Annotated in this window: 78 protein-coding genes, 1 tRNA gene and 1 other RNA gene (1 of these 80 only partly in view); 33 read left to right on the top strand and 47 right to left on the bottom strand. The window is 45.9% G+C overall.

The features are described 5' to 3' along the window. Window positions 1-377 precede the first annotated feature (377 nt). Window positions 378-1,652, bottom strand: coding sequence for an alpha/beta hydrolase (locus QUA50_RS02285; RefSeq protein WP_333260642.1), 1,275 nt, complete (start codon window positions 1,650-1,652; stop codon window positions 378-380). 419 nt (window positions 1,653-2,071) lie between these two features. Here QUA50_RS02285 and QUA50_RS02280 point away from each other — a divergent pair, with 419 nt between their 5' ends. After that, window positions 2,072-3,850 (top strand): SWIM zinc finger family protein, encoded by a 1,779-nt coding sequence (locus QUA50_RS02280; RefSeq protein ID WP_333260645.1) that lies wholly within the window; start codon window positions 2,072-2,074, stop codon window positions 3,848-3,850. A gap of 57 nt (window positions 3,851-3,907) precedes the next feature. Here QUA50_RS02280 and QUA50_RS02275 read toward each other — a convergent pair whose 3' ends face one another. Next, window positions 3,908-4,519, bottom strand: coding sequence for a 2OG-Fe(II) oxygenase (locus QUA50_RS02275; RefSeq protein WP_333260646.1), 612 nt, complete (start codon window positions 4,517-4,519; stop codon window positions 3,908-3,910). A gap of 622 nt (window positions 4,520-5,141) precedes the next feature. Here QUA50_RS02275 and QUA50_RS02270 point away from each other — a divergent pair. Together QUA50_RS02270 and QUA50_RS02265 are read left to right on the top strand one after the other, a co-directional pair. Continuing rightward, window positions 5,142-5,501, top strand: a complete 360-nt coding sequence (locus QUA50_RS02270) for a group 1 truncated hemoglobin (protein WP_333260649.1) — start codon at window positions 5,142-5,144, stop codon at window positions 5,499-5,501. Between the two features lie 695 nt (window positions 5,502-6,196). Further along, window positions 6,197-8,578 carry a glycoside hydrolase family 31 protein gene (locus tag QUA50_RS02265; RefSeq protein WP_333260652.1) on the top strand — a complete coding sequence of 794 codons (2,382 nt, stop codon included), beginning with the start codon at window positions 6,197-6,199 and terminating at the stop codon, window positions 8,576-8,578. Between the two features lie 76 nt (window positions 8,579-8,654). Here QUA50_RS02265 and QUA50_RS02260 read toward each other — a convergent pair whose 3' ends face one another. Continuing rightward, on the bottom strand, window positions 8,655-8,837 hold the full coding sequence (locus QUA50_RS02260; RefSeq protein ID WP_333298449.1) for a hypothetical protein: 183 nt from the start codon (window positions 8,835-8,837) through the stop codon (window positions 8,655-8,657). 189 nt (window positions 8,838-9,026) lie between these two features. Here QUA50_RS02260 and QUA50_RS02255 point away from each other — a divergent pair, with 189 nt between their 5' ends. The 4 genes from QUA50_RS02255 (at window position 9,027) to QUA50_RS02240 (ending at window position 13,826) form a co-directional block, all read left to right on the top strand. Beyond that, window positions 9,027-10,175, top strand: a complete 1,149-nt coding sequence (locus QUA50_RS02255; protein ID WP_333260655.1) for an AAA family ATPase — start codon at window positions 9,027-9,029, stop codon at window positions 10,173-10,175. Then, window positions 10,172-10,783 (top strand): hypothetical protein, encoded by a 612-nt coding sequence (locus QUA50_RS02250; protein ID WP_333260658.1) that lies wholly within the window; start codon window positions 10,172-10,174, stop codon window positions 10,781-10,783. Before QUA50_RS02255 ends, QUA50_RS02250 begins: the two co-directional genes overlap by 4 nt. A 106-nt stretch (window positions 10,784-10,889) precedes the next feature. Next, window positions 10,890-12,755 (top strand): ABC transporter ATP-binding protein, encoded by a 1,866-nt coding sequence (locus QUA50_RS02245; protein ID WP_333260661.1) that lies wholly within the window; start codon window positions 10,890-10,892, stop codon window positions 12,753-12,755. A 474-nt stretch (window positions 12,756-13,229) separates the two neighbouring features. Continuing rightward, window positions 13,230-13,826, top strand: a complete 597-nt coding sequence (locus QUA50_RS02240) for a Uma2 family endonuclease (RefSeq protein WP_333260664.1) — start codon at window positions 13,230-13,232, stop codon at window positions 13,824-13,826. Window positions 13,827-14,122: 296 nt separating this feature from the next. Here the strand turns inward: QUA50_RS02240 and QUA50_RS02235 are convergent, their stop codons facing one another. Continuing rightward, window positions 14,123-14,545 carry a hypothetical protein gene (locus QUA50_RS02235; protein WP_333260667.1) on the bottom strand — a complete coding sequence of 141 codons (423 nt, stop codon included), beginning with the start codon at window positions 14,543-14,545 and terminating at the stop codon, window positions 14,123-14,125. 293 nt (window positions 14,546-14,838) lie between these two features. Here QUA50_RS02235 and gnd point away from each other — a divergent pair, with 293 nt between their 5' ends. Continuing rightward, entirely contained in the window at window positions 14,839-16,293 is a 1,455-nt protein-coding gene (gene gnd / locus QUA50_RS02230) for a decarboxylating NADP(+)-dependent phosphogluconate dehydrogenase (RefSeq protein ID WP_333201429.1), read from the top strand. Window positions 16,294-16,327: 34 nt separating this feature from the next. On the opposite strand, the gene QUA50_RS02225 is transcribed toward gnd, so the two are convergent. Continuing rightward, window positions 16,328-16,582: a hypothetical protein gene (locus QUA50_RS02225; RefSeq protein WP_333260669.1), complete on the bottom strand. Its 255-nt coding sequence runs from the start codon at window positions 16,580-16,582 to the stop codon at window positions 16,328-16,330. Between the two features lie 409 nt (window positions 16,583-16,991). On the opposite strand from QUA50_RS02225, the gene QUA50_RS02220 reads away from it, so the two are divergent. Then, window positions 16,992-17,483 carry a restriction endonuclease gene (locus QUA50_RS02220; RefSeq protein WP_333260672.1) on the top strand — a complete coding sequence of 164 codons (492 nt, stop codon included), beginning with the start codon at window positions 16,992-16,994 and terminating at the stop codon, window positions 17,481-17,483. A gap of 118 nt (window positions 17,484-17,601) precedes the next feature. Continuing rightward, window positions 17,602-18,015, top strand: coding sequence for an alternative ribosome rescue aminoacyl-tRNA hydrolase ArfB (gene arfB, locus QUA50_RS02215; RefSeq protein ID WP_333260673.1), 414 nt, complete (start codon window positions 17,602-17,604; stop codon window positions 18,013-18,015). A gap of 186 nt (window positions 18,016-18,201) precedes the next feature. Here arfB and QUA50_RS02210 read toward each other — a convergent pair whose 3' ends face one another. From QUA50_RS02210 to QUA50_RS02200, 3 genes are all read right to left on the bottom strand, one after another. Then, on the bottom strand, window positions 18,202-18,471 hold the full coding sequence (locus tag QUA50_RS02210; protein ID WP_333260677.1) for a helix-turn-helix transcriptional regulator: 270 nt from the start codon (window positions 18,469-18,471) through the stop codon (window positions 18,202-18,204). Window positions 18,472-18,776: 305 nt separating this feature from the next. Next, on the bottom strand, window positions 18,777-19,058 hold the full coding sequence (locus QUA50_RS02205) for a helix-turn-helix transcriptional regulator (RefSeq protein ID WP_333260680.1): 282 nt from the start codon (window positions 19,056-19,058) through the stop codon (window positions 18,777-18,779). A gap of 308 nt (window positions 19,059-19,366) precedes the next feature. Continuing rightward, window positions 19,367-19,639, bottom strand: coding sequence for a helix-turn-helix transcriptional regulator (locus tag QUA50_RS02200; protein WP_333260682.1), 273 nt, complete (start codon window positions 19,637-19,639; stop codon window positions 19,367-19,369). A 356-nt stretch (window positions 19,640-19,995) separates the two neighbouring features. Here QUA50_RS02200 and QUA50_RS02195 point away from each other — a divergent pair, with 356 nt between their 5' ends. Both QUA50_RS02195 and QUA50_RS02190 read left to right on the top strand, forming a co-directional pair. Further along, a complete protein-coding gene (locus QUA50_RS02195) occupies window positions 19,996-20,994 on the top strand; it encodes a hypothetical protein (protein WP_333260685.1) in 999 nt (332 codons plus the stop codon). A gap of 7 nt (window positions 20,995-21,001) precedes the next feature. Then, the gene (locus QUA50_RS02190) at window positions 21,002-21,163 is read left to right on the top strand and encodes a hypothetical protein (RefSeq protein ID WP_333260687.1); all 162 of its coding nucleotides are present in this window, start codon (window positions 21,002-21,004) and stop codon (window positions 21,161-21,163) included. Between the two features lie 4 nt (window positions 21,164-21,167). Here the strand turns inward: QUA50_RS02190 and QUA50_RS02185 are convergent, their stop codons facing one another. The 8 genes from QUA50_RS02185 to QUA50_RS02150 form a co-directional block, all read right to left on the bottom strand. Beyond that, the gene (locus tag QUA50_RS02185) at window positions 21,168-21,335 is read right to left on the bottom strand and encodes a hypothetical protein (protein WP_333260690.1); all 168 of its coding nucleotides are present in this window, start codon (window positions 21,333-21,335) and stop codon (window positions 21,168-21,170) included. 147 nt (window positions 21,336-21,482) lie between these two features. Continuing rightward, window positions 21,483-21,556 (bottom strand) — tRNA-Val (locus QUA50_RS02180). A gap of 176 nt (window positions 21,557-21,732) precedes the next feature. Further along, window positions 21,733-23,763, bottom strand: coding sequence for a serine/threonine-protein kinase (locus QUA50_RS02175; RefSeq protein ID WP_333260693.1), 2,031 nt, complete (start codon window positions 23,761-23,763; stop codon window positions 21,733-21,735). Window positions 23,764-23,869: 106 nt separating this feature from the next. Then, on the bottom strand, window positions 23,870-24,316 hold the full coding sequence (locus tag QUA50_RS02170; protein ID WP_333260696.1) for an SRPBCC family protein: 447 nt from the start codon (window positions 24,314-24,316) through the stop codon (window positions 23,870-23,872). 222 nt (window positions 24,317-24,538) lie between these two features. Beyond that, window positions 24,539-25,975, bottom strand: coding sequence for a 9,9'-di-cis-zeta-carotene desaturase (zds, locus tag QUA50_RS02165; protein WP_333260699.1), 1,437 nt, complete (start codon window positions 25,973-25,975; stop codon window positions 24,539-24,541). A gap of 62 nt (window positions 25,976-26,037) precedes the next feature. After that, complete coding sequence (locus QUA50_RS02160; protein ID WP_333260702.1) at window positions 26,038-26,409, bottom strand: type II toxin-antitoxin system PemK/MazF family toxin; 372 nt, start codon at window positions 26,407-26,409, stop codon at window positions 26,038-26,040. Beyond that, window positions 26,399-26,653, bottom strand: coding sequence for a hypothetical protein (locus QUA50_RS02155; protein ID WP_333260705.1), 255 nt, complete (start codon window positions 26,651-26,653; stop codon window positions 26,399-26,401). Before QUA50_RS02155 ends, QUA50_RS02160 begins: the two co-directional genes overlap by 11 nt. 174 nt (window positions 26,654-26,827) lie before the next feature. Then, window positions 26,828-28,465 (bottom strand): DUF6930 domain-containing protein, encoded by a 1,638-nt coding sequence (locus QUA50_RS02150; RefSeq protein WP_333260708.1) that lies wholly within the window; start codon window positions 28,463-28,465, stop codon window positions 26,828-26,830. A gap of 245 nt (window positions 28,466-28,710) precedes the next feature. Between QUA50_RS02150 and QUA50_RS02145 the strand changes: the two genes are divergently transcribed. The 3 genes from QUA50_RS02145 (at window position 28,711) to QUA50_RS02135 (ending at window position 30,046) form a co-directional block, all read left to right on the top strand. Beyond that, window positions 28,711-29,064: an iron-sulfur cluster assembly accessory protein gene (locus tag QUA50_RS02145; protein WP_333260710.1), complete on the top strand. Its 354-nt coding sequence runs from the start codon at window positions 28,711-28,713 to the stop codon at window positions 29,062-29,064. Window positions 29,065-29,234: 170 nt separating this feature from the next. Continuing rightward, the gene (locus QUA50_RS02140) at window positions 29,235-29,651 is read left to right on the top strand and encodes a tetratricopeptide repeat protein (RefSeq protein WP_333260713.1); all 417 of its coding nucleotides are present in this window, start codon (window positions 29,235-29,237) and stop codon (window positions 29,649-29,651) included. A 197-nt stretch (window positions 29,652-29,848) separates the two neighbouring features. Next, window positions 29,849-30,046: a hypothetical protein gene (locus tag QUA50_RS02135; RefSeq protein ID WP_006632682.1), complete on the top strand. Its 198-nt coding sequence runs from the start codon at window positions 29,849-29,851 to the stop codon at window positions 30,044-30,046. 522 nt (window positions 30,047-30,568) lie between these two features. Here QUA50_RS02135 and QUA50_RS02130 read toward each other — a convergent pair. Then, on the bottom strand, window positions 30,569-32,203 hold the full coding sequence (locus QUA50_RS02130; protein WP_333260716.1) for a DUF3352 domain-containing protein: 1,635 nt from the start codon (window positions 32,201-32,203) through the stop codon (window positions 30,569-30,571). 148 nt (window positions 32,204-32,351) lie between these two features. Between QUA50_RS02130 and thyD the strand changes: the two genes are divergently transcribed. Both thyD and QUA50_RS02120 read left to right on the top strand, forming a co-directional pair. Further along, the gene (gene thyD / locus QUA50_RS02125) at window positions 32,352-33,278 is read left to right on the top strand and encodes a thylakoid membrane protein ThyD (RefSeq protein WP_333260718.1); all 927 of its coding nucleotides are present in this window, start codon (window positions 32,352-32,354) and stop codon (window positions 33,276-33,278) included. 781 nt (window positions 33,279-34,059) lie between these two features. Next, window positions 34,060-34,842: a hypothetical protein gene (locus QUA50_RS02120; protein ID WP_333298453.1), complete on the top strand. Its 783-nt coding sequence runs from the start codon at window positions 34,060-34,062 to the stop codon at window positions 34,840-34,842. A gap of 538 nt (window positions 34,843-35,380) precedes the next feature. On the opposite strand, the gene QUA50_RS02115 is transcribed toward QUA50_RS02120, so the two are convergent. Then, complete coding sequence (locus QUA50_RS02115) at window positions 35,381-36,325, bottom strand: glutathione S-transferase C-terminal domain-containing protein (protein ID WP_333260892.1); 945 nt, start codon at window positions 36,323-36,325, stop codon at window positions 35,381-35,383. A 256-nt stretch (window positions 36,326-36,581) separates the two neighbouring features. Beyond that, on the bottom strand, window positions 36,582-37,484 hold the full coding sequence (locus tag QUA50_RS02110) for a hypothetical protein (RefSeq protein WP_333260724.1): 903 nt from the start codon (window positions 37,482-37,484) through the stop codon (window positions 36,582-36,584). Window positions 37,485-37,630: 146 nt separating this feature from the next. Between QUA50_RS02110 and QUA50_RS02105 the strand changes: the two genes are divergently transcribed. The 4 genes from QUA50_RS02105 (at window position 37,631) to QUA50_RS02090 (ending at window position 39,811) form a co-directional block, all read left to right on the top strand. After that, window positions 37,631-37,921 (top strand): hypothetical protein, encoded by a 291-nt coding sequence (locus tag QUA50_RS02105; RefSeq protein WP_333260727.1) that lies wholly within the window; start codon window positions 37,631-37,633, stop codon window positions 37,919-37,921. 42 nt (window positions 37,922-37,963) lie between these two features. Further along, on the top strand, window positions 37,964-38,188 hold the full coding sequence (locus tag QUA50_RS02100) for an addiction module protein (protein ID WP_106148069.1): 225 nt from the start codon (window positions 37,964-37,966) through the stop codon (window positions 38,186-38,188). Window positions 38,189-38,244: 56 nt separating this feature from the next. Continuing rightward, entirely contained in the window at window positions 38,245-39,180 is a 936-nt protein-coding gene (locus QUA50_RS02095; RefSeq protein WP_333260729.1) for a class I SAM-dependent methyltransferase, read from the top strand. 307 nt (window positions 39,181-39,487) lie between these two features. Beyond that, window positions 39,488-39,811, top strand: coding sequence for a hypothetical protein (locus QUA50_RS02090; RefSeq protein WP_333260732.1), 324 nt, complete (start codon window positions 39,488-39,490; stop codon window positions 39,809-39,811). Between the two features lie 37 nt (window positions 39,812-39,848). On the opposite strand, the gene QUA50_RS02085 is transcribed toward QUA50_RS02090, so the two are convergent. After that, entirely contained in the window at window positions 39,849-41,201 is a 1,353-nt protein-coding gene (locus tag QUA50_RS02085) for a cytochrome P450 (protein ID WP_333260735.1), read from the bottom strand. Window positions 41,202-41,221: 20 nt separating this feature from the next. Here QUA50_RS02085 and QUA50_RS02080 point away from each other — a divergent pair, with 20 nt between their 5' ends. Further along, window positions 41,222-41,356 (top strand): hypothetical protein, encoded by a 135-nt coding sequence (locus QUA50_RS02080; RefSeq protein ID WP_333298455.1) that lies wholly within the window; start codon window positions 41,222-41,224, stop codon window positions 41,354-41,356. Here the strand turns inward: QUA50_RS02080 and QUA50_RS02075 are convergent. The 7 genes from QUA50_RS02075 to QUA50_RS02045 form a co-directional block, all read right to left on the bottom strand. After that, on the bottom strand, window positions 41,325-42,194 hold the full coding sequence (locus QUA50_RS02075; RefSeq protein WP_333260737.1) for a bifunctional helix-turn-helix domain-containing protein/methylated-DNA--[protein]-cysteine S-methyltransferase: 870 nt from the start codon (window positions 42,192-42,194) through the stop codon (window positions 41,325-41,327). The genes QUA50_RS02080 and QUA50_RS02075 overlap by 32 nt on opposite strands. A gap of 525 nt (window positions 42,195-42,719) precedes the next feature. Then, window positions 42,720-43,226 carry a MogA/MoaB family molybdenum cofactor biosynthesis protein gene (locus tag QUA50_RS02070; protein WP_333201484.1) on the bottom strand — a complete coding sequence of 169 codons (507 nt, stop codon included), beginning with the start codon at window positions 43,224-43,226 and terminating at the stop codon, window positions 42,720-42,722. 179 nt (window positions 43,227-43,405) lie between these two features. After that, window positions 43,406-43,741: a photosystem II reaction center protein Psb28 gene (gene psb28 / locus QUA50_RS02065; protein WP_333260740.1), complete on the bottom strand. Its 336-nt coding sequence runs from the start codon at window positions 43,739-43,741 to the stop codon at window positions 43,406-43,408. A 345-nt stretch (window positions 43,742-44,086) separates the two neighbouring features. Beyond that, window positions 44,087-45,550 carry a DUF1565 domain-containing protein gene (locus QUA50_RS02060; protein ID WP_333260743.1) on the bottom strand — a complete coding sequence of 488 codons (1,464 nt, stop codon included), beginning with the start codon at window positions 45,548-45,550 and terminating at the stop codon, window positions 44,087-44,089. A gap of 294 nt (window positions 45,551-45,844) precedes the next feature. Further along, window positions 45,845-47,605: a hypothetical protein gene (locus QUA50_RS02055; RefSeq protein WP_333260746.1), complete on the bottom strand. Its 1,761-nt coding sequence runs from the start codon at window positions 47,603-47,605 to the stop codon at window positions 45,845-45,847. A 323-nt stretch (window positions 47,606-47,928) separates the two neighbouring features. Continuing rightward, complete coding sequence (locus tag QUA50_RS02050) at window positions 47,929-48,909, bottom strand: SMP-30/gluconolactonase/LRE family protein (protein ID WP_333260748.1); 981 nt, start codon at window positions 48,907-48,909, stop codon at window positions 47,929-47,931. A 264-nt stretch (window positions 48,910-49,173) separates the two neighbouring features. Next, the gene (locus QUA50_RS02045) at window positions 49,174-50,898 is read right to left on the bottom strand and encodes a zinc metalloprotease HtpX (RefSeq protein ID WP_333260751.1); all 1,725 of its coding nucleotides are present in this window, start codon (window positions 50,896-50,898) and stop codon (window positions 49,174-49,176) included. A gap of 226 nt (window positions 50,899-51,124) precedes the next feature. Here QUA50_RS02045 and QUA50_RS02040 point away from each other — a divergent pair, with 226 nt between their 5' ends. The 3 genes from QUA50_RS02040 to folB all read left to right on the top strand — a co-directional run bounded on the left by QUA50_RS02040 (window position 51,125) and on the right by folB (window position 54,684). Further along, complete coding sequence (locus QUA50_RS02040; RefSeq protein ID WP_333260754.1) at window positions 51,125-52,408, top strand: glutamate-5-semialdehyde dehydrogenase; 1,284 nt, start codon at window positions 51,125-51,127, stop codon at window positions 52,406-52,408. A gap of 397 nt (window positions 52,409-52,805) precedes the next feature. After that, window positions 52,806-54,173 (top strand): serine/threonine-protein kinase, encoded by a 1,368-nt coding sequence (locus QUA50_RS02035; protein ID WP_333260756.1) that lies wholly within the window; start codon window positions 52,806-52,808, stop codon window positions 54,171-54,173. 154 nt (window positions 54,174-54,327) lie between these two features. Next, complete coding sequence (gene folB / locus QUA50_RS02030; RefSeq protein WP_333057046.1) at window positions 54,328-54,684, top strand: dihydroneopterin aldolase; 357 nt, start codon at window positions 54,328-54,330, stop codon at window positions 54,682-54,684. Between the two features lie 98 nt (window positions 54,685-54,782). On the opposite strand, the gene nuoK is transcribed toward folB, so the two are convergent. The 8 genes from nuoK to QUA50_RS01990 form a co-directional block, all read right to left on the bottom strand. Then, on the bottom strand, window positions 54,783-55,088 hold the full coding sequence (nuoK, locus tag QUA50_RS02025) for an NADH-quinone oxidoreductase subunit NuoK (protein WP_333107704.1): 306 nt from the start codon (window positions 55,086-55,088) through the stop codon (window positions 54,783-54,785). Window positions 55,089-55,167: 79 nt separating this feature from the next. After that, complete coding sequence (locus QUA50_RS02020; RefSeq protein WP_333260759.1) at window positions 55,168-55,791, bottom strand: NADH-quinone oxidoreductase subunit J; 624 nt, start codon at window positions 55,789-55,791, stop codon at window positions 55,168-55,170. Between the two features lie 116 nt (window positions 55,792-55,907). After that, window positions 55,908-56,483, bottom strand: coding sequence for an NAD(P)H-quinone oxidoreductase subunit I (gene ndhI, locus QUA50_RS02015; protein WP_333042046.1), 576 nt, complete (start codon window positions 56,481-56,483; stop codon window positions 55,908-55,910). 110 nt (window positions 56,484-56,593) lie between these two features. Continuing rightward, complete coding sequence (gene nuoH / locus QUA50_RS02010; protein WP_333260762.1) at window positions 56,594-57,712, bottom strand: NADH-quinone oxidoreductase subunit NuoH; 1,119 nt, start codon at window positions 57,710-57,712, stop codon at window positions 56,594-56,596. Window positions 57,713-58,342: 630 nt separating this feature from the next. Continuing rightward, window positions 58,343-58,733: a transfer-messenger RNA gene (ssrA, locus tag QUA50_RS02005) on the bottom strand. A gap of 233 nt (window positions 58,734-58,966) precedes the next feature. Beyond that, a complete protein-coding gene (locus QUA50_RS02000) occupies window positions 58,967-60,730 on the bottom strand; it encodes a serine/threonine-protein kinase (RefSeq protein WP_333260765.1) in 1,764 nt (587 codons plus the stop codon). A 61-nt stretch (window positions 60,731-60,791) separates the two neighbouring features. Beyond that, window positions 60,792-61,028, bottom strand: a complete 237-nt coding sequence (locus QUA50_RS01995; protein ID WP_333260768.1) for a type II toxin-antitoxin system Phd/YefM family antitoxin — start codon at window positions 61,026-61,028, stop codon at window positions 60,792-60,794. A 228-nt stretch (window positions 61,029-61,256) separates the two neighbouring features. Then, window positions 61,257-62,561: a glycosyltransferase gene (locus QUA50_RS01990; RefSeq protein WP_333260771.1), complete on the bottom strand. Its 1,305-nt coding sequence runs from the start codon at window positions 62,559-62,561 to the stop codon at window positions 61,257-61,259. 130 nt (window positions 62,562-62,691) lie between these two features. Between QUA50_RS01990 and QUA50_RS01985 the strand changes: the two genes are divergently transcribed. Then, on the top strand, window positions 62,692-63,342 hold the full coding sequence (locus tag QUA50_RS01985) for a TetR/AcrR family transcriptional regulator (RefSeq protein ID WP_333260774.1): 651 nt from the start codon (window positions 62,692-62,694) through the stop codon (window positions 63,340-63,342). Between the two features lie 42 nt (window positions 63,343-63,384). Here QUA50_RS01985 and QUA50_RS01980 read toward each other — a convergent pair whose 3' ends face one another. From QUA50_RS01980 to QUA50_RS01960, 5 genes are all read right to left on the bottom strand, one after another. Beyond that, window positions 63,385-63,615 (bottom strand): hypothetical protein, encoded by a 231-nt coding sequence (locus QUA50_RS01980; protein ID WP_333260777.1) that lies wholly within the window; start codon window positions 63,613-63,615, stop codon window positions 63,385-63,387. A 97-nt stretch (window positions 63,616-63,712) separates the two neighbouring features. After that, complete coding sequence (locus tag QUA50_RS01975; protein ID WP_333401519.1) at window positions 63,713-64,120, bottom strand: hypothetical protein; 408 nt, start codon at window positions 64,118-64,120, stop codon at window positions 63,713-63,715. A 316-nt stretch (window positions 64,121-64,436) separates the two neighbouring features. Beyond that, entirely contained in the window at window positions 64,437-64,820 is a 384-nt protein-coding gene (locus QUA50_RS01970) for a GNAT family N-acetyltransferase (RefSeq protein WP_333260782.1), read from the bottom strand. 43 nt (window positions 64,821-64,863) lie between these two features. Beyond that, complete coding sequence (locus tag QUA50_RS01965; protein WP_445243141.1) at window positions 64,864-66,864, bottom strand: ArnT family glycosyltransferase; 2,001 nt, start codon at window positions 66,862-66,864, stop codon at window positions 64,864-64,866. Window positions 66,865-67,316: 452 nt separating this feature from the next. Beyond that, window positions 67,317-67,895: a hypothetical protein gene (locus tag QUA50_RS01960; protein ID WP_333260784.1), complete on the bottom strand. Its 579-nt coding sequence runs from the start codon at window positions 67,893-67,895 to the stop codon at window positions 67,317-67,319. A gap of 364 nt (window positions 67,896-68,259) precedes the next feature. Here QUA50_RS01960 and QUA50_RS01955 point away from each other — a divergent pair, with 364 nt between their 5' ends. Continuing rightward, a complete protein-coding gene (locus tag QUA50_RS01955) occupies window positions 68,260-68,592 on the top strand; it encodes a DUF565 domain-containing protein (protein ID WP_333260787.1) in 333 nt (110 codons plus the stop codon). 76 nt (window positions 68,593-68,668) lie between these two features. After that, entirely contained in the window at window positions 68,669-69,814 is a 1,146-nt protein-coding gene (locus QUA50_RS01950; RefSeq protein ID WP_333260789.1) for a glycerate kinase, read from the top strand. A gap of 241 nt (window positions 69,815-70,055) precedes the next feature. Here QUA50_RS01950 and QUA50_RS01945 read toward each other — a convergent pair whose 3' ends face one another. After that, the gene (locus tag QUA50_RS01945) at window positions 70,056-70,421 is read right to left on the bottom strand and encodes a hypothetical protein (protein ID WP_333260792.1); all 366 of its coding nucleotides are present in this window, start codon (window positions 70,419-70,421) and stop codon (window positions 70,056-70,058) included. A 327-nt stretch (window positions 70,422-70,748) separates the two neighbouring features. Here QUA50_RS01945 and QUA50_RS01940 point away from each other — a divergent pair, with 327 nt between their 5' ends. Beyond that, entirely contained in the window at window positions 70,749-71,276 is a 528-nt protein-coding gene (locus QUA50_RS01940; RefSeq protein ID WP_333260794.1) for an orange carotenoid protein N-terminal domain-containing protein, read from the top strand. A 509-nt stretch (window positions 71,277-71,785) separates the two neighbouring features. Here QUA50_RS01940 and QUA50_RS01935 read toward each other — a convergent pair. Continuing rightward, window positions 71,786-73,654 (bottom strand): ATP-binding protein, encoded by a 1,869-nt coding sequence (locus tag QUA50_RS01935; RefSeq protein ID WP_333260796.1) that lies wholly within the window; start codon window positions 73,652-73,654, stop codon window positions 71,786-71,788. Between the two features lie 397 nt (window positions 73,655-74,051). Between QUA50_RS01935 and QUA50_RS01930 the strand changes: the two genes are divergently transcribed. Then, window positions 74,052-74,771: a response regulator transcription factor gene (locus QUA50_RS01930; RefSeq protein WP_333259428.1), complete on the top strand. Its 720-nt coding sequence runs from the start codon at window positions 74,052-74,054 to the stop codon at window positions 74,769-74,771. A gap of 473 nt (window positions 74,772-75,244) precedes the next feature. Continuing rightward, a complete protein-coding gene (locus QUA50_RS01925) occupies window positions 75,245-76,897 on the top strand; it encodes an alpha-amylase family glycosyl hydrolase (protein ID WP_333260799.1) in 1,653 nt (550 codons plus the stop codon). Between the two features lie 97 nt (window positions 76,898-76,994). Here the strand turns inward: QUA50_RS01925 and QUA50_RS01920 are convergent, their stop codons facing one another. Both QUA50_RS01920 and QUA50_RS01915 read right to left on the bottom strand, forming a co-directional pair. After that, complete coding sequence (locus QUA50_RS01920; protein ID WP_445243140.1) at window positions 76,995-79,628, bottom strand: EAL domain-containing protein; 2,634 nt, start codon at window positions 79,626-79,628, stop codon at window positions 76,995-76,997. A gap of 406 nt (window positions 79,629-80,034) precedes the next feature. Next, window positions 80,035-80,838 carry a DUF2267 domain-containing protein gene (locus tag QUA50_RS01915; protein ID WP_333260804.1) on the bottom strand — a complete coding sequence of 268 codons (804 nt, stop codon included), beginning with the start codon at window positions 80,836-80,838 and terminating at the stop codon, window positions 80,035-80,037. A 498-nt stretch (window positions 80,839-81,336) separates the two neighbouring features. Here QUA50_RS01915 and QUA50_RS01910 point away from each other — a divergent pair, with 498 nt between their 5' ends. Further along, complete coding sequence (locus QUA50_RS01910) at window positions 81,337-81,837, top strand: response regulator (RefSeq protein ID WP_333260807.1); 501 nt, start codon at window positions 81,337-81,339, stop codon at window positions 81,835-81,837. Here QUA50_RS01910 and QUA50_RS01905 read toward each other — a convergent pair. The 3 genes from QUA50_RS01905 to QUA50_RS01895 form a co-directional block, all read right to left on the bottom strand. Continuing rightward, window positions 81,806-82,222, bottom strand: coding sequence for a DUF2294 domain-containing protein (locus QUA50_RS01905; RefSeq protein ID WP_333260809.1), 417 nt, complete (start codon window positions 82,220-82,222; stop codon window positions 81,806-81,808). The genes QUA50_RS01910 and QUA50_RS01905 overlap by 32 nt on opposite strands. Window positions 82,223-82,458: 236 nt before the next feature. Further along, a complete protein-coding gene (locus QUA50_RS01900) occupies window positions 82,459-82,836 on the bottom strand; it encodes a BON domain-containing protein (RefSeq protein ID WP_333057018.1) in 378 nt (125 codons plus the stop codon). Between the two features lie 276 nt (window positions 82,837-83,112). After that, the gene (locus tag QUA50_RS01895; RefSeq protein WP_333298459.1) at window positions 83,113-83,445 is read right to left on the bottom strand and encodes a hypothetical protein; all 333 of its coding nucleotides are present in this window, start codon (window positions 83,443-83,445) and stop codon (window positions 83,113-83,115) included. 1,468 nt (window positions 83,446-84,913) lie between these two features. Between QUA50_RS01895 and QUA50_RS01890 the strand changes: the two genes are divergently transcribed. Next, window positions 84,914-85,125: the 5' portion of a hypothetical protein gene (locus QUA50_RS01890; RefSeq protein WP_333260900.1), read on the top strand. The gene runs 37 nt beyond the window's last position; only the first 212 of its 249 coding nucleotides appear in the window; the start codon lies at window positions 84,914-84,916; its stop codon lies beyond the right edge, outside the window.

The following is an 85,125-nucleotide window of genomic DNA, read 5'->3' as shown; positions in this document are numbered from 1 at the left end:
TGGGATTTTAGATTTTAAATAGGGGCATGGGGCATATCGATTTTAGATTTTAGATTTGGGATTTTAGATTTTAAATAGGGGCATGGGGCATATCGATTTTAGATTTTAGATTTGGGATTTTAGATTTTAAATAAGAGCATGGGGCATATCGATTTTAGATTTTAGATTTGGGATTTTAGATTTTAAATAAGAGCATGGGGCATGGGGCATGGGGCATACCTCACCACGCTTGAGAACCGCTATATAATAAATAAAGTCTGGCAACTATTCTAAAATTTGGTGCGACAATTTACTGTAGAAATCTTTACGAAATTTGGGAAATTATTAAACTGTTATAGCCGCAGTTTATTGAGCATAAATGAGTAAATTTTAAACTTTTATTTAACTGGTTGGTAATCAGAAGACTTCAGAGCATGAGCCAAAAAGCGTTCTGTGTAGTACAAAGCTAATTGATTGCTCGGCCCGTTAAAAACTGCATCAAAAGCGTGTTCAGCCCAAGGAATTTCGAGCAAAATAGCACGCGCGGCGAAGCTATCCCGTAGGGAATCGCCCGTTGCTCGCAATCGTTGGTAGAGCGATCGACCAAACTTGGGCTGAACGATATGGTCGCGGCCTGCATAAACCAGTAGAGAAGGGGGAAGATTGGGTTTAATATAATTGATGGGAGAAGCCCGACGGTAAAGCTCGTTGAGTTCGTCTGGCGTTCCTCCCAGAAAGGCGCGCAAGACGGCTCGAACATTTATGGCATCAGGAAAAGGTGGGTCATTGTATCCCCGGATCAGGTCATTTGGCCCGTAATAGTTCACTACTGCTCGAACTGGAAGCACACTAGAATCATAAGCAGTTAGCATTGCTAAATGGGCACCTGCAGACCTTCCCATCAAAGCAATTCGATCGAGATCGATGGACCAATCAGCAGCATGAGTTTTGATATAGGAAAGAGCGGCTTGTACGTCCTCAAGCTGAGCAGGAAATCGATACTTGGGAGCGTGGCGGTAATCAATTGCAACTACACAATAGCCTTGGGCGGCCATGTAGCGGCTGAATTCCTCATTGGAATCGGGATTGCCTCTTTGCCAAGCTCCCCCGTAGAGTGTGATAATCGCCGGATATTTGCCAATTTGCATCGGCCGGTAAAGGTTTAATTGGAGTGAAACTCCGTCAGGGTTGGCAAATACAATAGCCCGATCGATCCTAACGTCTCTAATCGGAATTCCTCGGAACGCATCTGCGAGGATAAACGGTTGAGGGCGTAGCTGGGCGCGATAAGTTTCAGGAATGGCTGCTAAATAGTTTTCCCCTAAAACTGTTTGCATTTGGGTAGCTATGGCTCCATTGGCTGCTGGGAACTGAATCAGGGGAAGCAGGCTCAGAATTAGGGCGAACAGGTTACAAATTGACAAAATAATGTAAACTTTGCCTTGATGCCGTCTCAGCAGGTTCAGCAGAAGGGCGATCGTATTTATACCGACCAACCAAGGGCTGATTTCTGGTGCTCCCACCGCCAAAGGGTACAGGAACATCGCGGGTGCTGGTATGACGATCCAGAGACTGAGAAATAGCGCGATCGTACTCACGAACCAAGGGATAAATTGCGAGACTAAGAATGCTGCTAATAAGGGTAACTTTTTGCGGTTTTTCTTGCGGATCATCGGATTTTCGCAGCCTAATTTTTAATCAGTTTAAATTAATCTGGCGGTTTTTATTGGTAAGGCGATCGCCTCTGGCATTTTACCAAACCAGCAGCTTCATTGACTCCGACATCCTGCGTCGATCGAAAATGCTTTGCATCCTTATATTTTCATCTTTGGGGTTGTTCGCTGTTTGTGGCAATTTTAAGCTGAGGTTGTCCCGCTCAACTAGCTGTATGGGCTGTTACTCATCAAAAGTTTGGCTGTTATTCCGATTTTGGTAGTTAGGCATAACTTAGGCACGGGTGTCGAAAAACCGGGTTTTTTACAGATCATTAAAATTTAGGGAAAGCTCAAATCGTGACGCCATTAAATTGTAGAGCAAGTGTATTTCTCAGGTAAAATCGAGTCTAATCCTTTAATTGCTGAGGCATAGTCTTATGGTTATTCCCAAACTCAGTGAAACAGCGATCGAGCTTCACACCTCTGCCCAATCCCTCAAGCGGGGTGAAGCTTACTATTTAGCGGGCAATGTTACTAGGGCAGTCCGGCGTGGCAATATGGTGCAAGCAGTAGTGGAGGGTTCCGAAATAGAACCCTACCGTGTTACCGTGCCCTTTGATGAAGCTGGATTAGCCTCTACATTATTCTGCACTTGTCCTTACGATAACGGTGGCTGGTGTAAACACATTGTGGCGACGTTGTTATTGTGTCTGCGGCAACCAGAAATAATTGAGCAGGGCCAGACATTGGAACAATTGCTCGATCGCCTCAACGATGTACAAACCCAGCAATTAATACAGCATTTAGTAAAAAAAGAACCATCACTCATTGATGCGATCGAACGATACATTAACTTAAGTGCTATTCCTGCACCTTCAAACCAACCTACCAAAGCACCCCGCCACACCTCGATCGATCCTGCTCCCTTTCGGCACCAAGTACGACGAATTTTGCGAGAGGCTGTGAGGTATTTGGAGGATGGATGGGAGGAAGACCCGATTACAGAAGAACTTTTAGATGTAATTCAGCGAGCCCGGGAATTCAGCGCCGAGGGGGATGGCAACAACGCCTTAGTAATTTTAGAAGCCATCACCACAGCCTGCGTTGAAGATTGGAATGATGTAGCAGAATATGGCGCTGAAAATTATGAGATAGCTAACGCTTTGAATGAAGCTTGGACAGAAGCTATTTTGATGGCTCAACTAACTGCTGAAGAAGAGATCGATCTCCAGGTGATGTTAGAAGCTTGGCAAGATGAATGGGATTGTGATTTCAGCATGAGTTTGGAAGCTTTACGCCAAGGTTGGGATGACCCCCTACTCCAAGAGGTACTTGAAGGAAACATTACTGGGCAAGGAGTTTGGGCTGGTGACGCACCAAAATGTGCTCGCGACTTAACATTGATTCGCTTGCAAATCCTCGATCGCCAGGAACGCGATCGAGAATACTTATACTTAGCGCAAGCAGAAGGTTGTACTCAACAATACTTGACGATGTTAACTCGTTTGGGGAGAGTAGAAGAAGCAGTGGAAGCTGCGGCTACCCAGATGCAATCAGCGGAAGAGGCTTTGGCTCTCGTTCAAACTTTAAAGCAACATGGAGCCTTAGAACAAGCTCTGAAAATTTGTCAAGCTGGGTTAAATTTGTCAGGTCATTGCCATTACCAACTGGCAATATCGATGAGTGAGTTGGCTGTTGAGTTGGGCGAAGACGAAGTTGCGTTAAATGCTAGAATCCAGATATTTAAAATCAAACCGTCTTTTAGCGATTATAGTTTAGTAAAAAAGTTAGCAAGAGATAGTTGGTCAACTTTGAAAGCAGATTTGTTAGCAACTCTGAAAAGTTATGAAAGTTGGAATTTTACTGACGCTAAGGTTGATATTTTTCTGGATGAGGGAATGATTGAAGATGCGATCGCCCTTGTTGATGGCTTGGGTTATTACCACTCAGCACTAATTCACCGAGTAATGGGGGCTGCTATCAGCCACAGCCCCGATTGGGTAATCGCCAATGCTTGTGGGCGTGCTGCATCGATTATGGATCAAGGGAAATCAAGCGAGTACAATCTTGCGATTAAGTGGTTGGAAAAAGCCCGCGCTGCCTATTTACACACTGGGCAAAATCTTCAGTGGTCTGATTATCGTTCTCAACTGATGCAAGTACACAGTCGGAAGCGGAAGTTGATGGAAATGCTCAAAAGTCCCGATTTAGATTGAGCCTTAAGTTTACCATAAGCCCAAGTGAAAGCGACCCAACCCCGGATCGAATAAACCTTACTTAATTTTTGCTTTCACGGCCCTAGATTCCACTGTGAATCCTGGAATATCTTGCATTTCTGTTTCGCTCAAACTGTACTGTTCGCAAACCAAACTCAAACGAGTTCCGGTACTTTTAACGGCGTTGACAGAGTGAGTCAAATCTCCTTGAAAATAGATCAGCGAGTTGGCTTGCGGCTTAATCTGCCCGACTTGCTGTTTGTTGCGCCGCAGTATCAACTCTCCCCCTTGCAAGTTCGGCGGTACTTGCACGTACAAAACGCTGACGGCTGCGGGAGGTTCAACTGTTTTGCAGTACGATCGCAAAGATCGATCGATATGCGGATCGACGCGGGAACCTTCACCCAGCAACAAAGGGTTGAGGTAAAAAGCATTGCATTCAGGCTGTAATGCTTGGTCTAGATAGGGTTTGAACAAAGGGAACCGCCGTTCTACTTCGGCGATTTCCGAACGTTGAAACACTACGGAAAACCCTTTTGTGCCAATGAAATCGCGGTTGAGGTTGTTGATAGCTAGATAAGGGGAGGCTAGAATTGCTCCTCGCAAGTCGTTGAGGTAGTCGATCGAGAAAGCGTTAGGATGTTGGCTGTAGTATTTCAAGGCACTCAAAAATCGTCAAATTTTAAGGAAACAGCAGATAGGAATGCAGCAATCGCTCAGACTTGGGATTGCTTCGTTCCGCGCAATGACATAATAATGTTTATTTGTGTCTGCGTACTTAAGTTAAAGGTTTTTCTTAACTGCGGGCGATCGCCCGGAAGTGTTGCAACCGACTAGCAACTGCCAAATATTACTATACACGCGATCGTTGTGGTGATTCGATTGTATTTGCAATTCGATTATACATGATGATGCCGCTGGGCAGCCGATCGCCCATTTATTTTAACTTGTCCAATTGCAGGGGCGATCGCATCCTGCCACTGTTTCCTCACCGATTTCTTGAGTTTGCTAGCTTTCAAACCAACGGGTGCTGGCGCTGTCCAAGAAACATCTTGCTAAAACCAGCAATCCGTGCATTCGGTCAAAATGCTGGAATGGCGATCGACAATATCTAACTGGCGAGAAAACGTTAATAAAGTTTACAAATAGAGGGTGGTCTAAAAAATACCAGCAGTCGCAACACTTACTAAGTAATTATTTTCAGATGAAATTAATATTTCACTGGGTGAAAAAAGCAAAAGTGCCAGCTATAATTAAAGAGTAAGTGAAAAAAATAACTCGCTGAAACAATATGGCAACAACATTGTACGAAAAAATGGGTGGAGAGCCAGCCATTAAAGAGATGGTGGATGATTTTTACCGCGATGTTTTGGCTGACGAGATAGTGAGCCACTTCTTCGATCGTACAGATATGGAAAAGCAGCGCCGCCATCAAACTGCTTTTATCTCTTATGCCCTCGGCGGCCCCAAGCAATACTCAGGCCGTTCAATGGAAAAAGCACACGCAGGTTTGAATTTACAGCCTGAACACTTTGATGCAATTGTGAAGCATTTGACCGATGCAATAGTTGCCCACGGCGCATCCCAAGAGGATCTCGATGAAGCGCTAGGTAATATCGCGACTTTGAAAGAGGCTGTTTTGTACAAGTAAGATCGAGTGAATGCAACTCGGTTTTTGCAGCCACTAAAATAGTTTTAAAAGTGGATGTTTCGTAATTGTGAAGCGAAAGCTCCACTTCGTTTTTTTCAGGATATCATGAACCGGAAAGACGCAAAGGAAGAGAAGAGAAGAGTGCACAATTGAGGCGAAGATGGCTAGAGTTATTTAACTGATATCCCGTAGGAGTTATGGGAAGCAATGGCGCGATATATAGCAATCTTTGCATTATTTGTGAATTTCTTACTTTCTCCCCACGGGTTCGGGGAGGGTTGGCGTGGGGTACAAAATTTACGACTTCTGCAAGGATTGCTCTAGTAGCGGATTTAAGTTATTTCTGATATCTCGCACCGTTATTAAGAACAGGCAAGATGCCTGTTACACAATAAAATTTAGTCTTTGTGGAACAGGCAAGATGCCTGTTCCTAAAGCCTGATTTAAAATGAAAAATGGTGCAAAGCGTCTGTTATTTGGCACTTAATTTATCGATACCTGTTTCATTTTTTAGAGTAGCTTATTCGGCTAGTCACGGTATTGCTGAAGTAGATTTCACCGCATTTTAAAATTCACTTGAAGAAAGGCTGAGAAGTTATATTCATCCTTTAGCTAGATGACGGCAGTTAACTGCGGATTGCACGATCGGTTTACCAATTGCCAATTACCAATTACCAATTACCAAATCGTCGTATATGCCGCAATACTTCGGAAAACTGCAAAAAACGGAACAGCCTTGGTCAACAATCGGTTCGGTAGAATCCATAAATAAAACCGATTCCCTACGGGATAGCTGCGCTTCACGCACCCTTCACTTTAATTGCGGCGAAACTTCCCTAAACCTCAGCATCCTCGCACCGAATTTAATCCGAGTGCGAATGTCCCCGACAGGTGAATTCAAAAGCCGATCGCACTCAATAACAGTCCCTGACGAAGAGTGGGAAATTACACCATTTGAAGTGCGAGAAACAGAAGAAAAAATAGAAATTGAAACAGCACAAATAACGATTTCAGTCAAGCGCGATCGCACTTCCATCGAATGCTTTGACAAATCGGGAAAACCCTTTGCTAGCGACTGCGATCCCAGTATGGGATGGCGCACAGGTGCAACCGCAGGCTGGAAACGCATAGAACCAGACGAACATTTCTACGGTTTCGGACAACGCACCGGCTTTCTCGACAAACTCTCCGAAGTCAAGACAAACTGGACAATAGACGCGCTTGACTACAATTCCCTCAGCGATGAAATGTACCAGGCTATCCCATTTTACATCGCCCTGAATCCCGATCGCGCTTACGGCATTTTCTTCAACACGACATTTTGGAGTCAATTCGACATCGGCGCCGAACAACCGGGGGTTTTGCGGATGGAAACCAGAGGCCCGGAACTCGACTACTACATCATTTACGGCCCAGAACCCGCCCAAATTCTCGCCACCTACACGCAGTTAACCGGCCGGATGCCGCTTCCGCCAAAATGGGCGCTGGGATACCACCAATGCCGCTGGAGCTACGACTCCGAGGACGTTGTGCGGGAGTTGGCAAAGGAATTTCGCGATCGGGCGATTCCCTGCGATGTCATCCACCTCGACATCGACTATATGAACGGCTACCGCATTTTTACCTGGAGCCCGAAGCGTTTCCCCGATCCGGCGAAACTGATCGCAGACTTGAAAGCAGTCGGTTTTAAGGTTGTGACGATTGTCGATCCCGGTGTCAAGTACGAACCGGAAGGAGATTATGAAGTATTTGATGAGGGTGTGGAAAACGACTATTTCGTCCGTACCGCAGAGGGAAGGCTATTCCACGGTTACGTTTGGCCCGAAAAAGCGGTGTTTCCCGACTTCCTGCGGCCAGAGGTGCGCGAGTGGTGGGGCGAATTGCACAAAAACCTTACAGATATGGGCGTTGCGGGGATTTGGAACGACATGAACGAACCTTCGATCGCAGAACGGCCTTTTGGCGACGGCCACGAACACATCTGGTTTCCGATGGATGCACCGCAAGGCCCGGAATCCGAAGGCGCCACCCACGCGGAAACGCACAATTTGTACGGTTTAATGATGGCGAAAGCTTGTGCGGAAGGGTTGCAAAAAGTGCGATCCTCTTCGAGGGCTTCGCTAACGCGCGATCGATCTTTTGTGCTGACGCGATCGGGTTTTGCGGGCATTCAGCGTTACTCCTCGGTATGGATGGGCGACAATCAATCGCAGTGGGAATACTTAGAAATGTCGCTACCGATGCTTTGCAATATGGGGCTTTCCGGCGTGGCCTTTGTCGGTTGCGACATCGGCGGTTTTGCGGAGAATGCAACGGCTGAACTGTTCGCGCGGTGGATGCAGGTGGGGATGCTGTATCCCTTGATGCGCGGTCATTCGGCGATTAGTACGGCGCAGCACGAACCGTGGGTTTTTGGATCTCGCACTGAGAAGATTTGCCGCGAGTACATGAATTTGCGCTATCAGTTGTTGCCTTACATTTACACGTTGTTTTGGGAAGCAGCGACGGCGGGAACGCCGATTTTGCGACCGCTACTGTATCACTTTCCGCGCGATCGCACAACTTACCACCTTTACGATCAAGTATTGCTCGGCCCGTCGCTGATGGCTGCACCCGTTTACCGCCCCGGAGTCGAACACCGCGCCGTGTATTTGCCGGAGGGGACTTGGTTTGATTGGTGGACGGGCGAATGCTATCACGGCCCGACGCACATTTTAGCCCATGCACCTTTGGAGACAATGCCGCTTTACGTGCGGGGCGGCGGCATAATTGCGATCGCACCTGTGAGGCAGTTTGTCAGCGAAGAACCGCTTGAGTCATTGAAAATGCGAATTTGGCCCGGAAGCGGTGAATGGACGCTTTATGAGGACGACGGACACAGTTTTGAACACGAAAAAGGTGTCTGGGCAACGACCAATTACAAGGTGTATTTGGAAGGGGAAAAAATCATCGTTGAAATTGCCGCGCGCGAGGGCCAATTTTTGATATCAGAACGCGAAGTTATTGTGGAAGTTGTTGGCGTTGGCGAACAGCAATTTACAGATGATGGTACGGTGCGGCGTTTGACATTTGGATAGTTTGATATTTCTGAGATGTTGCGCCCTTTTTAATAAGGTTTTTCTGGGCGGGCATCCTGCCCACCCCACAAGAAATTCATTCTTTGTGGAACAGGCATCTTGCCTGTTCTAACAGCAATTTACAGATGATGGTACGGTGCGGCGTTTGACATTTGGATAGTTTTGGCATAAAGCGGTTTATGTTATGGTGGGATTCATTCAGGGCGATCGCTCGATCTGGTAGAGTTTGAGATGGAAAGGGCGATCGTCTGCGATTCATGTGTAGCTAGATAAAATTCATTTCTAGGGTAGCAAAGATGTTAACAGGTTAGAGAAATTCCCCAAAAATATCCAAAAAATTCGGCAAAGGGGTTGGATAAATTGTAAAGTAAAGGTTTTGAGGATAGTGTTTCCCCTGAAGACCGAAATAATTTTAAAGTATTACAAGAACAATGGAAATTTTATCAATATGATTATCTCCCATATAGCTCTGAAAAATTGGCGCAATTTTCAGTCAGTGAATGTTGATTTGCGCGATCGCGTTTTTGTGGTAGGCCCTAATGCTTGTGGTAAGTCAAACTTTCTCGATTCATTGCGCTTTTTGCGGGATCTGGCTAAAGCAGGAGGCGGATTGCAGAAAGCCGTGAGCGATCGAGGTGGCGTATCAAAAATTCGCAGTCTTTATGCGCGCCGTTATTCAGATGTAGAAATAGAAATTCACCTTTCCGAATCTAATGCCCAACAGCCATTATGGAGGTATGGGCTGGGAATTAAACATAGAAAAGGCGGCAAAAATGAGCCGATTGTTGCCTACGAACGAGTTTGGAAAGGCGAGGAGCAAATTGTCAATCGCCCTACTCAAGAAGATGACAAAGATGAGCTACGTCTCACCCAGACTTATTTAGAGCAAATTAATGCCAATGCAGAATTCAGAGAAATTTCTAAATTTTTAGAAGCGATTTTATATTTACATTTAATTCCTCAGTTAGTTCGCCATCCCGAAGCTTTTGCTGCCCCTGGACTTTCCGAAGATCCTTTTGGGAGAACTTTTTTAGAGCGAGTTGCTAAAACTACAGAAAAAACCAGAAAATCGCGATTAAAAAAAATTGAAGATGCTTTAAAGCTGGCTGTCCCACAATTGAAAAACCTCACAGATACCAAAGATGTCATGGGAGTTCCGCATTTGGAAGCTGTTTACGAACATTGGCGGCCCGGAGCAGGAAAACAACGGGAAGACCAATTTTCTGACGGAACGTTACGGTTAATTGGTTTACTCTGGTCACTCTTAGAATCCGATTCATTATTGTTACTAGAAGAACCAGAACTTTCCTTAAATTCGGCTATTGTTAGCAATCTACCCTCTCTGATTTATCGCCTTCAGCGCCCGAGAAAGCGACAGGTTATTCTCAGTACCCATAGTGCTGATTTGCTCTCAGACAAAGGCATTGGCGGCGAAGAGGTGCTGCTAATGACACCGACTCCTGAAGGAACTCAGGTAAAACTTGCTTCAAGTAATGAACAAATCAAAATGCTATTAGAAGGAGGTTTAAGCATAGCTGATGCTGCACTTCCTCTCACAGCGCCACCCGCGATTGAAAAACTGAGTTTATTCAAATGACGGATATTCCCATCAATTTAGTGTTTGAGGATGCACTGAGTGAAGCAGTTCTTAAACAAATGCTCAAACAGTCTCAACGTCCCTTTTCAGTGGGACAGTGCTTGAATCAGAGAGGATATGGCAAAATTAAAAAGATTATTTCTGGATTAAATTACGCGGCAAAGGGAATGCCATACTTAGTATTAACTGATTTGGATAATGCAGAATGCCCGTTAGTAATTATTTCGGAGTGGTTAACTCAACCAAAACATCCTAATCTGCTGTTTCGGATTGCTGTTAAAGAAGTGGAAGCGTGGTTACTTGCACATCGAGCGGGCTTTGCCCAATTTCTGGGTATTTCAGTAGACTTGATTCCTGGCGACGCGGATCGAATTCCTGACCCCAAGCAGCTTTTAATCAATTTGGCTAAAAAGTCAAAGAAGCGAAATCTGCGGGATGCGATCGTCCCCGATCCTAATAGTACGGCAAAAATTGGTAAAGACTACAATGGTCAACTGATCCAGTTTGTCAATCAAAGTTGGCAGGTTGCGTCAGCACAGACTAATTCCCCCAGTTTGGAACGAGCTATGAATGCACTCATAAATTTTCAACCAACCTGGGAAAATTGAGGAGAAAGACCAATACTGCGCCCTGTCTATGCTTGGCAAACAGTTAATAAATACTGTTATAATAAACCGTCCGGGGATGACTAGACCCGACACATACCCACAAATAATGCAACCCATCCAACTTACAACCTTCCAAGCTTTGTGGCGCAGCCTGGGCCTGATAATCAAAGCCGCACCAATAGAACTCCGCAATTTAATAATACTCAACATCATCAGCGGTGCTGCCCCATCGGCCGTGCTTTTTTTAGATAAATTAATCATCGATGAAGTATCTCGGTTGCTGTCGCAAACCCAAACAGCACAGCCCTTTGCTTTGATGCTTTCCCGGCCAATATTGCTGTGGAGTATTGCCGGAGTCTTAAGTCTTAGGTTAGTCGGCGATGCCCTAGACACAATGAGCTCTTTTGCAGCGACATCTTTGCGCGATCGCGTTCAAGGCTTTGTCGAAGGAAAAGTCCTGGAAAAAGTCGCTAATTTCGACGATATTGCCCTGTTTGAAAACCCGGAACTATTAAATATAGTAGAACTCGCAAAAACCGGAGTATTCAAAATACAGCAACTAGCATTTACCATCAGCATGACCATCACGGGAATTTTTATATTTATTCCATCGATAGGCCTTGCTGCAGCGATAGCTTGGTGGGTGCCAGTGGTGATGTTGATTTCATCCTGTCCCTCAATTTACATCCAAAGAAAATATAGCAAAATCATCTGGAGAGTTCAAAGAAAGCAAGCTAAAATCAGCCGCGAGATGAACTTATCCGCTAGAGTCTTGACGGGCGAAGAATATGCTAAAGAATTGCGTTTGTTTGGCTTGCAGGAACTTTGGCTCAAACGCTGGCAGGATCAGTTTTTGCAATTTTTTAGCGAGATGCAGCAAATCCGAAAAAAAGGAGCAATTGTTTTACTTTTGTGGTCAGTGTTTAGTAGAATCGGAGTAGCTTTGCCATTTGTTTATGTGGTAATGGGAGCTTTGGGTGGTCGCTATACTTTGGGAGATTTGGCGCTGTATTCTGGTTTGATTGTTCAGGTGGAGCAAAGTTTGCAATTATTGATTGGCAATTATGCTAATTTGTACGATATTTCCCTCGGCGTTAGTCCGATTTTTCAACTGTTAGAACTCAAACCAGAATTGCAGTCTCCGCTTGTGGATGTAGCATCTCGCCTCCCTAGTTTACCAGAAGACGGGCTAGATTCCCGCCCCACAAAAGATAAAATTGGCATCGAGATTAAGCATCTATCTTTCTGCTATCCCGGTAGCAATAAAAGCACGGTTGAAGATATCAATTTAACGATTAATCCGGGGGAAATGCTAGTGCTTGTTGGTGAAAATGGCGCGGGTAAAACAACCCTTGGCAAACTCCTCGGCCGCCTGTACGACCCGACAAGTGGTACGATCGACTGGAACGGCAAAGATTTGCGATCGTACTCTCTAGCATACGTGCGATCGCGCATCGCCGTCGTCATGCAAGATTACGCCCGTTTCCCCTCCACAGTCCGCGAAAACGTCGGTTTCGGCGACTTGCTTTCCCTGTCAGATGACACCGCAATTAACGAAGCTATTTCCGAAGCAGGAATTAGCGCAAAAGTCAATAGTCTTGCCGCAGGTTTAGAGACTCCCTTGGGGAAACAATTAGAAGACGGCATAGACTTATCGGGGGGACAGTGGCAAAGAATTGCGATCGCCCGCGCCTTAATGCGGCTTTCTACCGCCGAAGTCCTAATTTTTGACGAACCAACCGCCGCCCTAGACCCCAAGACAGAACACGAAATTTACAGCATCTTCCGCCAAATAGCCGCCGGGAAAACAACAATAGTCATCAGTCACAGATTAGGATTAGCAAAAATTGCCGATCGTATCGCCGTCATGGAAAACGGTAAAATAGCAGAAATAGGAACTCACGACGAATTGATAGCATCAAACGGAATTTACTGCTCAATGTTCACCCGTCAAGCTAGCAGCTATATTTAGAGTTAAACAAACAGTCCGCCAGGGGTTTTAACCCCTGTCTCATAGCAAAAGTCGGTTGAAACCGACTGAGGAGATATTGCAATGCTTGTTCAAAAATGTGTCTTTCAGTCCTCTTTGAGAGGACTTTTGCTATGAGACGGGGGTTTTCAACCCCCGGCGGACTTGTGGGTTAGCGTGGGGAATTTGGCGCGGGTGATTGCGATCAATTATCGCGGATTTGCGATCTAATTGCTCTCGTTAGGTGGCGAGAAACCGAGTTTTTGCGACAATTTTCAGTTGAGTACGAGAAATATCGGAAGAAACCCGGTTCCTGGGATTAGCTGCGTGGCGAGAAACCGGGTTTCTGCGAAAATTTTTAGCCTCGCACGAAAAATATCGGAAGAAACCCGGTTTCTGAGCGTGCGACCTTTTTGAGAAAATTGTCCGAAAGTGCGAGCTATAATAAAACCAACCTAGTTGGCGATAATATCAACGATGGAAACTATAACTCTCAACCTACCTGCCGCCGTCGCTTTAACCGACGAACAATTTTATCAATTGTCCATCGCTAATGAAGAGTGGCGATTAGAACAAACCCCCGAAGGAGAACTAATTATTATGCCTCCAACAGGCGGCGAAAGCGGCATCAGAAATTCGGATTTGACTACAGACCTAAATTTGTGGAATCGTCAGACTCGATTGGGAAAAGTCTTTGACTCTTCCACTGTCTTTCAATTACCCAACGGTGCGAAGCGTTCCCCTGATGCTGCTTGGGTACTCCTAGAACGTTGGGAAGCATTATCCGCAGAAGATAAGCGCAAATTTCCTCCCCTGTGCCCGGACTTTATAATTGAATTGCGATCGCAAAGTGATTCCCTAGAAACCTTGCGGGCTAAAATGCGGTATTATCGAACAAACGGCTGTCGCTTAGGTTGGCTAATTGACCCCCAAACGCCTTTAGTAGAAATCTATCGGTTGTCTGAAGATGTAGCAGAAGTGATTAATTTCTCTTTTGACCAACCGCCTACACTTTCGGGTGAAGATGTACTTCCCGGATTTCTTCTAGATATTACACCTATTCTCAATCCTTGAATCTCGATCCATTTTCTTTAGTTGGCTGGCGAGAAACCGGGTTTCTGCGACAATTTTTGGTTGAGTACGAGAGATATAGGAAGAAACCCGGTTTTTGGGATTAACTGCGTGGCGAGAAACCGGGTTTCTGCGACAATTTTTGGTTGAGTACGAGAGATGTAGGAAGAAACCCGGTTTTTGGGATTAACTGCGTGGCGAGAAACCGGGTTTCTGCGACAATTTTTGGTTGAGTACGAGAGATGTAGGAAGAAACCCGGTTTCTGAGATTCTTGTGCCTCCAAAAAGTCGATCGCAAATTATCTCCCCGTCAACGTATCCGCATAAGGATCGGGCAAAGCTTGCTGCACTTCCAAAAGCGGCAAAGGATCTCCAGTCAACGGTTGACTAATCAAATTTTTTTTTAGCCCATCCCCCCGGCGATCGCGCTCTTGCAAATGCGATAATTCCTCTTGATAAACAGCAACAATCCGCGCCAAACTCGCCGCCAAATCATCCCAATTCTCATCTCCTCCCAACTTCTCAGAAATTCCCTCAAATAACTCTCCCGCTTGCCTTTTTTGAACATAAGCTTTCAACAGCTTTCCCGACTTTTGCAAAACGGCCTGATAAATATCCCCATCAGACCACCACAGCCCCTGTTGACTCAGCAGCCAAGTCAAAATATACTCGCGAGCGTGTTGCTCCTTCACCCAGGCCGCGAGATACTGCAAATCTTCCATAGTTACAACAGTCTCCTCAATTTTCCTCAAAATGTCCGCTTGTTTGTATCTACCGTTACCGCGATCGACATAATACCTGCCTTATCATCACCTGTCCGCGTCATTAATATCCCTTAAATCTTAAAAAAACCCTACTGATTTACCAAACAGCAATTCTGAGAATATAAAAATAAACCTAAACCTCCTAGGTCTATTGTCCAATACTTTTAGTCCACCGGAAAGCGGTACACCCCGCCTCGCTTTCCTCTCTCGCAAACCTATCATCAAGCGGGAACAACCAGCGGGTTATGAGCATGACAAAGCAAAATTTTGGTTTAATCGGTCTAGCAGTGATGGGCGAAAACCTAGCGCTCAACGTCGAAAGCAGAGGCTTCTCCGTGGCTGTATACAACCGCACAGCAGCCAAAACCGACGACTTCATGGCCCAACGCGCCCCCGGCAAGAACATTGTAGCCGCCAAGACTCTGACAGAATTCGTCGATGTCCTAGAAACCCCGCGCAGAATCTTAGTCATGGTGCAAGCTGGGAAACCCGTAGATGCGGTCATCGACCAGCTCAAACCCATGCTGTCACCGGGCGACATGATTATTGACGGCGGCAACTCGCTATACGACGACACCGAACGTCGCACCAAAGATTTAGAATCGATGGGACTGGGATTTGTTGGCATGGGCATCAGCGGCGGCGAAGAAGGCGCGCTGAATGGTGCTAGCTTGATGCCCGGTGGCACCCGCACTGCTTACGGCCTACTAGAGCCAATTCTCACCAAAATTGCGGCTCAAGTAGATGACGGCCCCTGCGTCACATTCATCGGCCCTGGTGGCGCCGGCCACTACGTGAAGATGGTTCACAACGGCATTGAGTACGGTGATATGCAGCTCATTGCTGAAGCCTACGATTTGCTCAAAAACGTTGGTGGATTGAACGGCCAGCAGTTGCAGGAAGTTTTTGCCGAATGGAATACCACAGACGAACTCAACTCGTTTTTGATTGAAATTACGGCTAACATTTTCAAGTACATTGACCCGGAAACTAAGCAACCCTTAGTTGAGGTAATTATGGACGCTGCCGGTCAAAAAGGCACCGGCCGCTGGACTGTAATGAGTGCTTTGGAATTGGGCGTGAGCATTCCCACAATTATCGCTGCTGTGAATGCGAGAATCATGTCTTCTTACAAAGACGAGCGCATCAAAGCTTCCCAAGAACTAACCGGGCCTAGCGGCAAGTACGAAGGCGATACTAAAGAGTTTGTGAACAAAGTCCGCGATGCGCTTTACTGCTCGAAGATTTGCTCCTACGCCCAAGGCATGGCACTTTTGAGCGCGGCGTCGAAGTCGTACAATTACGACTTGAGTTTGAGCGAAATTTCCCGAATTTGGAAGGGTGGTTGTATTATTCGGGCTGGATTTTTGGACAAGATTAAAACAGCTTTCAAGGACGATCCCACGTTGCCGAATTTGCTGTTAGCGCCGGAGTTCAAACAGAGCATTCTCGATCGCCAATCGGCTTGGCGAGACGTGTTAGCTACTGCTTGCCAACTGGGGATTGCAGTGCCAGCCTTTAGCGCCTCGCTGGACTATTTCGACAGCTACCGGCGCGAAAGATTGCCGCAAAACCTCACGCAAGCTCAGCGTGATTATTTCGGGGCTCACACCTACGAACGCACCGACAAACCGCGCGGCGAATTCTTCCACTCAGAGTGGACGCAGACTGCTAAAGAGTCGCTGCAAACTGGTACTACGGACTAATTAATTTTTGTAGGGTGCGTTTCGGCGCACCTTACTAATTATTCTGGGGTTGCAAATTGTTTTGACGTTTGTTTTGGAGATAGGTTTTAATATATTCGTCGTTAAAGAGCGATCGGGCGATCGTGAGTGCTTCTTGTCTTTCTGCGTCTGTCATGTAATCATCGCCTTTTAAACCTGATGGCGGGTGTCGAGGATCGCCGCCTGCATCGATAAATCGCTGACGTGCGATCGCCATTAATTCTCCCAATCTGCGGTCTTGTTCTCTTCTAATATCATGGGGTTTCGTCATAGTCTTCCAGCTCGTCTATACGAATAATCTCGCCACTTTGTAGTATAGCAGCCCTTGGTAAAACTCGACTAGGGGTTTCGATGTACCAAAAGCCCTTTTCTTCATCATATATTCTCCAGATGAGCAAGTCCAGAGTTTCCAGGGCATTGATAATTAAGTATTGGACTCCTGATGATGGTATAGGTCGATCGAGTGTAGTTGAGCCTGTTGGCTATTGTATCACCCATTGCTGACAAGATTTTCAGCGCTCGTTGATTGTATCCCTCCACCTATTATCAATTCTCCTAAATTCAGAGTTGGCCTAGATAATCCGTAATTAATATCACACTGTGCTTGTGATATGGGTAGATAACTATACTGAGCAAATCTGGTACAATAATAAACAGTCCTTTAAAATAAATGTAGTTTTATGTGGCCTTTTATAGTAGGAGCCGCTGCCGTTGTCGGTGCTGCGAAATTGGTATTTGATACGTTGAAAGAAGAAGAGGAAAGAAAACGTTTAGAAGAAGAGGAAAACAAACGTTTATTAGACAGTGGTATTCTGGAAGTGGATGAAATGACGGGAAAAGAGTTTGAAAGATTTCTAGATATCCATTTTAGAAAATTTGGTTATAGTGTTAGTTTAACTCAAGATACTCAAGATTATGGGGCGGATTTAATTTTATACACGGATGACTCAAAAACCGTGGTTCAAGCAAAAAGAAGCAAAAATCCAGTTGGGATTAAAGCAGTTCAAGAAGTAGCAGGAGCCGTCAGACATTACAACGGAAATAAAGGCATAGTAATCACCAACAACAGATTTACAGAAAACGCTTACAACCTTGCTGAATCTAACGAAGTAGAGTTATGGGATAGAAAAATACTCATTGAATTCATCCTGAGAGCTAAGAATTGTAAATAACTTATATACTAAAATAAGTGCATCCTTCGGATCTTGAAATCGCTGCATAGACTCAAACTTTCGTCCGCCTCCGCAGACAAGCGAGATCGACCTGTATCATTAATCTCACTGTTGAATCATGCTACAAATTTCTAACACTGTGTTCATAGACGATCGCGAAATCGAGATTAGTGCGATTCGCTCTCAAGGCGCGGGGGGACAAAATGTAAATAAGGTGGCGAGTGCGATTCACTTGCGCTTTGATATCCCAGCTTCCTCATTGCCCGATCGCTACAAGCAGCGTTTGTTGCAAATCAACGACCAGCGCATCACCTCCGAAGGTGTGATTGTCATCAAAGCCCAGGAACACCGCAGCCAGGAACAAAACCGGGAAGAGGCTTTGAGACGGCTGCAAGAACTGATTAAAAGTGCGATCGTCATACCGAAAAGGCGCAAACCCACCAAAGCAACTCGTAGTTCTCAGCGCCAGCGTCTCGACAGCAAAACCAAGCGAGGGCAGATTAAAGCTCTGAGAGGGAAAATTACGGATTGAGGGATGATATTATGTCCGGTCGATTCCCTCCGCTTCGCTTCGCCCGAAATCAGGTAGGGGCGGGTAAACCTGCCAATATCTGCCAACAATCTCCAATCTCAAAAACCCGCCCTGCTGCCGGGATATTATGGTCAATCGATCGGACATGATATGAAAGGTCGATCGGGCTTTTTGACTTTTTATTTGTCAGTCGGGATTTGGTGGGCCTAAGTCATTCGGTAAATCGTTAAGCGTTTTTCCCAAAGCTTTGCAAAGGGCTTTCATTTGAGCAATGGTCAGTTCCGGTTCGTCTAGTCCTCGTTCCCATTTGCTAATGGCTTGCTGAGTTAGGGTTTTTGTGCGAGTTTTGTCGGGAATTTGTTTTGCTAAGGCGGATTGCGATAAACCAACAGCCTCCCGCAAGATTTGCAGTGCTGGTATATCTTTGGACTGTTGAGTTTGTTTCTTTCGGGGCATATCATAGCAAATTCACAACCAAAGTTGTTGACAAACCGGTTAAATACAACTAAGGTTGTTTAATAGAGACAACACAAAGGCGACTGCTTTAGCCGGACGGTGGAAACGCTTTGGTTTAGCAAGCTGCCCTATTTGTAGTTTCTACCATTATGCCTGCATAGCCTTAGTATTTTCCGGGCTTGGGTGCATGACTTAAGCCCTTTTTTCTCAATACCGAAAAGGTGGTGCCATTTAAAAGGTCGATCGACCTCACAGCCAAACTCAAAATTGTATCAAATGTCAACACCATGATTTAGCTGTGCTTGTTAGTTGTCCTTCGGTGAAGGCTCACGACTTGGTAAGTCATCGGGAATTTTGGTTACGTCTAATCCTAAAAGCTCAAACATAGTTTTTAGAGAAACCTGGTACAGGTTAGCCATAGCAAGTATGTTTTCAGCGTTAGGTAGAGCCTTGCCTAATTCCCAGTCAGCTTGTCTTCGCTCGGAAATTCCGATTTTTTCTTTGACTTGAGGGCGTGTTAGTCCAGCTTGTTCTCTGAGTAGTCTCAATGGAGACTTCTCCTTTTCTTGTAAATCTTCTTCTATCATAGGACGAAATATTCATGATGTAAACATCTTGACAAAAACTTGAATAAGACGTAAACTTCATGTTGGTAGGCAAAACAAAGGCCGCTCAACGAGCCTCCAAGGTCAAAATGCAGGTTTGAAGAACCGCCTTATTTGTTGTGTCTATCAATTATGCCTGCATACCCAAGCGTATTTTCGGGGCAAGGGCGCATACCTCAAGCCCCTTTTTTCTCAACGCCGAGGAGGTGATGCCATTTAAAAGGTCGATCGACCTCACAGCCTGACTCAAAATTGTATCAAATATCAAGACCATGATTTAGCTCTGTTTGTTAGCTGCCCTTCGGGGGTACGTAATCATCAACAAGCCCTGAAACATCTAGCCCGATCGAGTGACAGAACTGTTTCAAGCTAATATTTAGTGCTGTACAGATGGCTATTGCAGTATCAACTCTGGGTTTTTGTTTTCTTTTTTCTATTGAATACAAAGTATCTTCAGAGACTTTCCCCGTCAGTTGCTGGCTAAGCTCTCGGCGACTAAAGCCCCTGTATTCTCTAATTTCTGCAAGGCTCATTTCGTATAAATCCCGTACTTCTTGATTCATGGTGCAGAATATTTCGTAGTTTACCCTTGACAAAAGCCGTAAGTCTGACTAAACTACGAATAAGGACATAGCAAAGCGGTTGGGCGAGCCTCGTTTCGTCAAAATGCAGGTTTGAAGAACCGCCTTACTTGTAGTATCTATCAATTGTGCTTGCATACCCAAGCCTATTTTCGGGGTTTGAGTGCATACCTTAAGCCCCTTTCCTTGAACTCCAAGGAGGTGATGCGATGTAAAAGGTCGATCGACCTCACAAGAGTGCCCAACTCAAAATTGTATCAAAGATACAGACCAAAACTTCAACTTTGCGATCGCACAACTTCCGTGCTATCGTGCCCTTTCTCGAACCATTCCAGATCATGTCCACATCAATTGACAACTTCTACCTAGGCGATGTCGCCTCCAACTTTCACTTTGCAGGCCCGCTGCTAGACTTTGAAGAAGAAATCCAGAATCAATCTCCCTTTCACGATTTAGACTACCTGACAGGCGAAATTAAAAGGGGATTCCTAGACTACGTGCGGCAAGGAATCATGCTGGACGCCATCCGAAAGCTGCGATTGTACAAACACAAGTTCAAAACTTTTAAAATTTACTGCGAACAAGCATTAGGCAGGCAGTATTTTTACTGCACGCAAATTATCAAAGCTGCGAGTATTTGCCTGCGCTTAATTAAAGCAGGATTTGAGATTTTGCCTAGCTGCGTTGCTCAAGTTGTTCCTTTGTTCAAACACGCAATTACCGACCAATACGGCGACTGTCGTTTACAGGAAAAGTGGCAAGAAGTTGTCGATGTCATACCAAAAGAAAGGATTACCGCAGTAACTATTGCCGAAACCGTTGACAACAATCCCAACCTCCGGCTCAAGCAAATTCGGATTAAAACCGACACCTACGCCCTTTTAACGAAAAAAGCAGCCGCAGCCGGACTGTCAATTTCGGAATTTTTGGCCAGGTTGGTTGACGAATACAATCCCAGAAATTTAGAGCAGCCAGCGGAACATACTCCCGAACAAGAGGAGATTTTAGACCAATTAGACGCGGAGTTTAAGAAGCCGGCCACGGAACAGACTGCAACTTCTGCCCCAGGAAAAGTTAAGTCTAAAGGTTTTGGAGTGAAAGTTGAGCCTAAAGGTGGTAAAAGGGAAGTGAAGGCGAAAACTTCGGAAGGGAAAGTTAAGCCAAAAACTTCGGAACGTGAAGTTAAGTTCAAAAATCGGCAAAGTGAAATCACAGCCGAGAAACAGTCGAATTCATTTAATGAGAAAAATCATGAAGTCATCTGCCCAAAATCCAATCATGCGTCAACTGAAATTAATGGAGGCTCAACTGAACGAAATTCAGTGCCACCTTATTAAAGCCAGTGTGTTGAATTGGTGGCAAATAGTTTTGCCTGACGGTCAGAAAATTGCGATCGAGCACGCGGGCGGCGGACACTGGGTTTTTCGGGCTAACGGGCTTGAGAAATCTCATCCAGAAGTGCGGCTAGCGGTGTTAAGGGCGATCGCCGAAGGTTGTCGCCGATAAGTTATCAGGGGGTTTTTCCCTTTGGCGTCTCAAGTAGTCCTGCGGGTGAGGACACGGCTGTGATGCCGTGTCCCGGAAGGGGCTGGTGGGCGGACACTACTACCACGTCTTCTGAAATAGTCAAACCAAAAGCTTTATGCACTTGTTCTAAAGTAAAATCACTGTAAGCCATTTGATTTTTTCCCTTATTTTAGAGAATGGCTGACCTTGACTGATTTTGTCACCGTTCGTGTAGAACTGAGCCAAAGATCAGCGGAAAACAGAACTCTTAGTGAGCTCGAAAACCTAAAACCTTTGATTTATAAATGATGGAAATTCATGGACACAACTGGACTCGAACCAGTGACCCCTACGATGTCAACGTAGTGCTCTAACCAACTGAGCTATGCGTCCTCACGAATTTCTAATGTAGCAGAACATTCTATCGAATGTCAAGCATAAATATTCCAGGACTTATCGACTCCGAGTAAAGAAACCGGGTTTTTCACCGGGTAAAGGGCTAGAAGCAAGTATTTTCGTCAAAAAACCCGGTTTCTGCGTCCGTGTCAAGCGTAAATATTCGATCGCCCTTAATGCCCAATTCCCCGCCAAATCTTCACAGTGCGATCGCCCGCACCGCTAGCCAAACTCCCCCCATCACCACTAAACGCCACCGACAAAACCTCCCCCCCGTGGCCCGCCAGAATTTCCAGCAAACCTCCCGTACCCGCATCCCACAAATAAATCGTGCCATCCCGACTCCCCGTCGCCAAAACCCGACCATCGGGACTCAACGCCAGACACAAAACATCCCCTGAATTGTCCCTCATACTCCGCAACAGCGTCCCTCGCCCCTGTGCATCCACCCGCCACAGCTTCGCCGTACCGTCCCGACTGCCACTAGCCAAAATCAATCCTTCTCCTACTCCCCCCCTTACCAAGGGGGGGCTGGGGGGGGTCTGACCGGCCAGGGAGTTGGGGGAACTCGCAGCAAAAACGATCGCCCGCACCCAATCCCCGTGCTCGGCCAGAGTACAAATCGATCGACCCTTTTGCCAATCCCACAACTGCACAGTCTTGTCCCGACTCCCACTAGCCAAAAACTCCCCGCCAGGGCTAAAAGCCACCGCCTCCACCCCGCCAGCGTGACCAGTCAAAGCCGACATCCGCCTTCCCTTATTCAAATTCCACAACTGCACAGTTTTGTCCCGACTGCCGCTAGCCAAAACCTGACCATCCCGACTAAACGCCACAGCAGAAACCCTGTCAGAATGACCGGCCAAAGCGTACCACCACTTACCCTTATTCAAATCCCAAATATGAATCATTTTGTCCCGGCCGCCACTAGCCAAAGTCGCGCCATCAGGACTAAACGCCACACAAGTCACCCAGTCAGAATGACCCGTAAGAGTGTACCACCGCCTACCAGTCTCCAACTTCCACATCTCAATCGTCTTGTCCTCACTGCCGCTAGCTAAAATCGCGCCATCAGGACTGAAAGCTACCGACGTAACAGCATTAGAATGCCCTACCAGAGTATGAACGCACCTCCAAGTAGGCGCGCGTGCCGGTACAACCCGCTGCATCGGCGGCACAGGTAAAATTGTGCCTGCAACCGTTGGCGGCACGGCATTCTGCACCGCAGCCGTCCTCTGCGGCACGGAAATTTTAGGCGCTGGTAGGGGCGGTGCCCCCGTGCCCGCCCCCGCCGACTGTTGCGGCTGCAAATCTTTCAATACCTCAGCTACAGATTTGTAGCGCCGACTGAGACTCGGTTCGATCATTTTGTCGAGGATGCGACTTAATTTCGGATCGATTGGAACTTTCAAAAAGTCTCGCCAAACCCAAGCATCTTGATTGATATCGAACAAATCAAAAGGAGATATTTGAGTCAGCAAATAAATGCAAGTTACTCCCAAACTGTACAAATCGCTGGCATAAACCGCTTGACCTCTAATTTGTTCCGGCGCGACGAATTCGGGAGAACCGATGACTGTACCGGTTTCTCTAAAACCCTCCACAACTTTTGCAGCGCCAAAATCAACTAAAACTAATTCCCCGGTTAATGTGGGGTAAGTATAAATGATGGGAGTTTGAGAAAGGCGGCGGCGGATAATATTGGGAGGTTTAATATCTCGGTGAATTACACTGCGATCGTGCACGAACTGCAATACTGGCAATAAATCCTTCAGCAGACTGAGAATCTGACTTTCGCCCAAAGGCCCAGTCCGCGCCAACTCTTCCTGTAAATTTTGACCTTCTATAAATTCCTGTACCAAATACTGATAGCGTTCCTGCTGAAAGTGCGCCAGCAGTTCGGGAATTTGCGGGTGTTTCCCCAATTCGTCCAGCCGCACCGCTTCTCGGTTGAATAATTCTGCTGCTTTTTCGCTGCTGCTGGTACCTTGAGATAGGGGGAAAAACTGTTTAATTGCACAGCGCGGTTTTGAGGGTTTGTCTTGGTCTACTGCTAAAAAAGTGCGGCCGAAACCGCCGCGCCCTAGGGGTTTAATGGCGCGGTAACGCTCTCTGAGCAACAGTTTGGAGCCGCAATTCAGGCAGAATTGGGTACTGTCGGCATTTTGCGGGTTTTGACAGGCAGGGTTTAGGCAATAACTCATAACTAAACCGAGAAGGAATCAGCAGCACATCTCTATGATACTGACGCCCAAGCGCGATCGACTCTCGCGTTACAATTAAAAACCAAAGGACTTTAGTCCTCAGAATTTAAGATGTCGCTTTCACTTTCAGAGCATACTCTTTAAACCTTTCCAAGTCAGCCATAAGAGTCGATTCAACTACTCGCGCTAGAAATGAATTGTCCATCAATTTTGCCAGCCAGCCGGGAACTCCATAAGCTACTGTCAGTTTGACAATGCTGGTGTTTTTGCGATCGTAAAATCTTATCGCACCCCGATTTGGCAAACCGTCTACCGATTCCCACTGAATTATCTGATTCGGCACTACTTTGAGAATCCGAGAAAGCCAGCTAAATTCTAACCCGCCAGTTGCGAGTTTCCAGCGAGATAATTCTGGATTTTCTTCGAGAACGCGAACTGATTCGATCCACTTCATCCAGCGCGGCATTTGCTCTAAGTCTGACCAGAGTTGCCACGCTAATTCGATCGGAATTTCTATTTCTACTTGGACGCTGTGTTCTAACCAATCAGTCATAGGATTTTAGATTTTAGATTTTAGATTTTAGATTGTGGATTTCTCGTTTGTTGTCGAGTCTAGATCCCCCTAAATCCCCCTGATTGTTGGGGAGTAGGGGTTGACTTTGAGAACACTCTTGCCCCCCCACTTATTAAGGGAGACTTTGAGAACACTCTTGTCCCACCCCCTACTCCCCTTATTAAGGGGGGTTAAGGGGGATCGAATCGAGAAGACTAATGACTAATGACCGTAAGCTTCGAGAATTGCCTTAGCCGCTTGATGCCCTGAAAGTGTCGCTCCTTCCATACTATCAATGTAGTCTTGCTGAGTGTAACTTCCTGCTAGAAAGAAATTGGCGATCGGAGTTTTTTGAGCAGGGCGGAAAACATCCATTCCCGGTGCTTCGCGATACAAAGATTGAGCGAGCTTAACTACACTGTACCAAGTCATGTTTAATTCCCGCGCTGAGGGGAATAAATCCTGAACTTGCTTGAGTACGTGTTGGGCGATCGCCTCATTGCTTTGTTTAATAAACGGATCTCCCGGTGTCAGCACCAACTGCAACAGCGAACCTTGTCCTTCTTGATAATAATCCTTGGGACTTGTCAGCGCCAAATCTGCAAAACAAGAAAAATCTGCATCTGCTGAATATAGCAAATTATCGATTCCTACAGCGTGGCTCAACTGTTTGCGCTTCGCTTCGTCTTCCAGTTCCGTTACCCAACCGTCGAACCGCAATTGTACTGTAGCGACCGGCACCGCATCTAATTTATAAATGTTGTCAAATTCCGACCATTTGCGCCAAGCTGGGGGCAATATTTTCTGAATTCCCGGCACGTCGCAGGCGAAAACGTAAGCGTCTGCGGTAATATTTTCTTCTGTTTCGCCGTTAGCTACTAGCAAGCCTGTCACGCGGGTTTTTTCGCCTTCTTCAAACTGAATTTCTCGGACTCTGCGCCGCGTGTAAATTTTTGCTCCTTTCTTTTCCAAATATTCCACAATTGGCTTGTGCAAATATTCGTTGGGAGAACCCGCTAGCATCCGCATTACAGAGGCTTCTGTTTTTGATGCAAAGAATTGAAATATTGTCAACATACACCGGGCTGAAATATTTTCAGTGTCGATAAAACCCAGTGCGTAGGCGATCGGATTCCACATTCTTTTGAGCGAGTTTTGGTTGCCTCCATGACTGCGGAACCAGTCAGCAAAACTGATTTTATCCAAATTGCGGATGGTTTTCATCGCTCCGTCAAAGTCGATCAAGCCTCGGACGATCGGGCTAGTTCCCAGGGCGATAGAATTTTGGATTTTGTCTTGTACGGATAGCTGAGATGTAGTGAAAAATGCCTTCAATCCGTGCAAAGGAGCACCCACCGGAAAGCGAAAATCTAAAGAACCGGTTTCACCGCCTCGATTGATAAAAGTGTGGACGTGTTCTTTGAGGAGCAAATCGTCAAATGCTCCCACTTTTTTCATCAGGGCAAATAAGTTATAATAGCAGCCGAAGAAGACGTGCAAACCCATTTCAACGTGATTGCCGTCGGGATCTACCCAACTCCCGACTTTGCCGCCGACAAAGGGGCGGGATTCAAAAATTTCTACTTCGTGGCCGGCCTCCACTAAATCGACTGCTGTGGTCATTCCAGCCAGTCCCGCACCTGCGATCGCAACCCGCATTTTACACTTCCTTTTCAGTATTTTTACAGATTGTAACAAATTTTAGAATATCAGAAATATTATTAAAGTTCGTAAATGCCGATCGACACTTGTACAGCCCTCTGAATTCTTGCTAGGACATCGGCACTAAGTTGACCGTAAGGGCCTTGTTCTAGGAATGTCTGCCGCAAAGCAGAAACGTTTTCACATACAGCTAGAGAATCAGCTTGCAATCCTCCCTCACCTGCAGGAATCAAGACACGAGTAGGATTTTCTAATCCCGCAAGGTTACTGGTGAAAGGAACAACAATGACAGAATCAGTAAACTCGTTGCGGATATCGGGAGGAACCACAACTACAGGTCTTTTTTTGGTATCTCCTAACTGACGCAAAGCCCTTGAAAGATAAATCTCACCTTGGCGGGGATAAGTTTTTCCTGTTGAGTTAGAGTCCATCGCTGCTCCATGCTTCTTCTATCTGTTCCTCTACAAAATTAAACCACTCTTTTTCCTCCTCAATATCTTCTTGGCTGCGGTTTTGATAAAACTTCCGCAACTTATCCTCGATTTGCTTAGCATACCAGAGACGGAGAGCTTGTTCGATCGCCTCCGTCCAATCATCAGTAAGCTGGTCTATTTTCTCCGCGAATTCAGCATCAAGGGCGACTAACACTTCTCGCTTTTGAGTAGAATTTGACATAATCATTTTCCTTTATAATTAAAAAACTAGGGTGCGCTGGGGCGCACCTTACAAATTACTTTTACATATTCCTTCTTCCTTCTTTCTTCTTCCTTCTTCCGACTGACATCGGACTGACATCCGTGACATCCGTGACATCCGTTACAAAATCCGTTGCCGAACTTCCTTCTTCCTTCAAAACATCGGCATCAACTGAAGCGGCCCAATTCCCAACTCTTTAGCAGACACCCAGCGAACCTCAAGCAAAGCGATCATATCCTTAAACTGAGGCTGACCGCGAGAAGCACCCATCAACCCTTTAGCAATAATCAAACCGCACCAACCGTTGGTTAATTTACAGCGGCGATCCCACTTCTTGCGAGCTTCCTGATGCACCGGATCGTCTTCATTAAACTCCCCAAACAAATACAACTCTCCATTTTTAGTTTGCAAAATACCCAAGTCGAATTGCTCATCCTGAAAAGGATTTTCGCCCGGATTAAAACCAATTCCCTTCACACCTCCAGCTTCTTTCAAATCCTGAATCATAGTTTTTGCCTTCGGATGAGAAGTTTGGATCATCACCACCGGCAAACCATCTCCGGCGGCATTAATATCAATTTCTGCACCTTGGTGAAACTGGACACTTTGGCGCAGGAAATCAACCGTTTCCCAAGGTACGGCGCCGAGACTCAAAAACGAATTTTGCGGTACTAAATCGTCCCGCAGCAGCGGCTTGTCAAATTCATCATCATCGTCATCATCGTCATCACCGAGCATCTGAAATAATTCGTCTGACACATCGGGCATCGTGGAAACTTTAACAGATACCTGTTGAATTTCTCCGTCAGGCTGCGGCACTGGGATGCGGTAGCGGCTGCTAAGAGTGGGAAAAGTGTCTGAGCCCAATTTCCGGCGACCGTTGCGGAAAAAGCGGTGAAATGCTTCGAGAGCAACTAACATCGTGAGGGCTTCTTCTTCGTAAAGAATCGATCGCAATCCTTCTAAAGGATGTAGGTTGCCGAAATTTGGTTCAATTTCCGATGGAGGCAAATCGGCTAAATCAATTTCGTCGTCGTCCTCATCAATATCCGCTGCACTTTCAAAGGTAACAAACAAACAGTCTTGCCCTAAAAAAGCCTGTTCTAAATCTTCAAAAGAATCATCGTTGACGACTCGTTCTCGAAACCGCTTCAAGGATTCTAGAGAACGGTACAGTAAAACTCCGTAATCCATTCTGCCTTGCCCCAATACGGACACGTAGAGGCTGGCGACATCCCACTGATTGATTTCAATAGATATAATTTGGTGTTCCCTCAAAGTCCGCCACGGAGCGTCTTGCCAAATTTGAGCAGCTTTTTCCATTAAAACTTCAGCATACTGAGGGGGCAACTCAGGAGGTCTGTTGATGGCGACCTCTTCCATGCCGCGAAATATTTCGTCAATTAGGGGCAATTCCGGCACGTAGTCAATGGAAATGCCTAAATCTTGAAGTACGCCCCGCAGATAAAATTGAATTTCTCGGTTTTTGACTACTATTTTTTGGGGGCGGACTGCGGGAGCCGGACTTTGGGGATGTTCCATTGCCCGTAGCAGGGCCCGGACGAGCGCCTCTGGGCCGGCATCTGGGCCTACCATATCCATAGCCCTCACGACTCCTTCGGAGCCATCGACCCAGAGAATGCACTCGCCACCAGCTTCTAGAACGTCATCGTCATCTAGCATCATGTGCGAGTCAGCATTAGATAAGGGTCGGCGATCGCCCTCCCACACGCTGGGAATTTGAGGTAAGTTTTGTAGCCGACGAAGAGTAGTGCGATTCAGCGCTGCCATAGAGTAAGCCCGTTGGGTGAAGCATTGTTGCGGTGCCGGTAGCCGGTCAACCGCTGCTTATCAATCATAAACCCTATAGGGGGAGAGGACATCGAGCTGGGGAACGAGGCCCCACGGGAATTAAAAATTAGAAGCTAAAAATTCTGCCTTCAGCATCTAACCGAATGCCTTCTGGCGAATGCCTGTACAATGGAGCAATAAGATTAAACTCTTTGCATTAGACAGTCTCAGGAGTTCGGCAAATTATGACTCAAGCCATTTCTGAAAAGCGCGGCATTCAAATGACGGACTCTGCTGTCCGTCAAGTTTTAGCCCTGAGAGAAAAACAAGGTAAAGACCTCTGCTTGCGGGTAGGGGTGCGCCAGGGCGGATGCTCTGGAATGTCCTACGTGATGGATTTCGCAGATCCGAGCACTGTCAAATCCGACGATGAAGTGTTCGACTACGACGGTTTTCAGGTAGTTTGCGATCGCAAGAGCATTCTTTATCTCTACGGTTTGGTTCTCGACTTCAGCGATGCGATGATCGGTGGCGGCTTTAAGTTCACTAACCCCAACGCTACTCAAACTTGCGGCTGCGGCAGTTCTTTTTCTGCTTAAATGGGAAAATTGCTTGGGAACGGGCATGGGGCATTGGTAATTGGTCTCCAGCTAATTGCTGAGAATTCGCTGACAATAGCGAGCGACAATCAGGCTCGGATTGACTGCCTGTGTCCCGCACCCCATGCTTTCGAGCAATCTAAAATCTAAAATCTAAAATCTAAAATCGAATGACCCCTGAAGAATTGTTTAAAGACGGTTTCGATCGCTACCAAGCTGGCGAAGCCCCGGCTAATCTGATCCCCGTGTTTAAAGAAGTGTGCGAAAAAGCTCCCAAAAATGGCAATGCCTGGGCTAGCCTCGCGTGGCTCTACCTGTTGGAAAATAAACCCTCTTCGGCTCAAAAAGCAGCGAAAACAGCCGTTAAATTGAACCCTCATGACCCCCAAGCTCGCATCAACCTAGCAGTAGCGATCCTCGATCTCAAAGAGAAAGGAGTGCGCCCCCACGTTGAAGTGGCTCAACAACTCCTGATGGCTTCCGAAGAGTTGCTCGACGAAGTTAAAAAAAATTTTGAAGAAGGATTAAATAGAAAACCCGACTGGAAGAGTCTCGCCCGCGTTAAACAGTGGCTTCTGGAGCCTTAACCGCGCAAACAAGTCGATTTTTAGGCGGGGATCGAAGAAATCCGTTTTGCGGTTTATTACGACATCGTAATAAATCAATAAATAACTTTATGGAAAACTCAGAAAGTCAGTGCTAGTATTTGAAGACTTAGACGATTGACAAACCCGCTCAGCGGTTTTCAGATTTTACTACGAAAATACTAGGAGTTGTAAAAAGCATGAGCACTGACAGCCACGTTAACATCAAACCCGCAACCCGCAACCATAAAGGTTTCTTTATTCAGCCAGCTTCTTACAAGTTGATGAGCATCGATAAATCCGGCTGGGCCTTGATTTGCATGGACAAAGCAGTTTGTCACTACGTAGACCCGGATGATTTGCAATTGCCGAATAAATCAGGAATGTCTGAAGGTTAATTCTGAAGTTGTGAGAGACTTTAAGATGCTTTATTTGAGTAGCTGCCCTCCATGGAGGGCAGCATCTTTTTTAGTAAGAAAAAAGTCCGGCAACGCGCTGTGAACTCATGTCCGGTCGATCGACCATAATATCCGGTCGGGGCGGGTTTATTGGATTTGGGATTTGTGTTGAATATCACGGTGAACCCGCCCCTACAACAATCACGATCGATTGACCGGACATGATATGAATCGGGATTTAAGGGATAGGCTGTTACGAATCTAGATTGTATTTTTGGGCGGGCGGGACGCTAGGGCCCCTACTCCCCACAAGACTTGGATTTTTTTTGACACACAATTTAAAGCCCGCAACAGCTTAGGAATGAGAATTAAATAACTTCCAAAAGTTTGTGGGATGGGCCTGAAAGCCCGTCCTGTTTAGACGGGCTTTCAGGCCCATCCCACAATAACAATTAAAATTCTAAGTTATTTAATTCGCGATCCTTAGAAGGATAGAAGGAAGAATTACCGATTACAAATTGCCTAATTGTTGTTAGATTTCAAGGCAAAAAGCATCTCCAACTCTGCAGTTGTCGGTTGCGTAGAAGCTGTGGCTACGCTAACTCCTCGGAGAGAATTCAGCAATTCAGCGGCGGGCGGGGAAACTAAATTTGGCTGTACTGCAAGCAAATATTGGTTAGCCCAAGACATGGTTTTTTCCATATCTATGTAAAAGTAACCTTGGTTTGCTTGCGGTAAAGAAGTGGCGATCGCCTGAAAACTCGGACTGCTGCTTAACGGTTGCGGTGGCGTCGAAGTAATCACATCAACTAAAGGCCCGCCGAAAGCTACAAACACAGAATTTTCATTCAGCCAACCGTGCCCGAATAAAGTGCCTTGCTGGGGTATTTGCCACTCAGTAACCTCTTTCCCCTCAACGGTTCTAGGGGCGACGCTGACTGTAGGATTGCTTTTGGCGATCGCATCGAGTTTTTTGAGAGTTGCTTCTGCAGCAGGGCGATCGCTGGTTTCAAAAATCATCGCCGCCCCCATCCCCAACTGAGACAGAATCCCTTGATTGGAACCGATCGCCCCGATCGCAAATTCCCCATTCATCCAACCAAAAACATCACGATCCGCATCCAAATCCAACCGCTTAAAACTATCCCTCACCTGCTGAACTCCCCTGTCAACTTCCGGGCTATCTTGTGCCTCAGCGGTTGCTTGCGACCAAATTTGATCGATTCCCTGGCCGCCGACTAAAGCAATAGTTTCACCAGGAAATCTGGGCAACAATTTCGATGCGACTTGTGGAGTTTGCTGCACGAATTTAGGGTCTAACTGAGCAATAGTTTTCACCCTCAATCCCGCACTATCCGCCCCAATTCCCGCAACCAAAGACTTAACCTGTTTGAACTGCGAAAACACTGTCCAAGGCAACTGAATATCTGCGGGCAAATTAGTTTTCAATTGCTCAATTGCAGCAGGATAGTCAGCAATATAAACAGTTGCGATCGGATTCTTGACACCAGCACTCTCTGCAAAAAACTTAGTTGTGCTCTGCTGCGTAGCGAGAGAGGGTTCTCCTTTAAAAGTATCGATCGCCAATTCCACAGGCTTTTTCAAAGGAGCCATCACTAATTGGTCGTTCAGCAAAGCCACACTGTAGCGCTTGCCAGTTGGCTCTGCAATCTCATAAATTTTAACTCCTTTATACTCGGTTTCTTGAGTAGTTGCACCGGGCTGAGATTTTAATTTATTAGCAAAATTCCAAGCGCTAATTTTATTTTTCACGCTGACTACTACCAGCAGTTTTGGAGGCTCTGTATTCGCCACAGCATCAGGGGGCAGCAAAGCGACCATCACCCCCCCTAACCAAGGCTTTAAGTCCCTGTCAAAGTCAATTTGAGTGCCTGCCAAGCTTTGTTCTTGAAAGGTCTTCAAACCCATCCCGACCAACTTTTGAGCCCCAGGCGTGCCAAATCGCTGCAATTGTGACAACGCTTGGGGATGGGGGGAGATAAACGCGGCCATCATTGCTTCGTCGGGCACAACTTTGGCGCCCTCTTGAGGGTTGGATACTTGTTGGCTCAAACCCTGGAAGTAAAAGTAGACCGCAGCGCTACCTGCTGCGGCGATGGAGGCAGCAATTAGAAGCTTTGATTTTTTTGCAGGCATGGTTTGTGTTCCTCGCGTCCTTTATCAGTTTAATGAAAATACACTTGGCTTGTGGGGAGGCGATCGGGCCGGCTCTCTCGTTTTGTATAATCAAAGACAAGTTTGGACGATCGTCTAAACTGCTAGAACTGTGCATTATTGGTAAAAGATGAAAGTAGCGATCGCGGGAGCAACGGGATTTGTAGGTAGCCGGCTGGTGGAGAAGCTGCAAGCTGCGGGACATCAAGTTGTGGTTTTGAGCAGGGATGGGGCGAAGGCTGGCCGAGTTTTTCCGGCTTCAGCTTATCCGAATTTGGAAGTTGTCGCCTACACTCCAGCGGAGTCCGGTGATTGGCAAAACTCGATCGCGGGCTGCGACGCTGTTGTCAATTTAGCAGGGGTTCCGATTGCAGAAGAAAGGTGGACAGAGGCGCGCCAGCAAGCAATTCTGGACAGTCGCAGACTGACGACGGCAAAATTGGTAGAGGCGATCGTCAATGCTAATCCTAGACCATCTGTGTTAGTTAGCGCATCGGCGATCGGCTATTACGGAACCAGCGAAACCGCTGAGTTTGACGAAACGAGCCCTGCGGGAAACGATTTTTTAGCAGCAGTGTGCAAAGACTGGGAAGCAGCCGCCCAACCTGCAAAAAATGCGGGAACGCGGTTAGCAATTTTGCGGCTGGGGATAGTTTTGGGAATGGGAGGCGCGCTGGCAAAAATGCTGCCGCCTTTTAAACTATTTGCAGGCGGCCCGATTGGGACAGGAAAACAGTGGTTTTCTTGGGTTCATCGCGAGGATGTGGTTGATTTAATTTTGTACGCTTTGCAAAATCCGCAAGTTGAAGGCGTTTTGAATGCGACAGCACCGAATCCGGTGCGGATGAATGAATTGTGCCAAACTTTAGGGGAAGTTTTGCAGAGGCCTTCTTGGTTGCCGGTACCAAGTTTTGCTTTAGAAATGCTGTTGGGAGACGGGGCAAAAGTTGTTTTGGAGGGGCAAAAAGTGTTGCCGAAACAAACTTTAGCTAGCGGTTTTCAATACCAATATCCGACGCTGAAATTAGCACTCGAAGAGATTTTATCGGGAAGTTAGAAGTCGCATCCTCGTTGTCCAAGAAACCGGGTTTCTGCGATAATTTTGGCATCTTCACGCCCGATTTGGTGAAGAAACCCGGTTTCTGAGGCCCTGCCATCCAAGAAACCGGGTTTCTGCGATAATTTTGGCATCCTACCGAAGATTTGGGTAAGAAACCCGGTTTCTGAGTCCCCGACGCGCGCCCCTCAGCCTCAGCCAAGAAACCGGGTTTCTGCGATAATTTTGGCATCCTACCGAAGATTTGGGTAAGAAACCCGGTTTCTGAACCCCCCACGCGCGCCCCTCAGCCTCAGCCAAGAAACCGGGTTTCTGTGATAATTTAGGCATCCTACCGAAGATTTGGGTAAGAAACCCGGTTTCTGAACCCCCCACGCGATCGCGCCTAGCCCTGAGCCAAGAAACCGGGTTTCTGTGATAATTTAGGCATCCTACCGAAGATTTGGGTAAGAAACCCGGTTTCTGAGCCCCACGCGCGACTATATCTAGTTGTTATAATAAATAAACCTGAGCATTTTTTATTCTAATAGAATAGCTTGTATTAATTGCCAGATGAAGATTAAGCGCGATCGCCTCCCCGGAGAGTGACAGAAGAGGGATATAGGGTTTAATCTTCTATATTGCGATCGCAATATAAACGCATATATTTTCATAAGTTGGATTCACGAAAAATTTCTGCAAGTTTAACTCACATCTCTGGCGCTCAAATCATATGGACACATCTGAAAAGTTTTGTTTTTGTACTCTAGCTGTAGGTGATAGGTATCGTGCTCATGTAAAGATGCTAGCTCAAGATATCCAGACCCATATGCCTTCCACAACTTTATGTATCCTAAGCGATCAACCAGAGCAGTTTAAAAATTTCCCTCATGTTCTGGTGTTCAAGCACCACCTCCAGAGTGTGAAAGGGTATCATGACAAACGTTTCGTTCTTGAAAAAGCTCTCTCACTATTTGAGAGTTGTATGTTTTTAGACTCTGATGTTAGATTGCTAGGCCCTCTAGTAGAAGAAATGAATTGGTCTCCTGGAATTACAGCAAGAGCAGGTACTGATTTGGTCAAACACATACAAAACATTAAAAATCAGAAAGAAATTGAAGTTATAAAAGCTGCAGGGCAAAAACTAAATATTGATCTTCAACAAGTGAAGTGGCTTCACGAGTTTATGTTTGTCATGAAGAGACAGAATGGATTAGAAGGGGAATTTTTTGAACTTTGGCAGACAATTTCTTACTTTTTTGAAATGCAAGAAATCTATCATGGTGAGGGTTATGCTATGGGGCTAGCTGCGGCTCGAATTGGGATGACATTTGATTTTTTTCGCGCAGACAAATTTCCATTCTTTAAGGATAATATTGAACGAGTAAGAATCCAAAATGGACAAGCAATTATTCAGGAGAAACAAATTTACTTCGACATCCATAAACAGATTGAATATCCCAAACGTTCCCTTTGGGAGAAAATCAACCACAAACTAAGTAAACAAGTTGTGTTTTATTATCGATTATTTAGACTGAGAGTTTTTATTAAAAAAGATCCTAATTATTATAAAATCTTTGGATGAGTATACAAAAAATAATTGCTCTTCATTACTTGGTATGCCAACTTGTATAGAAATGTAGTCAAAACCTTCGCGGAGCAAAGGTTTTGACTATTTATTTAGATGAATTGGGCTAGAATGAGCGATATTTCGTTTAATCCTTATTTAATATTGTTTCCGGTTGCATCGGAATGATTTAACCACAGAGAATGCAGAGAACACAGAGGGAGATAAGAGAGATGAATAATTCCGATGCTACCGGATTTGATATAACAAGGTTTACAGCTTGATTTTGGGTTGTTTAGCATACTACGTACTGAAGAACCAAATATTTCAACCTGAAAGCAGATGATGCAGTAATTTGCAGTATAGAAAATGGAAAAATAGTCATAGAGCCCGTAAATCAGAAAGTTTCCAAATATACCCTAGATGAATTATTAGCAGGCGAAATAGAACCGGGCGAAGAGATCTCTTGGGGAAAACCAGAAGGAGAAGAATTTTGCTAAAATATATCCCCGAACGAGGTCATTTTATTCGCTTCAATTTCGATAATCACAGAGATTTATGGAGAAACCCGGTTTCTGAGCCCGGCCCGATCGTGAGCTTTGAGTAAACTCGCCGGATCGGGCCCAGCGGGGATAATGCAGCCGGGATTCAGCGGGAACAAATTGCCGTAATAATCGCGCTTGACAGCCTCCAAATCGCAAGTGCCGGCAACTCCCGGTAACTGGTACAAATCGCGCAGATAAGCTCCCAAATGCTCGTAATCTTGAATGCGGCGCAGATTGCATTTGAACAAGCTGTAGTAAACTGCATCAAAACGGAATAGAGTAGTAAAAAGCCGCACGTCTGCTAAAGTCACCCGATCGCCACACAAGTAACGACTCCTCAAGAGCGATCGATCGATCTCGTCTAAAACAGCAAACAATTCACTGCAAGCCGAGTCATAAGCAGCCTGAGATTGGGCGAAACCGCAGCGATAAACGCCGTTATTCACCGATTGGTAAATCTTCTCATTCCACTCGTCAATTTGTTCTCGCAAATCCAGAGGATAAAGATCCATTTGAGGATTGCTAGCAAACTCGTTAAACTCCGAGTTTAGCATCACAATTATTTCCGAACTCTCGTTATTGACGATCGCCTTTTTCGAGTCATCCCAAAGCACCGGCACCGTACACCGCCCCTGATAGCCCGGTAAAGCCAACTGGTAAATTTCCGGCATCGTGTTGCAGCCAAAAGTCTCCGACTCCATCACCCACATTCCCCCTTCCGAGGGATAGACAATCGACACCGATATCGCCTCTTCCAGCCCTTTGAGCGCCCTCGTCACCAGAGTGCGGTGCGCCCAAGGGCACCCTTTACCCACGAAGAGGCGATACCGTCCCGCAGCGGGCCCGTGAGGGCTGTCTGGTGCAGTGCTGACAAAGTTGCGGAAACTGCTTGTGGGGCGAATGTATGCTCCGGTGCGATCGGGCGGCGCTAGTTTTGACATCATTAATTGCCACATTGATGTCCAGACAAATTTGCCTAGCTTGACTGTTACGGATGAAGGAAGCGATTTGTTTTTCACGGCGGCGATTAAAAGAGGTTTGCTAAACATAATTTGCTTATTTTAACTCACAGCCGAAGGAAGAAGGAAGAAAGAAGAAGGAAGAAGGCAAAGTAAGCAATGGTTTCCCTCGTCCCCAGGCTCTGCCTGGGAACGCATATTTAGAGGCTCTGCCTCGCTGTTCGCTGTTTTCCCTCACCTGAGAACGAGTTTTCTAGTATCTGCCAGAGGCTATTTCAGCATAAGCTCGATCGATCAATCGGCGAGCAACCGTCTGAATTCCCGTATGTTCGTAATAATTGGTAGTCATGTCTAAAAACGCCGCCACATAATCCAATTTGTCATCGGTAACATCAACGTATTGCTTGAGATGGCCTAAAACTATGGCCGGAGTTAAGCCGCGAGACTGTACTAAATTGTTCATCCAACCTTGGGCTGAAGCGAAAGTAGTTGTCACAAATCCGAACTTTTGAGAATTATTTGCGCCGGGAATTAGGTTGCTGATATTTTGGAATGTTGAGTTTTGCTGCAAAGTTGAAGGATTCAATCCGCCTAGGGTATTTTGTGCTACTCTAAGGAAGTCCGGGCCGAGGGGAATTAAACCGTCAGCACAAACTAAAGCAGCCATCCGCATCAGAGATTCGCCTTGGTAATGGGATAAATAATTACCAAAGCTTCCCACATTGTCAAGGGAAATATTGTTAAGTTTGCAGTAGGCTATTAGCTCGATCGCCACTTTGACGCACAAGTCGATCGTTTGAGTTGTGTCAGCTTTGGGAGTGAGGCGGTTGAGAAAGGAAAGAAAGCCGATGTTTTCGCCGATTTTATTCGCCATAGCCGTTGCGCCTAACGCACTGTCGGCGCTGTCTGCTAACTGGTAAAGCCTGACTACGCCTTGATATGGCTCATTGGGGTTAGCGTACAGCTCGATCGCGCGATCGCGAATTTTCCCTACTAATTTGCGCTTGGTTTCCCCAGTCACCGCTTGAATAGTATTATCAAAACCCGTTAGATTATTCCACTCCCCCGGAACCACAAAATCGAGAGATTTTAACATCATCACAGTCACGCCACCAGACGGCAAATTGTCAACCAGTTCCGCAATAGATTTACTCACAGCAAACTCCTGAATAGCCTGATTTAAAAATGTTCTATCAAATACTCCAACTTCGGGCAAAGGGATTCCAGAAAAGTCTAAATTCTGACCGATGCCAGCAGTTAATAGTTTTGAGTTATAATAATTCCCAAGCAGCGAACTTACATATGACAGTCATCATGGCAAAACTTACACTTCAAGTGCGAACAAATGATAATTTGCTAGATCTGCTTGCCAAGTCAGAGTCTGGGGATTGGGTTATTGCAGAAGACAGGGTTCAGAGAATTACTCATGTTCAAGTTATAAACTTTGTCGGATCACAGATGATTGAAGGTATATTTGACCGAAGCGCCAGCTATAGAAAAGAGGATAATAGGCTTGTTGTAAAGTTTTTAGACGGGCGTATTGTCAATTGCAATGTTCAGTTTGTTGGACAAAACCCTGTCCGCTATATTTGAGATGTACTAATTCATTACCTCCATGACGCTTAACTAAATTTTATGGATTTCACAGCCACTTTAAATCAGATCGTCGCCCTCAGCATTCAAGATCGGATTCGTCTTGTACAAGCAATCTTGGAAAGTATAGCGGCAGAACAGGTTCACCCCGACCTTACAGAGTTTCAAAAGCAGGAACTCGATCGCCGAATTAATGATTCTGAAGCAAATCCTGAAAATGTGCTGACTTGGGAAGAAGTTAAAGCTTCAGTCAAAGCACGAAAATGAACTATGAATCCAGTGCCGTGGTAAAATAACTATCGCCAAATAGAAACAAATAAAATATGACTGCTGCTGTTAACAAAACTCCGGGATTAGCCTCGCGCTTAGTAAATGGCGTCCTTTCCATCAAGCCTTTAGCTAATCTAGCCAAGCACCAAGCACGGGAAATGATGATAACAAGAGCCGAAAGAATTGGAGTGCATTGGCGACAAGAAGCCCAAGCACTTTTAGCTCGAAATTGGGATGCAGAATTGCTCAGCGTGCAAAATCCCGATCTGGTTTACCCGAAATATTATCTAACTTCATTCCACGCTTACGAAAAAGGTAATATGAGTTGGGAAGCTGCTACAGAAGTTGAAGTGGCAGCCCGTACAGTGCACGCTGGAATTTGGCCGGAAGCGGGTGCAGAAGGCGATGCAAAACTCCGCGCCAGCTATCACGAAGTCATCAAATCTCAGATTGCTTCTTCACCGCAAGATATTGTGGATTTGGGATGCAGCGTGGGAATGAGTACCTTTGCTCTTGGGGAGGTTTACCCGGAAGCGAAGATGACTGGAGTAGAGTTGTCTCCTTATTTCTTAGCCGTTGCTAAATACCGTTCCCAACAGCGAGAATCCCAATCTTTAAATCAAAAATCTCCGACTTGGGTGCACGCTGCTGCTGAATCTACTGGTTTACCGGCGGCGGCTTTTGATTTAGTTTCTATTTGTTTAGTTTGTCACGAATTGCCTCAAAAAGCTACTAGAGAAATATTCCGGGAAGCGAGGCGTTTGCTGCGTGTTGGTGGACATTTGACAATTATGGATATGAATCCTCAGTCGGAAGTTTATGCCAAAATGCCTCCTTATATTTTGACTTTGCTCAAGAGTACGGAGCCTTATTTGGATCAGTATTTTGGGTTGGATATCGAGCAAGCTTTGGTAGATTCCGGTTTTGCACAGCCGAAAATCACTTGCAATACAGTCCGACACCGCACTGTTGTTGCTAAGGCAATATAGCGGTTTTCAGTAGAGTGAAGTACAGAGATCGGGTAGGACACGGCGGTGCCGTGTCTAAAGCTGTATTTATTTCATCTGGTTGAAAACTGCTATAAATAGTAAAGCTGCATCGATATTATTCAATCCTTGGGGCGGTGCGTGAGTGTAAATAGTCTAATCTGTGGATTTAAATAAACATTTCGGCGATCGCGCCCCCTACCGATAAATAATTCCGATGCTACCGAATTTGATATGAGACACCCGTAGAAGCTATTCACAGCGCCATTTGTTAGACATTTTGATAGCACCCTAAAAGAAGGACATCTTCATGAACCCGACAGCCCCCTCTCAAAACGTCATCGATTGTTTGCAGGTTATCTTGGATGCCACGGCATCGAAGAATTACGATCTTTTTACTACAGTCGGTGATGCAGGCTACAAAGCGAGCATTACACAAAAAATGTTTGACGATGTTAGCGAGCAGCTCGCTTCCCGCATGAAAAAGGGATACTCATTTAATTATTTTGGTGAGATAAAACAAGGTAATTGTCCGATTTATTTGTGGAAGCTGAGTTTTGAAGATGGTGGTGATGAATTTGTGGCACACATGACTATGAATGAAGACAAAGTTGCGGGGATTTTCATCGAATAATATATCTTGCTTGACACGGCGTTTTACTGCAATGAATCTAACGCCGATCGCCCACAACCGTTAATCGAAACCGATCGGGCGGCACAAAGGTGATTCCCCGGCGGGCGGGACGAATTGGTCGATCGAGATTCGATACAAACTCGCGCGAAGACAGCACTGTTGCTAACACCAGCTTCATTTCAAACATCGATAACGCCATCCCGATGCAGCTTCGACTCCCGCCTCCAAACGGTAAAAATTCAGAGGCGGAAAACTTGCGATCTAAAAAGCGATCGGGATTGAACCGATCCGGATTTTCGTAGGTTTCAGGGCGACGGTGGGCCAAATAGACACAGGGGATTAAAATCGTTCCCGGTTGATAGGTATAGCCTTCGAGTTCGATCGTCCGTTTCACCTTGCGCGGCTGCGAAATTAAGGCAATTGGATAAACCCGCAGCGCTTCCTTGCAGACTGCTGTTAAGTAGGGCGACTGCGAAAGCGCCACGGGATCGGGATTCTCGCCCAATTCATCCAATTCCTGCCGCAATCTAGCGAGACATTCGGGAAACAGATGCAGCCAGTAAAACGCCCAAGTCAACGCCGATCCAGTCGTTTCATGTCCTAACAACAACAGCGTCATCAACTGATCGCGCAATTCTCGATCGCCGATGGATTCGCCGGTGTCGTCGCGGGCCATCATCAACACCGACAGAATATCCGTGCGAGACGAATCCAGGGAATGCGATCGCCTCTCGGCAATTTCCGCATAAATCAGCGAGTCAATCTCCGCCATCTGCTGCAAAAACTGCCCCCACGGACTCCAAGAGCCCAAATTTTGCTGCAACGGTTCAAAGAAAAATTGTAGGGAGTACAGTTCAGAGGTAATCGCTTCTAAAAGCTTGCTGAGCAATTGTTTCAGCCGTTCGTAGCGCTCTCCCGGCACTAATCCAAACACGACTTGCAAGATGACTTGCAGCGAAATTTCTGACATTTCTTCGCGGACTGCGATCGCATCTGGGGCTTTCCAGTCGATCGTCTGCTTTTTCGTCAAATCAACAATCAAATGCCCTTGACTCTGCAACTGTTCCCGATGCAGCGCGGGCATTAATAGCTGTCGCTGTCGCAGATGTCGCGGCCCTTCATTCATAATTAGGGATTCATTTCCCACCAGCGGGCGAAATACGTTGGTCACTTTGCCAAACTCAAAGGCATCGGCTAAGGTCGTAAACACCGCCTGAATCGCTTCTGGACGGCCCAGAAACACCACGGGGGGCGAAGCGGGCCCCAACACGCGGGCGGTAAATGTATCGCCGTATTTGGCAGAGTTGCGATCGAAAAATGCGATCGGGTCAGCTACCAGCGAAAGCGTTTGGAACAAAGCAGGAGAACGAGATCCGGTAGGCAGCGTCATTGAAAAACTGGCGGTACACAATGTTTCTAGTGTATTTTGACATATTGCGAATTCCTCGATCGACCTTGCACCCTGAAATTTATCTGCGATCGATCGCGAAGGCAAGTAGCAAAAATAGTAATGCTATCGAGATCGATCGCAGATTGTACGGCTAGCTTCCCAACCTAACATGACTGTTTTACGCTCTACTCCCCAGCCATAGCCACCCAGTTCCCCAGATTCTCGAATGACTCGGTGACACGGAATTAGATAGCCGATCGGATTTTTACCGATCGCATTTCCTACAGCTCTAGCAGCAGTTGGGCGAGCTACCATTTGAGCTATACTCTGATAAGTTGCGATCGCACCAAATGGCAATTGCAAAAGTGCTCGCCAAACTTGAATCTGAAAGTTAGTGCCTTTTACCAACAGCGTTAGTGGCTTTTGTTCGCTGAGAGTTTCTGAATTGAAAATCAGGTCACACAATGATTGAGTGGTTTGCTCATCGCGGATAATTTCAGCATTTTTCCATCCCAATCGCAGTCTTTGTGCGGCGGTTTGTTCATCGGTTGTATCCAAGAAATAAAGATTACAAATACCGCGGGCCGTTGTCGCGATTAGTGATGTGCCAAAGGGGGTATTATGAATGCCATAGCGAATTTGTAAACCTGCTCCGCCTGCTTTGAACTCCCCTGGCGACATTGCTTCTAAGTTCACAAATAAATCGTGCAATCGTCCAGGACTCGATAGTCTCACATCTAATGTTAGGTCTAGAAGGCTTTTAGTCTGAGTGATTTTTGACTTGGCATATTCAACTGTCAGATATTGCAAAAACCGCTTGGGGCTAATGCCGGCCCATTGAGTAAATAGCCGTTGAAAATAATATTCACTCAGTCCTATGTGTTGGGCCACAGTTGCCAGATTGGGCTGGTTTAGGTGGTGTTGTCGCATAAAGGCGATCGCCCCAGCAATCCGGTGATAATCTTCGCTAGCACTGACACTCGCATTTTTCATCGAAATCATTTAGTCTAAGTCAAGGGAATTTTGATGTTTCCTCACTTTAGCCATAGAGTAGGCGCAAAGCCACCCGTTTCTTGCGGTGAATGCAGCCAGCCGATCGATTTTAGATTTTAGATTTTAGATTTTAGATTGAAGAGATTGAAGAGATTGAAGAAAGCGACCTCACCGAGGATTCCTCGGACGAGCCGATCGATTTTAGATTTTAGATTTTAGATTTTAGATTTTAGATTGAAGAGATTGAAGAGATTGAAGAAAGCGACCTCACCGATCAAACCGGGGCTGGCGATGAGGATTCAAAGCTTTTTTCTCACTCCACGGATGCCTCGGACGAGTCGATCGATTTTAGATTTTAGATTTTAGATTTTAGATTTTAGATTTAAGAGATTGAAGAAAGCGACCTCACCGATTAAACCGGGGGCTGGCGATGAGGATTCAAAGCTTTTTTCTCACTCCACGGAAGCATCGGGGGGCTTGTAACCAAATTTCTTGATTGTCAGTCGATTAACCGAACTTTCGCTCTCACCCTCCGCGCAACTGCGTCACCAAGTGAACTAATTCCGGTAAAATTAGCTTTTCGACAGCTAGTTTCACGCCATTGCTAGAGCCCGGAAGAGAAAAGACTAACTTGCCTTGATACACGCCTGCAACTGCGCGAGAGGCGATCGCCCTCGAACCAATTTCTTGATAGCTCAAAAACCGAAATATCTCCCCAAATCCGGGTAAAATCCTGTCGAGCAAACTCTCCATCACATCATAGGTGGTATCTCGGGGAGCGATGCCCGTGCCGCCGTTAAAAATGATTGCATCCACATCTTCACGCTGGGAAAAAGCCTGCATTTGCAATACAATTTTTGCCGCATCATCTTTAACAACAGTGTAAGCTACCACAGAGTGACCCGCATCTTTTAGCAGCTTCTTGGTTAACAAGCCACTCTTGTCTGTTTCTGCCGAGCGCGTGTCGCTAACAGTAATGATAGCACAATTTACGGTTATTTTAGATAAATCGGGATGAGGAATTTGCGTCATATAACAGATATTTAAGGAAAAAGAAAGAAGCAAGAACGAAGAGGAAATCAGGAAAAGGGAAGAGGAAAGAAGTCATCAGTTAGTTGTGATTTGTTCGTTGTTAGTTATTCATTATCAAATAACTAATAACCAATAATCCATGCCCCATGCCCCATGCCCCATGCCCTATTCCCCATCAATTATGCCTTGCTAAATCCTAAACCGTTGGCTTCCGAGTAGCGTTCCATGAAACGCATAAATCGATCCCATTCTGCGGAACTTTTCATTAGATAAAGAGCTTCCAAACCCGCAGGCTGACCGTTGATGAACTTAGCCTTAACCTCACGAGTGAGGAGTTCGCCTTCGTCGTCGATCAGGTACATTCCAGTAATGTCTTCGGTACTGGTGCTGCTGAGAGCTTTGGGATTTTCAAAGATAAACGTGGCAGTGCCTTGCTCTCCGCTTTTAGAACGGGTTAGGCGCACTTCGGGCACAGCATCTTCGTCTATACCCCGAGAGAATTGAATTTTAGCCATAATCTGACAGTCGAACCTTAAGGATTGCTTAATTTCTTAATGTTTAATCATAAAACGATTCGGGTACTAGCAAATCAAGACTTGGGAGAGTGGAAGCGGGTGAGAGGGGTGAGAGTGGGTGAGAGTGAGGCAATCGGAGACAAGGGGGAGGAGAGATGGGTTGGTTCTTCTGAGATATTGCACCATTCTCCATAATCCTTTCAGGGTGGGCTCTCCTGCCCAACCCCTACGCCCCACAAGAAAATCTACTCTTTGTGGAACAGGCATCCTGCCTGTTCTTAAGAATGGTGCAAGATGTGAGTTCTTTGTACCCCAAGTTATCCTCTCCCTTGTCTCTCAATTGCCTTAGACGATGTAAGGAGAGTTAATGGGCTCGGCCCGCTTTGTGGCTACCAGAGTTTGGTAGATGAGGGCGGATATCTCGCCACGGGTGATGTCGTGGGCGGGCGAAAGCTTTTCGCGCGCGGGATAGTTGACCACGATTTTGCGCTCTGTGGCGGTTGCTATGGAGTCGGTGGCAAAACTGGGAATCTGAGCTCGATCGACATAAACGCTCAAAGAATTGGGGTTGCCGCCCACCAACTGCAAGCCGTTTACCAAAGATAGGATCGCCTGAACTCTAGTCAAATTCTGCTGCGGGCGAAACGTGCTGTCTGGATATCCAGCCAAAAACCCAGCTCGATTAGCTTGGTCGATCGCTCCTTTGGCCCAAAAATCCGCCGCCACATCCTTAAAAACCGTCGCCTCACGGCGCGGCATCAATTCAAACGCCTTCGCCAACATCGCCGCATACTGAGCTCTAGTTACAATCTCGTAAGGTTGAAAAGTGCCGTTGGGAAACCCGCTAACAATATTCATCTTTGCCAAGCGATCGATAAAATCCTTAGCCCAGTGCGTGCTGATGTCGCTAAACTTTTGCCCGCCAGGAGTCGGAGTTGGCGTCACATTGCCCAAATCAAATAAACCTTTCACCCGCGAAGAATTGAGCTGATTTCCCACCGCAGAAATCTTAACCCCAGTCGCATTTTGCAAGTCTAATTCACCGTTATTCATAAAAATATTGCCGCCCAAATCTTTAGCATTCCCCATATCTGGCAGCGACTTTTCCTCCGCAGTCAAACCGTATTCCGTATTTTTTTCAATGCGATTATTGCGTAAAATCGGCTGAGATTCTCCTGCTAAAACTATACCGGAGCGATTTTCCAAAATTTGGTTATCAGCAATCAAAGGAGCCGACTGAGCTTCCAGAGAAATGCCCAAATCCGTCTTTTGAAAAATATTGCGCCGTATTACTCCCTTAGCAGTTCCCGCCATAATCACCCCAGCCGCAGAGTTTGCCACAAATAGGTTGTCGAGAATCACAGGATTAGCGCTACCCGTGGCAAAAACGCCTCCGCGCTTACAAAGTGTGAAAGTGCAGTTAGCCACAGTCGGAGAAGTTGACTCAATCCAGACTCCCGTGCCGCGACTATCGAGATTCGTAACAGTTACTCCCCGCAATTGGGAATTACTTGCTAGCAGTATGGTGATATTTTGTCCCGCAGCGGTGGGACTGACAAATTTGCCGCTGCCTTGAATTAGAATGCCTCTACCTTTGTTAGTTTCATTGCCAATAACTTTTACTCCCGATGGAATTTCCAAGGGGAATTTTTCACCACTAGCTGCGCTGTAAGTTCCCGGTGATAACTGAATCGTAGTTCCCGATGCAGCGCGACTGACGATCGCGCGGGCTATAGTTTTGAATGGGGCCCATTGGCTTCCGGCTGCGGAATCGCTGCCTGTTTGCGGGTTGACGTAAAGTGTTGTCATGTTTTTGCCCAAGAGATAATTGGCGATCGAGCTTTTGTGCAATTTTCATTGTCTGCGAACTTGGCCCCGGATATATAATTCACCTTTGATTGCGGAGATTATTTAATTGCACGATATCTGCAACATTACCAATTAGGAGTTGCAACCATAGGGGGATTGTGCCTACAAATCACTAAACTACTAATTTTATGACCGCAAACCGTTTTTTTTGCCTCCGGTTCAACCGGAAAACCAATATTTTTAGTCAATATACCCGATTTTTTTCTGATTTCCAGTCAGAGGATGGTAACGAATTTATTTTTGGCTCTTATCCGTCCTAATTCCGGTCATTTTACCAATACAAGACGCATCCAAAACCACTACAATTTCATTCTGAAAAACCGCACAACTTGTCATTGCTGAAGCTAAGGCGGGAATTTTCCCTTGTTCTAGAGAAAGGCTCGCCTCCGGTATAGAATCAAATTGATTTAGCCAGCCATCATCCTTTATATACTGAAGACTCAAAGCATTGCGATCGAGCATCCAAAAATCAACTCCATATTGATTGATAAAATTTTGCAATACAGCTCTATCGGGAGTGTATTGAGCGCGAATTAAATCGTTAAGTCGCTGCTGATATTTGCTGTAGTAGCCTTTCTGATAAGGCACTGCATATTCCTTTGCCACCAGAACCGAACGCTGGCTAAAGGTTGGCAAATGATCCGTATCGGTGGCGATCGAAGCAATCAAGATATCTTTAGGTTGTTGCTCAAAAAATTTGTACAAAGCTGGCATTTTACCTTCTACATACCCGACGGTGGGAAATTTTTTGGCAAAGCAGGGGTAAAGCATTACTGCGACAGCGATGAGCGCTGTCGTAATTAGTGCAACTAGATTTTTTAAATGAAATATTGTTGCTGTTTTTGATGCCCAATGACCGACTCCATCGATAATTAAAGTGAGGGCGATCGCAGTTATTAAAATAACAATAAATCGCAAGCTATACGCTGTATATCTACCGGGTTGATACAGCTTAAAAATGGTAGCGTGAGCCGCAAAAAACATCGCCGATGATGCTAGAAATAGCTGAAGCAAAAGCCAGATTTTGCTTTGAATCTGATTTGCTAAGGGAAAAGCCGATCGCAAAAACAGCAGCAGCGGAAATAACAATCCGACACAGTGAGTTACAGGCGTAAACAGCGACTTGGGAAACATCCCGCTACCCCGCCCTGTCAGCCAATAATCTTTAGGATTTGGATGAAAAAAAGCATTTCTACCGCGGGGGACAAATTCGGCCATTTGCTTCGCTTCTGCTGCGGTATAAGTTGGGCCAAATTCAGAATGATCTAAGGCATAGGGCAGCATTACTAAAAATATTAATCCCAAACCTGTAGTGCAAAATAGGTAATTTGTGCGATCGCCCGACAAGCGCAAACTGCCCTTTTCCCAGCATAGCAGCCGCAAAACTAAAATTCCGGCAGCAACCAAGGCGTAAGGAGGATAGAATAGTCCGATCAGGGCGATCGCTCCCAAACAAGGCAGCAAGGAACTGCGCGACAAATAATATAAAAAAGCCAGAAATATCGGATATATAAAAGCTCTTGCCGTTGTGGAAGCCAAATCATCAGTCATCCACATATGCTGATTTAACAGCAAAGATGCAATAAATCCAGTCATCGGCACTGGCAACATTTCTAGGCAAAGGCCAAAACAGTAATAAGTGGAGATTAAGCCTAGAAATAGCGGCAATATTTTGTGAAAAAATAGCGGCTGAATGCCAACTGTTGCTGCTAATTTGTAGAGGGTGCTGTATCCTGCGGGGGCGACAGATTGAAAGTAATTAGCAATGAAATCGTTGGGGAATAATTCAGGATCGACAAATCGCATCATCCAGAAAACGTGCTGCCTCGCATCGTCTTGTACGATATACTCACCGCTAAAGGCTTGCTTGAGTCCTAAAATAGCATAGATGGCGGCAAATGTCAGGCTCAGAGTCAACCAAAATATTGTGTGCGATCGCGATGTGCGATCGACTGTAGCAGTTAGAAATTTGTGCAACCGAGCTATTAATACCATTTTATATTTTAGATTTTAGAATAGGGAATGACTGATTTTCCAAAGTACGATTATACAGCATATTCGGTGGGTTCATGAAGTACAGTAGCAGCTATATTATGTGGTGTTAATCGGTAGGGTGCGTCGCTCCTTCATATTTGATAAAGATTGCAGATTGACGGTTTGCGACGCACCTTACTCGCGTCTCTCTTCTTGTGTGTACCACATATACATGGAATATGCTGTATCATCCCCGGTAAATTACCCCTAATAAAAAGTGTTTGCCGTAAGGAATAAAGTCCTCACGACAAACCGCTTTACTTTCAACATCGCCCGATTTTAGATTATTTTCCAGCCCGCACGCCCGCAATTTTAAGCCGAATCCGATAAAGACTTGTACTTCCGGTAATATAAAGCGTTTTGCGATCGCTTTCTCCCCAAGCCAAATTAGTCGCCGTCTCAGGCACAGAAATCTTCCCCAAAAGCTTGCCATCCGGCGAAAAAATCCACACTCCCCCCGGCCCGGTGCTGTAAACATTCCCCTCTACATCAACTTTTAAACCGTCGGGTACTCCCCTTTGACTGGCATCTTTTAACTCCGCAAAAAGCTGCTGGTTAGTAACAGTTCCGTCCGGTTTTACATCGAAAACGGCAATGTATCCCGCTTCCGAATTGTTGACATAAAGTTTTCGCTCGTCTGGTGAAAAAGCGATGCCATTCGGCAGCACCAAATCCTTAACCAGCAGAGTTAATTTTCCGTCGGGTGCCAGCCTATAAACACCGTAAAAGCCCAATTCTTCCTGCTCTTTACTGACACCGTAGGACGGATCGGTAAAATAAATGCTGCCATCGGATTTAACAACCAAATCGTTCGGACTGTTGAGGCGCTTACCCTCGTATCTATCCGCCAAGGTGATAACTTTTCCGTCCTTTTCTGTACGGGAGACGCGGCGATTTTCGTGTTCGCCAGTAAGTAAGCGGTTTTCTTTATCTAAAGTATTCCCGTTGGCTTTTCCCGAAGGGCTGCGAAATACCTCAACTTGCTGATTTGAGCCAAATTTATAGATAATATTGGCGGGAATATCGCTGAACAGCAAAAAGCCGTCTGGATGCCAAATCGGGCCTTCTATAAATTGGAAATTGCTAGCTAGTTTTTCTAGTTTGGCGCTGTCATCGAGAATAATTTGCATGGTATTTTTTGGGTTCTGGTTTTCCGTTTTAGCGGTCATTTTTGTTAAGTTTCCGCTAAGTTTTTCCCTAGGACTGCTGATTGCTAAACTTAATACCATCAACAACAAGCTAATTGTAGCAATTTTTATTGTCATGTTTGCTCATAAATGAATTATTTCCTTCCAGCTATAAGATTACCTATCTCCTTCTTTACTTCTTGCTTTCTTTTTTTTCTCCAACAGCGCTATCGCGCTCCTTCGCTAACAAATCTAAAGCGGTTCGTAAACTCACTCTTTTGTCCAGCAAAAAAGATGATTGAGAGCGGTATTCAATTTAATAGTACCGTATGGAGCAAAAAAAATAAGCTCTAAAATGCGAGCTTAATTATATTTAACTTAAAAGGTTTTACCTGTCAACTGTTAAGCTGGAAATGAAACAAATAGCGCCGCAATACCAAGAACGATCGCACCGATACCCATCACAAAAGACCAGAAGCGGTGATAACTGTTAACCACCGTACCGCTATCGCTTTCAAGCTGAATCAAATCCATCCAAGGTGCAACACCCCGGCGGAACCAACCCAAAGTCCTAACATCCATCCCAATCAAACTTTCAACCCGTTTCATGCCAAACATAAAATTACCAATTGGCCCAAAACGAGAAGCATAGCGCAGATAAATCATTCCCGTTCTATCTTGCAATTTCAGATCGGAACCGAAGGTATAACCCGCATCGCCGCGACCAATTAATTCGCCTTGTAGTTGCGCCGGTTGACCCCGCAAAGGACTTGCGTAAGGGTCAGACATTAAGGTTAAAACATCCAAATGTTCTGCTTGTTGGTAATTCGGGAACATCACCAGAGTTTTGAGCAAAATTCCTGCACCCAAACCGATCAAAGGACAAGCAACCATCATCATCGGGTTTACAGCATACAGGGAAATGCCGATCGCAAAACCCACCGCTAAGCCCAGAGTTTCTGCACTGTACAGCAGCAAATCGAACACAAAATTGCCGTACAATCTCCGCTTGCTCAAATCGTTGCCTTCGCCGACAATTCGCCCCATGTCAAACTCAATATCTAAGCCTAATTGTTCGGCATAAGTGCTCAAAGCGCGAACTCGTTTACCAGTCAGCGGGTGAGTCGAGTTCAATTCCATCCACCAACCCCACGGATTAAACATATCCCACAAAAACACTCGCCCAATCTTTTCTGGTTCCGAAGAAATCCGGTAAGCAGTGCCAGTAGATGTGGCAGCTTTGGCATCGTAAATGCCTAAAGCGCGAGTTCCTTCTAATAAGCTGCTGGGTTCTGTTGCTCTTTGTCCTTCTTCCAAAATACCGTAAGCAATTTTTACCAAAGCGCGGGATAAAGCATTGGGATTTCCGGTTGTTTCGGCAGCAAAATGGTCGGCAAAATATTCTCGCGTCCGCGACAAATACAGCAATAAATAAGTGCCTGCGATGTAAAACAAATAAGCAACAGCAGCTACCGTACCGGCCGCATCTTTAGCTTTTTCGCCACCACTTCGACCCATCCTTTGAGCAGTAGTGTAAATTAAATAAGTAATCTGCACCAAAGTCGAAGCTAAAGTCATTACCGCAAAGTCCCAGTGGACGATGTGACCTAGTTCGTGGGCGTAAACAGTGGCAATTTCCTCGTCGTCTAAATAGGTAAAAAGACCTTGACTGACGACTAACCGAGCGCTGTTGGGAAATGAACCGTAAGTAAAAGCAGTAGGGTTTTGGTCGTCGATAATTCCTAAACGCGGACAAGAGAGTTTTTTCTGCTTGCAAACCTTCTTAATAACTTTAGCTGTTTCTGGACTTAGGCTTTCAATTTCTGCTAGGGAAACCCAGCGAGTATGGTATAACCAATTTTGGCTTAAGTCCATCAAGTAAGGTGATAAGAAAAAAGCAGCGATGTTAAAAATCAGAGTTATGGGAAGTGCGATCGCCAATCCGGCGACTGGATCGGGACTGTTGAGAATCAAAACTGAGGCTAAGGATAGCGCTAACACCATACCAAACAGCAGGCTGATGGTGACGCCGGAAGCTAAAACGAGATTTGGGCCAGCTTTCTGTATCAGTTTAACGCCGGCTTTGGCGGCTCGCCCTGCCTTGCGTAAAGGGGCATGAGATGACATAATAATCTCCAAAGGTTATTGACAAATGGAAATGACCGTGGGATTTTATCTATACTTCACTGTTGTAACCTGTTAATGCGGATTGCGGTCAGGGGTCTCAACAAAAATATAGAATTTCCTCTAGAATTGTTAAGACTGAAAACCGCCCCGAAATTTATTTTTGCGGATTCAATTCCAAACTCAAAACTCAAAACCCAACAATCAAAACTATTTAAAAGTGACTGCCATGTCTATTATTGAAATTGCCCAAAAAACGCGCGTATCTGCTAGAAAATTGGCAGTTTTGTCCGCTGAGATCAAAAATCAAGCTATTGAAGCTATTGCGAAAGCTTTAGAAGCTGCTGCGCCGGATATTGTGGCGGCGAATGCTGCTGACTGCAAGGCGGCTGAGGCTGATGGAATTGCGAAACCGCTGTACGATCGCCTCAAGTTGGATGAGAGCAAGTTGAAAAGTGCGATCGCGGGCGTGCGCGACGTTGCGAAACTCCCAGATCCGATCGGTGTCGTGCAAATCCACCGCGAATTGGATACAGGATTAATTCTGAAGCGCATCACCTGTCCTTTGGGCGTTTTAGGCATTATTTTTGAAGCGCGCCCAGAGGCGTTAATTCAGATAGTATCCTTGGCAATCAAATCTGGAAATGGCGTCATTCTCAAAGGTGGCAAAGAAGCAGTCCGTTCCTGCGAAATCTTGACAAAAGTGATACATCAAGCATTAGCAGAAACTGCGGTTAATCCAGAAGTCGTGCAGTTGCTAACCACGCGGGAAGAAACAATCGAACTGCTCAAAATGGATGAATATGTAGATTTGATTATTCCCAGAGGTTCTAACTCTTTCGTGCGGTTCGTGCAGGAAAACACCCGAATTCCAGTGTTGGGACACGCCGACGGAATTTGTCATTTGTACGCAGACAAAGCAGCGGATATTCAGAAAGCCGTAGAGATTTCTGTAGATGCAAAAACTCAGTATCCAGCCGCCTGCAATGCCATTGAAACTTTGTTAGTTCACAGTGCGATCGCCCCCAAATTTCTGCCCGCAGTTGCCGCAGCTTTGCAGCAGAAACAAGTCGAACTGCGGGGAGACGAAAAAACTCGCGGCATCCTCGAAAATATTGCCGAAGCAAATGAAGCGGATTGGTCTACAGAATACAGCGATTTAATTTTGTCAATCAAAATAGTAGATTCTGTGGAAGAGGCAATTAACCATATCAATACATACGGTTCCAGACACACAGATGTCATTGTCACCGAAGACAGCGAAGCCGCCGAAACATTTTTAAATGGAGTCGATGCGGCCGGAGTTTATCACAATTGTTCGACTCGATTTGCCGACGGTTTTCGCTACGGTTTTGGTGCAGAAGTGGGGATTAGCACGCAGCAAATGCCACCTCGCGGGCCTGTTGGTTTAGAGGGGTTGATTACCTATAAGTATCGAGTTGTTGGAGATGGCCATGTTGCCGCTAGTTATGTTGGGAAGGATGCGAAGGGGTTTACTCATCGGGATTTGTAAATCCTCGACAGCCGATCGAACCCGACAATAAAAAAGCCTGTAAGGGCGGGTTTTACCAACAATATTTGATGTTCGCGAACAATTTATATAAACCCGCCCCTAGACAGCGGATAATCCAGATAAACCTGATGTTCGATCGAATGCCAAAAATGTAGATTTGGATTTGCCGCCCAAGTGGGGGCGGGTTTATTATATTGTTGGTTGCTAACATAGATGGTTGGTAAAACCCGCCCCTACGATATCCTGTAGATACTGAATCTTAACCAAAGTGTCGCTTCTTCTTCATCCATCCCAAAAAAAGCGATCGCCCTTCCTTCTCTCGCATTCAAACAAACTTAGCTACAATAAGTTATACTGTGCTCGACGACTCCCCAAATCGAACAATTTGCCGTGGTTTATGTCTAACTCCTCTCTCCTCACCCCAGGTTCGACTCTCGAAAAACGCTACCGCATCCTCCGCGAATTGGGCCGCGGTGGCTTCGGGCGCACTTATCTCGCCGAAGATATCAACCGCTACAACGAACACTGCGTGCTCAAAGAGTTTTCTCCGGTGGTTCACAGCCCGAAAGCCGCCGAATTGTTCGATCGCGAAGCGAGTATGCTTTACAACCTCCAACACCCGCAAATTCCCCGGTTTCGAGAACTCCTGCGAACCGATTTGGCCGGGAATCCATCTTTATTTTTAGTCCAAGATTATATCAAAGGTCAAACCTACGAAGAAATATTGATATCGCGTCAGCAACAAGGTAAAAATTTTACCGAAGCTGAAGTTACTCAACTGCTATTTCAGCTTTTACCAGTTTTAGAATACATCCACTCGAAAAATTTAATTCACCGCGATATTTCCCCGGATAATATTATTCAGCATCATGCTGACAAATTACCCTTTTTAATTGATTTCGGTTCTGTTAAACAAATCGCAGCCAATGCCGTACTTCAGTTTAACGGACAATCGGATACGGCGATCGGCAAACAGGGTTATTCGCCAGCCGAACAAATGCGGCTGGGGAAAGTTTCTGCAGCTAGCGATTTGTACGCTTTAGCCGTGACGGCTTTGGTACTGCTAAGCGGCAAAAAGCCTCAAAAATTGTACGATATCAATAACAAAACTTGGGATTGGCGATCGCACGTCAGTGTCAGCCCTAATTTAGCCACGGTATTGGATAAGATGTTAGCAGAACAACCGGGCGATCGCTACCAATCTGCAAAAGCAGTCCGCGAAGCACTCAAAGATCCAAAACTCTCTCAACTTGGCAGTATAATTTCCCAAATGGTGACAATGAACTTTGTCGGCCGCCCTTTCAAAAACGCCACTCAAACTGCTACCAGCAATCATACTCCTGTTCGCCAAAATCCTCAAATTGTTAACCACAACAGCACATTCAAGTTAATTCCTTGGAAAACCCTAGGGAGTTTAAGTGTGATTTTGGTACCGGGAATTTTAGCTTTTAGTGTAGTCAAATCGGGTTTCACGTTGCCCAAGTTGCCGGAGTTACCTAAATTTTCTTCCCGTCAGCAACCTCCCGATACATCCTTAGAGGAATCGGAAATAATTCGTCAAGAAAAGATTGGTAAACGGCGCAAAAATCTCAACATTAATCAAGATGTATTCTATCAAAAAGTTGATGAATTATATTACAATAAATATCCAGAACTCCAAGGTCGTACCTTGACAGAAAAGCCAGAAGATGCTGAAATTAGGCGGAAATGGTATGAAGTTGCTGAGGATTTATTGGACAAGTTGGAGAAAGGAGGACGGTTGTGAAATTTAAGATAGAATAAGAGTGATTGAACCGCAGAGGGCGCAGAGGGCGCAGAGGGAAGAGGAAAAGGGGGCAAGGAAAGAGAGGGAAGAGACAGATAACTTTATCTGGTTTAATACAAATTGGTTAGGCAACGCACTTTTAGTTTATTGCAAAATGGATTCTATTCAACTTACAGGAATTCGCTGTTACGGATATACGGGCTATCTGCCGGAAGAGCAAGTTTTGGGCCAGTGGTTTGAAGTGGATGTTACTCTCTGGCTGGATTTATCGCAAGCTGGAAAAAGTGATGATATTCAACATACTCTTGATTACCGCAGCGCAATTACTCTGATTCAAAAGCTAGTCAAAGAGTCGAAGTTTTTATTAATCGAACGCCTAGCAGATACTATTGTTCAAGCGCTTTTACAACTACCGTTAGTCGAAAAAGTTAAACTACAACTCTCGAAACCTGCTGCCCCTATCCCTGATTTCGGTGGCAGAATTACTCTAGAAATTACTAGAAGTCATTAGTTCTTAGTCCTTAGTCCTTAGTCATCAGTCTTTAATCTGCATTATTTGGTCGCTAATGACTGATGACTGATGACTGATGACTGATGACTATTGATTAATTACCACTTCAGCAAATTAAATTCTTCCATGTCTACGGTATTGCGGTTGCGATAAATCGCCAAAACAATTGCCAAACCCACCGCAGCTTCAGCCGCCGCTACCGTAACTACAAACACGGTAAATACTTGACCCTTAATTTGTACCGGATCGAGATAATTTGAGAAACCCATCAAATTGAGATTGACAGCATTCAGCATCAACTCGATGGACATCAACACGCGCACTGCATTTCTGCTGGTAATCAAACCGTAAATACCAATACAGAAAAGTGCGGCGCCTAATAACAGGAAATACTGGAGTTGCAGTTGCATAAATTTTGCGATTTTGTCTCAATCTAAAGTTACTACAAAACTAACACTATGGTGCGCTTAGCGCACCATAATATTACTTAGATTCTGGCGAAGACACATCTCCCGCAGAAACTAATTCGCGAGGTCTTTCCGGCAAACTAAAAGCTGGTGTTTCAGATAGCTTGTTGGACAATTCATCGGGCAAGAAATCGCGGCGTGCTAGCACAATTGCTCCTACCATTGCCATCAACAAAAATACTGATGCTAACTCGAAAGGCAGCAAAAAGTCGGTGAAGAAATGTTTGGCGATTGTGACGATCGAACTTTGTGCAGGTGCTCCTGTCGTCGCCACAATAGCCCAAGGAGTAGACACCACCATCGTACCCAAAAGCGCAAATAAACCAGCACAAACCACTGCTGTGGCTACTTGACGCACCCAAGCGTTGGGAATTGTGCGGAAATCTTCGCGCTTGTTCACCAACATAATCGCAAACAAAATCAAGACGTTAACAGCGCCCACATAAATCAATACCTGCGCTGCTGCTACAAAGTCGGCATTCAGCAACAGGTACAAGCCGGCAATGCTGGTAAATACGCCGCACAGCAAAAAGGCTGAGTAAACGATATTTGAGAACAGCACTACTCCTAGTGCTCCTGCAATCATCATTACGGACAGTATGCCAAATGAAACAATTTGAACCCCTTCAGCTAGATTCACAATTTTTTATCCTCAATTATTAGTTTTCTATTTTTCGTTTTTCCTCATTAGTTAGCAGTCATTAATAATTGGTTATTTCACTAATGACTGATGACTGCTGACTAATGACTAATGACCTACTTTTCGATAATTTCCTCTGGACGCAGACCGGCGCGGCGATCGGTGTAGGAAACTTCATGAGGGTCGATCGCACCTTTCGGCAAATAAGCGAATTCCCGCATCGGTGTCACCATCGGGTCATCTGTAACCTTGTAGGGCAAACGTCCGAGGGCCACGTTGTCAAAATTCAATTCATGACGTTCGTAGGTGGCTAACTCATACTCTTCTGTCATGGACAAACAATTCGTCGGACAATATTCTACGCAGTTGCCGCAGAATATACACACTCCGAAATCGATGCTGTAGTGCTTGAGTTGCTTCTTCTTAGTTTCTTTGTTAAATTCCCAATCCACCACCGGTAAGTTGATCGGACACACTCGAACGCAAACTTCGCAGGAGATGCACTTGTCAAATTCAAAGTGAATCCTGCCCCGGAAACGTTCGGAAGGAATTAATTTCTCGTAAGGATACTGCACCGTAATCGGGCGGCGTCTCATGTGGTCAAAAGTAACAGATAGCCCTTGACCGATATACTTAGCAGCTTGAAGAGTCTCTTTGGCGTATTCGCCTACTTGATTGAGGAATTTTAGCATCGTGTTCTCTCTCTGTACTTGAGTTTTTGGTAATTGCTAATTGATAATAGGTCACGAGAGTTAACAGCTACTCTAGGTTAGCTATTATCTGTTCTGTTACCTATTACGAATTAACCGCCAAAAGCAAAGGGAAAGGCAAGCTTCAAAGCTGCGGTCAACAGCAAATTAACTAAAGCAACGGGAAGTAAAAACTTCCATCCCAAATTTAGCAATTGGTCGATCCGAACTCGCGGCAGAGTCCAGCGGAGCAGAACTGCCAGAAACAAGAAAAAGTAGGCTTTCAGCATGGTCATTGTAATGCCCAGCAAGCCGGTAATTACCTCCAACCAAGGAGTCGTCTCGCTCAATCCCAGGGCATTTGTCAGCACTTCGACAGGAATCGGGGACTCCCAGCCGCCGAGGTACAAAACTGCTACTAACAGGCAAGAAAGGACGAGGTTAACGTAGGAAGCGATATAGTACAAGGCAAATTTCATGCCTGTGTACTCAGTCTGATATCCTGCTACCAATTCTTCTTCTGCTTCAGGGAGGTCAAAGGGCAAGCGTTCGCATTCTGCTAGTGCTGCGATCCAGAAAATCAGGAAACCTGCGGGTTGCCGCCAGATATTCCAGCCGAGAATGCCGTAGCCGGCTTGCTGGTGTACGATGTCGATCGTACTGAGGCTATTGGACATCATTACAACTGCCAATACTGCCAAAGCTAGGGGAATTTCGTAGCTGAGGGATTGAGCCGCGGCCCTGAGTCCGCCGAGGAGGGCGTATTTGTTGTTTGAAGCATAGCCCGACATCAGCAAGCCGATCGGCTGAATGCTAGAAAGAGCAATCCACAGAAAAATTGCTGTCCCGATATCGGCGATCAGCATATGCTCTCCGAAGGGCACGATTAAGTAGGAGAGAAAAACTGGAATCACCACAATTACCGGGCCTAGGGTAAATAGCAGCGCGTCAGCTTTTGCCGGTACGATGTCTTCTTTGAAGACCAACTTCAAACCATCAGCAACGGGTGCTAGCACTCCCAGAGGGCCGATGAATTCCGGGCCGATCCGCTGTTGAGCGGCGGCGGAAATTTTCCGTTCCAGCCAGACGCTAGTCAGTACCCCGAAGACGGCAGCGACAATCATCAGCAACATTGGCAGCGGTAGCCAAAGCAGTTGGGCGATGTCCGCCGGTAAGCCCAAATTCATCAGGGCTTCTACAAAACTTCCTTGTAAGTCAATTCCTGGGTTCATTTTTCCAGCTTTTGAGCGCTCAGCATATAATTTTTCACCCGTCCTTTGTAGGAGTAGGCTTAGAAATCGGGGTCTTTGTAAAGATTTTTAATGCTTTACCGCCTAATAGTATATCGCCCGACAGCCTCCAAGAACGCACAGACAGGGTGAAGTTCTAATTATATGAGCCTGCAGCGTAGCTAATGGGTAGGTAACTTATACGATTTGAGATTGTAGGGTGCGTCATTTGTGGATGTAGCACGAAAAACTAAGGTTTTCTCCGATGACGCACCTTATACCATTTATAAAAAAGCTTGCTTAAGACAAAAATATTGGGCGGAGTGAAACGGAGGGTTGCTTCCACGGGCCCTTCAAAAGAACAGGTGCGTCGCTATGAGATTGTCGATCTTTTTTGAGGATTGAAGGCTGGCGACGCACCCTACAGCTACCGCTTATACGATTTTAGGAAGTAGGGTGCGTCAGGGAGAATATTCTTCGTCTGTTGTGAAAAAAATCCGCCCTGACGCACCCTACAATAACTGACTACCCAAATAGCCCAAACAAAAAGGGCACAGAATTAATTCTCTGCCCTTTTTAGTGCTTTAAAGTAACTTTCAAATGGCTTAAACCATTGATTTTACGTCACTTCTTTTATGGAACTGGGCAGAATCGAACTGCCGTCCAAAGCGGGTATTTACCTTCCGATCGTTCACAGGTTTATCCCCTCTAATCCTCGGGGCGGGAACCATCTTTATCCCAAATGGGGGGATTTTCTAGTGATTGCTTTCCTAGCTAGCCGACTAGAAACGTTTAGCTAGGGCATCCGTTGGGGGTTGTTATGCTACCTTTAACGGAGTGAGGTGGCATACACTCTAAACCAAGCTCAAGAAGTTTTTAGGCTACAGCTACGGCTTTGCGAGCGAAAGGAACGATGTTGTTCGCATTTACTATTTTTTTTGAGCCGATATTAACGAGAGTAGACTCCCTCTCGACCTGCATCACGGAGCAGCTTTCGCCACCCTGTCGAAACCATTACAGCCCCTTGTGCGTTCTTCTATTATAGACAAGATTTTGTGTTGCGTCAATTGATTTTAGATTTTAGATTTTGGATTTTCGATTTTGGCACAAAGCTGAGTCGGGAATATTTACATCTTGCACCATTTTTTTGAACAGGCAAGATGCCTGTTCCACTCATAGTTGAGTTTTCCTGTGGGGTGGGCCGGAGAGCCCGCCCAAGTTTATTGACAAGAGTGCAGGATGTCAGCGCTGCCAAGTTTAATGCAAATTGTCGTCCCAGACGCCGATGTAAATCCGATCGCGCTCGTTGCGTTCGATTATCCCTTCGAGGGAACCCTTCCTAAACGTAAAGCGATTACTCCGGCGCTGCTGCACGTCGCGGAATCCCTGCAAAATCTCCCGGTTTGCCCCGCCCACCATCCCGTTTAAGGCGGTTCGCACCACCAAATCGTCCACAGACTGGGCAAAAGAACCCTCTGTTTGTACTAGCTCGCCCGAATCGCGATCGTATATGTAGCCCAGAGTAATCCGATTTGGCAGTATTTCGTAAAGTGCGGTGCGAGTATTCGGCCAATAGCCCCGCGCTTGAGAGTCAGTCGGTTCTCCCAAGTCGGCTAAAATCTGACTTTCCGGCGTACCAACCGCATACCCAGGGATTGTGGGAGTCTTCTGATAATTGGTTCCCGGTTGTTCGCTGGGTGCGGGCGATCGATCGGGCGGCAACTCTTTGTCAACAAGTTTTTCTGTTGGTGTGGGTTCGACAGATTCGGGAGAAGGCGCTGGTGTTGGCGCTGGGGCGGGTGTTGGAGTTTCAGCAGCCGGCGCTGGAGTCTCAGCAGCCGGCGCTGGAGTCTCAGCAGCCGGCGGAGTTTCAGCAGCCGGCGCTGGAGTTTCTCTGGGAGTCGGGGCCGGCGTTGGTGTCGGCGCGGGAATTGGTGCGGGGTTCACGCGCGCGTCTGGATCTGCGGGGGTCGAAGTGCGATCGTCCCGGGCCACCGGTGCGGGCTCCGAAGACGGCCGGTTGAGGAAAACCCTAGCAATACCGACCAAACCTGCAACAATAAGTGCGATCGTCACGAACCCCAAAATCCACCAAACCTTGCGGTTGTTGTCCCCAGAAGACACCACAGCCGGCGCTGTTCTGAAACCCGCAGGCGACTGAGGCCCGTGTCCCGGAATCACCGCCACCGTCGGCCCGGTAACGGAATCTGGCGAACCCGACAGCAGCGACAGCCACTCATCCACGCTTGCAGGGCGATTTTGAGCTTCTACCGTCATCCCCCGCATCACCGCAGAGCTGACAGCCGGACTCACTTGAGGCCGCAAGTCGCGGGGTGAAGGCATCGGCTGACTGGTACGCAAAATTGCAGCCACCGGCACCTGTGCTGTCAGTAAAGTGTAAAGCGTCGCCGCCATACCGTAAACATCGGTTGCGGGCGTATATTTTCCTTGGGCAAAATACTGTTCTGGGGGTGCGTAGCCGTCGGACACCATATTAGTGTGACTTTGGGTTGCACCAGGAGTAAACTCGCGGGCAATGCCAAAGTCAATCAGCACGACTTCCTGAGTACCTTGGCGCAAAAGAATGTTTTGCGGCTTGACATCTCGGTGCAGCAAACCCTTTTGATGAACTGCCTTCAAAGCAGCCCCAATTTGAGTGATGTAGAGAATTGCGAGATTTTCTGGCAGCGGATTATTTGAACCGACTACATCGCCCAAATTCTGACCGGCTATGTAGTCCATCACCATGTAAGGCTGCCCGTCTTCGACAAAGAAATCGCTGACGCGGACAATATTCGGATGGACGCAGGAAGCCAACCGCCTCGCTTCGTCTTGAAACTTGCGATCGAACTCAGCAAAATTGGGTTGCTGCCGCAGAGATTCGTTGAGGGTTTTAATGACTACAGGCTGTCCTAAATAGCGGTGATTTGCCCTGAAAGTAATCCCAAAGCCGCCGCGTCCCAGTTCTTGTTCGAGGGTGTACTTTCCACCCTGTAAAGTTTTGCCGATTAGCGCATCCATATGTCCAGGCGATCGCGTACCAGATAATATGGCTGATTATTGCACGTATGGTCGGCTCTCCTCACCACTCCAAAGAGCGATCGCAATCCTCAATTGGCGTTGCCAGTCCTTCCCGAATCGATTCCCGCATCCCCGGCACTGAGTGAAGATACAATATTTCCTGAACAGATGCGGAGTCTGATTCAGATAATAATACTGTATTGCTAGTCTGTCCTGCGATCGCGATCGGTTGATGCGACTGACTCATGGGAGCGATCGACTGCTGTAACTGCTGTTGAGCTTCATTGATTGGGATCATAATTTTCCACTTGTCTAAATACACTTTTCTAATTGATATTGGCTGGCTGTAGACACTGCTACAACTGCCCCAGAAACTTGTCGTACTCTGCGTGTGAACCAACCCAAAATAAGATTACAGTAACTCAGTCATGGCTACCACACTTTTACAATTAAAATGGCATCCTATCCATTATTGCTTGTTTCAGGCAAGTTGAGCATTGTTATACTGCGTTTACACGCCGATAGCTTACTTATTCCAGACAGGTTGTTTTGTTGCTGCCAGCTTTTCTAGCAAGCCTACCGCAATCACAGAAGAATTATACAAATCAATCTCCATTTTCATCTGCTGTGCTTTTTGCTTGTAGCTTGGTGATGCCAAAACTGTCTTAACTGCATCACGGATTTGAGCAGAAGTTGGCGTACTGGTTTTGAGATTGATTCCTGTGCCCGACCACTCAACTCTGGCACAAATCTCCGGTTTCTCTTCAGTTTGTCCGGCTGTAATAATTGGAACGCCATTCGCTAATGCAATTTGAACTCCATTAAAACCGCCGTTTGTGACCATCACATCAACATGAGGCAGCAAATGAGCGTGAGGAATGAAAGACTCAATACGGACATTAGCAGGAATCGGATTGAGGGTGATGGTTTCAACGGGTTGTCCGCCTGTTGTTGCAACCAATAACACGTCTTCATCCGCTAACGCCTGAATTGTCGGTAGAAGTAAATCGCTTGCCTCCGTCGCAACGGTTCCCTGTGTGACATGAACAACAGGCTGACCGCGATCGAGGTCTGTCCACCAAGACGGAGGGGTAAAATCCGCAGGGGCTGGTGGCAGAAATGTGCCGATGAAGTGAACTTGAGAGGGAAGATCGCGGCGCGGATATTCAAAGGAAGGGGTTGTTCCTTGTAGGTAGAGAAACGGTGATAAAGCTGCACTGAAAAAATCTTGTCCCTTTGCTGGTAAACCGACGCTTTCCCGCGCCCGATCGAGATGAACCGTTACATCTTTCATCAGCACATTTTTAGAGAGCCAATTTAAGGCACGAATCTTGACTCGTCCCAAGGGTGAATTGTCTGGTTGTAGACCCAATCCGAAGGGCGCAGTATCTCGACTACTGAAAGGCAAGCCTGACATTCCAAATCCGGCCCAAGGCAATCCTGTTTTTTCATGCAGCCACGACATCCCTAAAAAGAACACATCACAGAGCAAAACATCGGCCCGAAAGTATTGAAGGATGTCAGTTAAGTCCTGTAACTGCGTTACCGCCGCATCGATAAAGCCATGTTTGAGATAAAACTTGAACTGAGCAACCCCTTTTAGGGCATCTTTCTGAGCAATCCATTCAGTCGGAATGGTTTCTAGCACTGTAATATCAATGCCTCTACGAATCGGCACATGACGCGCACCTGAAGCCTCCACCTTTTCCTTCAAACCTTTTCCGGTGTACCAACAGACTTCATGACCTTGTTGAACTAACTGCCGAACGATCGGTAAAGCAGGGTTAACGTGTCCAGTCGCCGCAACCGTGCCAATAAGGAATCGCGTCATGATGAATTATGAATTAAACGTTTATTCCATAATCATGAGACATCAGAATCCAGGTTGTCAAGTACGAATTAAACGTTTATTCCAATCTTAGGTAGCATAGAGACGTTCTGCCAGATAGTCAGTAAAACCTATGGGACGCTCTGAAAAAGCATCACCACACCCCAAATCGAGTCGAATCACCCGCGATGCAGAAGCTACGAAGTTGCAAATTCTAGATGCGGCTGAAATTGAGTTTGCACAACACGGACTACACGGTACAAGAGTTGATGCGATCGCGGAGCGAGCAAAGGTTTCGCCAAGAATGATTTACTACTATTTTGAGAACAAAGAAGGTTTATATCAGGCTGTTTTACAACGTCCGGCATCCATACTTCACAGCGTTTTCCTGGAACTTAACTTAGATCGACTGCCACCAAGCCAAGCGTTGAATGCGTTGATTCAAGCTGCGATTCAATATGAAACATCAAACCGATGCAGAGGAATGCTGTTGTTTCAGGAGGCAAGTCAAAATCAAGGCAAGTATTTCAAGTTTGTCGGTTGGCAAAAACCGATCGGCTTGCTAGCTAACATCTTAGAACGTGGAATAAAAGCGCAAGTATTTAGAGAGGTTGATATTCAAATGACCGCGCTCAACATTATTGGCATTTGTACATTTTATGCCAACGCCTATGAAAATGTAAAACATCTAAACCCAGAGCAAGATTTACTCGCTCCGGAGATGATTGAGCGATATACACAGGCTGCAATTCAACTTGTCTTGTGCGGTGTTCAAGAGAATTGACGTTACAACTTTCTTAACAATAATCTTTAATCATCACCTCGCCTATTGAGCCGCCATCATTGCATTGATGTGGGTAAAGATGCGATCTAATTCCCCAATTGCATCGAGTTCCGCTGCCTCTTCTGCCGTTAGTTGGTCTGCCTTCTTCTTCTCTAACAATTGTGACCTACGCTGTTGCAGCGATTCACTAAATTTGAACAACTTCCACCCATCGACTTTTTCAATGCAAATTTCATGGACTAATGAGGAGGGTTTGTTGAGAATTGAAACCATTATAGGCTCGCAGCTTCGGGTTTTAGGCAGTAAGTAGATTATAGCTTTTATTCAATCAATGCTCAATACAGTCCGTCGGAATGTTTATTAAGCATTTCTATTGCAGCAGCGGTGGTTCTTTGTTATTCAAAATAGCCCAAGCAGCAGTAATTTGCCATTGATAGGCGGCTCGCGAATCGTTTCCAGATGCTGTTAAGGCGCATTGTGTTGCACCATATGCACTACTGCCTGCTGCCTCAGCAGGTGTAAGGAAATATGATGGATAATCGAAATATCTCATACCTCCATCTATATAATCGCAGGCAACCCCCATTGAAGCCTTTTCTGCATTTTCCTGTGTCGGCTGCTCGATCCATTTATTGGCTAAAGAGATGAAGTAGCGTTCTCCATTATCTTGCTCTTCGCGTGGTAACTGTTTTGAGACGTAGTATATAGTTTGTCTCACAACTGCCTGCTTAAAGCTGAGTTGCTGCTTTTCCCTCATTACTTTGACTAATCCTTCCAAGACTAACGAGGAGAGTTTGTTGAGAATTGAAACCATTGTAGGGTCGGAGCTTCGGGTTTTAGGTAGTGACTAGATTATAGCTTTTATTCAATCTGCCAGATTTAATGCTCCAACCGAGAACCTTCAAATTACCGCCAAAACCAGTGACTTAAACAGCCAAAGGGCGTTACGGTTCAAGTCGGATGATATTCATCCCTGCTTATTTGCCATCGCCATATCTTGCCTTCTTCAGGATCGTCCACCTCTGCAATGAACTTCATTCCCACTTTTTGCAACACGCTATTCGAGGCATTTTTTTCAGCTAAAGTGTGAGCGATTATGCTTTCACCTCCTCGTGAGCGAAAGCATAATCGATCATTCCCTGTGCCACCTCAGTTGCAAATCCGCGATTCCAATATTCGGAAGCAATTTCATAACCTATCTCTATAGTCCCCGACTCATCAGGTGAGCCTTTGAAACCTCCGTTGCCGACCAGCAATTCATTTTTTGGATGAATAAAGAAGTAGCTGTGCCAGTCAGTTGGAGGCGGATTGGATTCGCAAGATTCGTCAGCAGGGAGGGAAAATGCTTCCGGGAAAAGAGGCCAGCTATTAGGCACTATGAGATTTAAAATTGCTGCAAGCTCGCTTTTATTGCGTAAGAAAGCTTCTACGTGAATCCTTTCGACGGCAAGTAGTTGAAGATTGTTAGTTTCAATCATTTTTCTACCTTGTTTAACCAAGTATTAAATAACACTATAGACACTAGCGAAACGCTTGTCTCGGAACCCTTGCGAGTTGGTAAGCCCCCCGACTGTCCAACAATTTATATTGATTTGGCTGCAATCCTAATTGCTCAAATTTGTCGGGATATCCCAGCACCAAAATAGAGGGAGAAGTTGGGTTTTTAGATTCCTTAATGTAGTCGATCGCCTTTTGGACAGCTCGGTAGTAAGTCACCGGCCCTTGGGTATAAAAAACCAGACTTGGTTTCCAGAAACCAACCATCAGCAATTCTTCCCCTGGCAGTTTTTGTTGAACGGCAACCTGCGCTAACTGTCTCAGAGGTAACTGGCGGTTGATATCGACCAAATTGTAGGCGGGAGTAAGACCAAAGATGATAAATGCTACTAACCCAATGAAGTTAGCAACCAAAATCCAGCGTTGTTGCCGCTTCCAAAGTAAAAGTGCGATCGCCACCGCAGTAATTATCCAAATCGTACCGCCGACAATCAGCAATCCCGACTGCTGAATTGCTTGGGGAAAATTGGGCATAGCCGGGTCGTCTCCCAGCCAGTTGTAGCTGTAGAAAGTTGCTCCGGCTACAATCAATAAAAATACAACATTGAAAATGTATGTAACTAACAGCCCTCGCGGTAAAGAATTAGGTTTTTTTTCTAACTTTACCCGCCTGTTTTCGGCTTTGTTGCCTGCAATAATATCGCTCCACAGCAGCGTTACCAAAATCGCAGCGGCGGGGATTAAAGGCAATACATAACTGGGCAATTTGGTCACGGCGATCGTAAAAAAGCCAAAGATGCAGCCGAACCAAAAGAGGGCAAATAAACTCAACTGAGCCGATCGCGGTTGACGGCGCCAGTAACTGCGCTGCCAAAAACTGGTGCGGGCGATCGCCACGGGCAAATAAATCGACCAAGGTGCAAAACCAACTAGCACTACAAAAAAGTAAAAATACCAAGGCGCCGAGTGCTTGTTAACTACTCCAGTAAAACGCTGGAAATTGTGATAGCCAAAAAAGCTGTCAATATAAGTTTGACCGTTGGCTAAAATAACCAAAATGTACCAAGGCAGGGCGATCGCCAGAATAATCAAGATTCCAGACACCGGACGCATTTCGCGCCAAAGTTGCCAAAAATTTCCCAAATAAAGCCCGAAGCAGCCAACAATCAGCGCTGGCAAGACAATTCCCACAGGCCCCTTAGCCAGAATTGCTAAGGCAATTAGTACGTAAAAAGTCAGATACCACTTATTGGGAAATCGGGAAGCGGAAACGGTGGAAAATTCGGCTTTTTCTCTCTGTTCTTCTAGAGTGTAACCGAGAAAAAATGCGAATAGTGCCGAACACATACAACTAACTAATAGCATATCTGAAACGCCAGTCCGTCCCCAGGCAATAGTTTGGGGATTTAAAGCTATTAGGGCAGCACCAATCCAGGGAGTAGAAAGAAAAATAGGAATACTAGGAGAAGGGGAGAGTGGGGGAGTGGGAGAGTGGGAGAACGAGGGAGAAAAGACAGTTACATTCATCCGTGTATCCGTGTCCGAATCCGTATCGTGCCCTTCTTCCTTATTCCTGACATCCGTTAAATCCGTTACAGAATCCGTTGCCGAACTTCCTCCTTCCTTCGATAAGGTATAGAATCCGAGGCAAGTCAGACCGATCGCACACAAGGCCGAGGGAAGACGCACGGCCCATTCGTTAACACCCAGCGTGCGGTAAGCCACCGCCATCAGCCAGTAAATCAACGGTGGCTTGTCAAACCTCGTTTCGCCGTTGAAATAAGGAGTGATCCAATCCCCTGTCAGCGTCATTTGACGGGCGGCTTCGGCAAACAACGGTTCGGTTTCGTCAACTAAACCGATGTTGCCGAGATTCCACAAGAAACCTACCCAGGCGATCGCGCACAGCCATAAAAGCGACAGCAGCTTTGGTGCGATCCTCTTCGAGGGCTTTCCTTCGGATCGCTTCGCTAACGCTAACGGGCGCTTCCTAAACTCTGACAAATTTTTAATAACTTCCTTCACGCAAACTTCCTGCGATTTTAGATTTTAAATTTTAGCTCGCATAGAGAGTCTACCGAAAGATTCGCATTCTCGAAACTCCCCATTCGATCGAATCTGGTTAAACTCAGATGTTACACCATTCTCAAGAAGGCTTTTATGAACAGGCTTTCCGGCCTGTTCCACAATAAAATTCACTCTTTGTGGAACAGGCCGGAAAGCCTGTTAAGCGAGAATGGTGCAAGATATCAGTTAAACAGAGATGTTGCACCATTCTCAACAAGCCTTTCAGGGGCTGGCTCTCCTGCCCAACCCCTACTCCCCACAAGAAAATTCACTCTTTGTGGAACAGGCCCAAAAGCCTGTTAAGCGAGAATGGTGCAAGATATGTGAGTTTAACCTCCCATAGCCCATTCTCAACAAGACCGGATCGACCGGAATTCTCGACCCAAATTTCCGCACCTGCAGCTAAGCGTTCACGGCTGCAAAATTAATTGCCATTCTCCGGCTGTGCTGTTCCAAGCCGGCGAGGGTGTCTCCCCGGCGACGAAAGGCCCCCAGTAGCGGCGAGAACCATCCTGAGCAAAAACCACTAAAATGTCTCCCCGTTTGACTTGTAACTTTCCCTCCGGCAGCGATAGCATCAGTCCCTTGCCGCCACCTTCCCCCGGCGCAAAATCCCAGTGCGCCGGTTTGCCGTAGGATTCCTTGGCTTGCCGTTTCGACAGCAGGGCCACTCGCACTGGGTGTTCGCTGCGGTTGCTGACGCGCAAAAGACCGGAGGCCTTAGCATTTACAGGGATTGAGGAAAGCAATTCCTCCTCTGCCTCTGGGGGGGTTGGTATTGAGTCGGGTTTGGGTTCGCTAGCGGTGTCTGCTGAATCTGTCGCCACTGGGGAAATGGGGGGTATGGGGGGGAGTGCGGTGGCTTGTGAGGGCCAATCGCTCGACTGATTTGAACCGTTGGAGATAGTGATTTCAAAACGTCCTAGAAACATTCCTGTAATTAGGACGATCGACACTCCAATTACGAGCTGGTAAATTTTAAGATTCATAAATTTTAGGCTTAAAGGATAGACTGCACCCGCAATGAGTCTTAACTATTTTTAATGTAAAACCAGGGGCTGCTGTGACACAAGATACAGTTACACTTAATGACTTAACCGTTCTCTGCTATAATTCGCCGATCGCTTAATACCATCTTAGATGTTAAATTTTATATTTTAGATGGCGACATACTGACCGCGGTAAGAATTTGGAGTTAGCCTGGAGGGGCATTTGTTGACCGATCGGTATAGCTTTTAATAGCAGTTTCAAAAAAAAGTGCTACTCTATGCCCGTACTCTAAACCCCAATATTTATCAGTAATTCCGCATCTAAAATCTCCAATCTCGAATCTCCAACGGTATAATTTTTTTTATGCAGAATACCCGAATTAACAGATTGATTGATGTTCTGGGCGAGCGATTCCGAGGCTGGCTGAGCAATCCTTGGCGGCGGATTTCGCTAATGCTAATTAGCCTGCTTTTCGGCACTTTTTTGGGAACTGCTATTTCGACTATCGCCGGACAATCTGCTGATTGGGATATTATCGCCGCCGGGCTGTTGGTGTTGTTGACTGAGTTTGCAAGCTGGCTGGTTTACGGCAGCCCGCGGCCTGTAGCCCGTTCTTTTTGGGTGGATATGCTCACTGCTCTAAGAATTGGCTTGACTTACAATTTATTTGTGGAGGCTTTCAAACTTGGCTCTTAAAATGAGGGGAAATATTTGTCGGTTGTAGATAGTAATTGTACAAAACCCGCCCCCGCTAGCGAGAGTTTTTTAGGATATGGATCGATCGACTGTAACCCCTGTTGAAATTTTACATCGATGGCAAGCCGGCGATCGCCCAAAAGCTCCCGACTTCGAGCACCTGGCTTTGTGGGAACTTGCGGATGATTTGCGATCCTCTTCGAGGGCTTCGCGATCGCGCGCTTTTGGGATTACTCCCGACAGTGTAGCCGATATTGTCCGCTGCAAAACCGATTTATTCTTTTCTCTTCTTGACGAACTGCATACTTTCCCCGTAAAGTCAACTGTTTTTCTCGAAACTTTGTGGAATCTGTGGCTGCCGCTGGCAATGCAATTATCGACTGCCAAACAAAGTTTAAACCGTCCTTTAATTCAAGGAATTTTAGGAGGGCAAGGAACGGGAAAAACTACTTTATGCCAAGTTTTGAGGCTGATTCTGGGAAAATTGGGATATTCTACTGTCAGCCTTTCTTTAGACGATCTTTACAAGACTTATGCCGATCGCCAACAACTCCAAAAAGCAGACCCGCGTTTAATTTGGCGCGGCCCCCCCGGCACTCACGATATTGACTTGGGAATCGCAGTTTTAGACAAGTTGCGCGGTTCTCAAACTCATAATTTAGCAGCATTTGACAATCCCAAATCAGATGCCCTCAAACCGGATATAATTAAAAATATAGAAATTCCCAGGTTTGACAAATCAGCCTATGGAGGTGCAGGAGATAGAAGTCAACCCGAAATTATTTCCGGTGCGGATATTGTACTTTTTGAAGGTTGGTTTGTCGGTGTGAATCCGGTGGTTGATGCCAAATTAAACCAGTTTTTGGCGGGTGCACCGTTTCCGATTTTCACAGAGGGCGACTGTCAGTTTGCGCGCGATATGAATGCGAAGCTGCACGACTATCTGCCCCTGTGGAACCGATTAGATCGGTTGATGGTTTTGTATCCCCAAGATTATCGCATTTCTCAAGTGTGGCGCAATCAGGCGGAACGGGAAATGATGGCGACGGGGAAGTCGGGAATGTCAGAAGCGGAAATTAATCGGTTTGTCGAATATTTCTGGAAAGCGCTGCATCCCGAGTTATTTATTAAGTCGATGGTTGAGGAGGGCGATCGCGTGGATTTAGTAATTGAAATTTTGGGCGATCGCACGATCGGCAAAATTTGTCGGGCGATCGACTGAAAATTAAGCGATTAGGGAGATTTAAAATTAACGGTTTAAGGACACAAAAATGTTGTGTCCCTACCCTATTGCAGCTTTTAAGGACACAACCTTGTTCCCTCCCTACTGTATTGCAGCTTATCGTACACTCACTTGCAGCACTTATCTAACAAGTGGTTTGACGCGCGAATTATAGGGGTAAGGCGCGTCATCAGCACCCTACAATACAGAGGTTGTCCGTCGAGAATGGAGAATTTCTAAATTAACTGCCGGGAGTACCAAGATCGAGCGCTTTCTGTATCAAATCGTCGGTAACTTCGCCCGGTGTACCTGCAGGCTTAATTTCCTGAGCCATCGAACGAAAATCAGCGGGATTGCCGTTTGTATCTGCAGGCTTTGCGATATCTTTAGGAGCGGGAATAGGAAATTTAGGTGCAGTTGCAGCGGCGGCAGCTTGAGCGCCGGCACCCGTGCGATCGATGTCACTAACACTAAATTCTTTTGAAGCTTCGTAGTCTGCTGATACATCAACTGTCGGCAACTTTTGTTCTCCAGCTTCCACGCTTTCAGTTATCTGCTGAGCGTCAAAGCTTTCAGTGTTATTTGGTTCTGTATTGATTTGAGACATAGCCGACTCCTTTCTAGTTTTATTTAACAATTTACTGTATTTATTGTGATTCTATTTCGTTAATTTTTCATCTACCCGTAGATATATCGCGCGCTTCTATCTCAAGGCTGATTTATTCTCATGTGGCTGGTCAACATTACACGAGTTTCCTAAACTAATCCAACTATATGCAAGCTTCAAACCCATACATCATGTGCCATTCTCAATTCTTACATCTAAAATCTAAAATTTAAAATCTCAAATCGTATTACCTCTTCGGGATGGTGACTCGCACTTACAAATGTTGATATTTATATATTTTGAAAGCATTTTTAAGGAATTTTGTTTATGAACTCACCCGCCGCGACCAATCCTCACTCTCTCTCCAACGACACTCAAAACATCGTTCAGACAATCAACGGGTTGGGTACAGATGAAAAACTGGCGCTGCTCTACTTTGTTTATGAAAAAATGGGAGATTCAATTACACCAGCCGCTCCCACCGCAGCCGACCCACAATTAGCTCCCATGCTGCTGGATGATTTTTACAAGCTTTCCCATGACCAACAACTGAATATAATGCGAGGTATTGTCAACCGCGACGACACGCCGTATTCTCACGCTTACGGAGCTTTAACTGCTAACAATCAGTTGGTAGTTTGGTATGCTTGGGCGATTGGTATGGGTGAAACAATTGTCGATATCCCCGACGGATATGAGGCAACTGAGGCTGTCAATGGCGTGTTGGGTCAAATTGAAGGTCTTGATTTTGAACAGCAAATTTCGGTGCTGCGCGACGTAGCTAATAATATGGGCTACACCGATGTTAAACCAATTGCTACTCAGGCAGAAGTAGGGAAAACTTCTAGTCTTTAAGACATAAAAGTCTGCTGTTGCAACCTATCCTACACAAACTCTCCTCCTAGCAGAGAGGGACTCAAGAATAAAGGAATTACCCAAAACCTCTATATGTAGGGTGCGTCTCGGCGCACCCTACCGCTATAATTATTAGGTAAAACCTTTTTTTGCTCTTAGTCCTATTTATTTTTTCGTCTATTATAGATGAACAAAAGTTTTTGTAAGAGCAGTGAAAATCGGCTATTTTGATAAATATAAAAAGGTTTTTAAGCTGTTGGGCATTTAAAAGAGGATAGTAAGGTGCGGAGCGTACATAAGTATGAACCATATCCCGCAAGTGTTGGCTTCTGACGCACCCTACGTCTGTCGTTATTGGTTTAAATGCGTAATAGCTTAGGAATGAGAATTAAATAACTTCCACTCTTGAAAGTGGGATGGGCTCTTATAGCCCGTCCACTCATGACGGGCGGGACGCCCATCCCACAATAACAATTAAAATTGTAAGTTATTTAATTCGCTATCCTTAGTCAGGAAGTAAGTTTTTTAGGATAAACTTTTCGCGGAAATTCCATCCGAAATATCGAACCTTTTTTGGGTTGACTTTCAGCAGTAATTGTGCCGTCGATCATCTTGACTAAAGAGGCACAAATAGCTAGTCCTAAACCAGTGCCTGGATATTGGCGAGTTGTGGTTTGGTCGCCTTGGTGGAACTTGTCGAAAATGTGGGGAAGATCGGTTTCACAGATGCCGATTCCTGTATCCCGAACGGTGATAATTAGCCGATCGCGATTTAATTCCCGCACCTCAATGTAGATGCTGCCCTCATGTGTGAATTTAACCGCGTTGGAAACGAGATTGACCAAGATTTGCCGCAGGCGCAACTTGTCATTAACTATAAACTTATGCTGCAAGCACACGCTGACGGACATTGCCACGTTCTTATCGGTGGCTTGATTTCCGAATTCTAAGGCGACATCCATTACTAAATTTGCTAAATCAAATTTTTCAATTGTTAATTCTGTGCGGCCGCTCTCGATTTTGGAGAGGTCGAGGATATCGTTAATCAGCAGTAGCAGGTTTTTGCCGTTATCTAAAATGCGCCCCACCATTTCTTTTTGCTGGGCACTGAGCAGTTGTTTGTGCTGGCGCAGCAGCAATTGGGAAAAGCCGATAATCGAATTCATGGGAGTTCGCAATTCGTGGGACATGATGCCCAAAAATTGCGATTTTAACTTGGCTGCTTCTAGCAGTTCCAATTTTTGCTGTTGAATGCGTCGCCCTTGATTTTCCAGTTCTTCCTGCTGGCGAATTAGCAACTCGTTTTGCAAGTCTAAAAGCTCTTCCTGCTTTTTTAATTTTTCGATCGCCAGCGCGTTGTTAATTGCCATCGCCGCTTGTTTTCCCATCACCGCCAGCAGTTGCTGAGTATGGGCGTCAATCGCCCTGCTGTCTTTCCGGTTGCCGATGGCTAACACACCCAAACGCCCGCTTTGGTCGGACTCGATCGCGACTGCACAAGCCGCCGCCGGCAGCAAGCCTTTGCGGCACTCCGACCGCCACAGTACAGACTCTCCCGTCGCAAATGCTTTCCACAGCAGCTTGTTTTGCACGTGCGGGGTTTTGCCCCCACCAAAGTTTTCCGTACCCCCGACAGCGCTGAGTTTGAGGCCGCTGCAATCCGACTCCAGGAGAGCAACTAGGCAAAATTCCGCTCCCGCGATCGCCTCTACAGTCGCGTCCGCGATGGCTTGCAACAACTGGCACAAACTGCCCGCGCGCTGGCTCAATATATTTGTAAACTGCTCTATCACCTGTAACTCCCGCCCAGCCTCTATTACCGTCCGGGCTTGGCACAATTTTTCTACTTTGAAATTAGCTTCCGAGCACGCTTGATGGCGCCAAAACTCTGGTTCTGCTTGGGGCTCGGCTTTAGTTTGTTCGATCGGCTCCATATCTGTGTAGGTTCCCACCCACTCCAAAACTTCCTGACTGTCGGGGTTAGCGAGCCTTCCTTTGGCCACGTTCCAGCGGTAAGTGCCCTCTCGCGTCTGCAGGCGAAATAGAATTTCGTAGCTTGGCGGTGGGAACTTAGAACTGTGCGATCTCGCCAATAGACGAGGGCGGTCTTCTGGGTGGACGCGCGCCAGATAGCCGAAACCCAAAGCTGCTGCTGCTGGTACGCCTGTGTACTCCTCCCAGCGCTGACAGAAATAAGTAGCCCAGCCGTCGGCCTTTGTTTTCCAAACTATGTGAGGAATTGCCGACCACAGGCGATCGTCCTGAGTTTCGCGGTCGCCAACTTGCGGTTGGGGGGATGTTATTTCAGATACTTTGTCTAAGATTTCCGAGTCGGAAAACTCCGAGCGAAAAGACTTATTCCCGTGATACTGAGTCATAACAGGTTATATAAATAAGCATTGGACTAGAGCCCTAACATCGGCTAAAGACTCGTGCGGCTAGCTTTATTGATTTTGACCGCCCTGGTGCATCAAAACTTTTTATACTTTAAATTTATCTGGGTAGTGGTATCTTTACCTCTATCAACGGGCGGACAAGGAGATAATTCAGTTAAACTGTTAAAACATTGAGAGCTTACCTGTCCCGATCCGGATAGTGCAGGCATCGTCGCAAAATAACTTAAAAATTAACTTGCATTCTTGGCTGCTGCATGAGTATGCTTAACAATGATGTGCGACCTGTAAAACCCTAAATCAGGACACATTCTCAAATTTACTCAGTTTAGCTGAGTCAGTTGACGATATTTTAAAAGTTTAGCGGACTATTGGAAGAAAGATGAGTAAAATTCGCGTTGCTTTGGTAGAAGACCATGACCTGACAAGAGTCGGCATCCGCACAGCTTTACAACAGCGTGACACGATAGAAGTTGTTGGCGATGCAGCTAACGCTACAGAGGGATTGAAACTGCTTCAGTCTTCAAAACCTGACGTGGCAATTGTAGATATTGGGTTGCCGGATTTTGACGGCATTGAACTGACACAAAAGTTCAAAAAATCCTTAGAGGAGTCCGATCCAGATACAAAAATTTTGATTCTGACTTTTCAGGACAATGAAGAAGAAGTTCTGGCAGCTTTTGCCGCCGGAGCTGACTCTTACTGCATGAAAGATATTAGCTTCGATCAGTTATTAGATGTAGTAAAAGTAACTCACGAAGGTAACTCTTGGATCGATCCGGCGATCGCCCGTATCGTCCTGAAACAAGCTCGCACTCAGGAACCCGCGCCGGAAGAACCGAAGGCTGAGGGCAAAAGAGTCACAATTAAGGCTGCCGAACCCGAGTTTAGTCACATTATTGAGACTTACCCTTTAACCGAGCGGGAATTAGAGGTTTTGGAACTGATCGTACAGGGTTACAGCAATGCTGCGATCGCCGAAAAGCTTTACATTACTGTCGGTACAGTCAAGACTCACGTCCGCAATATTCTCAACAAACTGTGCGCTGATGACCGTACTCAGGCAGCCGTTCTCGCCCTGCGTTCTGGCTTGGTTGGATAAAGCCTGATCGTCAGGCAAAATCAAGTTAAAAGTAGGGTGCGCTGGGCGCACCTTACGGCTACGGATTCAGGGTGTGCAGTGCACACAGACTTACTAATTGTTACAAAAAAATTAGGGTAGGCAGTGTGCACCAGCAGAGCAATTATTGGTTGTTATAAAAGTAATCGAGTTTAAAGCCGCATCTATCCATGTACAGATATTTTTTAAAGTGAATCTATCTTAAGATAGATGCTAAAAAATTAGCTTATTATTAATAGTTGTTGTTGAGCGATCCCCGGTTAGATAAATTTCTCTGGCACTGCCAATATTGCGCGACCTCAATTCATAAAAGGCAGAGACAGAGACCATATTACGATCCTTTTAGGAATAGTTAAGCCTTAAAAAAATTATATCCGTAGAGCGATGCTGAGTTCGCTTAAATTTGCCAAATTAAAAGTATCAACTGCTACTGAAATATTTTAGAAAGAGGTATTATGGCTGCCCCAATTGAATTCAAGTTATTTGCTCCCTACAACAAAGGAGCTGCCTTGATTGGCTCTTTTTCTAATTGGGAAGAGATTCCGATGGAAAAGGACGAAGAAGGTTATTTCCGCACGCGAGTTGAGTTAAAAGATGGCGTTTATCAATATAAATTTCGAGTTCAGTCTAAAAGCTGGTTTCTGGAACCCGATCAGTGGGTAGATGTGGTCGATCCCTACGCGACTGACATTGACGATCCTACTCAAAACGGCATTGTTCGGATCAAAGATGGCTCGCGCATTGTCGATACCTACGTCTGGAAACACGACGACAAACCGCTGCCGGCCGATCGGGAATTAGTGATTTACGAAATGCACGTTGCCGACTTTTCCGGCGGCGAAGCCGATCCGCTGGCCCGCGGCAAGTACAAGCACGTCGTTGAAAAACTCGATTACCTAGTCGAACTCGGCGTCAACGCGATCGAACTCATGCCCCTCAAAGAATACCCGGGCGACTACAGTTGGGGCTACAACCCCCGCTACTTCTTCGCTGCCGAGTCAAGCTACGGCACCACAGAAGAACTCAAAAACCTGATAGACGAGTGTCACGGGCGCGGCATTCGCATCATCATGGACGGGATTTACAACCACTCCGAATCGTCGAGCCCCCTCACTCAAATCGATCACGATTATTGGTACCACCACGAACCCCGCGATCCAGACAACAATTGGGGCCCGGAATTTAACTACGAATTTTACGACGAAAACTTAGGAACTTACCCGGCGCGCAAATTTACTGGCGATACAGTCCGCTATTGGGTTCAAGAATATCATCTCGACGGCATTCGTTTCGACGCGGCGCGACAAATTGCTAACTACGATTTCATGCACTGGATAGTTCAAGAAGCCAAAAATGTCGCCGGCCCCAAACCGTTTTATACCGTTGCCGAATACATTCCCGACGAGCCCAGCATCACGAATCTAGACGGGCCGATGGACGGCTGCTGGCACGACAGTTTCTATCACTCGATAATTCCACAACTGTGCGGGGACAATTTTGATTTAGAACGGCTCAAAGAGGTAATCGACTGCAAGCGGCAAGGTTACTTGGGTGCTACGAATGTAGTCAATTATTTGAGCAATCACGATCACGATCGCGTTTTTGCCGAATTGGGCGATCGGGGAATTTTGGATGAAGCCGCCTTCAAGCGGGCAAAGTTGGGAACCGTGCTGTTAATGACAGCAGTTGGCGTGCCGCTGATTTGGATGGGCGAAGAATTTGGCGAATACAAAGGCAAAACAATTGAGCAATCTAAAATTGACTGGACGCTGCTAGGAAATGACCTGAATAAAGGTTTGTGGGAATACTACAAAGGCTTGATTCACCTGCGTAAAAATAACCAAGCACTTTACACAGAAAACATCGAGTTTTTCCACGAAGACCCCGACTCGAAAGTTTTTGCTTACACTCGCTGGAACGATGAAGGTTCCAGAGTTGTAGTAGTCGCGAATATGTCGGAAAATTATCTGGCAGGTTACAGCGTTCCCCACTTTCCGGCAAACGGAACTTGGCACGAATGGACGGGGAATTATGATGTTGAATCTGGCGATGACAATATTATGATTGACTTGCCGGAATACGAAGCAAAAGTGTTTGTTTGGCAGTAAGCTGTCATATCGATTCCGGTTGCACTCCTCATTGTTGACAGTCAAAAGTCAACAGTCAACAGTCAACAATCACCTGACGGTGCAACCGGAATCGATATTATTTCCCAGATTGATTTTCTAGGCACAATTGGGTTATGGCCGCCGCCGGTATTGGTTTGCTAAAGAAGTAACCCTGACCGATATCGCACTGATGCGATCGCAAAAACGCCAACTGTTCTGCTGTTTCCACACCCTCAGCAATCACCTGTAAATTCAGGCCCTGTCCCAAGGCGATCGCCAGTTTCACAATAGTAGCACCGCTGCTGCCGGTCACCAAATCGGCCACGAAAGATTTGTCTATTTTTAAATTATTGAGGGGAAAGTTTTTCAGAGACCACAGCGAAGAATAACCGGTGCCAAAATCGTCAAGAGAAATGTGAATTCCCATGTCCTGCAACTGCTGCAATACTGACACCGTAAAGCTCACATCTGTCATGGCAATGCTCTCGGTAATTTCTATTTCTAAATATTCGGGATTTAACTTGGTTTCTGATAAAATTTCAGCGATGGTTTGTACCGTGTGAGGTTGCAGAAACTGGCGGGCTGATAAATTCACTGCTATCCGCATCGGCGGCAATCCCAGTAACTGCCACGCTCGATTTTGCAAGCAAGCAGTCCGCATCACCCATTCGTCAATTTGGCAGATTAATCCTGTTTCCTCAGCTAAGGGAATAAATCGATCGGGAGGAATCAAACCGCGTTCGGGGTGCTCCCAGCGAATCAGAGCTTCCATGCCCACTATTTTGCCAGTATTTAAGTTTATTTGCGGTTGATAGTGCAGGACAAACTCTGAATTTTTTAGAGCTTTGTAAAGATGATTTTCTAAGTTAAGATCCTCGGATACTTTACTGCCGATCGCCTGCGTGTAAAACTGATAATTATTGCGACCTTTCTGTTTAGCTTTGTACATCGCAGCATCAGCATTTTTTAGCAAAGTTTCTGCATCTTCTCCGTCGTAAGGAGCCAAAGCAATTCCCAAGCTAGCCTTAATATAAAGTTCCAGACCCTCAAAATCAAAAGGACTGCTTAAACTCTGGATAATTAGCTGGCAAATTTTAGTTGCTTCCTCCGGGGTGTTGATATTGTACAGCAGCACAGTAAATTCATCTCCGCCCCAACGAGCCATCGAATCCCCGACGCGCAAACACTTAGTCAAACGCCGAGATACACTTTGCAGCAACAAATCGCCCACTGGATGACCGAGAGTATCGTTAACATTTTTAAATCTATCTAAATCTAGAAAAATTACCGCCAGCATTTCTCCATTTTGGTGAGCGCTAGCTAAAGCTAAAGACAGCCTTTCATTAAACAGCAATCTATTAGGTAAACCAGTTAACGGATCGTGAGAAGCTTGATGTCGGATCATCGCCTCGACGCGCCTCTGCATTGCAGCCATGTACAGGTGAGTCCCTAAAGATTGTGCTAGCTTTTGTTCTTCGCTAGTCCACTTTTGAGCTTCGCCAGTTTTGATTTCTTTCCAAGCTGCAAATGACTGTCGGGGACGATCGTGCCGGGCGTCCGAACTGCAACGGCCCGCCCACAAAATTTCGGTTTCTATAGGGCTGCGAAAAACGGTGAGACAGCCGATGCACTGTTGGCGGTATTGCAGCGGTACTGCCAAAAATGAGCGAATGGAAGCTGCGAGTAAATTGGCAGATACAGATTTAAGTTGAGGTTCTTTAGAAATATCGGAAATTGCGTACAAGTGCGGTACGAGAAAACTGGAAATATTGCTGTCAATTGAGCTGTAATGCTGGGAATATAGATTTTCAAAAATACCTAATTGGCTTGTATGGTTAGCAGTTTGTGCTGGATCGTCTTGGTTTGCCCTCCCCATAATCTGCTGCCAAAATGGGCTGAGCTCGAGGTCGATGTCGGCGGGCTGCTGGCCGCAGGTGTAAAGCAAAGCGGGCCGATCGTCAAACTCGGCTGCAATGTATAGTCGCCCTCCGGAACCGCGCAAATGCTTGACAGTTTGTTCGAGAACTGCTTTCCGAATTTCGTTGATTTCCAGAGGAGAATGCAGCAAACTGGTAATTTGGTTGATAACGGCTTCGTCGCGCGCTTGCTGTCGGGCTTGACTCAGCAGAAAAGATTGGGCGATCGCAATTGAAAGTTGATCCACAAGCAACTGCACCATTTTCAATTCTCGATCGCTAAACCGTTTCGGTTGGCTGTGGTGAGACACCAACAGCCCCCAAAGGTGATTTTGATGCACAATCGGCACCGTCAGAGAAGAACGTGCCCCCATAGCCTTCAGATATTCAGCGTGACAGGGGTCTACAGGACGATAGCTAATATCTTCAACTGCTAAAGTTTTGCCGGTTTCGGGACAATCTAACCGATTAATTGTTTGATGCTGCAATTCCACATCTACAATCACTCGCTGCCGCGCTTTGAGAAACATTTCCCGAGCACTCTGGGGAATGTCGCCTGGTGGAAAGCGCAAACCCAGCATAGATGGCAATTTGTCGCCGTTGGTGGACTCAGCAATGACCTCACCGCTACCGTCAGACTCAAAGCGATAAACTTTTACTCGATCGCTCTCTAAAAAGCTGCGAATTTCTCGCGCAGTTGTCGTCAAAATCTCTTGCAGTTCTAAAGAGTTGCGGATGCGATTGGTAATTCGATTGAGTAAAATCTCTTGTTCTAAAGTCGATCGTGACATTTGTCTAACTTTGGTGCGGATCATCGCTTTTGAACTCCCGGGCTCTTGACAGCTTTTTTGCGAGCCACAGTCTTCACTTGCCCTGTATTATACATTACAATACTTTCGCTCCGTCTATTGAATTTACCCAACCCCGGAGCAAGAAACTCGGTTTCTGGGGATATTTCCGCTTTTTCGACAAATTTCGGCGATAAACCGGGTTTTTCAAAAGACTTTTATGAGGACGGCCGTACTCACTACAAACCTATTAGACCTTTCCCATAATTCTTCTTGTGGAACAGGCATCCTGCCTTTTCCAGACTTGCTTTTGAGGAGATATCTGTGGGAGGGCATCAAGAAACCGGGTTGACCAACCAGTATTCTGCCCTCTGGAGGGAGAATACTGGTTCGTCAACCCGGATGGTAAGTATTTATACCTTCAAAGGTCTCGTTAAGCCGACTCCCAAATTCCTCGAATTCTGTCCGGCAAAAAGCCAGCTATTTCCTGAATTCGCTCCTGGGACAGCTCATCCTTCGTTGCCGAAAATACAGCCGCGATCGCAGTTTCCGGTTTTACTCCCGAAGGAAGTGAGCCTTCTAGTTCCACCCTCCGTGCAAACAAATTGCCATCGATCCCCAAAGGTGCAGGCGCGCCGGTCAAAGGTTGACGCACCAGGCTGAGCAATCCCACCAGCGGATTCGTATCTTTCCAGAGGTCTGCTATTTCTTGTTGCAGGGTTTTGTCATCCGTAGGCAAAACTTCTTTGTGCAATTCAGATTCCACGTGCTCGATGGCTTCTTTTGTCATCACATCGCGCATGATCCGGTACACTACTTCGGTAATGTCGCGGGCATCAAAAATATCCTCCAAGTGACCTTTTACCATCACTTTTTCCAAAAACGGCATATCCTTAGAAGCGATCGGAACTGCCGATCCTTCCTGGTGGAGCGACATCGGAGGATTCGTCTCCATTTTGTGTAACAGTTTGCGGCCTTTTTCTGTTAACTCCGCTTCTTGAAATGCCACTAAAGGCGGCAATAACTCAGCTCCTCCATAAGGCTCGCCACTAAACTGAGCTTTGATAAATTCCCTTTGGTTGAGGTAGTCCAAATGACCCAGCAATTCCGCTTCTGCCACCTGGTGACCGACATATTCTTCGGCTGCGTTCCTAATTTCTGACTCTCCCCTGCCGTTGCCGCTGCCAATCTTTTTTAGCAAAATATAAGTCAGGTCGTCTCTGATTGGAATTGTCATTAAAACCTCCTAGGTTAATCTCCGGTAAAGCTCATGTAAAAAATTTTTTTTACTGGCTTAAATAGTGATTATTACTACTTAAAAGTATTGAAGTCTAAAGTAGAGTAATCAAGTATCTCTCAGCAGGTGTAAGTTATTCAAATAAAGTAGCGGTTAGAATCTTCCTTTAGGTAGATCCAGGTAGGAGAACCCATGTCTAATGTGGTTAATATCCTAAGAAGCTGTCGCCACTTTTCAATGCTATTAAGCGAAGATGCTTTATTGGTAAGAGTTTTCGTATTTATTGCGTATTTTTACCAAGGCTGACGCACCAGAGGGCCTCAGTTGGTAATTGCCCCTGGGAGAGGTAGAATTAAGCAGATGCTATGGGGTTAATCAACTGCAGTCGTTTTGCCCGCAGCTTGTAGCGATATTGTATCGGGTTAGACCAAAAACTGGTCGTGGGAAAGCTACAAATACGAGCCAATCTGTTTCAAGTGCCGCAGCGCCACTTGAAGAATGCCTCGGGTACAAATTTCTCGATCGTTTCGATCGGCATTTATGAACTACCCTCATTGGAACAATAAATTGGAATCCTCGTCTTTTATGAGCGGTCAACCCCCGGTTGACAAGCGTCCTTTAGTGTTGGCGGTAGACGACAATCAGGACAACTTAGAGCTGCTGACACAAATACTCGATTTATTCGGCTGCGAGTGTGTGGGAGCAGTTGACGGCTACGCAGCTCTTTCAGCAGCAGTCGATAGACAGCCCGACCTAATCGTACTCGACATTTGCCTGCCGGATATAGACGGTATGGAAGTAGTAAAGCGCGTCCAACAAAACCCCGAAATCAGACATATTCCGATTGTTGCTGTCACAGCACTAGCAAAACCAGAAGACCGCGCTCAAATTCTCGAAGCCGGCTGCGTGGAATACCTTTCTAAACCTTTTAACATCAAAGATTTAGAAAGAGTTATCCGCCAGCACCTCAACTCTCCACTGGTTTTGGTTGAGTTTTAGATTTATAATTAGAATCACGAACTTGAGGTGCAGAGTCCAAAATTGCGATCGTTCCAGTGCGGCCTGTCTCCAAGGTCGCATCGCGGAGCAAATCAGTAACTCCCACGCCCAAAACCTTTTGGATTAATTCTTTCAGTGGCAATTCCATAAGAGATTCTAATTGTGTTCGCACCTGCAAAGCCAAGTCTTGCTGACCGTTCTGAGCTAAAAGTTTTTCTGGTTGGGTAAGCCCATTTTCGACAATAATTATCAATTTGTTATCCAAAAGATTGCAGAGCGCATGACTCGTTGGGTGTCCGAGTTGAGAGCGGTACAAAGCTTGAATTCCCTGCGAAAGAGTCCGTTCTAATTTACCGCGAGTAGGTTCTAAGGTTTCCACTGTCATATTTTTTATTGACACCATGATAGATAAAAAATCCTGTTAGCAGCAGTTAACAGTTAACAGTTAACTGTTAACTGCTGCTAAGGAATGAGAATTAAATAACTTGCATTTTTTGTATGTAGGTTGGGCCCGTGGAACGAAACCCAACAATTCCCGCGTGGGGTTGGGTTTCGTTCCACGGGCCCAACCTACGGAAGTTATTTAATCCACGAGCCTAACTGTTAGAAATAACCGTCGCGTTAGCCGACAGTAACTTGATTAGTTTCCACCCCAGTTGCACCCTTAACGCCTTTAGCAATTGTCACCAATTTGTTGACAATTTCCTGACTGGGAACTGTACCTTTGAGAACCACAGTAGAGCCAAGTTGAGCCACATAAACAGTCTCAATATCCGCAACATCGGGATTTGCATCGAAAGCTTGAGCCACCCGTTTAGCTAAACCGCTTTGATCGTATTCTCCGTTCAAGCCCATGCGTTCCGGCGGGATTGTCTGAGCGCTCGCAGCAGGTTGAGCTTGAGCTTGAGCTTGAGCTACAGGTGCTTGGTAAGCAGGAGCGTCAACCGTTTCTTGATTTTCTTTTTTCTCTAAACCAAACAATCTTTTTAACCAGCCCATAGAGTTTTTCCTCCGAAAAAGTTTGTGTTAATTGACCTGTTAATTGACCTGTTAATTCACGGTTGGCAAGTCGCCCTGTAATTGTTATTCTCAATACCAGGAATTACGATCGCACTATTGGATGCAGAAACCGAGTTTTTTACAAAAAAGTATCGTTACAGCCATCCACCTAGGTAGAAAAACCCAGTTTGTTGAGTTGGGTGCGCCCATCCTAAATACAATTTACAGTTCTACAACTTCGCAGATCATCTGCCTGGAGACATAATTCTCCGGCTCTCAAACAAATACTTGCGCTGACCATTCCGGCAAATCAAACTTAAACCCTTCTTCTCCAACTTCTACTATTTTGTTACACATCCACTCGTACCAAGTTACCGCAGCCGGAAACTTAGGAATACTGTTACTAGATAGATAAGTATCCGAAAAATTAGCGACAACTACTGCTCGCGTTCCCTCATCGCTCCAGCAGTAGTAAGCCAGCACTTTGGATTCGGGATTTTCGTGGATGAATTCAATATTTTTGGTATAAAGTGCAGGCAAATATAGCCGCAGCCGAATCACCTGTTTGTAGTATTCCAAAAACTCATGATTGGGCGGATTTTTCAACAAATACCATTGCAGTTTATGCGGCTGGTTGGGAGTTTGCCGAAGCGATGAGTTCGGGAATTTCGGGAATGTGTTCTGCTATGTTCTAGAATGGCTTGTCGCCGGCGGTTTTTTTCGCTTCACGAGTTATCCAGTGTAATAAATTTCGATATGATATTCTTGACTCGAGAAATTAACAACATCGCCGATGAATTTCCAAGCGAGACGAGTGCCTAGTTTTGGGTCGAAATTTTCGTAGTTAAACTCCGGGCCCCAGTAGTTAGCCGGATATTCGGGATAGTGTTTGTCGCGGTAGTACCAATAATTGCGATGATTAGCAATCAGGGACAATCTTCATCGCAGTGGGTGTAAATCCCGTCCCGAATTACCCGAATGCCCCGTCCTTTCTTGTTGAGAGCGAAGAGTTTGAATTGAATTGCAGCGGCCATGAATAGCTTGTTTGCAGAACTTATAAGTTTGATTAAGGATCGCGAATTAAATAACTTATAGCGGTTCTCAGAAAGATTCGCGGACGTAGTTGGGATGCGAGCCCTATACGTTTAAGCGGTTATACAAGCTGTCAATCATACCTCATCTTTTTGAGAAAGGCTATACAATTTTAATTGTTATTGTGGGATGGGCGTCCTGCCCGCCCTAAATATACAATTTAAATGCGTGGCGACTTAGTATTGATTTTTACAATTTTGCAAATCTGCCGCCATCGTTCTTAAGAGTTAAAGCTGTAACTCTTATGTTGTAAGGTACTTGGGGCGCACCCGGAGGATTTAGTAGTGCGAACCCTAGCGATTGAGTAAGGTGCGCTCCAAGGCACCCGGAAACCTGATTTTAATCAAAAATGTAGTTAAAGTAACTAAAAATTATTAAGCGCTGTTTACGAACAATAGTCGGGAGTGTTTTTAGTTAGCAGTCTGAAACCTTAGATTTTCGGTTGGTAGCGAACTTGCCGCAGATCCTTGAAACCCTTATTCTACGGTTTGCTATCAAAAACTGTCCGAAGTATTGTATGAAAAGTAATTTAACTTTTGATAACTAGATAAATCGCCGTCAATATTTAACATTTGTAACTAAAGAAACATTTTTTATCCTACAGGGGTAATACCGTAGAAAGATGTCATTTTATGCGGAAATAGCGACGATGAGCTTGTAATTGTAAATCAAGGGAAACCAGAAAGATGAATCCTTTATTCAACTGGTTTTTCCCGCGACTTTAAGTCAAGTTTGAGCCGAGAAGAGCAATGATTATTTTTGCTTATATCTGGGCAGCACTTGTTTTATAGTTTTTGACTAGCAAATTTTGTAGAACCTTTCATCAGCTTTAACGACTGCTGCTACCTCAGTAATTGGTAATCGGTGAAAATCTCATCCGTCCCTGTTACCCGTTAGATATTCCGAGCAGTGGCTCTAAGGCTCTAAAAGTTTAATGTGGGATGTTGGCGAATTACCGTTACTGTAAAACTCTGGAGTGTTAAAAATGCTAAAACAAATGTGTTGGTTGCCCAGACTCGGAGGCAATGGAGACAAGATATTGCACTTGCGTACCGATGCCGGTCAGGCGTGGCGCCCTTATACAGCTTTTGGGCAGTTCGCTGTATCCGACTACCGGGAACCGGGCGGTTCTAAGGGATGGGCAACATTTCAGAAGCTGAGAACTCAAGGGTGGAATTTAATATCGACTGAAGAAGG

It is taken from the genome of Microcoleus sp. M2_D5, from assembly GCF_036701935.1.
GTDB lineage: Bacteria > Cyanobacteriota > Cyanobacteriia > Cyanobacteriales > Microcoleaceae > Microcoleus.
Note: the sequence above shows the minus strand (reverse complement) of the source record. Positions and strands in the feature narration are given on the sequence as shown.

Bases quoted from the DNA above. Each gene is read 5' to 3' on its own strand.
- QUA50_RS02050 (WP_333260748.1), bottom strand. From the start codon at position 48,909: ATGACAATAAAAATTGCTACAATTAGCTTGTTGTTGATGGTATTAAGT.
- QUA50_RS01945 (WP_333260792.1), bottom strand. From the start codon at position 70,421: ATGTCTCAAATCAATACAGAACCAAATAACACTGAAAGCTTTGACGCT.
- QUA50_RS01940 (WP_333260794.1), top strand. From the start codon at position 70,749: ATGAACTCACCCGCCGCGACCAATCCTCACTCTCTCTCCAACGACACT.
- QUA50_RS02130 (WP_333260716.1), bottom strand. From the start codon at position 32,203: ATGCCTGCAAAAAAATCAAAGCTTCTAATTGCTGCCTCCATCGCCGCA.
- QUA50_RS02055 (WP_333260746.1), bottom strand. From the start codon at position 47,605: ATGGTATTAATAGCTCGGTTGCACAAATTTCTAACTGCTACAGTCGAT.
- QUA50_RS02095 (WP_333260729.1), top strand. From the start codon at position 38,245: ATGACTGCTGCTGTTAACAAAACTCCGGGATTAGCCTCGCGCTTAGTA.
- QUA50_RS02195 (WP_333260685.1), top strand. From the start codon at position 19,996: ATGTCCACATCAATTGACAACTTCTACCTAGGCGATGTCGCCTCCAAC.
- QUA50_RS02145 (WP_333260710.1), top strand. From the start codon at position 28,711: ATGACTCAAGCCATTTCTGAAAAGCGCGGCATTCAAATGACGGACTCT.
- QUA50_RS02170 (WP_333260696.1), bottom strand. From the start codon at position 24,316: ATGACTGATTGGTTAGAACACAGCGTCCAAGTAGAAATAGAAATTCCG.
- QUA50_RS02035 (WP_333260756.1), top strand. From the start codon at position 52,806: ATGTCTAACTCCTCTCTCCTCACCCCAGGTTCGACTCTCGAAAAACGC.
- QUA50_RS02265 (WP_333260652.1), top strand. From the start codon at position 6,197: ATGCCGCAATACTTCGGAAAACTGCAAAAAACGGAACAGCCTTGGTCA.
- QUA50_RS02255 (WP_333260655.1), top strand. From the start codon at position 9,027: ATGATTATCTCCCATATAGCTCTGAAAAATTGGCGCAATTTTCAGTCA.
- QUA50_RS02175 (WP_333260693.1), bottom strand. From the start codon at position 23,763: ATGAGTTATTGCCTAAACCCTGCCTGTCAAAACCCGCAAAATGCCGAC.
- QUA50_RS02070 (WP_333201484.1), bottom strand. From the start codon at position 43,226: ATGACGCAAATTCCTCATCCCGATTTATCTAAAATAACCGTAAATTGT.
- QUA50_RS02100 (WP_106148069.1), top strand. From the start codon at position 37,964: ATGGATTTCACAGCCACTTTAAATCAGATCGTCGCCCTCAGCATTCAA.
- QUA50_RS01990 (WP_333260771.1), bottom strand. From the start codon at position 62,561: ATGACGCGATTCCTTATTGGCACGGTTGCGGCGACTGGACACGTTAAC.
- QUA50_RS02000 (WP_333260765.1), bottom strand. From the start codon at position 60,730: ATGGATGCGCTAATCGGCAAAACTTTACAGGGTGGAAAGTACACCCTC.
- QUA50_RS02225 (WP_333260669.1), bottom strand. From the start codon at position 16,582: ATGACGAAACCCCATGATATTAGAAGAGAACAAGACCGCAGATTGGGA.
- QUA50_RS01905 (WP_333260809.1), bottom strand. From the start codon at position 82,222: ATGACAGTGGAAACCTTAGAACCTACTCGCGGTAAATTAGAACGGACT.
- QUA50_RS02260 (WP_333298449.1), bottom strand. From the start codon at position 8,837: ATGAATCGCAGACGATCGCCCTTTCCATCTCAAACTCTACCAGATCGA.
- folB (WP_333057046.1), top strand. From the start codon at position 54,328: ATGGATTCTATTCAACTTACAGGAATTCGCTGTTACGGATATACGGGC.
- QUA50_RS02285 (WP_333260642.1), bottom strand. From the start codon at position 1,652: ATGATCCGCAAGAAAAACCGCAAAAAGTTACCCTTATTAGCAGCATTC.
- QUA50_RS01995 (WP_333260768.1), bottom strand. From the start codon at position 61,028: ATGATCCCAATCAATGAAGCTCAACAGCAGTTACAGCAGTCGATCGCT.
- zds (WP_333260699.1), bottom strand. From the start codon at position 25,975: ATGCGGGTTGCGATCGCAGGTGCGGGACTGGCTGGAATGACCACAGCA.
- QUA50_RS02080 (WP_333298455.1), top strand. From the start codon at position 41,222: ATGTTTCTAGTGTATTTTGACATATTGCGAATTCCTCGATCGACCTTG.
- QUA50_RS02220 (WP_333260672.1), top strand. From the start codon at position 16,992: ATGTGGCCTTTTATAGTAGGAGCCGCTGCCGTTGTCGGTGCTGCGAAA.
- QUA50_RS02075 (WP_333260737.1), bottom strand. From the start codon at position 42,194: ATGAAAAATGCGAGTGTCAGTGCTAGCGAAGATTATCACCGGATTGCT.
- QUA50_RS01985 (WP_333260774.1), top strand. From the start codon at position 62,692: ATGGGACGCTCTGAAAAAGCATCACCACACCCCAAATCGAGTCGAATC.
- QUA50_RS02280 (WP_333260645.1), top strand. From the start codon at position 2,072: ATGGTTATTCCCAAACTCAGTGAAACAGCGATCGAGCTTCACACCTCT.
- QUA50_RS02040 (WP_333260754.1), top strand. From the start codon at position 51,125: ATGTCTATTATTGAAATTGCCCAAAAAACGCGCGTATCTGCTAGAAAA.
- QUA50_RS02245 (WP_333260661.1), top strand. From the start codon at position 10,890: ATGCAACCCATCCAACTTACAACCTTCCAAGCTTTGTGGCGCAGCCTG.
- QUA50_RS02155 (WP_333260705.1), bottom strand. From the start codon at position 26,653: ATGTCAAATTCTACTCAAAAGCGAGAAGTGTTAGTCGCCCTTGATGCT.
- QUA50_RS02150 (WP_333260708.1), bottom strand. From the start codon at position 28,465: ATGGCAGCGCTGAATCGCACTACTCTTCGTCGGCTACAAAACTTACCT.
- psb28 (WP_333260740.1), bottom strand. From the start codon at position 43,741: ATGGCTAAAATTCAATTCTCTCGGGGTATAGACGAAGATGCTGTGCCC.
- QUA50_RS01960 (WP_333260784.1), bottom strand. From the start codon at position 67,895: ATGAATCTTAAAATTTACCAGCTCGTAATTGGAGTGTCGATCGTCCTA.
- QUA50_RS02045 (WP_333260751.1), bottom strand. From the start codon at position 50,898: ATGTCATCTCATGCCCCTTTACGCAAGGCAGGGCGAGCCGCCAAAGCC.
- QUA50_RS01935 (WP_333260796.1), bottom strand. From the start codon at position 73,654: ATGACTCAGTATCACGGGAATAAGTCTTTTCGCTCGGAGTTTTCCGAC.
- QUA50_RS01955 (WP_333260787.1), top strand. From the start codon at position 68,260: ATGCAGAATACCCGAATTAACAGATTGATTGATGTTCTGGGCGAGCGA.
- QUA50_RS02205 (WP_333260680.1), bottom strand. From the start codon at position 19,058: ATGATAGAAGAAGATTTACAAGAAAAGGAGAAGTCTCCATTGAGACTA.
- QUA50_RS01980 (WP_333260777.1), bottom strand. From the start codon at position 63,615: ATGGTTTCAATTCTCAACAAACCCTCCTCATTAGTCCATGAAATTTGC.
- QUA50_RS02240 (WP_333260664.1), top strand. From the start codon at position 13,230: ATGGAAACTATAACTCTCAACCTACCTGCCGCCGTCGCTTTAACCGAC.
- QUA50_RS02140 (WP_333260713.1), top strand. From the start codon at position 29,235: ATGACCCCTGAAGAATTGTTTAAAGACGGTTTCGATCGCTACCAAGCT.
- QUA50_RS02235 (WP_333260667.1), bottom strand. From the start codon at position 14,545: ATGGAAGATTTGCAGTATCTCGCGGCCTGGGTGAAGGAGCAACACGCT.
- QUA50_RS01950 (WP_333260789.1), top strand. From the start codon at position 68,669: ATGGATCGATCGACTGTAACCCCTGTTGAAATTTTACATCGATGGCAA.
- gnd (WP_333201429.1), top strand. From the start codon at position 14,839: ATGACAAAGCAAAATTTTGGTTTAATCGGTCTAGCAGTGATGGGCGAA.
- QUA50_RS01910 (WP_333260807.1), top strand. From the start codon at position 81,337: ATGCCTCGGGTACAAATTTCTCGATCGTTTCGATCGGCATTTATGAAC.
- QUA50_RS02200 (WP_333260682.1), bottom strand. From the start codon at position 19,639: ATGAATCAAGAAGTACGGGATTTATACGAAATGAGCCTTGCAGAAATT.
- thyD (WP_333260718.1), top strand. From the start codon at position 32,352: ATGAAAGTAGCGATCGCGGGAGCAACGGGATTTGTAGGTAGCCGGCTG.
- QUA50_RS02115 (WP_333260892.1), bottom strand. From the start codon at position 36,325: ATGTGGCAATTAATGATGTCAAAACTAGCGCCGCCCGATCGCACCGGA.
- QUA50_RS01925 (WP_333260799.1), top strand. From the start codon at position 75,245: ATGGCTGCCCCAATTGAATTCAAGTTATTTGCTCCCTACAACAAAGGA.
- QUA50_RS01920 (WP_445243140.1), bottom strand. From the start codon at position 79,628: ATGATCCGCACCAAAGTTAGACAAATGTCACGATCGACTTTAGAACAA.
- QUA50_RS01915 (WP_333260804.1), bottom strand. From the start codon at position 80,838: ATGACAATTCCAATCAGAGACGACCTGACTTATATTTTGCTAAAAAAG.
- QUA50_RS02060 (WP_333260743.1), bottom strand. From the start codon at position 45,550: ATGACAACACTTTACGTCAACCCGCAAACAGGCAGCGATTCCGCAGCC.
- QUA50_RS02185 (WP_333260690.1), bottom strand. From the start codon at position 21,335: ATGGCTTACAGTGATTTTACTTTAGAACAAGTGCATAAAGCTTTTGGT.
- QUA50_RS02090 (WP_333260732.1), top strand. From the start codon at position 39,488: ATGAACCCGACAGCCCCCTCTCAAAACGTCATCGATTGTTTGCAGGTT.
- QUA50_RS01930 (WP_333259428.1), top strand. From the start codon at position 74,052: ATGAGTAAAATTCGCGTTGCTTTGGTAGAAGACCATGACCTGACAAGA.
- QUA50_RS02135 (WP_006632682.1), top strand. From the start codon at position 29,849: ATGAGCACTGACAGCCACGTTAACATCAAACCCGCAACCCGCAACCAT.
- QUA50_RS02120 (WP_333298453.1), top strand. From the start codon at position 34,060: ATGCTAGCTCAAGATATCCAGACCCATATGCCTTCCACAACTTTATGT.
- arfB (WP_333260673.1), top strand. From the start codon at position 17,602: ATGCTACAAATTTCTAACACTGTGTTCATAGACGATCGCGAAATCGAG.
- nuoH (WP_333260762.1), bottom strand. From the start codon at position 57,712: ATGAACCCAGGAATTGACTTACAAGGAAGTTTTGTAGAAGCCCTGATG.
- QUA50_RS02085 (WP_333260735.1), bottom strand. From the start codon at position 41,201: ATGACGCTGCCTACCGGATCTCGTTCTCCTGCTTTGTTCCAAACGCTT.
- QUA50_RS02105 (WP_333260727.1), top strand. From the start codon at position 37,631: ATGACAGTCATCATGGCAAAACTTACACTTCAAGTGCGAACAAATGAT.
- QUA50_RS01970 (WP_333260782.1), bottom strand. From the start codon at position 64,820: ATGATTGAAACTAACAATCTTCAACTACTTGCCGTCGAAAGGATTCAC.
- QUA50_RS02160 (WP_333260702.1), bottom strand. From the start codon at position 26,409: ATGGACTCTAACTCAACAGGAAAAACTTATCCCCGCCAAGGTGAGATT.
- QUA50_RS01900 (WP_333057018.1), bottom strand. From the start codon at position 82,836: ATGGGCTGGTTAAAAAGATTGTTTGGTTTAGAGAAAAAAGAAAATCAA.
- ndhI (WP_333042046.1), bottom strand. From the start codon at position 56,483: ATGCTAAAATTCCTCAATCAAGTAGGCGAATACGCCAAAGAGACTCTT.
- QUA50_RS02250 (WP_333260658.1), top strand. From the start codon at position 10,172: ATGACGGATATTCCCATCAATTTAGTGTTTGAGGATGCACTGAGTGAA.
- QUA50_RS02270 (WP_333260649.1), top strand. From the start codon at position 5,142: ATGGCAACAACATTGTACGAAAAAATGGGTGGAGAGCCAGCCATTAAA.
- QUA50_RS02210 (WP_333260677.1), bottom strand. From the start codon at position 18,471: ATGCCCCGAAAGAAACAAACTCAACAGTCCAAAGATATACCAGCACTG.